Source organism: Kitasatospora acidiphila, from assembly GCF_006636205.1.
In the GTDB taxonomy this organism is placed as follows: Bacteria; Actinomycetota; Actinomycetes; order Streptomycetales; family Streptomycetaceae; genus Kitasatospora; species Kitasatospora acidiphila.
In genome coordinates, this window is record NZ_VIGB01000001.1 from 57,672 (window position 1) to 170,658 (window position 112,987).

The following is a 112,987-nucleotide window of genomic DNA, read 5'->3' on the forward strand; positions in this document are numbered from 1 at the left end:
ACGGCATGGCGGAGGCGACCCTGACCGTCACCGCCGCGACACCACGGCGGCCGGCCCTCCGGCTGGCCGTCGACCGGGACGAGCTGCACCACGGCCGCGTGCTCCCGGTCGACGACGGCACCACGGCACCGACCATCCGGCTGCTCTCCTCGGGGACGCCGCTGCCCGGCACCCGCGTGGCTATCCGGGCCCGGTTCACCGACCCACCCGACGACGAGCGCACCGACCGGAACACCGACCGACCCACCCGCCAGTACGCCGACCGACCCGGCGACCGCTACCTGCCGGACGGCCAGGTGGGCGAGATCCTGCTGTGCGGACCGCAGTTGTTCACCGGATACTGGCCCGCCGACGGCGCCCGCCCGTCCGCCTGGCACGCCACCGGTGACCTCGGCTTCCGTCACCAGGAACAGCTGTTCGTCCTCGGACGCTGCGACGACACCCTGGTTCACCGCGGCCGGAACTACCACGCGGCGGACGTCCGGACAGCCTGCGCCGCGATCCCGGAACTGCGCCCGGGCCGGTGCGCCGCGCTGGCCGGTGCACCGGACGCCGACCGGTCCGGCACCGAACGGGTGGTTCTGGTGGCGGAGTTGGCGGACCCCGCCGAGGCGCCCAGTGCCGAGCTCGCGCTGCGGGTAAAACGTGAACTCGCCCGCACCCTCGACCTCTACGTCAGCGATGTACACTTCCTCGCCCCGGGCACCCTGCCGATGACCACCAGCGGCAAGATCCGGGTGGCAGAGACCGCTCGCCGGCTGCGGCTCGGCACTCTGCCACCCCGTTCGCCTGCGGCGCCTCATTGAGCCGGCGGCCGCTCCCCTCCCCGCGCCACTGACACTGCCTGGTCGGCCAATCTCATCAGCCACCGCACCACATCGCCGTCCTCGCACTGCGCTGCCTGCTGCCAACTGGTCCACTGCTCCGCGGCGAGCTCGAACCGCAGTTGCGGCCGCAGCAGCGCGCACGGCTGCGGCGGCGGCACCAGCTGGCCGCGCAGCCGGCGCCGCAGCTCGGCCTTGGACCACCGGTGCTCCAGTGCCCGGTCCAGCCAACGGTCCTGCTCGGCCGGTGGCAGCGCTGCCACCTCCTGGTGGTGCTGGAAGCTCAGCGCCTCACGCCGCCGGGCCACCTCGAACTTCCGGGCGACCCACGCGTAGTTCCGCAACGTCTGGTAGTCGAGCATGGTCCCGCTGATCGCCGTGCGGTACCGCCCGGGATAGGTGCTCGCGCCGTACACCAGCCAGTCGCCGGCCCACCACGCTGAGGAGTTGCCGATCGCCCCCAGCTGCTTGCCGACCCGCAGCCAGGCCGCCAGCGGCAGCCCCCGTGGCATCCGCAGCGACGTGCTCAGCGCCTGCACCGGGCCGCCGCCCACCCCTACCCTCGCACCGACCGCCGGGCCCCCGGTCGGCTGACCTGGCGTGCCCGGCCGCCCGGCCGCCGGAACAGCACGCCGCTCCGGTCCGCCCAGGATCGAACTACGGGACTCGGGCATGTAATACCCCCTTGAGGTGCTTCGCGGTGAACGTGTGCGGAAAGCTCCACGCACTTCGTTAACGCTAGGAAGCGCTGTTCAACACTCCGTCGACGACCGTTCAACGGCCACTGGTTGTTTGGAACGAGTGAGATCCGATTCCACGGGCCACTCCCGCCGGCTCCATCCGCCACGTTGTTCACAAGCGGGATGGAGGGCCGTTCCAGCTGCTGCGGTCACGGCTCGTCCAGCTCCAGCACCACGGACACCCGGTCCGGAAGCAGCACCTGCACACCTTCGAAGGCGCGATCGGCGCCTACGCCCGCGACGTCGAGGAGCACACGCCGATCCATCCCGAGCACGCGGCCTCGGTGCTCGACGAGAGGGCCGCCGACGACGCGGTCTCCACCGTGGACCCGGCACGTGCTTTGTCTGGGGCCCCCGCTACCTGACGCCCAACGGACGGTGCCGCATCCTCGGTTCCTTCGTCCACGGCTCCATGGCCAACGCCGTCCCGCAGGCCATCGGCGCGCAGTTCCTCGACCGCGGCCGCCAGGTGGTGTTGCTGTCCGGGACGGTGGGTTCTCCGTGCTGATAAGCGACTTCCTGGCGCTCGTACAGAACGAGCTGCCGGTGAAGGTCGTGGTCTCCAACAACTCCTCGCTCGGCATGGTCTGGAGGGAACGGTCGACGGTCTGCCGTCGTACGGCACCGTCATCGGCGCACCCGTTCAGCGTCACCGGGTACGGCTGTGCGCTGCCGGCGAAGCGGACGCAACTCACGACTGGTCACAAGAAGCGTGACCCCTCGGTGCCAACAAGCGTGTCCCGCTGACCGGAAGATGCCGGCTCGCCTGGTCCTACTGCTCCAGGATGCGCACGGCGCGGTCGATCGCCAGCAGGTCACCGTCCTTGACGGCTCGCCGGAACGCGACGGAGAACAGCCGCTCCAGGCGCATGTGGTGGACGATGCGCAGCTCGTCCACGGCAACGTCGAGTTCGGTGTGCCGCTCCCGCAGGGCGGTGCTGACGTCCTTGCAGGCGTAACGGATCAGCACGGCGTCGGCTGGCGGCTCCTTGCCCTTCGGCCGCCCGCCCGAGCACGATCTGCGCGACATTCGCGCATGGAGCCCTGATCACCAGCCTCCACGCACCGGCGACCGATCGCTCTGCTCTCCGTTCCGCCGGTGGTCGCGCTGGGCCTCTCGTTCACCGCGACCGCGTGCAGTGCGAAGGTCTTGGCCCGCACCGACCCCGGCCCGGTGCCGTCGTCGCCTCCGCCACTCCGATGGGACCTGCCGGCCCGTGCCGCGGCAACGGCCCTGCTGGTCACCGCGCCGACCTCCGCCGCGGCGCGGCTCGGCCCCAGCACGACCGGTGTACTCGCACCCTTTCCCATCGGCACCAGCGTCACCGCCGCCTTCGCACTCGCCCAGGGCGGACCGGCCGTGGCGGCGGCGACCCTACGTGGCGTCCTGCGGGGCCTGTGGGGCTTCGCCGTGTTCTGCTTCCTCGTCGCCGTACTGGCCGAACCGCTCGGCGGCGGACCCGCCTTCGGTATCGCCATCGCCTGCACGCTCGTGCTCCAACTGGGCATCGGGCGCCTGCAGTCAGCGCGGGCCGCACAGCGGACTCCCCGCGCAGCCCGCGCAGCGTAGACCAGTCCCACCGGGGCTCGGGGAACGGCGCCCAGACCCCGGAGTGCATCCGCCGGTCACATCAGCCGGAATGTTCTAGCCGTACCCGGTTCAGCCCTTCAGGAACGGTAGCGGTGGAGGAAGGTCTCGACGAGGAAGCGGGCCAGGTCGGTGAGCCGTTCCGGGGGGTAGGTGGCGGGGTCGCGCAGGAGCAGTCGGCCGCCGTCCTCGAGGGTGGTGAGCAGGACGTGGGCGAGGAGGTCGACGTCGACGGTCTCGCCGCCGGGCCGGTCCTGGAGGAGCCGGCGGACGGCCTCGGCGAAGCGGGCGCGGATGTCGGCCTCGGTGGCCTCCTTGTACCTGCGTACCGGTGCGGGTGAGGTGTCGACGGGCAGCAGGATGGCGCGCCAGCGTGCGGGGTGGGCGAGGACGGCGTCGTAGAAGCCGCGGGCGACGGCGGTGAAGGTGTCGGCGGGGTCGGCGCCGGCCGGGTCGGTGGTGATGACGTCGGCGAGCTGGGCGAGGGCGCGCTCTCCCTCGCGTTCGAGCAGGTCGCGCAGGAGGTGGTCGGAGTCGGTGAACTGGCCGTAGACCACCGGCCGGGTGACGCCGGCGAGGCGGGCGACGGAGTCGACGGACACCGCGGCGACGCCGGCGGTGTTGATGATCTCCAGTGCGGCGTCGAGCAGTTGCTCGCGGCGCTCGGCCGGCGGCATCCGCGGAGCGTAGGGCCGCTTGGGGGTGGTCTGCGCTCTGGCCATGTCCCGGATCGTACCTTGCGAAGCTACACAGCTGAAGCTACGGTACTGAAGCTACATATCCGTAGCAATTGCCGGAGACGCGACGACCTACGACAACGAAGACCGGAGCCTGAAGCACATGCACGACCAGACCACGACCACCTTCCCCCAGGAGATCCTGGACGAGTGGGCCGCTACGGGAATCGACCTGCCGGCCGTCTTCTCCCTGGGCGCGCTCTGCGACCGCATGGGGATCCGCATCCAGCACGCCTCCGCCGACCGCGTAGTCGGCACGCTCCCCGTCGAGGGCAACGCCCAGCCCTACGGCCTCCTGCACGGCGGGGCCTCGGCCGTCCTCGCCGAGAGCCTCGGCTCGACGGCAGCGGCACTGCACGGAGGCCCCACCAAGTACCCCGTCGGAGTCGACCTGAACTGCACGCACCACCGCAGCGTCCGCTCCGGCCTGCTGACCGGAGTCGCCACCGCCGCGCACCTCGGCCGCACCACGGCGACCTACGAGATCGTCGTCACCGACGAGACCGCCCGACGGGTGTGCACCGCCCGCCTCACCTGCCTCCTGCGCACCGCCGACTGAACGGCTGACCGGGGCCACCCAGAGAAGGTGGCCCTGGTCGACCGTGTGTCCCACCGGTCCCCGCAACGCGGATCGCCGCCCAGTGCAGGCAGCGGGCGGCGATCCGGGTCAGCAGGGGAAACCGACGGCAGCGTGGGTCACTTGACGATCGGCTGGCTCATCTCGCAGCCGCCCTGGCCGTTGTTGGCGTCGTTGGACCAGGTGGACTGCATCGCGAACGACCCGGTGGAGAAGTTGACGTTGGTGGCGGCGCCCGGGCCGGTGTTCTTCCAGGCGCACTTGTCGCCGTTCTCCCAGCCGGCGCTGTCGCTCCAACCACCCATCGGGTTCTGGTCGGTGATGGTCTCGGCGGACGGGTTGTCTACCCAGCTGCCGGCCAGCGCGCCACCTCCGGGTAGCCCACGTGCGCGGCGTCCTCCGGGCGCAGTCGGTCAACTCGGCTCCCGGCGGGGACGCCGTGCGGCGTGAAAACGACTGGTGCTCGGGCCGACCTGTTGTCACGCGCCCGAGCTGATCCATGTCCAGGCGAGTTCCTTGACCCACGTGGCGGCCTCGTCGGCCCTGGCCGGGGGTGCACCGACGACGACGAGTTCGGTGACGCCTGCTGCGGCAAGCTCGGGCAGGTGCTCCGGGGTGCCGTCGCTCGGGGCGACGGCGACCGTGAGCTCCTCGAGATCGCGACCGTGCCGGGCGCACTCCTGCGCGAGAACGGCGATGTGTGCCGGGATGTCGGCCACGGACACGTTGAAGCCGTACCAACCGTCGGCGAGCGTGACCGCGCGCCGCAGTGCGGTGTCGCTGTTGCCGCCGATCACGACCGGAAGCCGGCCGTCGCGCAGCGGCTTGGGGTTGACCCGGATCGCGTCGAACCGGGTGAACTCTCCGGTGTAGGAGGCGGGGTCCTGGGTCCAGAGGGTGCCCATGGCGGCGAGGTACTCGTCGGTGCGGCGCCCGCGTCCCGTGAAGGGGACTCCGAGAGCGGCGAACTCCTCGGCCGACCAGCCGACGCCTACACCGAGGCTGAACCGTCCGGCGGACAGTACATCAAGTGTGGCGGCCTGTTTGGCGACCAGGACCGGGTTGTGCTCGGGCAGCAGGAGTACCCCGGTGGCGAGTTCGATCCTGTTGGTGACCGCTGCCGCGAAGCTCAGGGCGAGCAGTGGGTCCAGCCAGTCCGCGTCCGCGGGTACGGCGATCCGGCCGTCCGCGGAGTAGGGGTAGCGGGAGGCGGGCTTGTCCACGAGCACCACGTGCTCGCCGCACCACAGCCTCGCGAAGCCGTACGCCTCCGCGGCCGTGGCCACGGCCCGGATCACCTCGGGACGGGCACCGTCACCGATACCGAGCGCGTGCAGCCCTACCCGCATCCAGCGCACCTCCTGCCCCACCCTAGCCACAGGGACGCGGACACGAGCGACGCGGCACGCCGTCTGCCGAGAGCCGAGGCGCCGCCGGCGAACGAGCCGCCGGCCCGCTGGGCTGCCTACCCCCGGGCGGGGGCGCCGTGCGGTGTGAAGCCATGTGGGGCTGGTGCCCGCCCGGTCGACTCCGCTTGCCTCTTGGGATCCTGAGCGCCCGGACCGGGTGACGCGGAAGCCGGCAGGACGGCCAGGGACCGCCGCGCACGGGCTCAGCGGCCGAGCGCGCAGGCGCAGCGCCCAGCGGTCGACTGCGCGGGCTCAGCGGTCGACGCCGCGGGCTCAGCGGTCGAGTGCGCGGGCGATGGGGAGCGTGTCGGAGGTCTGCCGCAGCTGGCTGATCTTCCCGGCCCGCACGGTGAAGACGTGCGCGAAGCGCGAACTCACCGCCTTGCCACCGGTAGTGGTCCCGAGGTAGCGGCCGAGGACGATGACGTGGTCGCCGTCCTCGAAGAACGCGTCCCCGACGCAGCGGAACTCCTCGAAGTCGGCGAGGAACGGGAAGAAGTCGCCGATGATGCGGTCAAGGCCTTGGTGCACACCGCCGTTGGGGAAGCCCTCGGCGATGTCCCAGCGCGCGTCCTCGGCGACCACGGACCTGATGACGTCCAAGTCGCCCTTGGCGCCGTAGAAGCGGCGGACGACGTCGATCTGTGCGGAGTCGTACACGGTGTCCCCTCTCGACCGGTTGCCTGGACCAGCAGGCTGTACGACCAGCTGGCTGCAGGACCAGCGGGCCGCACGATCACGATACTCAACTCCGGATTGCCGAAGCCCGTTTTCGCGATGGGCGCCGCCGTGGCCGGCCGCCACTGCGTGGATCGAGGGGGTGTCCGGACCGCCGGAGCGCCCCCGCGCCGGTGGGCCGGGCGCGGGGGCGCGGCGTGTCCGTCAGGCGCGGATCAGGAGGTGATGCTCGTGGTGCTGAGCACCGGGCTCGGGGACGGGTAGCAGGCGGTGGGGACCGACACGGTGAAGAAGAGCTCCGGCACAGTGGCGGTGAAGGTGAGGCCGGGGCTGGAGTAGCTGCTGCCGGCGAGATGGGTGCTGACGGTGCCGCCGGCCGCGCCGGCGGTCAGCTTGAGGGTGATGGTGGGCAGGGTGAACGCGCTGCCGCCGGCGATCGGCCCGGGCACCTTGAGGCTGATGGTGCCGCCGCTGACGCTGGTGCTCGGCGCGCCGGAGCCCAGGCCGGAGCCGCCGGACAGGCTCACGCCGCTGAGCGAGGCGTTGGCGGGAACGGGCATCGACAGCGTGATTCCACTGATCGAGTTGATGGTGTTGCCGTTCACCGAGGACGGCACGGTCAGGGCGCCGGGGGCGATGGTGACGCTGAAGGCCTGGCCGGTCGTCACGGTGGCGGGTGCGGTGGCATTGGCGCTGGCGCTCAGGGCGAACGTCTGCGCCGAGCCGATCGGCGGGGTCGCCTGGCACTGGAAGGGCAGTGCGCTGGTTTGCGCGGTGGCCGGGGCCGCCGCCAGGCCGCCCAGGGCGACGGCGGCGGCGAGCAGGAGCGGGGCTCGCAGTGCGACGGGCAGTGCTCTCATCTGGTACCTCCGGGAACCCCGGCGCCGGCCGGGGTTGGCAGGGCCGTCCGGCGCTCCGGGCGGCGGGACGATGCGTCACCCCGGCGGATGCGCCGGTGGGGCGGCTCATCCGTTGGTCGGCCGGTGGACCCGGCGCGGTCGGGCTCGCACATGGCCGGGGCCGAGGGCGTGCCGCGGTCCCGTACGGGGTGGGGGAAGGTGCTGAGTGACCGTCAGGATGAGCCTGCCGGTGCGGGGTTCTGGTGCACGGGGAGCCGGTCGGGCCGGTGCGGGTGCAGCGGAGTCCTCGCCATCCAGCGGACGCTCCTGATGGAAACATGTCACCACATCCACCGGTTGCTGTACAGCAGGCGTGCGATGACCGTTTGCCTGACCAACGGCCCGGCCCCCGCAGCTCGCTGGGACCGCCCCACCGGCGCGGCAGCGGAATCTGTTGCGTGGACGACCCATCGGGCCTACGGTCAAATGTGTCGTACGAGCGGCCGATGGTGCGGTGACACCTCGTGAGCCGCCGACAGTGACGCGGCCCCGGCCGGCCCGCTGATCCTTCAGGCCATCCTCTTGATGCACCTTCCGGTCCAGCCGTCTCCAGAAGGGAAATCAGCCCGGCCTACGACCGTCGGACCGGAACGCTCTCGGGATTCACACCGGGTGGCGACGCTGCGTCGCCCCATGGAAGAGATGCGGTTCCTGATGCAACCTCTCCTTGAGGACCGCGGGACCGTTGCCGCACAGCGCCAACAGTTCACGCAGTCCGGCTACCTCGTCATCCCCGGCCTGGTGCCGCCTCCCCTGGTCGAGCGGCTCACGGCCGAAGTCGACCACTGGGTGGACGACGGCCTCCGGGCCCGTTCCATCGCCTGCTGCACCGATCCGGCCCGCCAGGGTCCGCCGCCGGTGATGGAGTTGGAGCTGCCGGCGCACGGCGAACTCCTGACCCACCAGCCGCTGCTGGAGCTGACCGCCGAGTTGCTGGGTGCCCCGTTCGTCTTCCACCATCTGCACAGTGACCGGCACAGCGCCCGGTTGCCCGGCAAGCCATGGCATCACGACCGTGAGCCGAACACCCGCGGGGACCTGTCGCTGACGATGGTGCACGCGCTGCACTACCTGGGCGGTCTCGACGACACGATGGACAGTCTGGTCGTGCTGCCCGGCTCCCAGCGCGAGGCGGCCGAGAAGTCCGTGCGCGCCCGGCTGGACACGGCCGAACTCCCGGGCGAGGTCATCGTCGGCCGGCTGCCGGCCGGATCGACCGTGCTCATCAACTCCGCTCTGTTCCATGCCCGCAGGCCTCGCAGGCCCCGCAGGCCCGCCGCGACCGGCGCGGGGAAGCCGCGCTACTTCGTCGACGCCTCCTACTGCCAGACCGGGGCGCAGTGGTGGCCCGTGAAGCCGTACTGGCGCCACATGCTGACCAGGGCACGGGAGTTGGGGCTTGACGGCGGCCGGTGGCCGGAGCTGTTCGCGGAGCGGCACTTCACCGAGTACGCCGATCTCCGCTCGCCCGGGGAGGACTTGAGGAGGCTGGCGGCATGAGGATCCTCGCACCAGTGGCGTTCGACCGGGTGCGGCTCGCGTATCTGCGCGACCATCCCGCCGAGCGGGCGCACCCCGGGAACAGCAACCGTGACGGGGTGGAGAACCTGTGGCGGGCCGAACAGTCGCTCGGCTGCTGGCATGCCGTGCTGCTGTCCAGGGCGGAGGTGCTCGGTGTGGTGCTCCCGTGGCACACCGGCGAGGGCGGCGGATACGAGCTGGTACCGCGTTCGGGCCTGACGGTGGCCCAGACGGCGGCGAAGTTGCGGGCGCGGCCGACGGCCATCGCCGCGGCGAATCCGGTGTGCACGGCCAAGCTGGCGTTCCTGGCGGACTCGCCGCTCACGCCGGTCTATCTGAGCACCCGGGCGGTGCCGCACTGCGACTACGCGAGTGTCCGTCCGCATGGCGCGCTGGTCCATGTGGACGGCCTGCACCGCATGCTGGCCTGGGAGTTGGCGGGTCGCCTGCCGGAGCACGAGAGGGTGGAGGCGTTCATCGCCGGTGACCTCGGCAGCCTCCCGCGCTCACCCGACGAAGGAGGGCTGAGGGCATGTTCGATGACACGGTGACCGATGTCGGCTGGGACGCCGCCGCCCTGAACTCCAGACGGGACCTGTGGCTCCGCGAACTGACCGATGAAGAGCGGCAGTTGCTGTGGTCCGACGCACTGGCCGGGCAGTGGACCGATGCCGACCGGGTGCGGAAGGCGCTGCACGCCTTCGTGCTGGACAGCAGCCGGACCGTCGGCTTCGCGCACGTCCGCAATCTGGCCGACCCCGCCGGGCTCGGCGACGAGGCCGTCACCGCGGGCCTGTCGTTCCTCCTCCGGGACTGGGGCGTGATCGTTCCGCAGAACTCGCGGGGCGAGTTGGCCCAGGTGCTGCACGACCGCGACGGCGACGGCGCCACCGAGCTCGGCTTCCACTGCGATGCCTGCGACCTGCTGGTGCTGCTGTGCCTGCGGCCCGCCGCGCGCGGCGGCGGCAGCACCAAGCTGGCCAGCGCCCGGCAGGTGTACGACGTGATCGAGCGCGAGCGGCCGGCCGCGATCGCCCCGCTGCGCGAGCCCTGGCTGTTCGACCGGAGCGACCGCGGCGGACGGATCGACGTCACGCCGATCTTCTTCACCCAGCCGGACGGGCTGCTCGGCTGCCACTACCAGCCCCGCACAGTGCGGGCGAGCGCCGAACGGCTGAGCGCGCCGCAGCGGGAGGCACTCGACCTGCTCGACGAGGTGCTCCACCGCCCGGAGACCGCCTTCGGGCTGCGGCTGGCCGCCGGCGAGCTGCTGGTCATCCGCAACAGCCGTGCGCTGCACGGGCGTTCGCCGTTCACCGACGAGCCCGGGGCGCGCTCACGCCGGATGCTGCGCATCTGGCTCAGCGAGCGGGAGGCATCGTGAGCACACCGACCCACGAGCGGATCGCCCTGGTCACCGGCGCCGGTAGCGGCATCGGCCGAGCGAGCACCCTGGCCCTGCTGGCGCACGGCTGGTCGGTGGTGCTGGTCGGCCGGCGCAAGGCGGCGCTGGAGGAGACCGCGGAACTCTCCGCCGCCCCGCCGGCGCGGATCCTCATCGTGCCGACCGACATCAGGAACCCCGACGAGGTCGACACCCTCTTCGACGCCGTGCGGCACCACTTCGGGCGGCTGGACCTGCTGTTCAACAACGCCGGGGCACCGACCCCCCGCCACCCCGTCCCGGACGTCTCGCTCGACGACTGGAGCCTGGTGATGGAGACCGTCGCCACCGGCACCTTCCTGTGCGCCCGAGCGGCGTTCCGGCTGATGCGGCATCAGCGGCCGGGCGGCGGCCGCATCATCAACAACGGTGCCCCGTCCGCCTACACGCCGCGCCCGAACTCGGCCGTCTACACCGCGGCCAAGCACGCCGTCCTCGGCCTGACCCGCGCCATCTCGCTGGACGGCCGCCCCCATGGCATCACCTGCGGCCAGATCGACGTGGGCAATGTCGAGCCGCCCGACGGCCGACCCCAGCCCCCGGCCCTCCAGGCCGACGGCACGCTGGCCGCGGAGGACACCATCCCGGTCGAGCGGTTCACCGAGGCGCTGCTGCTGATGGCCTCGATGCCGCCCGACACCACCGTGCAGTTCCTCACCGTGCTCCCCGCCGGCATGCCCTTCATCGGCAGGGGCTGACCTCAGCGGCCGAGAGAGAGGCGAGCGAACCATGACGATCATCCACACGGCGGATGAACTGCTCGACAGCGACATCTGCCTCGACCTCAGGAGCACGCTCGGCATTCCGCTCCACCTCAAGTGCGAGGGCTTCAACTTCGCCGGCTCCGTCAAGATCAGGGCAGCGGTGTCCATGATCGCGGCCGGCCTCCAACAGGGCCTGATCACTGCGGACTCCACCCTCGTCGAATCCTCCTCCGGCAATCTGGGCGTGGCGCTGAGCGTGGTCGCGGCGGCGAAGTCACTGCGCTTCGTCTGCGTGACCGATCCCAAGTGCAATCCGGCGACCGTCAAGCTGATGCGCGCGCTGGGCGCCCGGGTCGTGGTGGCCGACACCCCGGACGGCAGCGGCAGTTACCTCGCGGCCCGCAAGGCGCTGGTGCGGGAGCTGTGTCTGCGCCACCCGGGATACGTCTGGCTCAACCAGTACCAGAACCCGGCCAACTGGCTGGCCCACTACGAGACCACCGCGCCGCTGATCGCCAAGCAGTTCCCCGCACTTGACGCGCTCTTCGTCGGCACGGGCACCGGCGGCACCCTCACCGGCTGCTCCCGGTACTTCCGGGAGAACCGGGCGGACGTGCGGGTCATCGCCGTGGACAGCGTCGGTTCGGTGAACTTCGGCATGCCCGTGGGCCCGCGCCACCTCCCGGGCGTCGGTGCCAGCGAACGCATGCCGCTGCTCGACGCGGCCCGGGTGCACGACCTGGTGCAGGTGCCGGAGGAGGACACGGTGCGGATGTGCCGGCGGCTGGCCCGGCGGGGATTCCTGCTCGGCGGCTCCACCGGAACGGTGGTCAGCGGCGCCGCCCGCTGGCTGGCGGACCACGACCCGGCGGGCGACCTCACCGCCGTGGCCGTCTCCGCCGACAACGGCGAACGCTACATCGACACGGTGTACGACGACTCGTGGGTCCACCGCACCTACGGCGCGGTGCTCGACTACCTCGAGGAGTCATGATGAGCCGGCAGCTCGGCCCTCCGCCGTTCTGCGTCGTCCCGGGGCAGGCCGTGCAGCAGAGCCTGCGGGGGCGCCGGGCGGAGGTCATCGCCCTGGTGGAGGACGCCTACCGGCTGCACGGGCAGCGGCAGACCGTCAACCCGCCGTCGTACTTCCTGCGCTTCCCCGACCGGCCCGATGCGCGCATCATCGCGCTGCCCGCGTCGGTCGGCGGCGGCATCGGAGTCGACGGGATCAAGTGGGTCTCCAGCTTCCCCGGCAATCTCGGCCTGGGTCTCCCTCGCGCCTCGGCGCTGCTGCTGCTCAACGATCCCCGGACCGGCTACCCCTTCGCCTGCCTGGAGGGCTCCATCATCAGCGCGGTGCGCACCGCGGCGTCCGCCGCCTGCGCCGCCCGCCGGCTGACCGCCCCGCGCGGCGCCCCGCGCCGGGTCGGCTTCTTCGGTACCGGGCTGATCGCCCGCTTCGTCCACGAATACCTGTCCGAACTCGACTGGGATGTCGAGGAGTTCGGCGTCTTCGACCGCGACGGCCGATACGCCGCATCGTTCGCCGCGCAGGTGCTCGAACCCACCGGCCGCCCGGTCCGGGTGTACAGCCGGCCCGAGGAGCTGGTCCGCGGCGCCGATCTACTGGTCTTCGCCACCACGGCGGCCGCACCGCATGTCGTCGCGCCCGCCTGGTTCGACCACAACCCGGTCGTGCTGCACATCTCGCTGCGGGACTTGGGCACCGAGGTGATCCTGCGCAGTGTCAACGTGGTCGACGACGTCGAGCACGTGCTGAAGGCGGACACCTCCGTCCACCTGGCCGAACAGCGGACCGGCACCCGGGAGTTCCTGCACGCCACCCTCTACGACCTGCTCACCGGCGCCTTCACGGCCCCGCCCGACCGGCCGGTGGTGTTCTCGCCGTTCGGGCTGGGCGTGCTGGACCTCGCCGTCGGTGCCTATGTGTACCAGCAGGCCGTCGCAGCCGGTGGTGCCGTTCCGATCAGCGGGTTCTTCCACGAGCTCGACCGCCACCGGACCGCCGAGGCCTGAAGCACGGCAGTGCGCCCCGGAGCGCACTGCCGTGGCTGGTCAGAACTGGTTCTGGGCTGCCGCGATCGCCTCCCGGATCCGGTGGTAGGTGCCGCAGCGGCAGATGTTGCGGATCTCGTCGTAGTCGGCGTCACCGAGCTGCTTCCCGGCGGCCCGCGCCTGGAGCACCTTGGCGACGGCGGCCATGATCTGGCCGGGCTGGCAGTAGCCGCACTGCGGCACGTCGAACTGCAGCCAGGCCTCCTGCATCGGGTGCAGGTCCTTGCCGACCGTGGCCGGCAGGCCCTCGATGGTGGTGACCTGGTCGGTGGGCTGGACGTCGCCCACCGGCACCGAACAGGGGTTGAAGGCCTTGCCGTTGATGTGGCTGGTGCAGGCCTGGCAGACACCCAGTCCGCAGCCGTACTTGGGGCCGGTCACGCCGAGGACGTCGCGCAGGACCCAGAGCAGCCGGACGTCGTCCTCGACGTCCACGGTGACCTGCTGCCCATTGAGGATGAAGGTGTGCTGAGGCAAGGGGGTGGGCTCCTAGTACGCGCGGCTCAGGCCGTCGGTGGGCGACTGCGGGATCGGCGGGACGGTCGGCAGCGGCGTGAACGCGAGCGGCGCGTCATGGTTGATCGGGAAGGTGGTCGGCATGGTCCCGGTCGCCCGCCCGTAGGCGCAGGCCACCGCCGCCATCGCACCGGCGACCGCCAACTCCCCTGCTCCGCCCGGGGTTCCGGTGGTCGGCGGCATCACGATGATGTCCAGCTCGGTCGGGGTGTTCCACTGCCGGGTGTAGAAGTAGTTGTCCCAACTGCCTTCCTGGAACACCCCGTTCTGCAGGTGCAGGCTGGATGTGAGGGTGATCGCGATGCCGTCCATGATGCCGCCCATCATCTGGGCTTCCAGGCCCTTGGGGTTGACGGCCAGGCCGACGTCGACCGCGCACACCACCTTGGTGACGCGCGGGCCGGTGACGGCGTCGGGGATCTGCCGGTTGACGGTGGCCGGGGTGCAGTCGATCTCGGCCAGCACGGCGACGAACCCGTGGTACTCGGGGTGGATCGCGATGCCCTGAGCCGTGCCCGGGCCATCGCGCGGCCCCAGTTGCCGACCTGGGCGACCTTGTCGAGGACCGCGACGGCCCGCTGGTCCTTCAGGAAGTCGCGGCGGAACTTGTAGGCGTCCTGCCCCATCGCGGCGGCCAGTTGGTCGACGATCAGCTCTTGGGCGCAGCGGACGTTGGGCGAGTAGATGTTGCGCATGCTGCCGGTGTGGAAGCCGTTGTCGATCTCGGTCAGCAGCTGGGTGGTGAGGCCGAAGTTGTACGGGGTCTGCTGGGTGAGGGTGAAGATGGTCTCGGAGAAGGCGAGTCCGCCGACCGGCAGCTTGGCGGCCAGCGAGGTGATGATCTCGCCGAGGCCGTGCCCGAACTCGGTTGCCACCGAGGTGTGCCGCTGGTCCATGGTGAGCACCTGGCCGAGCGTGTAGGTGGCCCGCACCCGGGAGGTGGACATCGGGTGGACCCGGCCATGGCGGAAGTCGTCGGTGCGGTGCCACATCAGCCGCACCGGCTTGCCCAGCTTCTGGGAGACCTCGGCGGCTTCCAACGCGGCGTCGTGGAACAGCTTCCGGCCGAAGGAGCCGCCGCCCTGGGTGCAGTGGACGGTCACGGCGGTCACCGGCAGGCCCAGCTTGAGCGCGATCTCCTCCTGCGCCGTGATCGGTGCCTTGACGCTGGCCCAGATCTCGGCGCGGTCCGAACGGACGTCGGCGACGGCGCAGTTGGTCTCCAGCGGGCTGTTGCTGGCGAAGTGGAAGGTGAAGCGGGCGTCGATCGCCTCGGTGAGCAGCGGCAGCGGCGGGGTGACCAACGGGTTCTCGGCCGCGCGGAGTTCGGCCAGCACCGTGGCGTCGGTGGCGTGGTCCTCGCTCCCCGGGCCCCAAGTGACCTGCAGCGCCCGCACCGCGTCGATGCACTGCCCGAAGGTGCGCCCGCGCACGGCCACGCCCGTGGAGACCACGGCGACGTCCGTGATGCCCGGCATGGCCTGCACCGCCGCCAGGTTCTGCACGGAGACCACCGTGCCGTTGATCGTCGGCGGCCGGCAGATCATCGCGGGCATCGCGCCCGCCGCCTTGACGTCCATCGCGAACTGCTTGCGGCCGGTCACCGCGTCCAGGGCGTCGATCCGGTTCTGCGGTGTGCCGATGACCTTGAACGCGGACGCGGCCTTGAGGGTCACCGAGATCTGAAGGTTCGTCAGACTGGCGGCCTTGACCGCGAGTTCGGCGTAGCTGAGGGAGCGGCCGTCGGGGGCGGTGATCACGCCCTGGAGGGCGGAGAGCGCGGAGAGCGGGGCGCCCAGCTCCGCCGCGGCCGCCTCCAGCAGCCGCTGCTTGGCCGTGGCGGCGGCGACCCGCACCGGGGTGTAGGTGGAGATCGTGCTGTTGGAGGCGCCGGTGAACTGGTTGAAGATCAGCTCCGGTCGGGCGTCGGCCAGGGTGACCTGCACCTTGTCCAGCGGCAGGTCCAGCTCCTCCGCGATCAGCATGGCGGTGGAGGTGGTCACCCCCTGCCCCACCTCGGCGCGCGGCAGGGCGAAGGAGGCGGTGCCGTCCGGGTTCATGGTGATGGTGATCAGGTTGGCCGTCAGCAGCGTGGCATCGGTCAACATGTCGTTGAGGTCGTAGAGTTCGGCCGGCTCCGGCAGGCTGGGCACCGCGGCGGCGGCCTTCGGCGCGGCCGCGGTCTCGCCCAGCTGAGCGGCCACGGTCAGCGTCGCGCCCGCCAGCACGAAGCCGAGGAAGCGGCGCCGCCCGATCCCCTCCCCCTCGGATGGGGAAGGCTGTTGCGGGCTCTGGGTAACCATCCACTGACCTCTCGACGAACCGGACGGGCCGTCAGATGGTACCGGGTGCGATCTTTCCCGCGCCGGGCCGCAGGTACACCGCCCAGGTCAGCACCGAGCAGAGCGCGTAGGCGGCCAGGAAGGCCAGGTAGGCGGCGTCGCCGTTGCCACCGGCCAGGAAGGACTGCCGGAAGGCCAGGTTGACCAGCACTCCGCCGAACGCGCCGATGGCGCCTGCCAGTCCGATCAGCGCGGTGGCGCGGCGGCGGGAGTCGTGCTCGGCGGTGGTCGGGTCGGCGCCGGCCTCGACCGCCGCGCGGGCCCGGGCCTGGAAGACGGCCGGAATCATCTTGTAGGTGGCGCCGTTGCCGATGCCGCTCAGCACGAAGAGGGCGGTGAAGCCGGTCAGGAACAGCGGCAGCGAGTCGGCCCGGGAGGCGGCGAACACGATGCCGGTGCCGACGGCCATCAGCAGGAAGGCGCCCAGGGCGATTCCGGCGCCGCCGTGGCGGTCGGCGAGCCGCCCGCCGACCGGCCTGCAGAGCGAGCCCAGCAGGGGGCCGAGGAAGGTGAGGTAGGCGGCCTTCACCGGGGTGTCGAAGGTGTGGTGGAACTGCACCTGGAGCACCTGCCCGAAGGCGAAGCCGAACCCGATGAAGCTGCCGAAGGTGCCGATGTAGAGCACTGACACCACCCAGCTGTGCGGTTCCTTCAGCACCTCGTGCAGCGCGCGCCGGTCGTTCTTCAGCGCGGGGTTGTTGTCCATCTTCAGGGCCGCGCCGAGCGCCGCCAGCACGATCAGCGGGAGGTAGACCAGCGGGACCAGCCTGGGGTGGGCGGCGCCGGCCGTGGCGAGCACGGCCAGGCCGACCAGTTGCACGACCGGCACGCCGAGGTTGCCGCCGCCGGCGTTGATGCCCAGCGCCCAGCCCTTGAGCCGCTGCGGGTAGAAGGCGTTGATGTTGGCCATCGAGGAGGCGAAGTTGCCGCCGCCGACGCCCGCGACGCAGGCGACCGCGAGCAGGGTGCCGTAGGAGACGCCGGGCCGCAGCACCAGGGCGGCCAGCGCGGTCGGCACCAGGAGCAGCAGGGTGCTGACGACGGTCCAGTTGCGGCCGCCGAACCGGGCCACCGCGTAGCCGTAGGGCAGCCGCAGCAGCGCGCCGAGGGCGGTGGGCAGGGCGGTGAGGGTGAACTTGCCGGCCGGGTCGATGTGGTAGGCCGGGCCGAGGAAGAGCACCAGCACCGACCAGAGGCTCCACACCGAGAAGCCGATGTGCTCGGACAGCACCGAGAAGAGCAGGTTGCGCCGGGCCACCGTGGCCCCGCCCTCGGCCCAGAAGTCGTCGTCCTCCGGTCTCCAGTCGGTGATCGCCCGGGTCCGGGCCGGGTCCTTGACCGCTGTGCTCATGATGCGCTCCCCTGGGCGATCCGCACCGGCCAGACCCGGAGCACCGCGGGCCGGCCGTCGGGGGCGGTCTCCTCGTCCAGGCAGCGCCCGTCCCGCAGGTCGAAGACCTGCTTGTACATCGGGGAGGAGACGGTCGGCACTCCGGCGCGGCTGCCGAGGATGCCGCGCGAGAGGACGTAGGCGCCGCTGAACGGGTCGCGGTTGTCCACCGCGTACACCGCGCCCGAGCGGTCCCGGAAGACGGCGACCTGCTGTCCTTCGGCGCTCAGTGCGGCGACGCCGCGGCCGGGGGTCAGCTGCTCGTAGTCGCAGATCCGGGTCCACTCCCGGCCGTCCAGGATCTCCACGGTACCGGTGTCGGTCATACCCGTTGTTTCGGTCATGCGCTGTGCACCTCCAGGTGGGGGCCGGCGATCAGTGCCGGGGTGAGGACGCGCCCGTCCTCGTCGGGGCGGGCGGGGCGGATCTGGTCGCGCTCGGGGACGAAGGTCACCGTCGGGTCGGGCGCGCCGGGGGCGTTGACGAAGGAGGTGAAGCGGCGCAGCCGGTCCGGGTCGGCCAGCACTGCGGCCCATTCGTCCTGGTAGCAGGCGATGTGACGGTCAATCAGAGAATCAAGTTCGCCGCAGATGCCGAGCGAGTCCTCCAGCACCACCTGCCGGACGTGGTCCAGGCCGCCCTCGATCCGCTCCAGCCAGACCGAGGTGCGCTCCAGCCGGTCGGCGGTGCGGATGTAGAACATCAGGAACCGGTCGATGGTCCGCAGCAGCGTCTCCTTGTCCAAGTCGGCTGCCAGCAGGTCGGCGTGACGGGGCGTCATGCCGCCGTTGCCGCCGACGTAGAGGTTCCAGCCCGCAGAGGTGGCGATGACGCCGAAGTCCTTGCCCTGGGCTTCGGCGCACTCGCGGGCGCAGCCGGAGACGGCGGCCTTGAGCTTGTGCGGGGAGCGCAGTCCCCGGTAGCGCAGCTCCAGTTCGATGGCGAGGCCGACCGAGTCCTGCACGCCGTAGCGGCACCAGGTCTGGCCCACGCAGGACTTCACGGTGCGCAGCGACTTGCCGTAGGCGTGGCCGGATTCGAAGCCGGCGTCGACCAGGCGCCGCCAGATCCGCGGGAGTTGGTCGACGGTGGCGCCGAACAGGTCGATCCGCTGGCCTCCGGTGATCTTCGTGTAGAGGCCGTGGTCGCGGGCGATCTCGCCGATGGTGATCAGCCCCTGCGGGGTGATCTCGCCGCCGGGGATCCGCGGCACCACCGAATAGGAGCCGTTGCGTTGCAGGTTGGCCAGGAAGTGGTCGTTGGTGTCCTGCAGCGCGCCCTGCTCGCCGTCCAGGATGTGGCCTCCTGCCAGGCCGGCGAGGATCGAGGCGACGGCCGGCTTGCACAGGTCGCAGCCCTCGCCGCCGCGCCCGTAGCGGTCCAGCAGCTCGGAGAAGCCGGTGATGCCGGCCACTCGGACGATCTCGTAGAGCTCGCTGCGGGTCTGCCCGAAGTGCTCGCACAGGCTGTTGTCGACGGTGACGCCGCCGGCCGCCAGCTCGTCGGCGACGATGGCGCCGAGCAGTTTGACGCAACTGCCGCAGCCGGTCCCGGCCTTGGTGCACTTCTTGACCTCGGGCACGGTGGCGCAGCCCTGTTCGGCGACGGCCGCGCGGATCTCGCCCTTGGTGACGTTGTGGCAGGAGCAGACGATCGCCTCGTCCGGCAGCGCGACCGGCCCGCTCGCCGGGGCCAGCCCGGCCGGCAGCACCAGGTGCCCGGGCGCGGTGGTGAGCGGCTTGCCGCCGATGGCGAGGGGCCGCAGCAGGCCGTAGGACTCGGTGTCGCCGACCAGCACACCGCCGAGCAGCTGCCCGTCGCCGCCGATGACCAGCTTCTTGTAGACGCCGGACCGGCTGTCGCTGTAGAGCACGTCGACGGCGCCTTCGGTGGCGCCGTGGGCGTCACCGAAGCTGGCGACGTCGACGCCGAGCAGCTTGAGCTTGGTGGAGGTGTCGGCGCCGGTGAAGTGGTGCTCGTCGCGCAGTTCGCCGGCCAGCGAGCGGGCGGCGGTCTCGGCCATCGCGTAGCCGGGGGCGACCAGGCCGTAGACCTTGCCGTCCACGGCCAGGGCGCATTCGCCGATGGCGTAGACGTGCGGGTCGCGGGTGCGGCAGCGCTCGTCGACCACGATGCCGCCGCGCTCGCCCACCGGCAGGTCGCAGTCGCGGGCCAGTTGGTCGCGGGGCCGTACGCCGGCGGAGAAGACCACCAGGTCGGCGGGGAGTTCGCGGCCGTCGGACAGGCCCATCGCGCGGACCCGGCCGTCCTCGCCGGTGAGGATCGCCTGGGTGCCGGCGCCGGTGTGGACGTTGACGCCGAGGTCTTCGATCTTGCGGCGCAGCAGCTGCCCGCCGCCCTCGTCGATCTGGATGGCCATCAGGCGCGGCGCGAACTCGACCACATGGGTCTGGAGGCCGAGTGCGGTGAGCGCGCCGGCGGCTTCCAGGCCGAGCAGGCCACCGCCGACCACCACGCCGATCGTGGTGCCGTCGCTCTGGGCCTCGGCGCGGATCCGCTCCAGGTCCTCGATGGTGCGGTAGACGTGGCAGCCGGCCGCGTCATGGCCGGGGACGGGTGGCACGAACGGGTAGGAGCCGGTGGCCAGCACCAGCGCGTCGTAGTGCAGCACCGTGCCGGAGGCGCAGCCGACGGTGCGGGCGGCGCGGTCGATCGCCACGGCGGGGTCGGCGAGGCGCAGGTCGATGCCGTGCTCGGCGAGGAAGCCGGCCGGGGTGAGCGACAGCTCTTCGGCGCTGGTGCCGGAGAACCAGGAGGTGAGGTGGACCCGGTCGTAGGCGGCGCGGGGCTCCTCGGCGAGCACGGTGATCCGCCAGCCGGCTGCGCCGGGCTGCTCGACGAAGGCCTCCAGGAAGCGCTGGCCGACCATGCCGTGGCCGACCAGGACCAGGTCGCGCGGGCGGTGTTCCGTCGTCATCGGGCGGCTCCAAGGGTGGTGAGCAGGTGCAGGGGGTGGTCCGGGAGGGGGTCGTCGCGCTCCAGGGCGCGGGCGAGGTCGCCGACGGTGGCCAGGTCGCCGAGCAGGATCGCGCCGACCAGGCGGTCGCCGCGCAGCACCAGCTTCTTGTAGCTGCCGCGGGTGGCATCGGTCAGGCGCAGCACGTCCAACTCCGGCTGCTCGTCGGGCTGGACGTCGCCGAAGGCCGCGTACTCGATCGGGCCGGCGCTGAGCCGGGCCAGCGGCCGGGAGCCGGTGTAGCGGGCCTCGGGGTCGGCGCCGGAGAGCCGGGCGGCGAGGACGTCGGCCTGTTCCCAGGCGGGGCCTGCCAGTCCGTGGACGGTGCCGCGGTGCTGGGCGCAGTCGCCGATCGCGTGGACGTGCGGGGCGGAGGTGGCGAGGGTGTCGTCGACGACGATGCCGGTGCCGACGGCCAGGCCCGCCGCGTGGGCGAGCGCGGTGCGCGGCCGCACACCGCAGGCGAGGACGATCAGGTCGGTGTCGAGCCGGTAGCCGTTGGCCAGTTCGACCTCGCCGGCCGCGGTGACGGCCCGGGCCCGGTTGCCGGGGTAGGTCTCGACGCCGAGGGCGCGCAGCGCGCCGCGCAGCGCCGCTGCGGCCTGGGCGTCGAGTTGACGCTCGATCAGATATGGTCCCTGGTGGACGATTTCGACGGCGAGGCCGAGTGCGGCCAGGGCTCGTGCGGTGCTGACGCCGAGCACTCCGCCACCGATGACGACGGCCCGCTGGGCCTGGGTGGCGTCCTCGGTGAGCCGGGCGCAGTCGGCGAGGGTGCGCAGGGCGTGCACGCCGTCGCGCAGGCCGGTGCCGTCGGGGCGGCGCAGGCCGCGGATCGGCGGCAGCACCGGGTTGGCGCCGGTGGCGAGGACCAGTTTGTCCCAGGGCTCGGTGCTGCCGTCGGCGAGGGTGAGCAGGCGGGCGGCGGGGTCGAGGCCGACCGCCTCGGCGCCCGGTCGCAGCTCGGCGCGGCCGAACGGCAGGCTGATGGCGTCGGCGTCGTAGCGGCCGGTGAGCACGTCGGCGAGCAGCACCCGGTTGTAGGGAGCCCGGGGCTCGGCGCCGTACAGGGTGACCCGCGCGGTGCCGCCGAGCGCGTGGTACCGCTCGGCGAATCTCGCGGCCGCCATGCCCGCGCCGATGACGGCGATCCGGGGTTCTCGTGTCATGTCAGACCTTCTCCACCCGCACCGCGCAGACCTTGAACTCGGGCATCTTCGAGGTCGGGTCCAGCGCCGGGTTGGTCAGCGTGTTGGCCCGGCCCGCGCCCGACCAGTGGAAGGGCATGAAGACGGTGTCCGGCCGGATCGCGTCGGTGATCCGGGCCGGGGCGACGGCGCGGCCGCGGCGCGAGACGACCGCCAGCGGCTCGCCGTCCGTGACTTCGAGCCGGGCCGCGAGCCGCGGGTGCAGCTCGACGAACGGGCCCGGCGCGGCGGCGGTGAGCTCGGCGACCCGCCGGGTCTGCGCGCCGCTCTGGTACTGGGCGAGCACCCGGCCCGTGGTCAGGTACAGCGGGTACTCCTGGTCCGGCTGCTCGGCTGCCGGGCGGTGGGTGACGGGGGCGAACCGGGCCCGGCCGTCCGGGGTGGCGAACCGGTCGAGGAACAGCCGTGGGGTGCCCGGGTGGTCTTCGGCGGGGCAGGGCCAGAAGACGCCGTCCTCGGCTCGCAGCCGCTGGTAGTCGAGCCCGGCGTAGTCCGCCTGCCCGCCGGCCGAGGCGCGCCGAAGCTCGGCGAAGACGGTCTCCGGGTCGTCGTCGAACTCGGCCTGGGAGTCCAGCCGTTCGGCCAGCGCCCGCATGATCCACAGGTCGCTCCGCACCCCGGGCGGCGGTGCCACGGCCTGCCGGCGCAGGATCACCCGGCCCTCCAGATTGGTCATGGTCCCGGTCTCCTCCGCCCATTGGGTGCTGGGCAGCACCACGTCCGCGAGCTGGGCGGTCTCGGAGAGCACCGCGTCACAGACCACCAGCAGCTCCAACTCCCGCAGCCGCGCGGTGATGTGGGCCGCACGCGGGGCCGAGACGACCGGGTTGGAGCCCATCACCAGCAGCGCCCGCACGCCGTCCGGGCCGGGGCGGCCCAGGCTGTCCAGCAGCTCGTAGGCGGATCGGCCGCTGCGGGGCAGGGTGTCCGGGTCGACGCCCCACACCGCGGCGACGTGGGCGCGGGCGGCCGGGTCCTCGATGGAGCGGTAGCCGGGCAGTTGGTCGGCCTTCTGGCCGTGCTCGCGTCCGCCCTGGCCGTTGCCCTGGCCGGTGAGGCAGCCGTAGCCGGAGTACGGGCGTCCCGCCTTGCCGGCCGCCAGGCAGAGGTTGATCCAGGCGCCCACCGTGTCGGTTCCCTTGCTCTGCTGCTCGGGGCCGCGGGCGGTCAGCACCATGCCGGTTCGGGCTCGCCCGAAGTGTCGTGCTGCCTCGCGCAGTTGGCTCACCGGAACCCCGGTGACGGACTCCACCCGCTCGGGCCAGTGGGCCATGGCGGCCGCCCGGGCCGACTCGAAGCCGGTGGTGCGCTCGGCGACGAAGTCGGCGTCCACCGTCTGGTCGGCGATCAAGAGGTGCAACAGGCCCAGCGCCAGCGCCAGATCGGTGCCCGGCACGGGCTGCAGGTGCAGATCGGCCTGCTCGGCGGTGCGGGTGCGGCGCGGGTCCACCACGATCAAGGTGCCGCCGTTCTCGCGCAGTTCGCGGAAGTAGCGCAGCGCCGGCGGCATGGTCTCGGCCGGGTTGGCGCCGACCAGGATCAGGCACTCGGTGTGCGGGATGTCCGCGAGCGGGAACGGCAGGCCGCGGTCCAGGCCGAAGGCGAGCCGGCCAGCAGCGGCCGCCGAGGACATGCAGAACCGGCCGTTGTAGTCGATGGTCGCCGTGCCGAGCGCGACCCGGGCGAACTTGCCGAGCTGGTAGGCCTTTTCATTGGTCAGCCCGCCGCCGCCGAACACCCCCACCGCGTCCGCGCCGTGCTCGGCCCGGATCGCGGCGAGGCCCGCCGCCACCCGGTCCAGCACCTCGGCCCAAGTGGCAGCGCGCAGTTCGCCCCCGCCGGTGCGCACCAGCGGCGTACTGAGGCGGACGCCGGGGGCCAGCAGCGCAGCAGCGTTCTGGCCCTTGCCGCACAGCGCACCGCGGTTGACGGGGAAGTCGGCGCGCTCACGCACTTGCACCGGCACCGCACTGCCGATCGCCGTCGGAGCGAGCAGCATGCCGCACTGCAGTGAGCAGTACGGGCAGTGCGTCGCCGTCGCGGCCGGGGTGGTGGTGGTCATGGCGACGAATCTGACGGGTGGGCGTTACACGGCCTTGTCCCGAGTGTTGCGCCCACGGCACACCTTGCTCACGCCGTGACCGGGACGGGGTGGGCCGGCCGACATCCGTCGTAACACGAGAAGGCGTTTCGCTAACGTCGGTTTGATCACCAGGCAACCTCCCGGTAACAGGAGCCCTCGAACCTGCGTCCATGGGCACCACAGAACATCCGCCGCTGACCGGCTTCACCGTCGGCGTCACCGCCGCACGGCGCCGCGACGAACTGGTCGCGCTGCTCACCCGGCGCGGCGCGCGCGTCATCGAGGCGCCGACGCTGCGCATCCTGCCGCTGGAGGACGACCTGGCGCTGCGCCAGGCCACCGAGCAGTGCCTGCGGGCGCCGCTGGACTATGTGGTGGCCACCACCGGCCTGGGCTGGCGCGGCTGGATGAGCGCCGCCGACGGCTGGGGCCGGGGCGCCGAACTGGCCGCCGCCTGCCGAGACGCACTGGTGCTGACCCGCGGCCCGAAGGCGACCGGCGCGGTGCGGGCCAGCGGCCTGGACGAGGCCTGGTCGCCGGGCACCGAGGCCACCGACGAACTGCTGACCTGGCTGCTCGCCCGCCCACTGGCCGGCCGCCGGATCGCGGTGCAGGAGCACGGCATCCCGCTCGACGACTTCGCCGCCGCCCTGCGGGAACGCGGCGCCGAGGTGATCTCGGTGCCGGTCTACCGCTGGGCGCCACCGGACGACGCGGGGCCGGTGCGGCGGCTGGTCGAGCAGACCGCCCGCCGCGAGATCCACGCGATGACCTTCACCAGCGCGCCCGCGATCACCGCGTTCCTCACCACGGCGAGAGCCGACGGGCTGGACGGGCCGGTGCTGGACGCGCTGCGCGGCGAGACCCTGGCCGTCTGCGTCGGCCCGGTCTGCGCCCGCCCGCTGGTGGCGGCCGGCATCCCGGTGATCTGGCCGGAACGCGGGCGGCTCGGTGCCCTGGTGCGCACCCTCACCGAGGCCCTGCCCGCCCGGAGCCGGCAGGTGCTGACCGTGGCCGGCCGCGAACTGGTGCTCCAGGGCAACGCGTTGCTGGTGGCGGGCGAGAGCCACTGGCTCTCGCCCAAGAGCGCCACCCTGCTGCGCGCCCTTGCCGAGCACCCCGGCTGGGTGCTCAGCCGCCCCGAACTGCTGCGCCGCGCCTGGGCGGACTCGGACGCCGACGAGCACGCGGTGGAAGCCGCGATCGCCCGGCTGAGACAGTCGCTGGGACGGCACAGCGACCTGATCCGCACCGTGCCCAAGCGCGGCTACCGGCTGGCGACGGGGTGACGGGCGTGCCCGGCCGCCCGACCCTGCTCGCCGTCGCCCACGGCACCCGGGCGGCGGCCGGGGTGGCGACCACCGAGGCGCTGCTGGCCCGGGTCCGGGCCCTGCGACCCGACCTTCGCGTCGAGTGCTGCTACCTGGACCTGGCCTCCCCCGCGCTCCCCGAGGCGCTGGCCCGGCTGCGCGGCGCGGTGGTCCTGGTGCCGCTGCTGCTGGGCACCGGCTACCACCATCGGGTCGACATCCCCGCCGCCGTAGCCGCGGAGCCCCGGCCCCAGGCCCGGATCGCCCGCCCGCTGGGGCCGCACCCGCTGCTGGCGGCGGCGCTGACGGACCGTCTGTACGCCGCCGGCTGGCGGCCACGGGCACCGCGGTCGGCCCTGGTGCTGGCGGCGGCCGGCTCCACCGACCCGGCCGCGGGCGTCGACACGGCCGCGATGGCCGCCCTGCTGCGCGAGCACCTGCCCGGCCGCCCGCCCGTCGTGCCGGCGAACCTGTGCGGCGCCGGGCCCAGCCCCGCCGAGGCGGTCACCGCGCTGCGGGCCGCCGGGCACCGGCAGGTCGCCGTCGCCGAATACCTGCTCGGCCCCGGCTTCTTCGCCCGCCGCGCGGCCGCCTCCGGCGCCTGCCTCACCTCCGCGCCGCTGGGCGCCCATGACGCGCTGGCCCGGCTGGTCGTGCTCCGCTACCAGGAGGCGCTGGCGTCACCGGCCCTTGCGTCAGCGACCCCAGTGCCCTTTCCAGCAGCACCCATTGCGGCAACGCCCGTTCCGTCAGCGGCTCTTGCGCCAGCGCCCGTTGCATCAGCGGCCCTTGCGACACCACCCGTTCCGTCAGCGCCCCTTGTGGCAACGCCCGTTCCGTCAGCGCCCGTTTGAGCGCAGCACCTCCTCGACGGCTTCCAGGGTCTCCGCCGCATCCCGCATGCCCGCAGCGATCGCCCGCTCCAGCCAGACCTTGGCCTCGCCGGCCACCTCGGGGTTGTAACCGTCGCGCTGCATCAGCACCTTGGCCAGGCTCTCCTGCGCCACCGGGTCGCCGGCATCCGCGCCGATCCGCAGCAGCGCCTCCGCCTCGGCCAGCCGGCCGGCGTCGACCAGCGGCCGGACCTCGTTGTGCAGGTGGGTGGTGGCCACGCCCAGCAGGTCCCACTGCTCCTCCGTGCCAAGGGCCGCGCCCGGCTTCCGCTGCAGCAGCCCGACCAGCGCATAGGTGGCGCGGAAGTCGCCGTCGGCGGACGACTCGCGGAGCACCTCCTCCGCACCGTCGGAGTTGCCCATCAGCCCCAGCGCGGACCCGAGCAGCGGCGCGACCCCGGTGTCACCGGCGTCCATCAGGATGCGCAGCAATTGGACCGCCACCGGGTAGTCGCCCGCGGTGTAGGCCTGGGCGGCCGCGTCGCGCATCGCCTGGAGCTCGGCGTCGCCGCTCCCGTCGACCCGATCGGCCGCCTCCTTCTTGCGTCGCCCGAATATGCCCACTGTCCCACTCCTTCGTTCCACAACTCCGGCCGTGAGGAAGCAAAACTAGCCCACCGGAGCCCGCAGGGCATCGACGGCGAGGCGGGCGGCGGTGCCGATCACGGCATCGGCGGCGGGGAGGGTGATGCTGGTGGCCGTGGCGCGGGTGAAGACCGCCACGGCGTAGCGACCGCCGTCCGGATACTCGATGACGCCGACCTCATGACGCAGGGTCGGCAGGGTGCCGGTCTTGCCGTGCACCCGCACATCGTCGAACGGGAAGCCGGAAGCAAGCCGGTGCGGCCAGACCTGGAGGCCGAGCAGGCGGCGCAGCGCGGCGCCGTGTTCGCCCGGGCAGGCCTGGTCGTACCAGATCGCGGCGAGAAGTGCGGTCATCTCGCGGGCGGTGCTGCGGTTGGTGAAGGCGGGGTCGAGGACGCGCAGCCGGGCGACGACGGCCGGGTCCACCGGGGAGCCGGAGCCGGTGTCCTGGCGCAGCGCCGCGATCATGTCGCGGATCTTGTGCACGGCGACGGTGCGGGTCAGGCCCAGGTCGGCCATGGTGCCGTTGACGGCGTCCAGGCCGAGCTCGTCCCAGAGCAGGTCGGCGGCGGTGTTGTCGCTGACGGCGATGCTCAGGTAGGCGAGGTCGCGCAGCGAGAGCCGGGCGGCGTCCAGCATCGCGGCCAACCCGGTGGGGCCGTCGGTGCGACCGAAGGCCGGGATGTCGAGGCGGCGGGTCAGGTCGATCCGGCCCGCCGCAGCCTGGCGGAACAGCGTGGTGAGCACACAGAGCTTGTGGACGCTGGCAGTGCTCACCAAGGTGTCCGCGCCGTGGGCGAGTTCGGTACCGGTATCGAGGTCGCGGGCGTGCAGCAGGCCGGTCACTCCGGCCTCGGCGAAGGCCTCGGCGATCCGGGCGCGGGCGTGGGCGTTGCTGGTATCGCTTCTCACAGCGGGAACTCCGTGGCGGGCCGGGGGAAGAGCGGGCGGTTGGGCGGCTCGGCCAGCAGGCCGCCGGGGTCGGTGAGGGCCTGCTGGGCCGCATCGGCGAACAGTCCGACGGCCGGCCCGCCTGCGCCGGCCGGCCAGGCGGTGGAGGTGCGCCAGGTCAGCGGGGTTCCGACCAGTGGACGCCAGACGGTACCGGGTGGCGGGGCGGTCCGGGGCGCCAGGGCGACGGCGGTGCCGGTGAGCACCAGGGCGCGGGCGACGTCCGACCCGTGGTGCTGGTCGACCAGGGCCGCCGGGGCGCAGCCGTGCCGAGCCAGCGTGGTGAGCATCTCGTCGTACAGCGCCGGGGCGGTGGCGCGGGGGAAGAGCACCAGCTGTCGGCCGGTCAGGTCGGCCAGCGCCAGCTCCGCACGGTTCGCCTGGGGGCTGTCGGCGGCGAGCAGCACGCCGACCGGCTGGTGCAGCACCGCCCCGAAGGCCAGCCCGACGGCCGGGCAGGGGTGGCGGACTATCGCGACGTCCACGGTGTGCTGGGTGAGTTCACGGGCCACCGCCGTGACCGGGAGCTCCCGCACGTCCAGCTGGGTGCCCGGGGAGGCGGCCCGGAACCGGGTGAGCAGGGCGGCCACCGCGGCCGGGCCGAGGTCGGGCGGCAGGGCGGCGCGCAGGGTGCCGGCTCGGCCGGTGCGCAGGTCGGACGCGGTGCCGAGGAGCCGGGCGGTGGATTCCAGCACTTCCTCGGTGTCGGCCAGCAGCAGCCGGCCTGCCGGGGTGAGGGCGACGCCGCGCGGACCGCGGTCGAAGAGCGTGATGCCCAACTCGCGTTCCAGACGCTGGATCCGCTGGGAGAGCGAGGGCTGGGCGATCCGCAGACGTTCCGCGGCCCGGCCGACGTGACCCTCCTCAGCGACGGCGCGGAAGTAGCGGAGGTGCCGCAGCAGGTCCATGGGCAGCAATCATAGGCAATTGGCTATCACTCCCGTCACGATCGAGGTCTTGGACTGGTCCGCTCACGACCTGTTTAGCTGACGTCACACCCGAGGTTCGGCAGGCCGGGGTTCGGCAACCCGAGATTCGCCAACGCGACGCTCGGTAGCCCGAGACTCAGAGCACCCGAGGTTCGGCAACCCGTCGAGGAGACCCGCTGATGACGCCCCTGTTCCCGAGGGCCGCCACCGCCCTGCTCGCGGCGGCCCTGCTCGCCGGCTGCTCGGCGAGCAGTGCCGCCACCCCGGCCGCACCGGCCGCACCGGGCTCCGCCGCCGGCAGCCCCACCCCGTCCACCGAGGCGTTCGCCCAACTCGAACAGCAGTTCGGCGCCCGCGTGGGCCTGTACGCACTCGACACCGGCAGCGACCGCGAGGTGGCCTACCACGCGGACGACCGGTTCGCCTTCGCCTCCACCATCAAGTCGCTCTCCGTCGGCACCCTGCTGCGGCACGCCTCCGACGCCGAGTTGGACAAGGTGGTGACCTACCACCAGGAGGACGTCCTGTCGTGGGCGCCGGTCACCTCGAAGCACGTGGCCGACGGCATGAAGCTGCGCGATCTGGCCACCGCCGCCATCGAGCAGAGCGACAACACGGCCGCCAACCTGGTCACCGCCGAGCTGGGCGGCCCGGCCGCCGTGCAGCAGGCCCTGCGCGACCTCGGCGACCGGACCACCAACGTCGACCGGACCGAGCCGACCCTCAACGAGGCGACCCCGGGCGACACCCGCGACACCAGCACGCCCCGGGCGATGGCCACCGACCTGCGCCAGTACGTCCTCGGCGGCACCCTGGCCGGCGACCACCGGCAGCTGCTCACCGACTGGCTGGTCGGCAACACCACTGGCGGCCCGTACATCCGGGCGGGCGTACCCACCGGCTGGAAGGTCGGCGACAAGACCGGCAACGGCGGCTACGGCACCCGCAACGACATCGGGATCCTCTGGCCGAACGACGGCCACGCCCCCATCGTCATCGCCGTGCTGACGGACCGTGGCAAGCCGGACGCCAAGTCGGACGACGCCCTGATCGCCCAGGCCACCAAGGCCGCCCTCGACGCACTCCACTGACCCGAGGCCGCACAAACCGGCACCCTGTCTCGCCACCGCATGCTCGGTGTCACCACGACGTGGACGCCGCAGCCCTCCCCGGTGCCGGTGCCCGGCTCCGCCAACTCGACGGCCTCGCCCCGATGTGCCGTCCGCCGTCCCCACCCACGGGAACCACCTCGCCCTCCCGCTGACCGAGCCGGCCCGCGCCTGAGGAGGCCTGGGCGCGCTCCGGGCCGGGGTCCACCAGCCCAGCCCGGCAACCCAGTTCAGCCGCCCGGCTCACCAGGAGTCCTTCACTCCGTGAGCCGGCCAGCCGACGCCTATGCTCCCACCATGACGATCACGATCACGAACACCGCAACCGACGCAGAGACAGCCCGCGCCGCGGCACGAGCCGGGGCGGCCGTGGTGCGCGACATGTTCGGGGCTTCGCTGGACCGGTTCGACAAGGGGGCCGGGGACTTCGCGACGGCCGCGGACCTGGCTGCGGAGCAGGCCATCCTCGATGTGCTGCGCGCCGCCCGGCCCGACGACGCCGTGACCGGCGAGGAGGCCGGGCAGCTCGGCCGTGCGGACGCGCGGCGCCGGTGGCTGGTCGATCCGCTGTGCGGCACCCTGAACTACGCGGTGCGCAACCTGCTGGTCGCGGTGAACGTCGCCCTGCGGACGGGCTCCGACATCACCGCGGCCGCTGCCGCCGACCCGTTCACCGACGAGGTCTTCTGGACCGACGGCGAACGGGCCTGGCTGCGCACCGGCGACCAGGACGAGCCGCTGGTCCCCTCGGCCGACTCGCGGCTGGTCGACCTCAACCTCGACCCGCCCTTCCCCAACGCCCCCGGCTTCCGCGCGGCCCGGCTGCTCACCGAGCCGGCCTTCGTGGAGCGGTTCCGCCCGCGCGTGGTCTCCACCACGCTGGCGGTGGCCTGGGTCGCCGCCGGCCGCCGGGCCGCCTACGTCACCGACGGCCACCTCGACGACAGCGTGCACTTCGCCGCCGGGATCGCCCTGTGCCGGTCCGCCGGCTGCGTGGTGACCGGCATCCACGGCCAGCCGCTGCACACCGGCGCGGGGGGCCTGCTCGTCGCCGCCGACCAGGAGACCCACGCGGCGCTGCTCGACATGGTCAACCGACAGCGCCCTGACCTGCCCTGACCTACCCTTCGCGCCTGCCGGAAGTCGGTGGCCCGGGCCTTGCCGGCCTGCGGTGATCACTCCCATGCCGGCCACCCCGGTCGTCCTTGCCCCGACCGTGCCATTGGCCGTCGCCGACGGCACGGTCGGTGACTTCGAGACGCGCATCGCGGTCGACTGCGCTGCCAACGACCTGAGCCGACTGGCCGGTTGGGCGCGGGACCGGAGCCTGAAGTTCACCCACATCGTGCTGGCCCGTGGGCGGATGGTGTCACAGCCGATGGTGACGCTGCGCGGATCGGCGGCGCTCGCTCGGCACCGGGCGCAGGTCGCGGCCGCCGTGCACGTCTCCTGGAACGCCCGCCCCGATGACGGCCGGGGCCGGGACGTCGGCCTGCCCCGGCGGCGGATCCGGTCGGTCGGGCCCCGCCGGAACGCCTGGTGATCAAGACGCGCCCCCAGCACACGGGGATGAGATGCTGGGGGCGCGTGTCCTCAATGCTAAGCAGCGGCCACTGACCGATCATCAGCCCACAGGTGTTATCCCACAGGCTGACGCGCACCCGCACCACAGCCGTCCATCCAGCGGGGTACGGGGCTCGACGCTATCCCCGCTCCCTGCGCAGCCCGCCGGCCCATGCCAGCAACCCCACCGCCATGAACACCGCCCCGGCCGCCGCGACGCCCGGCCAGCCGCCGAGGCGGTAGGCGGTCGTTCCGATGGCGGACCCGGCGGCACCGCCGAGGAAGTACGAGGTCATGTACACCGAGGCGATCCGCGACCGGGCGGCGTCGACCAGGCCGTAGACCACGCTCATGTTCAGCAGATGGGTGCCGTGGACCGCCGCGTCCATCACCAGCACGCCGACCACCAGCCACACCAGGCTCTGCCCGCCCAGCCAGATCGCGCCGAACGACGCCGCCCCGAGGGCGAGCAGCGCACCCGTCAGCCAGCGCTGCGCCCCGGCGTCGGCGGCTCGGCCGACCAGTTTGGACGCGATCGCGCCGGCCGCACCGAGCAGCGCGAAGGCACCGATCCCGCTCTGGCCGAAGTGGTAGGGCGCACCGGTCAGCAGGAAGGCCACCGTGGCCCAGAACACCCCGAACCCGCCGAACACGCAGGCACCGATCAGCGAGCGGCGACGGAGCAGCGGCTCGGTTGCCGCCAGCGCGAACGTCGCCTTCAGCTGGGCTCGGTAGCCGATCGCCACCTCGGGCGCGGACTCCACCAGCACCCGGCTGAGCAGCACGGCCAGCGCCGACGTCGCCACTGCGGCACACAGGAAGACGGCCCGCCAGCCGAGCGCGTCCCCGAGCAGCCCGGCGACCGAGCGCGACAGCAGGACCCCTAGCAGCAGCCCGCTGAGCAGCGTGGCCGTCACCCGGCCGCGTTCCTGCTCGGCGGCGATGGTGGCGGCGTACGGCATCAGGATCTGCACCGCGCTGGCGCCCAGCCCGACCGCCGTCCCCGCCGGCAGCAGCACCCACAAGGTGGGCGCGGCGGCACTGAGCAGCAGCGCCGCCGCCTCGCCCCCCAGCAGCAGGCAGACCAGCCGCCGTCGCCGGGCGATGTCACCGAGCGGGACCAGCAGCACCAGCCCGAGGGCATAGCCGAGTTGGGTCGTCGTCACCAGCGCGCCGGCCGAGGCCGGGCTCGCCTTGAAGGCATGCGCGATCCGGGGCAGCAGCGGCTGGCAGTAGTAGAGGTTGGCGGCGGTGAGCCCGCAGGCGACCGCCAGCAGCCGCACCAGCCAGCGCGGTGCTCCGGTCCGCTCGGCCGGGGCGGCGGTCTTGGGCAGGACCGCCGTCATGACAGCGGCCACGGGCGGGCCGTGGCACCCAGCCGGTTCCAGGTGATGATCACCGGGATGGCGCTCTGAGAAGTCGTCATGTCAGGAACGGTAGGCGGCCAGTGGGCCATGGATAAGATCCACTTCCGTGACGGACAACTGGCCCACTTCTTCCGGGCTCGACCTGCATCTGGAGCTGCCCCCGGGGCTCGGCCGCCGCGCCGCGCTGGAGCACGCGCTGCGCGAGGCGATCCGCAGCGGCAGGCTCGCCCCGAGGCGCGGCTGCCGGCCACCCGAAGGCTGGCCACCGAGTTCGGGATGGCCCGTGGCACCATCCGCGCGGCATACGATCAGCTGATCGCCGAGGGGTATCTGACGGCCCATCACGGTTCGGGCACCAGGGTCGCCCGGATCCCGGCTCCCCGGCCTGCGGTTCCCGCACCCGCGCCGACACCCGCGCCGGCGCCCGCCGCCCCGGCGCCGCTCTACGATCTGCGGCCGGGCAGCCCCGATCCGGCGTCGTTCCCCACCTCGGCCTGGCTGCGGGCGACCCGCCGCGCCCTGACCGTCGCCCCCGCCGAGGTGTACGGCTACGGCGACCCGCGCGGCCGGATCGAGCTGCGGACCGCACTCGCCGGCTACCTGGGCCGGGCCCGGGGCGTGCTCACTACGCCCGAGCAGATCGTGGTCACCTCCGGCTACGTCCAGGCGCTGGCCCTGCTCGTCCAGGTGCTCGCCCGGGCGGGCGCGGCCGCGGTGGCGATGGAGGACCCGGGTCTGGCGTTCCACCGCGAGGTGGTCCGCCGCCACGGCGGCACCGTGCTCCCGCTCCCGGTCGACGAGCACGGCGCCCGCACCGATCGGCTGCCCGCCGCCGACGCGGTCGTGGTGACGCCGGCCCACCAGTACCCGACCGGCGCCTCGCTCCAGCCGGCCAGGCGCCGACTGCTCGTCGACTGGGCCCGCGCGACCGGTGCCCTGGTGGTGGAGGACGACTACGACGGCGAGTTCCTCCCCCGACCGCCGGGCGGCCGCCAGCCGCTGGGCGCCCTCCAGGGGGCGGCGCCGGACCTGGTGGCCTACATCGGCAGCGCCTCCAAGACCCTCGGGCCCGCCCTGCGCCTGGCCTGGCTGGTGCTGCCGCCGCAGCTGGTCGACGCCGTGCTGGAAGCCAAGCTCCACAACGACCACCACACCGAGACCATCGGCCAGTTGGCGCTCGCCGAGCTGATCACCGGGCACGGGTACGACCAGCACATCCGGGCCGGCCGGCAGCGCTACCGGCGCCGCCGCGAACAGTTGCTCGACACCCTCGCCGCGCTGTCCCGCCCGGCCCTCGCCACCCCGGGCATCGCGGCCGGACTGCACGCGCTGGTCCCGCTCCCCGCCGACGGGCCCACCGAGCGCGAGATCCTGGAGCGTGCCACCGCGCACCGCCTCCGCCTCGGCTACCTCGGCGAGCACTGGCACCAGCCCGCCGCCGACCGCCCGCAGGGCGTGATCATCGGCTACGCCACCCCGACCGAGAGCGCCTACCCCGCGACACTGCGAACCCTGGCCCAGGTGCTAGGCGGCTGATTCCCCAGGCCACATACCCTGACGGGTATTCGCAGCCAACCCCTTCGCGTGTGTAACCTGTCTGCAGGGATACCCACCGGGGTATCTTTTCGGATGAGCTGACCGCCCGCCCCCTCGGCGCCTTCGGAGGAAACCATGGACTACGGCATCACCATCACCCTGGACACCCCGTTCGAGCAGACCGTCGACCGGGTCCGCGCCGCCCTCGCCGAGCAGGGCTTCGGCGTGCTCACCGAGATCGACGTGCGCGCCACCATGCAGGCCAAGCTCGGCGCGGAGATGGAGGACTACCTCATCCTCGGCGCCTGCAACCCGCCGCTCGCCCACCGCGCCCTGTCGGCGGAGCGCCAGATCGGGCTGCTGCTGCCGTGCAACGTCGTGGTCCGGGCGGCCACCGACGGCGGCACCCTGGTCGAGGCGATGGACCCGCAGCTGATGGTCACGGTCACCGAGCGCGCCGAGCTGCGCGAGGTCGCCGACGAGGCCGCGACCCGCCTGCGGGCCGCACTCGCCGCACTCAAGGCCTGAGGCCGCCGGCCGGCCCGAGCGCGCCAGAGCCCACCCGAGCCCGCTGGCGCTCACCCGCCTCAACGCGCGGTCGCCGATGCCCGACACCGGGAGCCTGGACGGCGACCTGCGCACTTACGCGGCCAACGTGGCCCGGGAGATCACCGGACCCGACGGTCTGGCGCTGCTGCGCCTGGCCGTCGCCCTGTCGAACAACGGTCAGCAGGGTCTGCAGGCGCGTGACGACCTCCTCGCCGAACGCACCCGGCAGCTGCAGTCCATGCTCGATCGCGCCCGCGAACGTGGCGAGCACGCACCCGACGCGTTCGGCGTGCTCGACCACATCCTGGCCCCGATGTATATCCGCGTCTTGTTCGGCATGGGCCCGCTCACCCCGGACTACGTCGACGGACTGGTCGACCGATTGCTGTGACCTCAACCCGGTTCCCGGGATCAGCCCTCTGACGCGGCGCCAGGGCTCCGTGACGTGCTGTACTGCATGCCGTCCCGCCTCAGGCATCCGGCCTTTGGCTGGCTCACGCGGCCTGGCTGAATCCGTCGGCCGGCGGGCCGTCGCCGCGGATCGGGCTGAAGTCGACCTGGCTGACGCCCCGTCACATCCAATCGGGAACACACTTACGAGCCGCCGGCGCACCTACCCGACCCCGCCACCAGCGCGGCCGGCCGGACGCACCCGCGCATCGACCACCCACCGCCGGGGCGGGCACGGGACCACATCCGTGCCCGGCTCCCAACGGTGGAGCTCCCGGCCGGGGACTCCGACCCGCGGCCCTCGCATCCATCCGGCCGCACGCACTCATCGTGCCAGCCCCGGCCGACATTCCTGAAGGCTGACTGGGATCGACAACCGACCCCGGCCACTTTCGGACAGCCGCCGACAGCGGCCGACGGTCCCCGACCAGCCGTGGGCGATTGCCGCCGGGCGACTCCCGGCGCCGCACCCAATGGCCGTCCCTCTCGCGCCGGGATGGCGACACGGATAGTAGATTCATAGTCACCATCCGTGATATCCAGCAGGTGACAGCATGCGCCACCCCCGCCCGCACCCCACTCCCCGCCCCGGCGTACCGGGCCACCGCGGCCACCGCCGCCGACGAACCGTTGCCGTGCTCGCCCTGACGGCCGCGCTCGCCGTCCCCTTCGCGGGGCAAGCCGCGCAGGCCACCACCGGCCCGGCCCTCACGGACAGCAGCACCGCGGGCAGGACGGGCACCACCGGCGCCCCGTGCACCGCCGCCCAGCGGCAGGCCGCGTTCGCCGCCGACCGGGCCCGGGTCCTGGGGTGGCTCGGCAACTCCACGACCATCAACAATTGGCCCGAACTGATCGAGTTTGGCACCAAGGGGTGGACCGGTCTGGTGCACGGCTTCATGAGCCAGCAGGGCCTCGGCGTCACCATCATCCGCCCCAAGTCCCCCATGTCGGCCACCAACGTCCTGATCCCGGTGGCCGGAACCCCCGCCGCCTTGCCGGACAACATGCCCGACGCCCTCTGGTACGCGCCCGACCCCAGGGCGACCAACCCCGCGGACCCGCACAATCCGTCGTTCCCGTACCACCTGGCCGGCTGGTCATACAGCGCCGACTACAACTTGGCCCAGTACCCGGTGGACCGCGGGCCGGCCTGTCTGACCCGTGACGACTGGCTGGTGCACGAACGCGGTATCCACGACGCCGCCACGCTCGGTTTCATCCCCGAGCCGCCCGCGGAGGAGTTCAAGGGCCAGGACCCCGGCAACGCGCCGATCGACCCCTGGGAACTCTTCCAGCACCCGGGAGTCACCCACAACCGCCTCTGGATGACGGACCTCTGGCTCGGCGCCAACGGCAGCGTCGCCTCGTCGTTCACCGACCCTTACGAGTCCATCCAGGGGGTCGACCCGCACTACGGGTCGTGGTACTTCAAGCCGCCCGCGGCCCCCTGATCCTCCCGGCCAACGGCGCGGTGCGCATCTGACGCGGCCTCAGCGCAGGCCGTCGAACCAGGCGCGCACCGCGCCGCCGTCCCTGCCACCGGCGATCAGGGCGATGTGGTTGTCCGGGCGGACCAGCACCAGCGCGTCCTCCTCGATGCCATAGGCGCGCCGGGCGTGCCCGCCGGCATCGTCGATGTCGTAGCCACCATCCTGCCCGGACGCTCCCACCGCATGCGCCACCACCAGGTTGCCGTGGGCCGCCGTCACCTCGGCCAGTGCGCGCCCGGCGGTCGCGCCGAACCCGAGCAGCGTGAAGTGCGGCCCTGCGAACAGCTCGAACAGCCGCACCCGACTGCCGTCCGGCGCGGCGCAGGGTGCGTCGGGGGCCCGATCTCCCGGACGCAACACGGCGGTTGCCCGCCCGGTCGCGAGCGAGCTCCAGCGATAGCCCTGCCCCAGGGTCGGCACGGCGGCGGCCTCGACGCCCGCGCCCGGCTGCCGCACGGCGCGCATGGCCCGGTCCAGCCGCTCACTGGTCACCTCCAGGGTCCACGCCGCGACCGGGATCCGCTCCTCGTCATAGCTGTCCAGCAGCCGGCTGCCGGCCTGACCCATGAGCACCAACGCCAGCTTCCAGCCCAGGTTGTAGGCGTCCTGGATGCCGGTGTTCATGCCGAGGCCGCCGGCGATCGGATGCACATGGGCGGAGTCGCCGGCCAGGAAGACCCGCTCAGCTCGGAAGCGGTCGGCCATCCGGACGTTGACCCGCCAGGTGGAGAGCCAGTCGGCGTCGCGCAGCCGGACCCCGGGCATCCCGGCGTAGCGGTCGAAGAGGCGCTGGAAGCCTTCCAGCGACGGCGGGAGCGGCCCGCCGTGCTCGTCCGACTCCGGGGTCGCCTGGAGCTGGAACTGGTCGGTGCCCGGGATCGGCCACAGCATGATGCCGCCGTCGGCCGTGAACCACTGGTGCCAGTGGTCGCGGCCGAGACCGTCGGCGGCCACATCGCCGCAGACCATCGTCTGGGCCGGCCCGGTCCGGCCCTCGAAGGGGATCTCGAGGGTGCGCCGCACCAGGCTGCGTCCGCCGTCGCAACCGACCAGGTACCGGGCCCGGATCCGGCGGCCGTCGTCCAGTGTTGCGGTCACACCGTCCTCGTCCTGAGTGAACCCGGCGAGTTCGGCGCCGAGTTCGGGGTGCACCCGGTGTGCGGCGAGGCGGTCGCGAAGGATCTCCTCGAACCGCCACTGGCCGAGGAAGACCGGGCTATCGAACGGCGCCTCCGGGGTGGGCCGTTGGTCGGCGACGGGGTCGGTGTCATTTACGAAGGCGCCGTCGAAGTACTTGCGGTAGATCTGATGTGCGGTGCCCGCGGCCACGACCTGCTCGGCGACGCCGAGGTCCTCCAGGATCTCCAGGCTGCGCGGCTGCAGCGTCTTGCCGCGGGACTCCCGGTGGTAGGCGATGCGCCTGTCGATCAGGCGCACGGGGACGCCGTGGCGGGCCAGGTCGCAGGCAAGAGTGAGGCCGGTAGGCCCGGCGCCCACGATCAGCACGGCGGTTTGTTCTGTCGTCATCTGTCCTTTGCCCCTTGGAAGTTCGGATGGCTCAGTGGGAACCACCCAACCTGCCCCGAGCAGAAAATGCAACTCGGTAATACATTTAACCGGGTTGCCCATCGTGCTAGCCTTGGCTCCATGGCCATGCCGAACGGATCCCCCGGACTACGGGAGAGCAAGAAGCAACGCACCCATCAGCACCTCGCCGAGACGGCCCTGCGCCTCTTCCTCGCGCACGGCTTCGACGCGGTGTCGGTGGCCGATGTAGCCGCAGCCGCTGAGGTGTCCAAGCCGACCCTGTTCCGGTACTTCGCCGGCAAGGAGGACTTGGTGCTGTGCCGCTTCGCCGACCACCAGGACGAGGCGGCCCGGATCGTGCGGGCCCGCGCCACCGGCGCCACGCCCGTGCGGGCATTGCACGAACACTTCCTGGCGGCCCTGCGCGACCATGACCCGATCACCGGGCTCTGCGACAGCCCCGAGGTGGTCGCCTTCCAGCACCTGCTCTACTCAACCCCCGCCCTGCAGAGTCGGCTCCAGCACTACACGGACCGCGAGATCGAGCTCCTCACCGAGGCCCTGCGGCCGGCCGCCCCCGACGGTCTCAGTGCCCGACTGGCCGCCTGCCATCTGGTGACGGTCCGCCATGAGCTCGGGCAGCAGAACTGGCACCGCATCGCCGCCGGCCGGCTGGCGGCAGCCGTCCTCCCGGAGGCACTGGCCGACGCCGACCGTGCGTTCGGCATGCTGTCCGGCGGACTGGACGACTGCTTTCAGCAGCGCGGTTGATCCCGATCAGGCGGGCATCGGCCGGAGGCGCACCAGCGCCGTGGCGGGCGCTCGCCTCTGCCTGACCCCCGTCAGCTGAGGGGGAACCACCGTTCAGGGGCTGTCACTCGGGCATCGCCGTGTCCTACCGTCGGAGCATGGGCGATGAGTTGCTCGACGCCGAGCGGTGCACGCAGGCCGCCGCCGACCGCAGCGGTGTCACCGTGCGGGCGCTGGTCGGCCTGGCCGAGGTGCGGTGCGCCGCCGAACTGCTCAACCGGGTCTGGCAGGCGCAGCCCCCGGAGCCGGTGGTGCCGCCTGCGGTGCTGCGGGCGTATGAGTACTCGGGCAACTACCTCGCGGGTGCGTTCCGGGGATCCCGGCTGGTGGCCGCCGCGGTGGGGTTCCTCAGCCCGGGTGACCGGTTGCACTCCGACGTGCTCGGCGTCCTGCCGGTGAGCGCGGCACCGGGGTCGGCTTCGCGGTCAAGCAGCACCAGCGCGCCTGGGCGTTGGGCCACGGATTGCACGAGGTGCGCTGGACCTTCGACCCGCTGCTGCGCCGCAACGCCCGGTTCAACCTGCGCAGCCTGGGAGCCGAGGCGGTGGCCTACCTGCCGGACTTCTACGGACCGTTGAGCGACGGCCTGAACGCCCTGGAGGAGACCGACCGGCTCGCCGTCCACTGGCGCCTCACGTCCGAACGGGCAACCCAGGCCGCGCGGCGCCGACTGCCCAAGCCCGACCGGGCGGTGCCGAGCGGCGCCGAACTGGTGGTCGACCACCAGGGCACCCCGGCATCCGCCACTCCTGATGCCCCCGCCCAACTGGTCGCGGTCCCACCCGACATCGACCTGCTCCGCGCCAACGACCGCCCGGCCGCCGCACACTGGCGCCGCGTGGTGCGGACCGCGCTGATCACCGCACTGGCGGACGGCTACCGGATCGCCGACTTCACCAGCGACGGCTGCTACCTGCTGCTGCCGCACTGATCGGACGGCCTTGCGCCACTTGAGCTGCACGGGACGTGCGATACCGTCGACCATGACCGACATCGATCAGCAGTTGGAGTACTGGGACACCACCGGCGCGGTGAAGACCTTCACGCACCCGGTGGCAGCGGAGTGGCTGGCCGGGCTAGGCGACGATGCCCGGGTGCTCGACTACGGGTGCGGGTACGGGCGGTTGGCGGGGCAGCTCCAGGAGCTCGGCTTCCGCATGATCGAGGGAGTGGACCTCTCCCCCGCCCTGGTCGCCCGGGCTCGCACCACGTGTCCCGGTGCCCGGTTCAGCGTGCTCACCGACCCGCCGCGGCTCGATCTCCCGGACGGCGGCACGGACTTGGCCCTGCTGTTCGCCGTTCTCACCTGCATCCCCACCGACGAGGGCCAGTGCGGGGTGGTCGATGAACTGCGCCGGGTGCTGCGTCCCGGCGGGCTGCTGTACCTCAGTGACTACTGCCTCCAGCCGGACGAGCGCAACCAGGCCCGCTATGACCGGTTTTCGGCGAAGTACGGCAGCTACGGCGTCTTCGAGACCGGTGACGGCGCGGTCTGCCGTCACCATGCGCCGGAGTGGCTGGGTGAGTTGCTCGCCGGGTTCGAGGTGGTCCGCACCCGTGAGATCGACGTCGCCACCATGAACGGCCATCCGGCACGCATCAGTCAGTGGCTGCTCTCCCGAACGGACGCCTGAACAGCGCTCGGTGTGGTCTGCTCCCCGCACACCGCACCGACGCCACCCGGGCCGTGGGCTGCAGCGCCATCGAGTAGATCCGCACCGGCTGCCCCGAGCGTGAGACCGCGTCCCGCTCATGGGCGAGGCCGGTCTTCTCCGCCACCCGCTGGGACGGCCTGTTCGCCGGATCGATGATGGCGATCAGCCGCTCCACCTCCAGGACGTCGCGGGCGAGGTCACGGCAGGCGGCGGCCGCTTCGGCGGCCAGGCCCTGCCCCTGGAGCTCGCCCGCACGTGGTAGCCGACCTCGATCTCGGTGACTCCCTCGATCAGTTGGGGCGTCAGTCCGCAGTCGCCCACGAACTCGCCGGTCTCCCGCAGGGTCAGCAGCCAGAGGCCGAACCCGCGCTCCTGGTAGAGCCGCTGGTTCCAGTCGATCCAGCCCTGGGCCTGCCGACGGTCCATCGGCTGCGGGTAGTAGCGCATCACGGCCGGGTCGCCGAGCAGCGCCGCCATGTCGTCGAGGTCGTGGTCGGTCATCTGACGGGACGCCCGGCGGGCGGTGGGTTCAGGGGTCAGGGGCTCGTGACTCATCCGTCATTGATCCCCCCGGACGCCTATCGCCGCTGCCCGGCTTCCTGCGCGAGGCCCGCGAGGCCCGTGAGGTCGACCGGGTAGTCCTGGCCGAAGTCGGCCGACCGGCTCAGCGGCTCCCAGGCGGCCGCCTCCTCCAGCTGGCCGCGCGAGTAGTCCTGCGCCATCTGGACGGCACCGGCCCCGAGGAGGAGGTGGGAGGGCAGGTTCGGGTGCTTGACGAGGCGGACCAGGATCTCGCCGGCACGGTCGGGGTCACCCGGGGCGGACATGCCGTTGAACAGGCGCACCATCTCGCCCACCGTCGACTCGTACTCCGGTGCGACCTCCGGGACCTTCATCGAGGCGCCGGCCCAGTCCGTGGCGAAGCCGCCCGGCTCCACGACCAGGCACCTGATGCCGAACGGCGCGGTCTCGGCCGCCAGCACCCGGGTGAAGCCGTCCACGGCGAACTTCGCCGCCTGGTAGGACCCGAGCCCGGGGTTGCCGCCGACGCGACCGCCGATGGAGGAGAACTGCACGATCGTCCCGCCGCCCTGCGCCCGGAGGACCGGGATCGCGGCCGTCGAGACGTTGTAGACGCCCCAGAAGTTGGTTTCGAACTGACGGCGGAAGTCGTCCTCGGACGTGCTCTCGATCGCCGAGGTGTTGGCGTATCCCGCGTTGTTGACCACCACGTCGACCCTGCCGAACTTCTCCCGCGCCGCGGTGAACGCGGCCCGGGCCGCGGCGGCGTCGGTGACGTCGAGCGCCACGGGGAGCACGCGGTCGCCGTACTTCTCGACCAGGTCGGCCAGCTGCTCGGGCCGGCGGGCGGTCGCGACGACCTGATCGCCGGCCGCCAGGGCGGCGCCGGCGAGGGAGCGACCGAAGCCGCGCGAGGAGCCAGTGATGAACCAGGCGTGGGTGTGTGTACTCATACTCCTAGCGCAACACAGTTGCGTTATTAGCGCAACCCTGTTGCGGTAACTTTGGACTACTTACCGAAACCTTGTTTCGTTACGCTGGGGCCATGACCACGGCTGACTTCATACGAGCCCGTAGCCCCGAGGCCAAGCGGGCCCGCGAGGATGCGATCCTCGCGGCGGCGGCACACCTGGCGGCCGCGAACGGCGTCCGGGAGGTGACCGTGACCGCCATCGCCGACGAAGTCGGCATGCACAAGTCCGCGATGCTGCGCTACTTCGAGACGCGCGAGGACATCTTCCTGCGCCTGGCGGCGAACGCCTGGCAGGACTGGTCAGCCGAGGTGCGCGGCCGCCTCGATGCCATCACGCCCTGCCTGGCCGCCGGCGGGCCGGTGTGGGACCGGACCGCCCACTCGATCGCCGACGCCTTGGCCCGGTCACTGGTGGCCCGGCCGCTGTTCTGCGACCTGCTGGCACACACCCCGCTGAACCTGGAACGCAACGTCTCCACCGAGAGCGTCCGGGCGTTCAAGAAGACCGCCATCGCGGAGGTCACGAAGATCAGTGCCGCCCTGGGCACGGTCACCCCGCTCGGCCCCGACCAGGCGCTCAACGTCGTGACGACCGCCACCTCGATGGCCGGATCCCTGTGGCAGATGGCCGCGCCCGGCACGCGTCTGCGCGCCTTCTACGAGACCGACCCCGAACTGGCCCACTCCGTCGTCGACGTCGAGCCCCGGCTGGCCGACATCCTGGCCGCCCTGCTCACCGGCTACGCCGCCGCTTCGGGGGCGGCGCGGGCACCGGAGCACTGACCAGGCGCTTGCTCGGCACGGGCCCCTGACCTCGACACAGGCCCCTGCCCAAGCACCTGTTCACCCCAGCCCACCGCCACACCGGCCCGCTCCCCCGCCTGCCCGTACTGCCGGTGCGGCCTGACGGCGCGCCATACTGACCGTGCATGACCAGTCACCGTACCCACGGCGCTTCCGGTGGGCAGTGGCGGGTAGCCATGCCCGGGCAGGGAGAGGTGCGGAGATGACGGATCGACAGGTCCCGGGCGGGCGCCGGGCGGCCGGGCAGCTGGAGGGCGTGGTACTGGCCGTGCTCTGGGCAGCCGGCGGCCCGCTGACCGCGTCCCAGGTGAACACCCTGCTGCCCGGCGACCTCGCCTACACCACGGTGGTCACCATCCTGTCCCGCCTGCACGACAAGGGCACCCTGCGCCGCGAGCGGGTCGGCCGCGGCTACGCCTACGCCCCGGTGCGGGACGAGGCCGCGCACACCGCCAGCCAGATGCACTCACTGCTGCAGCGCGGTTCGGACCGCGGGGCGGTGCTGGCCCGGTTCGTCTCGGACCTCACCGACGAGGACGAGGAACTGGTGCAGCGCCTGCTCGCCGCCCACGTCGACCCGGTCCACGGCGCCGCGGGCCATGCCGGCACGAGCCACCGCGGCGGCCACGACAACCCGAAGGGCTGAGCAGTGGGCCCCAGTTTCCTCGCCCCGCTCATAGTCAGCGGCACCCTGGCCCTTGCCGCACCCCGCCTGGCCACCCGGTTGGCGCCCCGCCCGGCCGCCTGGGCGCTCGCCACCGCCGGCGCGTCGGCCGCGACGACCTGGCTGGGCGCCCTGGCGCTGCTGGCGTTCACCGGCTTCGGGCAGATCCGGGCGGTGGCCGACCGGGGGCTCTGGTCGGTCTGGTACCTGCGCAGCCAGGAGCCGGTCAGCCGGCTGGGGGCGGGCCTGTGCGGCCTGCTGCTGCTCCTCGGGGTGGCCCTGGTGCTGCGCGCCTCCTGGCGGCGCGGCCGGGTGCTGCTGCAAGCCCGGCACCGCTGCCGCACCCTGCCGGTCTCCGGCGACCTGGCGGTGCTCGACGATCCGGTCCCCGAGGCGTTCGCACTGCCCGGCGCCCCCGGGCGGGTGGTGGTGTCAACGGGGATGCTGCGCGTGGTGGCGGGGGTCGAGCTGGCCGCACTGATGGCGCATGAGCGGGCCCATCTGCGCCATCGCCACCACCGCTTCCTGCTCGCCTACCAGCTGTGCGCCGCCGCCTGCCCGCTGCTGCGCCCGCTGGCGCGGGAGGGTGCCTTCGCCGTCGAGCGCTGGGCGGACGAGGAGGGGGCCCGGGCGGTCGGCGACCGGGCCGCCATGGCCCGTGCCGTGGGCCGGGCCGCGCTGGCCCGCAAGACCGACCCCGGGCCGCAGGCGCTGCCGGCGGCCACCGGCGGTCCGGTGCCGCGCCGGATGCGGGCGCTGCTCGCGCCGCCGCCGGCCACCCGCCGGGCGCCGCTGGCCGCCGCCGCGACGCTGGCGCTAGGGTGCCTGGTCAGCCTCGGGTTCGCCGCGCACACCACGGAGGACCTGTTCCGGGCGGCACGGCACGCGTACGTCCAGCGGCACCCGGGGGCCGGCGCCAACGGCGACCGCGACTGACCGACCGGCCGCACCGGCGCCCGAACCATGGCGCCGCGACCGGCGTCCTCATTCCCAGGACGTCCCGGCTGCCTCGGCCGTCGCTTCCCGGCCGGAAAGTGACGCGGCCCTGAACACGAACTACTACACGCTGTAGATTGACCTTTCGTGCCCGGCCCGGGCGCGACCCGCGAATGGCTCCACGAGCGATTCATACTGCCACCGACGGTGCTCGGCGGGCAGGCCTGCCCGCCGAGCAGGTCCGGCTCGCCGTTCACCCCGACGACCAGGACCCGCCCATGACGCTCACGCCCACCACCCGACCACCGACCGCGGAGGCCGCGGCCGCCCCGGCCGGTAGACCGGGACGCCGCGGCCTGCTGCCCGCCGGCTGGATCCGGGTCGGACGGCCTGCGTGGTGGGCCGAGCTGGTGCTGATCATCGTGGGCTGGGTGCTCTACAACGACACCCGCAACGCCGTGCCCGGCCAGCGGGACGCGGCGCTGCGGCGGGCGGGCGAGGTGCTGGGCTTCGAGAAGCACCTGCACCTGAGCTTCGAGCAGTGGGCCAACCACACGGCCGACCACACCACGTGGCTGATCGTCGGGATGAACTACTACTACGCCACGCTCTACATGGTCGGCCTGATCGGCGTGCTGCTCTGGCTCTACTGGCGCCACCCCGAACAGTACCGGGCCGCACGCACGGCGCTCTGCGTCACCTCGGGCTCCGCGCTGCTCGGCTTCTACTTCTTCGCGCTGGCCCCGCCGCGCTTCCTGGCCAACGCGGGCTTCATCGACACGGTGGTGAAGCACCACACCTGGGGCTCCTGGGCGTCCGGTTCGGTGGACACCGTCTCCAACCAGTACGCCGCGATGCCGTCCATCCATGTGGCCTGGGCCTCGTGGTGCGGCATCGTGATGTTCCGGCTCGCCAAGAACCAGCTGGTGCGGGCGCTGGGTGTGGTGTTCCCGCTGACCACGTTCGCGGTGATCGTCTGCACCGGCAACCACTTCGAGGCCGACGCCGTCGCGGGCGCGACGATCGCGTTCCTCGGCTTCGGTGTGCAGCGGCTGCTCACCGGCCGCCCGGCCTTCCCACCCCGCGGCTGACGCACCAGCGCCCGCAGGCATCGCCCTCCCCGGAGACCACCGGGGAGGGCGATGTGCTTTTCGGCGATGTGCCTTTCAGGCGATGTGCCTTTCGGGCAATGTGCCTTTCAGGCGATGTGCTTCGCAAGACACCAAGGGCGGCAGGGCAGTGTCAGACGAGCACCACCGGCGCACCGGTCAGCTCGATGCCGGCGTCCCGCATCTCGGCCATCGCGGCCTCGGTGCTGTCGTGGGCGACGCCGGCCGTGTAGTCGAGCAGCACCCGGGCTTCGAAGCCGGCCTTGACACCGTCCAGCGCGGTCGCCTTCACACAGTGGTCGGTGGCGATGCCGACCACGTCGATCTTGCTGACCTGGTGGGCGTGCAGCCAGGCGGCGAGCCCGGTGCCGTCCACCGCCGCCCCCTCGAAGCCGCTCTTGGAGGCGGAGTGCGCGCCCTTGTAGAACACCTCGTCGACCGCCCCCGACGCCATCGCGGGCTGGAAGGCGGGGTGGAACTCGCTGCCGGCGCTGCCGGCCACGCAGTGCACGGGGAAGGAGTCGCGGAAGTCCGGGTGGTCGGAGAAGTGTCCGCCCGGGTCGATGTGGTGATCACGGGTGGCCACCACGTGCGCGTACCGCGCGCCCCGGGCCCGGTTGGCCAGCGCGGCGATCGCACCGGCCCGCTCCGCGCCGCCCTTCACCGGAACGCTCCCTCCTTCACAGAAGTCCTTCTGTACGTCTACGACGATCAGTGCACGGTGCACGTCAGCCCCTTCCGCCCTGGAACCTGAGGTTCCATCCGTGCCCCACCTCTTCCGGACAGGCGCGGTATCTGACGGGTATTCACCCGACTGGCGGCATCCGGCTGGCGCATCCGGCAACCGTCACACACGCCCCGCCCGCGCCCCGCGTACCACCGGCTGGAAGATGTCACCGAGCGGCGCGCGCCCGCCCGCCGCCCCCACCTCGGCGTACCACTCCCGCCCGAGCAGCAGCCCGAACAGCGGCGCCGGCATCCGGACCAGCGCCCGCATCACCGGAGCCAGCCGGCCGGTCCCCGACACCTGCGAGCGGTGCGCGGCCAGCGCCCGCTGCTTCTGCCCGGCGTAGCGCCGCACGTCGATCCGGTGGGTGATCGCCGACCGCGGCGTGAAGGCGTTGCCCAGCACCTCGGGGTCGTAGCGGAACGGGATGCGCAGCAGCCGGATCGTCCGCACCAGTCGGGCCACCCCCTCACGCGGCAGCGTGCCCTCCAGTACCCGCCCCACGCCTGCCAGTTCGGCGGCCAGCCGGCCGACCTGGTGCACCTTGACGTGGTCCTGGTGCCCGTAGCCGCCCGCCGCGTCATAGCTGAGCAGCAGCTCGGCCTTCTCCTCGCACAGGATGGCGGCCAACTTCGCTGCGGCATCGGCCGGTTCGGCGCGGGCGAAGCGGATGCGATCCGGCGGGTCGGGGTAGAGCACCGGGCCGTGCCCGCTGTCCGCGTAGCCCAGATGCACCACCCGGGCCACACCCAACACCTCGGCGCTGGCCCGCAGTTCGGCCAGCCGCGGCGACTCCCCCGGGCCGCGCTCGCCGATCTGGTCGGTGGCCACCACGACCGCCACCCGGTGCCCCGCCGCGGCGGCTCGCGCCAACGTGCCGCCGGTCAGCAGCACTTCGTCATCCGGATGGGCGTGGAAAGCCACGACGGTTGCCATGGCGGCATTGTGCCGCACCCGGCCGCAAGATCGTTCGGCGCGCCTGGAGTTCCGCATGACCAGTGCGGAGTACCAGAGCCTGCTGCGCAGCTACTCGGGCCACCGGGTGCTGGCACCGGCCGCGCGGGCCGCCCTGCTGGGCTGCCTCGGCAACCTGATCGACCGTCGGCACGGCGGCCGGATCACCAAGCGCTGTCCGACCCGGCTGCTGCTCGCGCGCCGCCTCAGCTGAGCCCGCGCTCGGCGGCGGTCTGGGCCGCGTTCCGCCGGGCGATGGCGACGGCCTCGGCGATGGGCAGGTTGGCGGGTTCGCCGTGCCCGGGCAGGATGAGGTCGACGTCCAGGGTTTCGAAGGCGGCGAGGGTGGCGCGCGCCTCGGGCTCCGAGTGGGTGAAGAACCACGGGATCAGCTGCGGGCCCTCGATCGGCGACAGCGCGTGCCCGGTCACCAGTGCGTCACCGGTGACCAGGGCCCCCGGTCCGGGCAGGTGGAAGGCGAGGTGGCCGGTGGTGTGCCCGGGGGCCGGCAGTGCGACCGGTCCGCCGGGCAGGTCGAGGGGGCCCGGCGGGATCGGGGTGGCGTCCGGGATCGCGGGGTCGTCCAGTGCCCCGACCCGCAGCACTCGCTCCATCCACGGCAGCAGCAGCTCCTGCGGCGCCTTCTGCACGTCCGCCACCGTCGCCTGTTCGAGGAACTCCCGCCGGGCGTGCCGCACTTCGACGTCACCCGTGTACACCGGGATGCCGAACCGGCGGTGCAGGTCCTTGACGGCACCCATGTGGTCGACGTGCGCATGGGTCAGCAGCACCGCCTGGACGTCCTGCGGGCGGCAGCCCAGCGAGCGGATCGACTCCTCTACGGCCGGCGCGTCCCCGGGCCAGCCGCCGTCGATCAGCGTCAGGTCGCGGCCGTCCCGCAGGATGATCCAGTTGACGGCCGTGCCTTCGAAAGAGAAGACGTTCTGGGCTACTTCGGTCATGGTGACCATTGTGCCAGCCCAGGTGTCAGCGCTTGTGCGCCGCGTCAAGCGTCGTGGGGAGCCTCGCCCGCCACCACCGTCACCGGGATGCCGTCTCCCGCAGCCTGGGCCAGCCGGTCGTGGAGGGCCTGCGAGGCCACCCCCTCTGCGGTGCTGGTCACTTGGACGCCCGAGGCGTCGCTGGCGGGCCCGACGGTGTAGAGCGGGAAGCCGAGCAGCGTCGGCATCAGCTTGCCGACCCGTCCGGCCGCGCTGACCAGCGTCTGCTTGCTGTACCGGCAGGCATACAGGTCGAGCCTGCTCAGGTCGATGTCCGGGTGGGCCTGCTTGGCTGCGGCGGCCAGGGCCTGCCCCTTGTTCAAGTCCGTGACGCAGAGGGCCACATGGCCCCTCGGGTAGTCGGTGATCTGCGAACCGTAGATGTCGGCGTAGTCACCGGTCCCCTGTTCGCCGACGGCCTGGGTCAGCGCCTCGGCCTCCGGGGTGTTCCCGGGCGTCGAGTCCTGGCCGGTCGGCGGCGCGGTGGGCACCGCGGTGGGCAGCGCGCCCTGCCACTCGGCCGCGGTCGGGCAGGACCTCGCGCCCGCGCTGTGGGCGGGCTCCTGCTGGGGCCCGTGTACCACCGGACTTCCGCAGCCCGCGAGGGCGGTGGCGATGAGCAGGAGCAGCGCGGCGTTGAGGCTACGGGGCAAAGTCGACTCCGAGGACTTCCGAGTTCCACTGTGTGGTCCTCCCTATGATGTGCCCACGCGCTGGGCGGTTCCACCGGCCGATCTGACGATCCGTGAGGACCGTAGGATCGTGATCATCATCAGCTGATCACGGCAGGGGGAAACGATGACGGAACGGCTCGCGGTGGTGTCGGGCGGCGGCACGGGGATCGGCAAGGCGATCGCACGCCGGCTGGCCGGCGACGGGCACCGGGTGGTGGTCCTGGGACGGCGCACCGAGGTGCTGGAACGGGCCCGCGAGGAGATCGACGAGGCGGTCGGCGCCGCCCGAGTGGTACCGGTCGGCGTCGACCTGACGGACGCTCGGCAAGTCGAGGCGGCCGTCCAGCGGATCGCCCCGCTCGGCCCGGTGGACGTGCTGGTCAACAACGCCGGCGCCGTGATCACCGCCCCCGCAGACGACTCGCTGCCCGCGCTCGCCGAGGCCTGGCGACGCGACCTGGACACCAACCTGGTGACGGCCGTGCTGCTGACCACTGCCCTGCTGGACCGGCTGCGCCGCCCCGGCGGCCGACTGATCGTGATCAGCTCCGCCGCTGCCCAGCGCGGTGGCGCCGGCTCGCACTCGGCCGGCTCGTACGCCGCCGCGAAGGCCGCGCTGCACGGGTGGGCGTTCGGTCTGACCCGGCAGCTCGGGCCGGACGGCATCACGGTGAACGTGCTGGCACCCGGCTATGTCGCCGACACCGAGATCTTCGGCGACCGCTGGAGCGAGCGCTTCCACGCCGAGAAGGTTGCGGACACCCTGGTCGGCCGCGCCGGCACCCCCGAGGACGTGGCGGCCGCCGTCGCCTACCTCGGCTCCCCGAGGCGGGCTATCTCACCGGCCAGGTGATCGGCCTCAACGGCGGTGCCGTGCTGGGGCGGTAGCAGCCGTCCGGCCCTGCGAATTTCGGTGCCAGGCCGTAGTTGCCGCTGATGTTCCCGCTGGGCGCTACCCATGATCACCCGGCCAGGAACTCCGCCGCGCGGGCGCCCCCGGTGCGGATGTCGGCGAGGTCACGGGAGATGTGCACCTCGGCGTCGGGGAGCAGGTCGGCGAGGGCCTCGGCGGTGGCGACCGGGTGGCTCGGGTCGGTGTCCCAGGCCAGCACCAGTGTGGGGTGCGGCAGTTGACGCAGGGCCTGCGGGTCGGGCAGGTCGTTGGCGGCGGCCGCGCGCAGCACGGTCGGCATCAGCTCCTGCGACACGTCGAAGACCGGGGGAAGTCGGTGTCGGCCAGGATCGGCGGCCGGCCGAGGCGCATCGCGGTGTGCAGGGCGGCCTTGCCCTGCTGCGCCACGGTCCGCGCGGCGGCGCGCAGGACCTCGCGGCGGCCCTCCCCGGCCTGCCAGGCGACGCCGGGCATGGCCAGCACCAGCCGGTCGAAGCGCTCGGGCTCCGCCAGGGCGGCGTGGAGCACGGTGGCCGCGCCATCGAGGAGCCGATGGCATGGACCCGGTCGCCGGGGGCGAGGTGGTCGCAGAGCGCCCGGAGGTCGTCGGCGAGCGCCGGGTAGGCGTAGTCGGCCTCGACCGGGCGGCCGGTGGATTCGCCGTGGCCGCGGGCGTCGTACTCGGCCAGGCGCAGCCCTGCGGCGGCGATCGGCGACCAGTCCAGGAACCCCGACCGCCGCTCGTGGTCCCGGCTGGAGAGGGCGCCGTGGGCGTACACCGCGAGCGGGCCGGTCCCGGTGCTGCGGTAGGCGAGGCGGGCGTGCGGGACGTCCAGGGTCTGCGAAGCGGGCACGGCGGCGCGGTCCTTCCCAGGGCAAGCCGGAGATCAACAATGTCACGATCGTCATCAAGGCCTTGATGACTGTCAATCCACTTGCGCACCCGCATCGGCTTGTACCATCTGCCCATGGGAATGCCGGTCAGTGAACGCCTCGGAATCGACATCCGCCACGCCGAGCAGGAGCTGATGGCGGCGAAGCGGGCCGCAGTGGACCCGGCCGGGCTCACCGTGCCGCAGTACGCCACGCTCTTCGTGCTCGCCGAGAACTCCGGGATCAGCGGCGCCGCACTGGCCCGAGCGTGCAACGTCACGCCGCAGGCGATGGCCGTGGTGCTGAAGAACCTCACCGACCGCGGGCTGGTCGAGCGCGCCCCGCACCGCTGGCACGGGAACGTGCTGGAGACCCGCCTCACCGAAGCCGGCCGCACCGCACTCGAGTTGGCGGACGCCCGGGCCAGCGCCATCGAGCAGGCCATCGCCGATGAGCTGACCGCCGCGGAGCGCGAGCAACTGCGCGCCCTGCTCGGCCGCTGCACGGCGGCGATCCAGCGTGCCGCCGGGGAGCAGCGCCCGGGCTAGGACGCGCGGCTGCGCTCGTCGTCACGTCGTCGGTCAGTCGCGGTGCAGTCGTCGGTCAGTCGCCGGCCGGGTCCGCCTCGCCCGCCGATTCGCCCGCCGCCTCGTCCTGCGCCGCACCGTCCGGCAGCGGGAGGGCCGGCTTGCCGCGCCGCGCCATCTCGGCCTCGAAGAGCTGCTGGAACTCCTTGGCCGGGCCGTTCAGCACGATCGGCGAGTCGTCGTCCAGATCGATGCCCTGGGCACGCAACTTCTGGTCCGCCACCATCACCGGATCCTCCGGGTCCGGGTCGGACGGGCGCGGCCCCTCCGGCCCGTCGGGCCCGAACCGGACCATCCGTTCGACCCGGATGATCCTCAGGAACCGGTCCTCGACGGTCAGTTCGTTGCAGCCGGTGCTCTCCAGCATCTCGGCCGCCGCAGCATACGCCTCGCGCTCCTCCTGGGAGAGCCCGCGGTAGACCGGATCGGCCACCCGCAGGTGCATCGAGAGCACGTCCCGGGCCCGGAACGGCGTGGGGCAGTCCACGATGCCGGCCGGCACCCACTTGCCCCACTGCCGCTCGGCGACCGAGAACGCCGCGGGCAGCAGCACCACGCCGGGGTGGGTATGACCGGCCTGCACCGCGTCGTCGTAGGTGGCGGTCGAGGTGCGGGCCCGTCCCGGGACCAGCTGGATCAGGTCGGTCTTGAGGATGCCCTCGGACATGCCGGTCGGCACGGTGGGGTCGAGGACGAAGCCCTCCGCCGGGTCCGGGCCGCCGGTCCGGCCGCGCAGTTCCGGGTCGTCCGGGTCGTCGAAGTCGCTGGAGCGCGGCGGCTCCGGCCCGTCCGGCCCGGTGCGGATGAACCGCTCCACCCGGATCACCCGGTAGCGGCCGTCCAGCTCCACCTCGTCGATCTTCTCCCACTCCAGCCGCTCGGCGATCGCCAGGTACCGCTGCTGGGTCTCGGTGTCGCCGGCCTCCGCCACCTCGGCCGCCTGCTCGCGGGCCAGCATGCCCATCACCTCGCGGGTTCCCTGCGGGGTGAGCCCGAGGCTCGACACGACTTGCCAGCCGCCCTCCTCGCGCTCCCGGGCCACCGTGTACATCGGACTGCCCGCCGAATGCAGGTCGGGGTATCCGTCGCGCGCCTGCCATGCCTCGACATCCGCGAGCTCCGCCGCCGGACCGTCCGGCGTGGTCACCCGGATGGTCAGGTAAGCAGGAGCGCTGTCAGCGAAGTTCACCATGGCGCACATGATGGAACCGCCCTGCCCCCGATCCGCAGTCGAATGCCCCGATTGTCCCCCGAAGGTGGCATTGGCACCGGATGCAGGCGCGCCAGCCGCAACAGGTGCACGATCATCGGGAGTTCCCGCCTGCCCCTCCCCCGGCTCCGCCCAACAGTTGAATCTGACACGGATGTCAGGTCCTACGGTTCCGGCATGACGACCAACACCCAAAACCCGCCGCTCTTCCAGCCCACCACCCTCGGCCAGCTGGAGCTCCCCAACCGCCTGGTGATGGCCCCGATGACGCGCACCCGCGCCGGGGCCGACGGCGTACCACAGCCGATCATGGCGACCTACTACGCCCAGCGCGCCTCCGCCGGCCTGATCATCGCAGAGGCCAGCACGCCGAACGCGGTCGGCCAGACCTACGCCAACATCCCCGGCATCCACACCCCGTCGCAGGTCGCCGGCTGGCGCACCGTCACCGAGGCCGTCCGGGCGGCCGGCGGCCGGATCTTCCTGCAGCTCCAGCACGGCGGCCGGATCGGGCACCCGGAGAACAGCGGGCTGCACCCGCTGGCCCCTCCCCGATCGCACTGCCCGGCACCATCCACACTCCGAGCGGCCACCAGGACGCGGTGGTCCCAGTGGAAATGACTGTGGATCAGATCCGCGAGACCGTCGCCGACTTCGCCACCGCCGCTCGCAACGCCCTGGCGGCCGGTTTCGCGGGCGTGGAGGTGCACGCCGCCAACGGCTACCTGCTGCACCAGTTCCTGGCGCGGAACACCAACCACCGCACCGACGAGTACGGCGGTCCGGTGGCGAACCGGATCCGCTTCGTGGTGGAGGTGGTCCGCGCGGTGGCGGCGGCCATCGGCCCGGAGCGGGTGGGCCTGCGGGTGGCGCCGGGCGTGACCGCCAACGACATCGAGGAGGGCGACACCGCGGACATCTACCGCGCCCTGATCCCGGCCCTGGCAGGCGACCGACTGGCCTATCTGCACGTGGTCTTCGCGGACCCGGACGCGGACGTCTACCAGCAGATCCGCCGCGACTGGCCCGGCACCCTGATCGCCAACCCGGTGCTCGGCTGGGGCGGTGCGCTGCCCGCGGACGGCGGCCGTGCCGCCGCCGAGCGACTGCTGGCGGCCGGGGCCGACCTCATCGCCTTCGGCCGCGGCTTCCTCGCCAACCCCGACCTGGTGGCACGGCTGCGGACCGGCGCACCGCTCAACGAGGTGCGCGGCCACCAGATGTACGCCGGCGGCACCGACGGCTACACCGACTACCCGACGCTTGCGGCCGCCGAGCCAGTCGCTTAGCCGGTCCGCGCCTGACCAATGGTCAAATTCCACTGGACGGCATATGCCGGTCACCGATATATGTAGACCCATGGTTGAACGCTCCATGCAGGAGCCCACGCTGCTCCTGCTCACCGCGCTGGCCGATGCCCCACGGCACGGCTATGCACTCATCCAGGAGATCGCCGCCATCTCCGCCGGCCGCGTCACGATGCGCACCGGGACCCTCTACGGGGCCCTGGAGCGGCTGCTCGGCCAGGGCCTGATCCGAGTCGAGAGCGAGGAGATCGTGGACGGCCGCGCCCGCCGCAGCTACGCGCTCACCGACTCCGGACGGCAGGCGCTGGCCGCCGAGGCCGACCGGCTGCGTGCCGTCGCCACCGAGGCGCAGCGGCGGCTCTCGATCCGTCCCCGTCCCCGTCCGCAGAACCGAGGAGCGTTCGCATCATGAGTGACCGCATGCTGCGCCTGGCGCTCCGGCTGCACCCGGCCGCCTACCGGCGCGAGTGGGGCGAGGAGATCGCGGCGGTCTTCGCCGACACCACCGCCGGGGCGGGCCGCTGGGCCACCGCTCGCGAGCTGCTCGACCTGGCCGGGCACGGGATGCGCGGCCGGCTCGGTCTCGGCTCCGCGGGCCGGCCCGCCCGGATCGCGGCCATCGCGGCACCGTTCGCGGCCGGGGCGGCGGCCGGGGCCACCCTGGTCAACCTCTATGTGACGCTCATTCGGGGGCTGATCTACGCCGATTCGATCACCTGGCCGTTCGCACCGTGGGGGCCGGCCGGCCACCACCCGCTTCGCACGGTCGGTGAACTCGTCTGCCAGTTCAGCGAGTTGCTCCTCCTGGCAGCTGCGGTCGCGGCGCTGTTGGGGCGCTGGTCGCTCAGCCGGCTGCTGGCACCGGTCGGCGTGCTCGCCGGGGTGGCGGGCCCCTTGATGCAGTTGCTGCCGATGGCATCGCACTCGGTCGAGCGCCTGCTGGTCGACCTGTTCGTGCTGGTGGGCCCGCAGACGATCTGGGCCGCGACCGTGTTCGCCGCTCCGCGTGACCTGCTCGGCCCGGCCAACTGGCGCCGCACCGTCGCGCTGCTCGCGGGCTTGCTGCTCGCGGGGCCGATGCTCTACCAGTTCATGGTCGGCGAGCCCTTCACATCCATCTGGCTCTTTGTGAATCCGCAGTTGCTCCTCGTTGTCGTGGTGACCTTCGAGGTCGCCCTGGTCACCGCCGGGGCGCTGGCGCTGCGCTGGGACCGCCTCGGCCTGGCGGCAGCGGCGGTGGCCGGTCTGCCGGTCGGCGTACTGGGACTGCTCGCCGTGGCGGCCCACCCCAACCCGATCGCCCTGACCGCCGCTGTGCTCACCCTCGGTGTGATGATCGCGGCCCTGCTGATCGGCCGGCGCGGCCGGTCGATGGAGCGCGGGCCGAGCAGCCCGACGGCGATGGGCTGACACCGGGTCGCCTGATGAGGTGGTCAACCCTCTGAGAGAGTGGCACGGTAGCTTTTCGGGGCGCGCGGGTCTACCTGCGCGCCCCGAAGGCATGTCCCCCCTCGCCCGACCTGGACGGTCCGCCGCCATGACCTCACCCGCCCGACCGCGCCCCTGGGCCCGGGTCCGCCCCGTACTCGACGCCGTCCTGGCCTACCCGCGCCGCGCTCCGCTGACCTTCGCGTACGTGTGCCTGCTGCTGGCCACCCACGCCTGGGTGGAGTACGGCATGACGGCGGAGCGCTCAGCGGAGCTGCTGCGCTACTTCAGCACCAACCTGGACAACCTGCGCGACCATCCGGTGTCCGCACTGCTCGGCAGCGCGCTGTTCTTCGACGGAACGCTCACCGATGTCACCTCGGTCGGCTTCGGGGGCACCTTCATCACCCTGGGACTCGGCGTCTGCGGCTGCCTGGCCTGGGCGGAGCGGCGCTGGGGCGGGCTGCGGGCAGCCGGAACGTTCCTCCTCGGGCACATCGGGGCCACACTGCTGACCGCCGTGGTGATAGTCGTGGCGCTGCGGCACGGCTGGTATCCGCCGAGCGTGCGGCAGGCCGACGACTACGGCATCAGCTACGGCGCGCAGAGCGTGATGGCGGCCGCGACGATCGGGCTGCCGCGCTGGAGCCGGCTGCCGTGGGTGCTCTTCGTGCTCGCCTGGCCGCTCGGTGGCGGCAGCGACTGGCCCGGGCCGCTGCCGGAGTTCAGCACCATCGGCCATCTGCTGGCGGCGGCGCTGGGGTTCGCCCTGCTCGCGGTCGGGCCGGTGGCCAGGAGGGCGCGCGGCCGGCGTCCCGTGTGAGGTGCTCCGGGCGGCGGGCGGCGTTCCGAGTAGCCTTCTGTGACGGGAGAGAAGGTGGTGGGAGATTGCGTCGGGCCCCGCAATGCGCTAGTCACACTGAGCCGCGAGCCGCGAGCCGCGAGCCGCGAGCCGCGAGCCGCGAGCCGCGAGCCGCGAGCCGCGAACGCCGCTGACGGGTTGTATGCGATCCTGTCGTCGGGCGGCGGAGGGTTGCGGTGATGTCCGATAGGCGGATCCTCGTCCCGGTCGGCCCTCAGGCCTGGCGGTGGCGAACCTTCAGCGGCGAGCGGACCCTGGTGGTCGCCGCGCGGACGGTCACGTCGCTGGTCCGGGTCCTGGACGTGCTTCCCGCGGTCGTGCCCGACGACCCCCGGGTGGCCGTGGTCTTCGCCTACGATCCGTCATCGGCGTTCAACGACGGTGTGCTCGACCTGCTGCGGTCGCTCGGCTGCCGCACCCTCCCATGGTCCCAACTGGCGGAGATCCAGCCCGATCTGCTGCTCTCGGCGAGCGAGAACATCGGCGCCCCGGCCGGCGACTTCCCGCTGCTGATCCTGCCGCACGGCATCGGGTTCCAGAAGTTCGTTCCCGACTCGGCGAGTTCGAGCACCCGGCTGTCGGGGCTGGTCGCCGATGAGCTCCTGACCGCCCGCCGGGCCTGGCTGGCCGTCTCGCACCCGGACCAGGAACGGCAGTTGGCGGCCAGCCACCCCAGCACGGTCGGGCGGACGGTGCTGGTCGGCGATCCCGTGCTGGACCGGCTGCGGGCCAGCCGGCGCTGGCGCGAGCGGTACCGCAGTGCGCTCGGCATCGCGGGCAACCAGCGCCTGGTGGTGCTGAGTTCCACCTGGGGCTCCGGGTCGCTGATCGGCACCCACCCCGATCTGCCGATGGAGCTGCTCGCCCAGCTGCCAGCCGACGAGTTCCGGGTGGCGCTGGTGCTGCACCCCAACGTCCCTTCGGCGCACGGCTCCTGGCAGGTGCGGGTGCTGCAGCAGAGCGCCGTCGACGCCGGCCTGCTGCTGGTCGACCCGCTGGACGGGTGGCAGCAGGCGCTGGTGGCGTCCGACCTGGTGATCGGGGACCACGGCTCGGTGACGCTCTACGGCGCGGCGCTGGGCAAGCCCGTACTGCTGGCCGCGTTCGGCTCCGAGTCGGTTCCTGGGACGGCGGGATCGGCCCTGCGCGAGGCCGCCGACTGGCTGGAGACCAGCGCCCCGCTGCGCCCCCGACTCGAAGCCGCGCTGGCGGAGCACCGGCCGGACCGGCTGACCGGGATCACCGACCGGGCCTTCGCCGAACCGGGGATGGCACTGCCCAGACTGCGCCAACTGGTCTACCGGCTGCTGGGACTTGGCGAGCCCAAGGTCCCGACGCGCGGCGCCCAGGCGTTCCCGCTGCCGCCGCAGATCCCGGCCCGGGTCACCTCGATGCTGGTGGCAACCACCGTGGCGGACACGGCCGATGGCGGGCTCCGGGTGGACGTCGAGCGCTTCCCGGCCCCGGTCGCCAAGCGCGGCGAGGAGAGCGGCGACCGCTTCTGGCACCTCGCGAGCGACGTGGACGAGCCGGACACCGAGCTCAGCGAGAGCGCCTCCGTACTGCTCTGCGGCGACGTGCTGTCCGGCACCGACACCGGGACGGCCCGGATCACCACCCTGCTGGCCGACTTCCCCGGCGCCCTACTGGCCGCGCTGCCCCTGGAGCACGGCTGCCTGGTCGGCTTGCGGGACGGCCGGGTCATCGCGGTCGACCCCATGCACGGCCCGCCCCCGGACCCCGGCCTGGCAGCGGCAGCCGTCTACGCCTGCCTGCGGACGGGCCGGGAGCCGGCGGACACGGTGGTGACGCTCCGCTGCGGACCGCAGCAGCGGCAGGTCCGGCTCACCGGCTGAGCGACTGAGCGACTGAGCGACTGAGGAGGGAGCGTCAGCCAGCCAGCCGGGCTACGAGTTCTGCGGCGCGGGGGCTGCCGCCCGTCTGGTAGATCTCCAGGGCGCGTGACAGGCAGTGGCGGGCTTGCTCGGCGTCATCCAGCACATCTGCCAAGTCCTCCAGCGCCTGCGCCTCGTAGTGCCCCGCGCGCTGCTCGCGGAGTTCACCGGCGGCGGCGCTCAGGTCGGCCGCCGCACCGCTGCGGTCGCCCTGCCTGGCGCGGACCCGGCCCAGGTCGGCCAGAGCCCTGGCGGCCATCCGCCGGTCGTACAGGGCCAGGAAGGTGCGGCGGGCGGCCTCCAGGGCGGTCAGCGCGGTGTCGAGGTCGCCCGCCGCCGCCTGGGCGCAGCCGAGGAAGTAGCCGGCCAGCGCCGCGCCGCGCTCCTCACCGGCCTGGATGTTGAGGGCCAGTGAGCTGCGATAGGCGGCGATCGCCCGCTGCGGGTCGTGGCGGTCCAGGTAGCGCCCGAGGAACTCCTGGACGGAGGCCTGGAGCACCAGGTGCCCGGACTCGACGGCACGCCGCTCGGCGATCTCCAGTTGCTCCCGGGCCTGCTCGTCCCGGCCGAGGTCGAGCAGCGGGCGGGACAGCAGGCTGCGCAGCCGCGCTTCGGCAGCGGGCACGCCGTCCCGGGCGGCGGCATCGGCGCCGAGTTCGGCCGCCTCGCGCCAGTCGGCGAGGTGGCGGTGGTGCAGGAACAGCACGGTGAGGACTTCGGACAGCTGCCAGGTCTGCCGGTCGAGGCCGTAGCGGGCGGCGGCGCGCAGGGTGGCGAGCAGGTTGGCCCGCTCGGCCTCCAGCCAGGCGATGGCGTCCTGCGCGGGCGCGTCGGCCGCGGCGAACGGGGAGTGGGCGACGGCGGCCGACACGTCTGCGACGCCGAGGATGTCGGCGAGGTCGACGATCCGCAGCCGGTCGGCTCGGACCGTGAGGTCGGCCAGCGCGGTGAGGGCCAGGTAGTGGCCGGTGGCCCGGGTGACGATCTGCCGTTCGGTGTCCGGCCGTTCGGCCTGGCGCACGCCCTCCAGGGCGTGCAGTCGCACCAGGTCGTGCAGCCGGTAGCGGCCGTCCTCGGCCACGCCGAGCAGGCTCGCCGCCTCCAAGGTGTCCAGCAGCGGCTGCACTTGATGAGGCGTCAGATCACTGGCCACGGCGGCCAGGGCGGCGTCGAAGCTGCGTCCGGGCAGGCCGCCGAGGGTGCGGTAGAGGGCGGCGGCGGGTGCGGGCAGGTCGCGGTAGGCGAGTTCGAGTGCTGCGGACACGGTGCGCTCCTCGTGGGCGGAGGATACCGAGATGTGGCTCAACCTGCCTTGTTCGTCGGCGAGTTCGGCCACCAGGTCGGCGATGGTCAGCCGCTGGCGGATCTGCAGCCGGGCGGCGGCGATCCGCAGCGCGATCGGCAGTCCGCCGCACAGCTCGGCCAGGCGGACGGCGGCCTCGGGCGCGGCGTCGATGCGTCGTTGGCCGCAGAGCGTGCCGAGCAGGTGCAGTGCGCCCTCGGCGTCGAGGGTGTCCAGCGGCAGCAGGGCCGCGCCGTCGAGCGCGAGTTCGCCCAGCCGCCAGGTGCTGGTGGCCAGCAGCGCACTGCCCGCGCCCTGCGGGACCAGGGGCCGGACCTGGGCGGGGTGGGTCACGTCGTCCAGCACCACCAGCATCCGGCGGTCGGCGGACATGGTCCGGAAGAGCGCGGTGCGTTCGGCGAGGCCCGTCGGCAGGTAGGACTCCTCGACGCCCAGGGCCCGCAGGCACATGGCCAGGGCCTCCGAGACGTCGGCGCCGCCCCCACCCGACCTGTCGCCACTGCCACTGCCACTACCGCGCAGGGCGGCGAAGTCGATGAAGAGCTGGCCGCCGGGGAAGCGCCGCTGGTTGTGGTGGGCCCACTGGCAGGCGGTCGCCGTCTTGCCGACGCCGGGGAGGCCGCTGACCACGCCGACCGGGCAGTGCGCGGTGGCCTCGCCGTCCTCGATCAGCACCCCGTCGAGGTGGGCCAAGTCGCGCCGGCGGTTGACGAATCGGCCGACCGGCCGGGGCACCTGGTCGGGCCGCCGGTCGGCGTGGCGGGGTGGTGCCGGGGCCTGGTGGTAGTTGAAGGTGATGCCGCCGTGCACCTCCCGGGCCTGGACCACCGGGCCGTGGACCGTGCTGCCCGACAGGCTGTTGGACACGCTCCCGTGCTCCGGCCGGTCCGCTGTGCCGCCCATCGCCTCACCCCCGCCTCTCCGCCTTCGCGCCGACGCACGGCCGAACTCGCCGGCCGAGAGCCACCGTACTGGAAGCGACTGCCACGGGCATGGCACTGACACCGGTTGCGCTGCGCCGCCGGCCGGCCGTCACTCGCAGGTCCGCTCCGGCGCCGGGTAGGCGAAGCGGCCCAGGAGTTCGCGGAACCGGCCGCGCTCGGCCGGCTCCAGGCACGTCAGCAGCCGCTCCTCGGTCCGACTGGCCGCGACCAGCACCTCCGCCAAGGCCGCCTCGCCCGCATCGGTGAGTTCCACTGCGTGCGCCCGGCGGTCGGTGGGGTGGGGTCGGCGGCGGACCAGGCCGCGGGACTCCAGGCTGTCGATGTGGCGGACCATCGCGGACTTGTCGGAGCCCACGCTGTCCATCAGTTGGCGCTGCGTCTGCGAACCGAGCAGGCCCAGGTTGATCAGTACCGCCGCGTACACGTTCTCCAGTTCCAGCGGGCGCAGTTCCTCGGCGAAGGTCCGTGCGGCGCGCAGGTGGGCGTGGCGCAGCGCCAGTCCCAGCGGAGCAGGCGGTGGTTGCTTCTCGGTCATAAGGACAGTATAGGATCACTCTGAGATTGTCTCATCTGAGACTATCTCTCTGGGGACTGAATTCCTGACACCACTCGGGGGTCGCAATGTCGCTCAACCCTGCCCGGCCGCGCTGGCCGTTGATCACCCTCCGGGTGACTGCGGGCCTCACCGCGCTGCTCGCACTCATCCAACCGATCCTGGCCGGCGGATTCCTGCAGGGGTACTACCCGCTGCTCGACGCCCACATGATGGCCGCCATGATCCTCGCCACCGCGGTGCTGCTCAGCGTCATCGCCGCCGTGCTCGCCTGGCGGCTGAGCGGGCTGCCGAACCGGACCGCCGTGCAGTACGGAATCCTGCTGCTGTGCTGCGTGGCGCAGATCAGCCTCGGGTTCTCGCGCGTGCTGCTGATCCACATTCCGCTGGGTGTGGGCATCTTCGTGATGGCCGAGAAGTTCGCCGTCGAGGTCTTCCAGTTCAAGCCGGCGGCCGGCTCGGCTCCGGCAGCGGCTCCCACCATGGCCGACCTGACCGCCGTGGCCGCCGCCGGGCCGGAGGTCGCGGAATGAGCAGCGGGCTGACGAGGCGTCAACTCCTTGGTGCCGGTGGCGCGGCGGTACTAGGGGTCGGGGTGGCGGTCGGGGCCCCGCCGCTGCTGGGCATGCTGATACCCGGCGGGCAGCCCGGTCTACTGCTGAGCAGCAAGGTGCCGCTACCGCCGCGCTACCAGGCCGAGTTGCCGATCCCCGCGGTCATCCAGCCGGTCCGCAGCGACGCCACCACCGACTACTACGAGATCACCGCCCGCGCCGCGACGGCCCGGATCCTGCCCGGCCAGGACACCGAGGTCTGGGGCTACCAGGGCACCTTCCCCGGCCCGACCATCGAGTCCCGCTCGGGGCGGCGCACCGTCGTCACCCACCGCAACGCACTGCCGCACGCCACCGCCGTCCACCTGCACGGCGGCCACACCCCGCACGACAGCGACGGCTACCCGCTGGACCTGATCAGCCCGCAGGGCGGCGGCGACGCCATGGCGGGGATGGGCGGGATGAGCAAGATGGCGGGCATGCCCGGCATGAGCGGCGCCACCTTCCAGCCGCAGCGCGACTACACCTACCCGATGAACCAGCGGGCCGCGACGCTCTGGTACCACGACCACACCATGGGCTTCACCGGCCCGCAGGTGTACCGCGGCCTGGCCGGCTTCCATCTGGTCCGGGACGACGAGGAGGCCGCGCTCGGCCTGCCGCACGGCCCGCGCGAGCTGCCGCTGATGATCGCCGACCGCGCGTTCGCCGCCGACGGCTCCTTCGCCTACCCCGCGCTGGACGGCAACGAGGGCAAGCCGGGCGTGACGGACGCCTACATGAACGGCGTACTGGGTGACGTGATCCTGGTCAACGGCGCGCCCTGGCCGGTCGCCCGGGTGGACCGGGCCCGCTACCGGCTGCGGATGCTCAACGGCTCCAACGCGCGCCGCTACCGGCTGGCGCTCGACCCGCAGCCGCCGGGCGGCGGCGGCCTGCTGCAGATCGGCTCGGACGGCGGCCTGCTGGAGCGCCCGACCGCCCATGACACACTGGAGTTGGCACCCGCCGAGCGCTTCGACGTGGTGGTCGACTTCGCCCGCTACCCGGCCGGAACCAGCGTGCGGTTGGTCAACCAGCTCGGCAGCGGCTCGACCAGTGAGGTGATGCGCTTCGACATCGGCAGCGGCGGCGGCGCGGACGACTCCCGGGTGCCGGCCAAGCTGTCCTCCATCGAGCGCCTCGACCCGGCCAAGGCGGCGGCCACCCGCACCTTCGTCTTCCAGAAGTCCCAGAACAACTGGACGATCAACGGCGACGAGTACCGGCCCGGCCGCTCGCTGGCCTCGCCGAAGCTGGGCCAGGTGGAGATCTGGCGGTTCATCACCGACTTCCACCACCCCGTCCACATGCACCTGGACCCGTTCCAGGTGGTCAGCCGCAACGGCGACGCGCCCGGCGCGTACGACGCCGGCTGGAAGGACACCGTGGACGTCCTCCCCGCCCAGGGCGTGGAGGTCGCCGTCCGGTTCACCGACTACGCGGGTCGGTTCCTGCTGCACTGCCACAACCTGGAGCACGAGGACATGGCGATGATGGCGGAGTTCACCACCGAGTGATCACCGCCGAGTGATCACCACCGTGTGAAGAGTGCGGCAGCCCCTCGGGCCCCCGGTTCACCACCGGGGCCCGAGGGCGCGGCTCAGCCGGCGACGGCCGACAGCAGCGCCAGGTTGCCGGTCTGCCAGGCCTTGGTCATGGTCAAGCCGCCGATCCGCCAGCCCGATTCGCCGCGCAGCAGGCTGAACCGGTAGTGGCCGCCGAGGGTCCACATCGGCCCGTCGGCCACCCTGGTGAGCAGATGGGTGGCCTGGAAGTCCGCGGTGACCTCTGCGGTGTCGCCGTCGAGGGTCACCAGGTGGTTGGTGAGCAGGTGCTGCGTGGCGTCGAGCGCCCCGAGCAGATCGCGCCAGGCGCTCACCAGGGTGTCCGCCGGCAGCTCGACCGGCTCGCCGCCGTTCAGGCTGGTGTAGTCCACCCGCACCTTCTCCGCGAAGACCCGGCTCCGCAGTTGCGCCCACTCGCGCTTGTCGGTGTGCCAGCACATCCGGGTGCAGGTCTCGACCACCGCGAGCCGGTCACGCAGGTCCTCGTCAATCATCGTGCCTCCCCGTCGTTGACGCCCCGATTGATGGCCGTGCCGCTCCGGTCGGATCTTCCGGACCAGGGCGGCACCAAGGCCAGCCGATGAGACATTCCGATCTCCAGATGTGATGGTGGTGATGATGGCGTAACGAACCGTCAGCCGATCGGTCACGCCAATGCCGACAACCCGGGCACGGCTCCCCGACGCAGCCGTTCCCGACGCCGCCCCTCCCCCGAACAGGCGGCGACGTCAACGGCCGGGGTCACCCCGGGCGGATCGGCAGTTCAGCCCACGGATCAGCCCACGGACGCGACGCCGCCGGGTCTGCGCACGCCGAAGCCCTCCGGGTACCCATGGCACGCGGACCGGTTGGCGGCGAACTCGCAGGCTGCGAGGCGGATCTCGTTCATCAGGGCAACCGTAAGTGGACGGACCGCGTTTGGAAACACCGCTCCGTTCGACTGAGACCGTCCGGCCCCCCGTGATCCGACGCCGTCCGCCACCGCGGCGGCACACTCCGTCACGCCCATCCCTGCCGCCACCAGCGGTTCCCGCGCGGATCGCATCGGAGTTCGCCGCGCTTCGAACAGAACCTCCCAGCTGATTCCCAGGACTCGCACTTCGGCAGGTATGCGACCCATCTCGGCGCCGGAGCACATTCACCCGGCCTCCGAGCGCGTCTGCGGGGCCGATCCCGAAGCGCAACTTTCGAACAGCAAATCGCTGCTTATTGCTTGATTCACTCATCCGAGTGAGTTTGATCGCATGCGATCCCGTGCCGCCTGTCCAGACCCGGATTCGCCGATTCGAACACGTTCATGAAGACCGGGAGCGGTCGCAATAATCTCCGTGGCAGACATTCGCAGGCCGCATCGATCAGCCGAACTTCCGCTGCGAGCAAGAGATCTGACACCTGCTCAGGCCCACCCATGTCTGACGCCTGTTCAGCTCCAGACCACGACCCCAGGATCAGGATCGGGACCAGCCATGACCACCGAGACCAGCCAGCAAAGCCCGCAGAGCCTCAGCACCGCCGCCGCCAGGAACCTGGCCACCACCACCAAGACCGTGCCGCAGATGCTCGGGATCACCCCGCGCTACCTGCTCCGCGCGCTGCCCTGGGTGGAGTTGGAGGCCGGCGTCTACCGGGTCAACCGCCGCCGGGGCTTCATCCTCGGCGACGGACTGATCAGCACCAGCACCGACGGCAACGGAAACCCCCGGGTCATCGCCGAGGACCTGCGCGAGATCGGCTTCCTCAGCCAGCTGGACAGCCCGCTGCTCAGCACCCTGGCGCAGGGCTTCGTCCAGCGCGAGGTGGCGCCCGGCGAGCTGATCGTGGACGCCGGCGCCCCCGCCGGGCAGCTGCACATCATCGCCGACGGCCGCGCCGAGAAGCGCGCCACCGGCGAGTACGGGCAGGACGCCCTGGTGGCCGTCCTCGGCGACGGCGACTTCTTCGACGCCACCGCGTGGGCGACCGACACGCCGCTGGACTACCGGGTCAAGGCCGTCACCGCGTGTACCGTGCTGACCCTTGACCGCCGGATGCTCCTCGAACTCGCCAACCGCGAGCCCTCGTTGCGTGCCCAGCTGGACGCCCTCGGCACCGACGGCCAGGCACCGGCCGACCGCGAGGACCCGATCGACCTCAGCTCCGGCCACACCGGCGAGCCCTTCCTGCCGCACACATTCGTGGACTACGAGGACAGCCCCCGCGAGTACGAGCTGGGCGTCGCGCAGACCGTCCTCAAGGTGCACACCCGGGTCTCGGACATCTACAACGCCTCGATCGACCAGCTGCAGACCCAGCTGCGGCTGACCGCCGAGGCGCTGCGCGAGCGCCAGGAGTGGGAGATGCTCAACCACCCCGAGTTCGGGCTGCTCAACAACATCGTGGCGAGCCAGCGGGTGCGCACCCGCACCGGCGCGCCGACCCCGGACGACCTGGACGAGCTGCTCACCCGGGTCTGGAAGCAGCCCGCGTTCTTCCTCGCCCACCCGAAGGCCATCGCCGCCTTCGGCCGCGAGTGCACCCGGCGCGGGGTGCCGCCGCAGGTCGTGGAGCTCTTCGGCAGCCCGTTCATCACCTGGCGCGGGGTGCCGCTGCTGCCCTCCGACAAGCTGGACCTCAAGGGCTCGGCCGGTGCGGCGCCCGGTACCACCAACATCCTGCTGATGCGGGTCGGCGAGGACCAGCAGGGCGTGGTGGGCCTGCGTCCGGCGAAGGTGCCGGACGAGGTGGAGCCGGGCCTGGCGGTGCGTCCGATGGGCACCGACCGCCAGGCCATCACCTCGTACCTGATGACCGGCTACTTCTCGACGGCGGCGCTGGTGGACGACGCCATCGGGGTGCTCCAGAACGTCGAGGTGTCGAACTACCATGACTACTCCTGACGGCTTCTCGGCGATCGGCCTGGACGGCCACTCGGCCGGATCGCCGAACCCGCTCGCGGCGCTGTTCGCACCGCCCTCACCGCCCGGGCTGCCGAGCACGGCTACGGCGGGGTCCAACTCGCCTTCGGTAGCGCCGTCCGCGGCGCCTTCGGCAGCGGCGCCCACCTCGCCGTCGGCAGCGCCCGCATCGTCCGACTCGGTCGCGGCGGCGCCGATCGCGCCACCCGGGTCCTCGCCCTCGACAGCGCCGTCGGCACTGTCCTCGGCACCGTCAGGAGCGCCGAACTCGGCTGCGGCGGCGGCGGTTTCGCCTGCCGCTCCGCCCGCTCCGCCCGCCTCGCCGAGCGGACTGCTGATGCCGGGCGGCGTGGCCGGGCTGCCGGCCGCGACGCTGCCCGCCGCGCTCACCCAAATGGTGACCGGCGGACGGTACTGGCTGCCGCCGCAGTCCCCGCCGGCCACCCCGGCGATGCCCGCACCGCCACCCGGCGGCTTCGATGTCGAGGCGGTGCGACGGGAGTTCCCGCAACTGCACCGGGAGGTGAACGGCCGCCCGCTGGTCTGGCTGGACAACGGGGCCACCACCCTGAAGCCCCGTCAGGTGACCGAAGCGGTCAGCGAGCACTACGCGATGGACACCTCCAATGTGCACCGTGGCGCGCACACCCTCGCCAAGCAGGCCACCCAGGTCTACGAGGAGGGCCGGGAGGAGGCCGCCAAGCTGCTCGGCACCCAGGACACCGGCGAGATCGTCTTCGTTCGGGGCACCACCGAGGCCGTCAACCTGGTGGCACAGACCTGGGGTCGGGCCAACCTCGGGTGGGCGACGAGATCCTGGTGTCAGCCGCCGAGCACCACTCCAACCTGGTGCCCTGGCAGTTGATCGCCAAGGAGCGACGAGCCCGGGTCAAGCCGATCCCGCTGCTCCCCGACGGGCAGTTGGACCAGGACGCCTACCGGGACCTGCTGAGCTCCAAGACCAAGCTGGTGGCGCTCACCCACGCCTCCAACGTCCTGGGCACGGTGCCGCCGGTGGCGGAGATGACCGCGCTGGCCCACCGCTACGGCGCCCGGGTGCTGGTCGACGGAGCCCAGGCGGTGAGCCACTTCCCGGTGGACGTCAGCGAGTTGGACGCCGACTTCTACGCCTTCTCCGGGCACAAGGTGTTCGCACCGACCGGGATCGGCGTGCTGTTCGGCAAGCGCGAGGTGCTGGAGGCCATGCCCCCGTGGCAGGGCGGCGGCAACATGATCGACTCGGTGAGCTTCGAGGAGACCACGTACGCCCCGCTGCCGCACCGGCTGGAGGCGGGCACCGGCCACATCGCCGGCGTCGCCGGCCTGCGGGCGGCGCTGCGCTACCTCGGCGGGCTGGACCGGGAGGCCGCCACGGCCCACGAGGAGCAGCTCACCCAGTACGCCATGGGTGCGCTGGCGACCGTGCCCGGGCTGCGGCTGATCGGCACGGCGCCCGGGAAGATCGGAGTGCTCACCTTCCTGATGGACGGTGCCGACCCGATGGCCCTGGCCGGGATGCTCGACCAGCAGGGCATCGCGGTCCGGGCCGGACACCACTGCGCGCAGCCGGCGTTGGCCGCGTACGGCGTCACCAGCGCGGTGCGGGCGTCGCTCGCGCTGTACAACACCGTGCAGGACGTCGACGCCCTGGTTGCCGCGTTGCAGGGGGCGGCCGCCTCCTGCAACGGCTAGGCGGGTTACCGGGTAGCCGGGTAACCGGTGCGTGGGTGTGGCTGTCGGCTCGCTCGGGGAGCCGACAGCCACACCCACGCGGTTCATGACGGGCGGCCACCCCAGGCGGAGCACAGTGCGAGGTAGAGGTCGAAGACCTCGGGGTCGTCGAGGTCGGGGTCGTCGAGGTCGGGGTCGTCGAGGTCGGCGAAGCACCCGGCCCGGGGCCCGCCCGCCCACCGTCGTGGTGAGCACCTCGCGCGAGTAGGGGTCGAGCACCTCGGCCATCAGGTCCAGGCGCTGCCGCTCGGCATCGGCCGAGTGTCTGCGGGTCAGCGAGCCGTAGTCGGGCAGGTCGGGTTGGGACATCACCGCGCTCCGATCCGGTCGCTCCGCCCCAGCCCCTCCGGTGCAGCCCGGCCGGCCCGTTCGGGGGCGGCCCCGCGCGCACGCGTCACCCTTCGACCGTGTCCGGCAACTCGGGCAGCGGCCACGACGGGTCGGGCGACCAGGGTGACCAGGCTCGGCGACCGTGCCCGCCCGCTCCTGGAGCAGCCCGACGGTTCGCTCCCGGCGCCGTGGCGCCGGGAGCGAACCGCATCTCCGTCATCCCCCGGTCCGTCAGTCAAGGAGCCCCCGCCACACCGGAGCAACCCCTCGGCGCCTCACGCCAGCGGCCTGACCCAGCGGCGCCACTGCTCCTCGGCGTGGTACCCGGCGGCACGCCAGGCGTGCTGGCCGAGTTCGTTGCGGTCCAGGACCATCGCATCGGCCCGGCGGCCGCCGAGCGCCGCGAAGCGCTCATGGGCGGCGGTGATCAGCGCGTCGGCGATGCCCTGCCGGCGCTGGTCCGGGTCGACGGCCAGCCGGTACAGGTGGCAGCGCCACCCGTCATAGCCGGCTATGACGGTGCCGACCACGGCCCCGTCCCGGTCGGCCACCAGCAGGGCTTCCGGGTCGCGGACGAGCAGACGGGTCACACCGTCCTCGTCGTCGGTGATGCTGGTGCCCTCGGCCGACCGGGCCCAGAAGGCCAGCAGCGCCGGGATCTCGTGGCAGCTCGCGGTACGTATCCTGATCTCGCTCATCCGACCTGCCTACCAGGACCGGTGCGACCGGTACAGGCAATTCCGGTTGCTGGACGGCTAGTCGACGAGCCAGGCTCACCCGGGTCGGTTCACGACCGGGATCGGCGCGTGCACCGGCGCGGTCAGCGCCACGCCCCGGCCGCCGCGGCCGCCGCCGCGAACGCCTCGAAGCTGCGGGCCGGACGCCCGAGCGCCTCCGCGACGCCGTCGGCGACCGCGCCCCCGCGCCCGTCCCGTACCGCCACCAGCAGGCCGGTGAGAAAGCGCGCGGCCGGTTCCGGGACCCCGAAGGAGAGCTGCTGCCGGACGAACTCCTCGGGGGTGACGTCGACATGGCGTACGGTGCGACCGCTGGCGCGCCCGATGACGTCCGCCGCCTCACCGAAGCTGAGCGCCTGCGGGCCCGTCAGGTAGTAGATCCGGCCGGCGTGCTTCTCCTCGGTGAGCGCCGCCGCGGCGACGTCCGCGATGTCCTCGGCGTCCACGAACGGCGTGCGGCCGTCTCCGGTCGGCAGTGCCAGCCTGCCGTCGAGGATGGCGAGGCGCCAGAAGTTCTCGCTGAAGTTCTGCGCGAACCAGTCCGGTCGCAGGATCGTCCAATCGGCGCCGCAGGTGCGCACGGTCTGCTCAATTGCCTTGAGGGGGTTGCTGTCGTCCGCCTCACCGACGCCGCTACCCGACAGCAGCACCACCCGCCGCACGCCGGCGGCGGCCGCGGCGGTCACGAACCCGCGAACACCTGCCTGGGGTCGGGGTTCACCGCCATGTCGGGCTTCAGCACGTACACGGCTCCGACGCCGTCGAGTGCGGGCGCCCAAGTGCCGGGGTTGTCAAAGTCGAACGGAACGTCAGCACCCGTGCGGGAAGCGGTCCGGACCGGCAGGCCGGCGGCGGTCAGACGGCGGGCGATGCGGCGACCGGTCGTGCCGGTGCCACCGAGAATGAGGATCTTTTCCATGCCTCCAGCGAACACCTCAGGCCCCTGGACGATCCATGGGAGATCGTCGCCGATCCATGTGTGATCGTCTACCGTTGACCATCATGGACGTGCTGAGCGATCTGCTCCACCGGGCCCGCGCCAGGAACGCGGTGATCAGGCAGCTGATCCAGCGGCCGCCGTGGTCGCTGGCCTACGCCGACGCACCCGCGCTCACGGTGGTGGCCACGCTCGGCGGGCAGGCGTCGATCCGCCTCGACGACCACCCGAGCGCCGCCGCCCCGTGCAGCTAACGGCCGGTGACATCGCGCTGATCAGCCGAGCCAGCCGGTACACGGTCGCCGACGACCCGGCCACCCCTGTGCAACTCGTCATCCACGGCAACGGCCGGAAGCAGATCCTCGGCGACGGCCCGGCGGTGACGGCCGCCCTGCGAAACCCGGCCCCGCGCACCTACGGTGACGGCCTGCCAGGCGCCACGGTGCTGCTCCGCGGCACCTACGACCTCCACGGCACCGTGGGCGAGCGCCTGTTGGACATGCTCCCGCCGCTCGCCGTGATGCCGGCCGGCCCCCGGACCCTGGCGGTGCTGGAGCTGCTCACCACCGAGGCCGCCCGTGACGAGCCCGGCCAGGACGCCGTCGTGCGCCAACTGCTGGACCTGGTGCTGGTGATCACCCTGCGCGCCTGGTTCGCCTGCCACGGCACCGCGCAACCCGGCTGGTACCGCGCGCTGACCGACCCCGCGATCGGCCGGGCCCTGTGCATGCTGCACGAGGATCCGGCCCGCCGCTGGACGGTCGCCGGGCTGGCCACCGAGGTCGGCCTGTCCCGCGCCGCCTTCGCCGCACGCTTCGCCCAGCTGGTGGGCGAACCGCCACTGGGCTACCTGACCACCTGGCGGATGACCCTGGCGGCGGATCTGCTCCGGGACGCCGACACGACCATCGCCACCGTGGCCCACGAGGTCGGCTACGCGGACGCGTTCGCGTTCAGCGCGGCGTTCAAGCGGGCCCGGGGCGTCAGTCCATCGGCCTGGCGGCAGCTGACCTGAGTCGCGGCCGCGGCCCCGGGGAGCACCGCCGGGCGTCCCTAAATGCCTTGGGGCGCTGCGAACGGTGCGTCTACTGTGGCCACCGTGAACACTCAGGTCATCGTGCTCAACGGCGGTTCCAGCTCCGGCAAGTCCGGGATCTCCAAGTGCCTGCAGGCGGTGCTGCCGGTGCCGTTCCTGGCCTTCAGCATCGACTCGTTCGTCGACTCGATGCCCGCCTCCCTGCAGTCGTCGGACGCCGGCATCGAGGTCGCCGCGGACGGCGGGGTGACCGTCGGCGAGGAGTTCCGCCGGCTGGAGGCGGCCTGGATGGCAGGCGTCGCCGCGACGGTCCGGGCGGGCGCCCGGGTCGTGATCGATGACGTGTTCCTCGGCGGGGCGGCGTCCCAGCAGCGCTGGCGGCAGGCGCTCGACGGGCTCGACGTGCTGTGGGTCGGGGTGCGGTGCGACCCCCAGGTGGCCGCCGGCCGGGAGCTCGTCCGGGGCGACCGGGCCGGCGGGATGGCCGCGTCACAGGCGGCGGTGGTGCACCGGGGCGTGGTCTACGACCTGGAGGTGGACACCACCCGCACCGAAGCCCTGCAGTGCGCGCGGACGATCGCCGCCGCGCTCACCGACTGATCACCCGGCCGACTGATCACCCGGCCGGCTGCTCGGCGGGCGCCTCGGCCACCAGGGCGTCGTACCAGTGCTGGGTGTCGGCGTACTCGCGCATGCTGGCGATGCGGCCCTCGCGAACGGTGAAGACACCGCTGTTCTTCTGCTGGTACGGCCGCCCGGTGCGGCCGGTGGCCCAGGAGTCCCACTCGACGAAGACCTGGTCACCCTCGCCGAACAGGTTGGTGACCCGCAGGCCGACCTCGCGGTCCGGGTCGAGGTGGGCGAAGGCGGTGGCGAGGAAACCGTTGATCACCTGGTCCCGCCCCTGCCAGAGGCCGGAGATCGGCAGCTCCCCGGCGTACCAGCAACTGCCGTCCTCGGCCCAGGAGTCCTCGACGGCCTGCTGGTCACCCGCCGCCAGCGCGGCGAAGTAGCGGCGCACGACGTCCTTGGGCTGGGTGCTGGTCATGAGGGGTTCCACCTTTCCTGGCTGCTTGGCTTGACTCAGAGTCAACCGAAAGCCGGACCCGCGACCCAGACGCAATCCGCACCGGCCAGCCATCACGAATCGTGATCGCCGCCCTCGCCGCCGGCCGTGGAGTACCGGACTGGCAGCAGCGAGCAACACATCCCATACGAGGTCAACTCCGAGCAATAGCCAGGAATCAGACAGCGAGCAATCTCATTTCGACGTGTTCCGTTCAAGCTCTGCTCACTCGACCATGGGACGGTTTGGCCGCGCCTACGCGCGTAGCATCGCTTCCTGCCCCCACGAACACGCGGAGCCTGACGCATGACCGGAATCACCAGGGGTGCCCGTCCCCTCGCCCTGGCCGCCGCCGCACTGGTCGCCCTGGCTGCGGTGAACACCGCACCGTCCCACGCGGCCGCGGCCCCGGCTCCCGCCGCCCGCACCACTGCCGCGACCACCCAGCACCGGGTGCTGTTCGACGACACCAAGGCGGAGACGGCCGGCAACGCCGACTGGATCATCAGCACCAGCCAGCCCGACCCGCTCGCGCAGAACTCCAACCCGCAGTCCGAGACGGACTGGACCGGCGCCATCTCCAGCTGGGGCGTGGCCCTGCAGAAGACCGGCCAGTACAGCCTGAAGACGCTGCCGCCCGGTTCGACCATCAGCTACGGCACCGGCGGCGCCCTGGACCTCGCCAACTTCGACGAGTTCGTGCTGCCGGAGCCCAACATCCGGCTGAGCGACGCCGAGAAGACCGCCTTGATGAAGTTCGTGCAGAACGGCGGCGGCCTGTTCCTGATCTCCGACCACACCGGCAGTGACCGCAACAACGACGGCTGGGACTCCCCCGCCATCATCAACGACCTGCTGACCACCAACTCGGTGGACAGCAACGACCCGTTCGGCCTGTCCGTCGATCTGCTGAACATCACGACCGACAACCCGCGGGCCATCTCCGACAGCACCGACCCGGTGCTGAACGGCCCGTTCGGCACGGTGACCGGCAGCATCATCCGCAACGGCACCACCTTCACCCTCAAGCCCGCTGACAACCCGTCGGTCAAGGGCATCGTCTACCGGACCGGCTACTCCGGGAACACCGGCGCCTTCTTCGCGACCAGCAGCTTCGGCAAGGGCCGGGTCGCGCTCTGGGGTGACAGCTCGGCCATCGACGACGGCAGCGGCCAGTCCGGCAAGACCCTCTACAACGGCTGGGACGACCCGGCCGGCACCGATGCCGCGCTCGGCCTGAACGCCACCGCCTGGCTCGCCGCCGGCAGCGGCACCACCGGCACCGGCAGCGTCAGCCTCGCCAACCCGGGCGCGCAGACCGCCACCGTCGGCACCGCCGCCGGCCTCCAGCTCTCGGCCGCCGACACCGCCGGCGGCACCCTGACATACACCGCCACCGGCCTCCCCGCCGGCCTCAGCCTCAACGGCGCGACCGGCCTGATCAGCGGCACCCCGACCACCGCCGGCACCTTCTCGGTGACGGCGACCGCCACCGACTCCACCGGGCCGTCCTCCTCCAGCACCTTCACCTGGACGGTCAACCCGGCCGGCGGCGGCACCGGATGCACCGCCGCCCAGCTGCTGACCAATCCCGGATTCGAGGCCGGCAGCACCGCCGGCTGGACCGAGACCGACACCAGCGGCACCAGCGCCATCAACAGCAGCTCCGGCGAGCCGCCGCACTCCGGCAGCTACGACGCCTGGCTCGACGGCTACGGCAGCACCAACACCGACACGCTCGCCCAGACGGTGACCCTGCCGGCCGGCTGCGCCAACTACACCTTCAGCTTCTGGCTGCACATCGACACCGCCGAGCCCACCACCTCGGCATACGACAAGCTCACCGTGACCGCCAACGGCACCACGCTGGCCACCTACTCCAACACCAACGCGGCCACCGGGTACCAGCAGCACACCCTCAACCTGGCCGCCTACGCGGGTCAGAGCGTGACCCTGAAGTTCACCGGCGCCGAGGACTACACCAAGCAGACCTCGTTCGTCCTGGACGACACCGCCGTCAACGTCTCCTGACCGCCCGCCGAACCGGCCGGGCCGGTCGCCCTCCCGGGCTGGGAGGGCGACCGGCCCGGCCGCACCGCTGTCACACCCGGCTCCTATCCTGCTGAGCACCCCACGGGCTTCGGGACGAACGGTGCAACACCATGGGTGGCAGCGACTGGTGGCAGACCGGCCCGTACCAGGAGGATCTGGCGGCCGCGTTCCGGGAGGCGCAGGACCGGGAACTGGCCGAGGACAACCACGGGTTCGAGGGCCGGACGATCGACCGGCTGTGGTCGGACGAGGACTGGCAGGAGTTCATCCTCACCGGCGGCACCGCCACCGTGCTCGACCAGGTCACGGTGGTCGATCCCGGACACACCGAGCACGGCCCGTTCATGCGGCCGCTGACCCCCGACGAGATCGCCGTCTGGTGCCCCGACGGGCGTCCCACTCAGGCGCAGTGGGTGGCGGCCTGGAGTCCGAGCACCTGCCGTTCCCGGTCCGCGCGGCCGGCAACTGCACCGTGCTCTACCGCGACGGGCAGCCCGCGCTGATCGGCTACTGGGGCTGCACCGCGGACTGACGCCACCAACGCTCCTGGTCAGGCGAGTTGAGCACCGAGCTGCTCGCCCAGCTCCCGAAACCCCAGCGCAGCCGCGACCCGCCGCGACGCGGGCACCCGCGCCCGCCACTGCGGCAGCAGGCCGGCCGTCAAGGCGTGGGCCGCGGCGGCCGAGCCGGTGTCGGATCCTGCCACTCGCCCGGCGGGTCGGCGTACGGAATTAACGGCGCAACGGTTCACCAACAGGGCGATATGCGGGCAAGGAGGGTGTGACGATCTGCCGGGCGTCGGCGCTGTCAGACACATGAAGTGCGTCCCTTGCCGCCGGTCGGCGGTCGCTGCGGCGCCTCCGTGGTAATCCGCACAGCCGACAACACCTGGACTCGACACCGTGACCGTCACACCGTACGACAACTGGCCGACCGCCGGGGAGCAGCCTCGTGGCCCGGCGACCATGGAGACCCTTCCCCTCGCCCCGGTCGGTGAACCGTTCTCCGGGCCACCGACTGCGCGGTTGCCGCTGATGACCGACCCCGGCCAGCACGCGCCGTGGGCCGAGGAGGAGGCGGGCCCGCCCACCGTCGAGCTGTCCCCCGTCGTCGACACCGGCGGCGCTGACGACACCGATCCGGCAGCCGAGCCCGTGCCACCACCGGTGTTCGTGGACAGCTCGGGCCGCCGCCAGCGCCGGATCCGCCGCCTGGGAGTGGCGCTGGCCGTCCCGGCGGGCGGCTACCTGGTGCTGCTGGGCAGCACACTGCTCGGCGGGCCCACCGTGAATGCGCCCTTTCTGCCGCTGCCGCAGCCCGCCGTGCCCAGCGCCCCCGCCCAGGCACCCGGGTCTTCCGACTTGCCGTCCCAGGCGCCGACCGCCGGCCCGGTGGCCGCCGGTGCCGCCGGCGTGTCGCCCACCACCACGCGGGCGACGGCGACCGCCGACCGGCCCGGCGGGCCGACGGCCAACCAGCAGCAGCCGGCCGCCAGCTCGACGGCGACCAGCCCGGCCCCCACCGCCACGAGCGCGCCGGCCCCGGTCACCGGCCCCGCCACACCGCCGGGCAACGGCAACCCCAACCCGGGGACACCGGGGCACGGCCACTCCTCCGCCGCGCCAGGAGCGAGCAACCGGCCGGTCAAGCCCTAGCCTCCACCCTTCTCCCCGCCCCCGTTCGCACGCCCGAAAGCAGCCCAATGAGCACAACCCGACGCCGACGAGCCCCCGCCCCCAAACGCGCCCGCCGGGGCCGCCGCGGCGTGATCCGCCAGGGACCACTGCGCACCCACTGGCTGCTGCTGACCGCCATGCTGCTCACCCTGTCCGTCACCCTGCTGCTCCAGGGCTACACCCAGCACAGCTTCGACGACCGCCCGGACCAGGCGGCCAAGCCCATGGCCGCGGACGCCGTGCCCGCCGCGATCCGCGACGGCGGCCCGGTGATCGACACCGCCGGCCCGCAACCGCGCAGTGCCGCCCCCAAGCCCGGCACCATCGCCCTCACCTTCGACGACGGCCCCGACCCGACCTGGACGCCCCAGGTCCTGGACGCCCTGCGCCGGGCAGGAGTTCATGCGACCTTCTTCGTGGTCGGCACCCAGGCGGCGGCGCATCCCGACCTGATCCGCCGGATCGTCGCGGACGGAAACCAGATCGGCGTGCACACCTTCACCCACACCGACCTCGGCCCGGCACCCGACTGGCGCCGCTCGCTGGAGCTGCGCGAGACCCAGCTCACCCTGGCCGGCGCGGCCGGGGTGACCACCTCGCTGCTGCGTCCGCCGTACTCCTCCACTGCGGACGCCCTGGACGACCGCGAGTGGGACGCCGTCCAGCAGGCCGGACGCGCGGGCTACCTGACCGTGCTCACCACGATGGACAGTGAGGACTGGCGCCGCCCGGGGACCGCGCAGATCGTGAAGGCGCTCGATGTCGCCCCGGGCGCCCCCGGGCAGATCATGCTGATGCACGACGCGGGCGGCGACCGCTCGCAGACCGTGGCCGCGCTGAACACCCTGCTGCCCCGACTGAAGGCGCGTGGCCTGCACTTCGCCACCGTCAGCGAGGCGCTGGGCCTGCCCGATCCGGTGCGCCCGGCCGGCACCGGCGACCATCTGCAGGGGCTCACGCTGATCTGGATCCTGCGCGGCGGCAACTGGGTGCTCACCCTGCTGGGTTGGCTGCTGTGGGCGGCGGGCGCGATCAGCGTGCTGCGCGCCGTCGCGGTGCTGGTGGCCGCCCGCCGGCACAAGCGGCTGCGCCGTCGGCCCTGGGGCCCGCCGGTCACCGAGCCGGTCAGCGTGATCGTGCCCGCCTACAACGAGTCCGCCGGGATCGAGGCGGCACTGCGCTCACTGCTCGCCTCCGACCATCCGGTGGAGGTGATCGTGGTCGACGACGGCTCGACCGACGGCACCGCCGATCTGGTGGAGTCGCTCGGCCTCCCGTACACCCGGGTGATCCGGCAGGAGAACGCGGGCAAGCCGGCGGCGCTCAACACCGGCATCGCCGCGGCCCGGTGCGAGCTGCTGGTGATGGTGGACGGCGACACCGTGTTCGAGCCGGATGCCGTCCGCCAGTTGGTGCAGCCGTTCGCGGATCCGGCGGTCGGGGCGGTCTCCGGCAACGCCAAGGTGATCAACCGGGGTGGTCTGCTGGGGCGTTGGCAGCACATCGAGTACGTGGTCGGCTTCAACCTGGACCGCCGGCTGTTCGATCTGGCCGAGTGCATGCCCACCGTGCCGGGCGCCGTCGGCGCGTTCCGGCGGTCCGCGCTGCTGGCGGTCGGCGGGGTGGGCGAGGAGACCCTCGCCGAGGACACCGACCTCACCATGGCGTTCTGCCGGGCGGGTTGGCGAGTCGTCTACGAGGAGCGGGCCAAGGCCTGGACCGAGGCCCCCGCCTCACTGAACGCCCTGTGGCGGCAGCGCTACCGCTGGTGCTACGGCACCCTGCAGGCGATGTGGAAGCACCGCGGCGCGCTGGTCCAGCGTGGGCAAGCCGGCAAGTTGGGGCGGCGCGGTCTGCTCTACCTGCTGATGTTCCAGGTGCTGCTGCCGCTGCTCGCCCCGGTGGTCGACGTCTTCGCGGTGTACGGACTGGTGTTCCTGGACCCGGTGCGGATCATCGGGCTGTGGGCCGCCTTCCTGCTGGTCCAGATGCTGATGGGGGCCTATGCGTTCCGGCTGGACCGGGAGCGCCTGGGGCCGCTGTGGAGCCTGCCGCTGCAGCAGTTCGTCTACCGCCAGTTGATGTACCTGGTGGTGATCCAGTCGGTCTTCACCGCGCTGGCGGGCTCCCGGCTGCGCTGGCAGCGGATGCAGCGCTACGGCTCGCTGCGGGTGCCGGCGGGCGGCTGAGCCGCCCGCCGGGGAGGGGTCATGCGGTCCAGGACTCCTGGTGCTCCGTCAGCCGGTACGGGTCCTGCTGCTCCCGGGGTTCTTCCGCGCGCCGGCCCCGGCGCCGCGGCCCGGCCGGCCACCAGAGCCCCGGCCGAGCAGTGCCGCCAGGGCCGGCACCAGCACGGTGGAGAGCAGGAACGCCGACAGCAGGATCCCCACTGCCGTGGCGAACCCGACCTGCTGGGTGGACGGCTGCGGGGTGACCGCGAGGCTGCCGAAGGAGCCGGCCAGCACCACGCCCGCCGTCGCGATGGCCGGCGCGGTGTGCCGCACGGCGCGGGCCACCGCCGCCCGGGCCGGGCCGGGGTGTTCCATCTCCTCGCGGATCCGGTCGCTGATCAGGATGTTGTAGTCGGTGCCCAGCGCCACCACGAAGAGGAAGAGCACCAGCGGCAGGGTGAAGATGACGCCGGGGCGGTGCATGCCGTGCTGGAACACCAGCGCCGCCGCGCCCAGCGTGGCCGCGAAGCCCAGCCCCACGCAGACCATCAGGATCACCGGCGCGAGCACGCTGCGCAGCAGCATCAGCAGGATCAGTCCGATCAGCACGGCCGCCACCGGGAAGACCAGCCGGAGATCGTGGTCGACGGCGGTGGACACATCGGCGAACACGGCCGCGGTGCCTCCGACGTGCGCGGTGGTGCCGGGCGGCGTGTGCCGGGCCACCGCCGCGCGCACCGGCCCGGACACCAGCTCGCGGGCCTGCTGGGACTGCGAGTCGGCGGTCAGGAAGAGGTCGATCCGGGCCGCCTGCCCGCTCTGGCTGAGCACCGGCTCGGCGACCCGCCCGACGCCCTTGACCTGGCCGAGGTCGTGCGCCAGTCCGTCCAGTGCCGCGGTGTCGAGTCGGCCGCCGCCAACGGCCTGGAGGTAGACGGTGGTCGGGTCCGAGGTGCCGGCGGGCAGCGCGCGGGCGATCTCGACCGCCGTGCGCTGGGCCTCGGTTCGGGTGCCGGTGCTGCTGCCGAGCCCGTAGTCCATGGAGATGCCGGCCAGCCCGGTGGCCAGCACGCCCAGGATGGCGAGGCAGCCGAGCACCATGCCCACCGGCCGCCGTGCCACGGCGGCACCGAACCGGGCCACGGCTCCCTCGCGAGGGGCGCGCCGCAGCGCTCGCGAGGGCCAGAACAGCTTGCGTCCGCAGGCCGCCAGCAGGGCCGGCATCAGGGTGAGGCCGGCCAGCAGCATCACCAGCACCGACACCGCGATGGCCGGGCCGAGCACCCGGAACTGCCCGAAGCTGGCGATCCCCAGGGTGGCGAAGGCGGCGACGATGGTCAGCGCGGCCGAGGTGACGGCGGTGCCCACCCGGCCGCTGACCTCGGCGGCGACGGTGCGGTGGTGGCGGTCGGGGGCGGCCCGCAGTTGCTCGCGGAACCGGAACATCATGAAGAGCAGGTAGTCGATGCCGATGCCGAGCAGCACCACGTTGATCAGGCTGGGCACCGACGGGTCCAGCTTGATGCCGGTGAGCAGCGCGGTGCCGACCACCGCGCCGGCGGCCGCGCCGCCGACCACGGTCACCGCGAGCAGCGGCACCAGGGCGGCGAGCACGCTGCGGAACACCAGGATGTGGATCAGCACGATCAGCCCGGTCATGCAGGCGGAGGCGATGGTGGTCAGGTTCTGGTCGGCGGCGTCGGTGTCGAGCTGGTCGGCGAGCGCGCCGGTGAAGCCGGTCCGCAGGCCGATGGCAGCGAAGTCGGCCCTGGCGGTGGTGCGGAACGCCTTGAAGGTGTTCTGCAGGCCTGGGTCGGCGGAGTTGCCGTCGAGGTTGACGGTGAGCAGCGCGAAGGTGCCGTCCGGCGCGGGCACCGTGGTGCCGATCTGCGGGATCTGCGAGTAGTCCTTCTGCCAAGGGTCCTTGGCCTTGGGCATGGTGACCTCGGTCCGGCCCAACTGCCGGGTCCGGTCGTCGATGTGCTGCCGGTCGGCGGCGGAGAGCGGCTTGCCGTCGGTGCGGGCGACCAGCACGGTCACCGGGTTGGCGTCCGCCTTGGTGCCGAACTGGTCCTTGGCGATCCGCATCGCGGCGGCCGAGTCATAGCTGCTGGGCAGGAAGTCGGCCGTGTCGGTCTGGGTCACCCGGAAGATCATCGCCTGGCCGACGACGGCCAGCGCGATCCCGAGGACCGCCCAGACGGCGATCACCTTCCATGGGTTTCTGGTGGCGAACCCGGTCAGGGCACGGATCACAACGTCCTCCATCAGCAAGCCTGCTTCCCGGGGTCCCCCGGCCTGTATCCAGACCACCACCCGGAATCGGCCTTCTCCTCCGAGCCGCGGATGAGATCGGCGCCGGGACCGGAGTCCACCCGACGCCCCGGTCTAGGACCCTGGTCCTGGTTCCGAATCAGCTTTCAGTCCCGGCAAGCACGCCGTCGGCCGATGCGAGAATGGATCAAGAACGGCTCACCGAACGGCTCACAGCGTGGTCGCAGAGTGGTTCGCAAGGGGTGGTTCACGAACGATCAGCACCGCGCCCGGTCCGAGCGGCCGGGACGCCCGACCGCGAGGGGAGCAGGCCCGGATGTCGATGCGCCGACCGACCGCAGCGCGCCCGACAGGAATCGACGGCTGGCCCTGGTCCCGTACCGACGCCCTGGTGGCGGCCGGGGCGGCGACGCTGGACCTGCTCGGCTACACCCTCGGCGCGCTGGACAGCGATCCGCCGGTCACCGCCCTCGGGCTGCTGCTCATGGCGCTCGCCGCGCTGCCCCTGCTCGCTCAGAGCCGCCACCCGGTGGCCGCGCTGACCGGCACCCTGGCCCTGAACCTGGCCCTCAACCTCGCCGTGCCGGTCGTCTACCACTTCGGCTGCTCCACCTCGATCGCCCTGTTCATCGTGGCCCGCACCCGGCGGGCCCGGGTGATCACGGTCGCTGCCCTGGCCACGGCCGCGGCGACGCTGGTCCACCACGGTCCGAGCATGGACCTGTCCTCGGTGCGGGTGACGGGCTCTGTGGTCTCGGCCGCCCTCCTGGTGGCAGCCGGGTTCGGATTCAACTACTGGCAGCGCCAGTTGGAGACCAACCGCACCTTGCTGGCCGACCGGGCGCTGGCCCAGGAGCGCCGCCGGATCGCGCGCGAGCTGCACGACATCGTGGCCCACCACCTCACCACCATGCAGCTGATGGCCGGCGGGGCCCGGGCCAATCTGGGCGGTGATGTCGAGGTGGTGCGGGACGCCCTGGTCACCCTGGAGGAGTCCGGGCGGCTGGCGCTGCGGGAGATGCGCCAACTGCTCGATGTGCTGCGGGCCGACGACGAGCCGGCCGGCAAGCCCGCGGCGGCGGCGCCGGACGCACCGCAGCCCGGTGTGGGCGAGCTGCGGCGGATCGTCGACGACTCCCGGCAGGCGGGGCTGCCCACCGAGTTCAGCGTGCGCGGTGCCGAGCGTCCGCTGCCGCCGGTCACCGGGCTGACGGTCTTCCGGATCGTGCAGGAGGCGCTCACCAACGCCCGCAAGCACGCCGGTCCGGCTCACGCTCGGGTGGAGCTGGCGTACCACCAGGACCGGGTCACCGTGACGGTGCGTGACAACGGCTCGGGTACGGACGCCCCGTCCGGCCCGTCCGGCAGTCGGCGCGGCGGCTACGGCCTGATCGGCATGCGGGAACGGGTCGCCCTGCACGGCGGCACCTTGGACGTCGGCGGGCTGGACGGCGGCGGTTTCCAGGTGGCCGCCACCTTGCCGCTGGCGGCGCACATCGGAGAGGAACGACAGGGATGACCCAGACTCAGGCACCGATCAGGGTGCTGCTCGCCGACGACCAGCCGCTGGTCCGCCGCGGGCTGGCGCTGATCCTGGCCCCCGACCCGGCGTTCACGGTGGTGGCCGAGGCGGCGGACGGCGCCGAGGCCGTGGCACTCGCGCACCGGCACCGCCCGCACGTGGTGGTGATGGACATCAGGATGCCGGTCCTGGACGGCGTGGCGGCGACCGAGCGGCTGGCCCGGGAGCTCCCCGAGTGCCGGGTGCTGGCGTTGAGCACCTTCGACGTGGACGAGCTCGTGGTGGCCGCCCTGCGCGCCGGGGCCTCCGGGTTCCTGCCCAAGGACGTCTCCCCTGAGGAACTGCTCGCCGCGCTGCGCACCGTGCACACCGGTGAAGCCGCGGTGGCGCCGCGGCTGCTGACCCGGCTGATCTCCACCTTCGTGACCGCGCCCGCCTCGCCGCGGCCGACCGTGCCCGAGGCGCCGCCGCCGGGCGAGCTGACCGCCCGCGAGGTGCAGGTCTGGCGGCTGCTCGCCACCGGCCTGGACAACACCGAGATCTCCGGGACGCTGGAGATCAGCGTCTCCACCGTGAAGAACCACATCACCAGCATCTTCGGCAAGTTGAACGTCCGGGACCGCGCGCAAGCGGTGATCGCGGCCTACGAGTCGGGGCTGGTGCGGGCCGGAGACTGCTGACGATCCGTCAGATCCGTCATATTCCACCGGCCGGTTCGGTCAGGCCCGCCAACTCCGCCAGCCGGCGCAGTGAGTCGAGCTGCTGCTCCGGGTCGAAAGCGGCGGCGGTGACCATGATCTCGTCGGCGCCGGTCTCCGCGACCAGCCGGCCCAGCTGGTCGCGGACCTCCGCCTCGACGCCGTAGAGGTGGCCGCGCTGCGCCTTCTCGAACACCTCGCGCTGACGGGTGGTCAGCTCCGTCTCCGCCACCCGCTGCGGGGACGGCAGCGGCGGGAAGGTGCCCTGGGTGCGGGCGTGCGCGAGCGCCCAGGCCTCGGCGGCGAGGATCTGCCGGGCCTGCTCGGTGGTCTCAGCCACGGCGATCGGTGCGGCGACGATCACATAGGGCCGCTCGCGCCACCGCGAGGGGCGGAACGCGGCCCGGTACTCGTCGATGACCGTGATCATGCGGGAACGGTTCTGCAGCCCGCCTACCACCACCGGCAGCCCCGCTTCCGCGGCCACCTGCCCGCCCTCGCCGAGCGCCAGCACGAACGGCGGCACGGGCAGCCCGTCGGCGGGCTGGGCCCGCACCCCCGGGTAGCGGTCGGTGCCGCCGCCCAGCCACTCCAGCAGCTCGGCCAGCTGGTCCGGGAAGTCCTCGGCGTCCCGCAGCGGGTGGCCGAGCGCCTGCTGGATGCCCCGGGTGAACCCGACCGAACGGCCGAGGCCCAGGTCGATCCGGCCGGGGAAGAGCGCGCCCAGCACGGCGAACTGCTCGGCGACCACCAGCGGCCGGTGGTTGGGCAGCATCACCCCGCCCGTGCCGACCCGGATCCGACTGGTCCCCGAGGCGATGGCGGCCGCCAGCACGGTGGGTGCCGAGCCGGCGATCCCGGGTACGGAGTGGTGCTCGGCCACCCAGAAGCGGTGGTACCCGAGCCGCTCCGCGTGCGCGGCCAGTGCCACCGTGCCGCGCAGCGCCTGGGCGGCGCTACCGCCCTCGGGGATGCAGGCCCGGTCCAGTAGTGAGAGCTTCAAGGTCGCGTCCACAACAGGCAGCGTACAAAACCGGGTGATCACACCTGGCCCGTTCACCGCTTCGGGCGCATCGTCAGAAGTGGTGAACGGTCAGGGGACGACCACGATCTTGCCGCGGGTGTGGCCGGTGCGGCTGGCGTCGAAGGCCTCGGCGGCCTTCTCCAGCGGGAACGTCGCGGAGACCTCGACGGTCAGGGCGCCCAGGTCGGCCAGACCGGCCAGTTCGGCCAGCTTGGCGCCGTCCGGGCGGACCCAGACCCAGTGGCCGCCGTGCTGCTCCACCGTGGGGTCGGCCACCGAGGCATGCCGCCCGCCGGGCGCCAGCACTGCCAGCGTGGTCTCCAACTGCCCGCCGACGAAGTCCGCCACGGTCGACACTCCCCCGGGGGCCAGCGCCCGGACCCGCTCGACCAGGCCGTCCCCGTAGGTCACCGGCTCGGCGCCCAGGCGGCGCACGAACGCGTGGTTGCGCTCGGAGGCGGTGCCGATCACCTGTGCCCCGCGCGCGGCGCCTAGTTGCACCGCCAGGCTGCCCACCCCGCCGGCGGCGCCGTGCACCAGCAGGATGTCGTCCCTCTCGACCGCCAGCCAGTCCAGGCTGCGCAGCGCGGTCAGGCCGGCCAGCGGGAGACCGCCGGCCTGCGCCCAGTCCAGGCCGGCCGGCTTGCGGGCCACCGCCGAGGCGTCGACCGCGATGTACTCGGCGAAGGTGCCGCCGTGCACCGTCTCCTTGCGGGCGTAGGACATCACCTCGTCGCCGGGCGCGAACTCCGGCGCGTCGGGGCCGGTCCTGACCACGACCCCGGCCACGTCCCAGCCGGGGATCACCGGGAAGACCGCGTCCATCAGCGGGTCCAGGCCGCCCGCCATCACCTTCCAGTCCACCGGGTTGACCCCGGCCGCCCGCACGGCGATGAGCACCTGGCCGGGGGCCACCTTGGGCTCGGGCAGCTCGCCGTAGCGCAGCCGGGAGTTGTCGGGGGCGTACGCGTCGTAGCTCACCGCGCGCATGAACGGACCTCCAGGTGGCCGGGTCTGTTGATCTGACGCTCCGTCGCCCGCATCGGGGCGCCGCTCGCCAGGCTATGCCGCCGAGCCCGGCACGACACGGCGGCGCGACCCCTACCGCAAATGTTGAAAAGATAAACAGTGGATGCTCTGTAGTAATGTCGAACGCGAGTACCACGAGCTCTGCAGCAAGCCACTCGCAACCACGGAGAACCTGTGCCCAGCATCAAGGCGTACGGCGCCACGTCCGCGACCGACCCGCTCGTCCCGCTCACCATCGAGCGCCGCGAGGTCGGGCCGCGCGACATCCAGATCGAGATCAAGTACAGCGGCATCTGCCACTCCGACCTCCACACCGTGCGCGGCGAGTGGGGCGACCGGCCCTACCCGCTGGTTCCGGGCCACGAGATAGCCGGCATCGTCACCGCCGTCGGCTCCGAGGTCACCAAGCACGCCGTCGGCGACCGGGTCGGCGTCGGCTGCATGGTCAACTCCTGCCGGGAGTGCGTCAACTGCCGCCGCGGCCAGGAGCAGTACTGCCTGGGCGAGACCGTCTTCACCTACGGCTCGGTCGACCGGGACGGCACCATCACCCAGGGCGGCTACGCCACGCACGTGGTCACCGACGAGGCCTTCGTGGTCCGCATCCCGCAGGGCCTCCCGCTGGACGCCGCCGCACCGCTGCTCTGCGCCGGCATCACCACCTACTCGCCGCTGCGCCGCTTCGGCGCCGGCCCGGGCAAGAAGGTCGCGGTGGTCGGCCTGGGCGGCCTCGGCCACCTGGGCGTCAAGCTCGCCCACGCGATGGGCGCCGAGGTCACGGTGCTGTCGCAGTCGCTGAAGAAGCTGGACGACGGCAAGAAGCTGGGCGCCGACCGCTTCTACGCGACCAGCGACCCGGCCACCTTCGAGCAGCTGGCCGGCGAGTTCGACATCGTGCTCAACACGGTGAGCGCCAAGCTCGACCTGGACGCCTACCTGTCCCTGGTCGCCAGCGGCGGCACCATGGTCAGCGTCGGCGCCCCGCCGGAGCCCCTGGCGCTCAACGCCTTCTCGCTGATCAGCATGGGCCGCAACTACGCCGGTTCGATGATCGGCGGCATCGCGGAGACCCAGGAGATGCTGGACTTCTGCGGTGAGCACGGCGTCACCGCCGAGATCGAGCTGATCCCGGCCGACCAGATCAACGCGGCGTACGAGCGGATGCTCGCCTCCGACGTGCGCTACCGGTTCGTGATCGACACCGCGACCCTGGGCTGACGCCCGCCGCGCCGGGCCGCCCCGACCGGGCACCGTGGAAGGTGCGGTCGGGGAGGTCCGCGCGCTTCGGCCGTGACCGCCGACGCGTGCGGATTGACGGATCGTCATGGCCGCATGATCCGGCCGCTTCTCCCCATGCATCGTCCTTCCTGAGTGATCGTCATATCCGCGCGCCAGAAGCGGATCGAGCGCAGCAGGGCGAGATCCGCCGCTCGGCGCTCGGTGATGCGCTCGGCCTGCCAGGCGGCGGAGCCGCCGTAGGCGAGCATCAGAGCGAGCTCCATGACCTGGACCTGCGCATAACCGGCGGCGGTGTGACGGTTGCCCTCCGCCAGGGCCCTGCTGATCCGGTCCGAGTAGAGCAACTCGCCGTCGAGACGCCGGGCCAGCGGATCGCGGGCTATGTCCGGCAGCGCGGTGCCCACGTCGATGATCTGCCGCAGGACCGGCCGCTGCTCCGGCCCCGCGTGCAGCCAGAGCAGGGCCAGGGCGCTCTCCACCGGCGACCAGATCGCGTAGTCGCCGGTGAACAGCACGCCGAGGGCGGCGGTCGCGACCAGGCGGGCGTCGTCCAATCGGTCGGCGGCTTCACAGGCGTAGGCGAGGCTGGTGACCTTCTGGAGGTCACGCGGGGAACGGCTCCGGACCGTCTTCACGGCCCGCGCCGCGCTGCGCAGTGCGGCCGGCGTGCCGCTCCCGGCCGCCAGCTCCGCGGCCCGGGCGGTGACCACGGCCCCCAAGTGCCCGCTCAGCGCAGCGCCGAGCTCCCTGCGGACCGCTTTGTCCGGCTCGGCGTCCAGCAACCGGCGCAGCCGGAGCAGCTCCGGCCCGCCACCGGGCACCGCCACCAGGGCCTGGAGAGCCGCCAAGCGCACCTGCCGCTCCTCGGCGCGGTCCGCCACGACCGTGAGCAGGAACTCGCCCAGCTCTTCGGGATGCCCGGCCGCACCCTCGGGCACGGCGGCGAGCAGCGCGGCGGCACGCTCCTCGGCCGAGCGTTTCCGGTGGCCCGCGATGAGCTCGGTGGTGCTTGGTGCGGTGCTGGTGGTCCTGGTTGCGGCCATGTCCGCAGCATTCCACGCGGCTGTGACAGTCGGCCTGCCGCGGACGCCTGCCCCCCACGCTGCGCCCGCCCGCTGCTCGCCGGCCCTCCGCTCGGCGGCCCTCCGCTCGGCGAAAAGACGAAAAGACGAAGAGATGAAAACTTGCTGCGTCTTGACCTTCTCTTGGGATACGGTCCGGCGGTGACCGATCAGAACGATCAGTATGTGGAGACCGCCACGCCGGCAGCCGGCAAGGACAGCACCTGGAGTGCGGGCGGTCAGGTGGTGGCGGCGCTGGCGCTCGGCGCGGTGATCGCGGCGGGCCTGTGGGGGCTGAGAATGGTCGGCGGGTCGCCGTCGGCGAACGGCAAGCCCGCCACCTGTGCGCCGCCCAAGGCCACGGACTCCCCCGAGTACCCGGCGCTGTGCGCCGCACTCAACCGCCCCGATCTGCCGGCCCTGCTCGGCACCCCCTCCGAACACGTCTCGGAGGCGCAGTCCGGAGGCGGCCCGATCACCTTCGCGGACGGGACGAAGCAGGACGACGCCTCGGCGGAGATCCAGGCCGGCCCGATCAACATGCGCCTCACCGACAACCAGGAGCTCCCCTTCACGGACTACACCACCGTCCTGGGCCCGAAGTCCAAGTCGACCTCCGTCCTCGGCCATCCCGCGGTGACCTACTCGGACCACACCACGGCCATCGGCTTCAGCCTGAACGGCGGGCACGCCACCACGAGTCCCGGCGGCATCGCCCGCCATCTCGTCGTCGCCAAGGACACCAAGAACGGCGGCGGGTCCTTCGAGCTCACCATCTGGCGGCAGGACGACCAAACCCCGGATGACGCAGCCCTGTTCCGGACCGCCGTACTGGTGCTCCCCGCGCTCCAGGGATGGGGAACGGGCTCATAGCCCCACGGTTTCTTCACGAAGTGGAGCCGGCTCCAGGGAACGATGGGCGCGGGGTGGAGCCGGGTGGCGCTCGGCGACTCGTACTGCGCCGGCGTCACCCAGGCGACGGGCGACGAGTTCGAGACGCCACCCGTCCGCCGTCGCCGGGTGCCGCCGTGAGACGCTGCGTAGCAGGAAACACCAGCGTTATGACGGAGAGGCACCGCATTGACCACCGCCATTGACCACCGCGCCGCCGTTGCAGCCGAGACCGCCGCGTTCGTGGAAGCCGTCAGGGCGGCCGACCTGACCACTCCGGTGCCGACCTGCCCCGGCTGGGTGCTGAGCGACTTGATCCAGCACGCCGGCAGTGTGCAGCGCTGGTTCGCCACGCTGCTGCGCCAGCGGATCCAGGAGCGGCCGCGCAGCCGGGAGGTGGACCTGAAGCTGCCCGCCGACTCACAGGCCCTCCCCGGCTGGCTGGCCGACAGCTCCGCCGAGGCCGCCGACGCGTTCGCCACCGTCGACTCCGACGCACCGATGTGGGCCTGGGGCGCGGACCAGCACGCCCGCTTCTGGGCCCGCCGGATGCTCTTCGAGACCCTGGTGCACCGCGCGGACGCCGAGCTCGCGCTCGGCCTGAGCCCGGCGATCGACCGCGGCCTCGCGGCGGACGGCGTGGCGGAGTTCCTGGTGAACCTGCCGTTCGCGTCGTCCTTCGCCCCCGGCACCGCCGAGCTGCGCGCCGCCGACCGGAGCATCCGGTTCAGCTGCTCCGACGGCGACGGCGACGGCGACGGCGACTGGCTGGTCCGGCTGCGCCCGGACGGCTTCGGGATCGACCCCGATGCCACCGAAGCCGACCTGGCCGATGCCACCGTGCAGGCCCCGGCGGCCGACCTGCTGCTGCTCCTCTACGGACGGCTGGACCGCACGGCCGCCGGCATCCGCACCGCCGGTGACGAGGCGCTGCTCGACCTCTGGTTCGGGCACTCGGCGTTCTAGCCCGTCGGTCGTTCTTCCGGCCCGTCGTGCACAGCGCTGGGGGCAGCAAGCGGATTTCGCGGATTTGCTGATGAACTGTCAGAAATGCGAGAGGCTTGACGACTGTCCCCAGCACGTGACGACGAGGTCAGGGGGAAGGACATGGCCGAGCCCGGTGGTCTCAAGCAGTTGAAGGCACGGTTGGAGGACCAGTGGTCCCGCTGCGTCCCCGAGCTGCGCGGTTCCGGCAGAGCGCTGCCGGGTGATGCCATGGTGCGCCGGGAGGTGGCCGACTCCTGGCTGCGGTCGCTGGGCACTGTGGACCCGGCGCAGACCAGCGCGCCGGTGGCCGGTGCCGGCGCGGTGCACCCGCAGTGGTCCGAGTCACCGCTGCGCGCGCCGGTGCACGACCTGGCCGACCAACTGCGCTGCCTGGCCGACGACATGGGCTACGTCACCGCCGTGACCGACCAGTCGGGCACCATTCTGTGGACCTGCGGCGGCCGGGCGATGCTGCGGCAGGCCGAGCGCGTCAACTTCGCGCCGGGCGGCCGCTGGGACGAGCCGGCGATGGGCACCAACGCCCTGTCGCTGGCACTGTGCACCGGCCGGCCCAGCACCGTCTTCTCCGCCGAGCACCTGGTGGCGGCGCTGCACGGCTGGGTCTGCTACTGCGCGCCGATCCGCGATCCACACGGCCGGCTCCTCGGGGTGCTCGACCTGTCCAGCACCTGGGACCGGGCGAACCCGATGGCGATGGCCACCGTGCGCGCGCTGGTGTCCAGCATCGAGGCCGGGGTGCGCGCCAACGCCGCATCGCAGCAGCCCCGCCCGGCTCCCGCCGAGGTGCGGCTCAGCGTGCTGGGCCGGGCCGAGCTGACGGTCGACGGGACGCCGCTGCGGCTGCCGCCACGGCAGTTGGAGATCCTCACCCTGCTGGCGCTGGAGCCCGACGGCTTCACACCGGAGCGGCTCCGAGACGCGCTCTACGGCGACCGGCCGGTCGCCGCGGCCACCTTCCGGGCCGAGGTCTCACACCTGCGGCGCGCGCTGCCCGGCACCGTGGCGACCCGGACCTACGCGCTGACCGCACCGCTCTCCTGCGACGCGCTGGAAGTCCTGCAATCCGTGGCCTGCGGCGCGGTGGCGCGGGCCGTGCGCCACTACCGGGGGCCGCTGCTGCCGCGCTCGCAGGCGCCGGGAATCGCCCAGTGGCGCGAGCACATCGAGGTGGCTGTGCGCGAGGCGGTCCTGGCCAGCCCCGATCCCGAGCACGCCCTGCGCTACGGCGGCCGGATACCGCACGACCTCACGGTCCATGAGCACGCCCTGCGCACCCTGCCGTCCCACGACCCGCGCCGCGCCCTCGCCGCCGGCCGGCTCGCAGCCGCGCAGCACGACTGAGCCCGCCGCCAGGATCTGGTGCGGGTCGAACGCTCAATGCGGCGCCTCTGCCACGCGGTTGAGGGAGTACCTGGGGATCTCCACGGTGCTCACAGGCGGGATCTCAGCACGTCGACCTCGCAGCCCGGTGAGGACGGGTCGAAGCCGTGCTCGACCAACCAACGGACCGCGATCAGGCTTCGCAGCGACCACCATGCGCGGATCACGTCGAGGTCGACGTCGGTGCCGTAGCCGGCGACGACGTCGGCAAGGTGTTCCTCGTGTCCGAGCGTCAAGATGGCGAGGTCGAACAGGGCGTCACCCCGGCTCGCCTCGGACCAGTCGACCACGCCGGTGATCTCGTCACCGTCGACGAACACATGGGCGACCTGCAAGTCGCCGTGCGTGAACACCGGTGGCCACGGCCGCAGCGCACCCTCGGCGATGCGGCGGTTGCGCGTGACCAGGTCGGTGGGAAGGACGTCGTTCGTGATGAGCCAGGCGCATTCGGCGTCGAGGGCCGATGCGAGCTCGTCGGGGCTGCGACCGGGCCACGGCGGCAGCGGCGCGTCGTGCAACTTCCGTGCGGCGGCACCCGCCGCGGCCCACGCCGCCGGTGACGCCGTCGACGGCTCGCCGAGGCGGCCGAGTGCCGTGCCGGGGAGGGCGGCGAGCGCGAGCACGGGCGGCTTGCGCCACAGGACCTCCGGAGTCGGGATCGGCGCGATGGCCATCGCCTCGACCTCGACGTCAGTGCGCAGCTGATCAGGGTCGATCTTCAGGAACACGTCACCGACGCGCAGGGTCGCGCGCTCTTGATGGGCGACGACGACCTCGACTTCCTCCACGTCGACCATTATCGCGGGACGACCGCCGATGTCGCCGGGTTTATCGCGGGCGATCGCACGGCTCATAGGAGTTCTCAGGAAGGCGTGCCAGGCGGTCCTCGGTCCACTCGGTGTGGCGTTGGCGCAGCTTGGCGGCGGTCAGGTCGGTGCGGCCGAGGTCGTGGTAGTTGGGCACCCAGGTCTCGACGGTGCGGTAGGAGTTGGTGAGCGCGAAGAGGTCCCACAGCGCCACATCGGAGAGCTTCTCGCCGGCGGCTTCCTGATACGCGGTCAGGAAGACCTCGGCGGTGCCCGGACCGTGCAGCAGTACCAGGTCGAGTCGGCACCAGCTCACGTCGAAGCCGCGTGGCGCGAGCGAGGCCCCCGACCAGTCGACGATGCCGGTGATCACGTCGTGCTGCCACAGCACGTTGCCGGACCAGTAGTCGTAGTGCGTCAGGACCGGCGGCCGGCCGGCCAGGCGGTCGGCGTGGGCGGCCAGGACCGGCGCGGCGGGGCCCCGGCCAGCGGAGCGGGTGACGGAGGCCGAGGCGGCCATGCCGTCGCGGAGACCGGACAGCCGGGCGAGCGGGACGGAGTGGATGCGGGCCAGGGCGCGGCCCAGCTGTTCCGCCGCCGTCTCCGGGCAGGCCGGCGTGATGTCGGCGTGCCCGGGAAGGCGGGTGATCAGGACGGCCGGTTCGCCGAACCGCAGCCCGTCCGGGTCGGCGCCGGCAAGCCGCGGTGCCCAGCCGTCCAGCCCGTCGATGGCCGCCAACACCCGTGCCTCGTACGCCGGTGCGCGGTCGCCCGGCGGAAATCGCCGCAGCACCAGCTCGGTTGAGGAGTCCGGGGTGCGCAGGAGGTGGGTGGCGGCGTGCGCACCGCCGGCGAGGCGCTGGACGGCCCAGGCGCCAGCGGCGGGGCCGGCGAGCTCGCTTGCCCAGGCGAGTGCCGCGGGGGGCGGGGGTGAGTCGATCACCGGGCCATGGTGATATCGCCGTTGGCCGAGGGCAACCGGATTCCCGCGCGCGCGGGACGTCAGAACACCGCTGCCGACGGCTCGTTCGCGCCTCTCAGGGCACCATCACCACCAGCACCGGCCCGGTCGCGAAGGGCATGGCGCCGCCGTCGGGCAGGGTGAACGAGGTGCCGGCGGCGGGGTCGGGGCGGCTCCAGTGCGTGGCCCACACCTTGCCGTCGCGCAGCACCTCCGCCTGGCCCGAGCCGGTGCTCTGGGTGAACACCTCGTTGTCGGGGTGCCCGGCGTTGAAGTCGGTGAACTGCCCGGGCACGATGCTGACGTGCTGGACGACCACGGTCGCGGTGCCGGACCACGCCGAGTGGCCGTCCACGGACACGTCGTAGCCGCTGCCGCTGAAGTGGACGCCGAGGGACGCGGCGGGCAGGTGCCAGGTCATCTCGGTGAGCGCGGTGCCGCCGCCGGGTGCGGCGCCGAACGTGAAGCCCGGGGAACGGGCGGGCACCGACGGGTACTTGGCGAGGATCTGGTGCGGATCGATGAAGGTGGGGTCCATGGCGCGGTTGCTGAACGCACCGGGGTCGTCGAAGGGGGTGACGGTCTGCAGGTCGGCGTGGTCGAGCAGCGGTATCAGCCCGCTGATCGCGCCGCTGTAGGCGAAGTCGAGGCGCCCGTACTGCTGGAGGAGGGGGATGTCGGTCTGCCGGGCCGAGCGGACCGGGCCGATCTTTTCGGGCAGGTGGTTGGCGTCGTAGACGGCGAGGAACCGGGAGAGTCCGCCCTCGACCTGGACCCAGTACACGATGTCGGCCCGGCCGAGCCCCTGCTGGATCTGCTGGGTGTTGCGGCCCACATTGTCGATCTTCACGGCGAGCAGGTTGCCCGCGGTGCCGCTGTTGTCGAGCGGGTTCGCGGCCTGCCCCGTCGGCGACGGGGACGGCGGCGGGGGCTTGTGCGCGCTGCTGCTGCAGCCCTGGACGGCGATGAGCCCGGCGACTCCGGCTCCGGCCACTGCGAGCGGCAGTCGATGTCTGCGCATTGGTGTCACCCCTTGACAGCTGGGTGGAACCGGCCGACGGCGCGCACGCCGGGGGCCCTCATCCCTTTGTATACGCAACCGCCCGGTCCGTGAACCCCCGGCGGTTGCCATGCACTGCGGGACGGCTGTGCTGCCGAGCCGGGCGGCACACGGTCCGGCGGCTCCGGTGGCCTCGCCGGTGGTGGCGCCCGTCACGGCAACGGGCGGTCCGGTGCCCCAGGCGACGACGGGGCCGGTGAGCTGACGGCACGTCACCAGTAGAGGTACTCCTACGGGAGCCACCGCTGTCCATGATCTCCCTACCGCCCGCGGGCAAGGTGGCGCTGGTGACCGGCGCATCGGCGCAGCTGCCGCGGCCGCCCAGGCCGAGCAGGGCGCACGCGTCCTGCTCGCGGGCGGCGATGCGACGCGCGGCGAGGCCGTGGTGCCGGCGATCCGAGCAGGCGGCGGCAAGGCCGACTTCGTCGCCGCCGTGCGCCGACTCGCCCGTACGGCGACCGACCTCGGCGGCGGCCGGGTGGACATCCTGGTCAACAACGCGTGCCCGGCAGGGCTCACTCCAGTGCGCGGCCGCGGCCGAGCCTGCGGGACAGGAAGGCGGGGTCGATGAGCGGTGCGGGGTAGTTCGGGCACCCGGAGGTGACCAGCCAGGGCCGGTGGATGACGGAGCCGGGCAGGTGCGCCAGTTCGGGGACCCAACGGCGCACGTAAGCGCCATCGGGGTCGTAGCGGTCGGCCTGCCGCAAGGGGTTGAGGACGCGGTTGGGCCGGGTGTCGGTCCCGGTGCCGGCCACCCACTGCCAGTTGAGCTGGTTGTTGGCGATGTCGCCATCGACCAGGAGGTCGAGGAAGTGCGCGGCACCGATTCGCCAGTCGTGATACAGGGACTTGGCGAGGAAGGACGCGGTGAGCAGCCGGGCGCGGTTGTGCATCCAGCCTTCGGCCACGAGCTGGCGCATGCCGGCATCGATGATCGGGAACCCGGTCCTGCCCTGGCGCCAGGCCTGCGCCTCGGCCTCGTCCGTGCGCCAGCGGTCAGACCTGGTGCGGTAGTCCGAGTGCGCCGCGTCGGCACGGGCGGCGAGGACCTGGTGGTGGAAGTCCCGCCAGGCCAGCTGGCGGACGAAGGCCTCGGCGCCCGCTCCGCCGTGCCGTGTGGCCGCGGCGACCAGTTCGCGGGCCGACAGGCAGCCGAAGTGCAGGTACGGCGACAGGCGCGAGGTGCCGTCGGCGGCGAGGTCATCGTGCTGCTCGTGGTAGGTGTCGGGGCTCCAGCGCTGCCAGGCGCGGCGCGCGGCGGTCTCACCGCCCGTCGGCAACCGGGGTGCGGTGGGACGAACGTGAGGCGGTCCGGCGCTGCGCAGAGCGGGCGGCGTGCTCAGTCGCCGGGGTGCGGGCAGCCGGACGCCGGGCTCGGTCCGCGACCAGGCGCGGAAGTACGGGGCGAAGACCGCGTAGTGGTCCTTGCCCGCGGGAGTGATCCGGCCGGCCGGAACGACGTTGAGCGAGCCGTCGTGCACCACTAGGCGCGCTCCGAGCCGTTGCCGCAGTGCCGCCTCGCGGCGCTGGGCGAAGCCGGACACTCCACCTGCCACATGCACGCTCGCGGCGCCGGTCTGCTCAGCCAAGCGCATGACCTCAGCCACGACAGGTCCTTCGCGCAGGACGAGCCGGCCGCCGATCCGGCGCAGCGAGCGGTCCAGGTCGGCCAGGCAGTCGGCGAGGAACGCCAGCCGATTGGGGGTCGCGAACCCGACCTCGGCGACGGCGGGGTCGAGGACGAAGAGCGGCACCACCTCCGCGGCGGTTGCGGCCGCCGCATGCAGGGCCGGATTGTCGTGCACGCGCAGGTCCTGGGTGAACAGGACGATCGACGTGGTCATCGGCGGCTCCCGGGGACGAAGAGAGGTCGTCGCAGGGTGCGACGGTCGGTCGTCGGCTGCCCCGGGGCTAGGGCAGCCGCTCGGCTCCCGGCAGGCCGGAAGATCCGGAGCCGTGAGCGCTGCGGATCGCCCCGGGATGAGAACGATTGACCAGCGGCGGCGGAAGCGGCTCGGATCGGGTGATCGTGGCGGGAGCGGACGCTGTCCGGCTCACCCCGCGCATGGCGGCGCCGCGAGGGCGCCGGCCGTCCCCGCGTCGCACGACTGCCTGATCGGGTGGACGGCTTCGGCGGCATGGGAGTGTCGTGGCCGAATCCCCGCCGGAGTACCCCAGTGTCGTTTTCCAAAAGGAGGCGATGATCATGGCCACCGTGTGCCGCTCCAGAGGTGTCACCCCTGCCGCGTTCCTGGCTCTTGCGCTGCTGGCCACCGGCACGGCATGCAGTAGCAGCAGCAAGGCTCCCGCTGCAGGGAGCAGCCCCACGGCTCCAGTGAGCAGCGCCACGGCCGGCGGGCAGGCGGCGACCGTCACCGTGACCGAGAAGGAGTACTCCCTCGGCCTGTCGCAGACGCAGGTCGCGCCGGGGAGCTACACGTTCGTCGCGGACAACGCCGGGACGATCGCCCATGCCCTGGCGATCTCGGGCCCCGGTGTCTCCACGACGCAGACCTCCGTCATCTCCCCCGGTAGCAAGGCGCAGTTCACGGTCACGCTCCAGCCGGGCAGTTACGAGCTGTGGTGCCCGATCGACGGCCACAAGGCCCTCGGCATGGACACCCACATCCAGGTCGGGGCGGCGGGTTCGACGTCACCGTCCGGTGGTGGCGCCGCGCCGAGCAGCAGCACCGGCGCCAGCAGTGGCCACTAGATCGCGCCACGGGCGGCGCGGGGCACGGCGAACGGAGTACCAATGCTCCGCATGCCGCATGTCATCACGAATAGTAGCGATTCGAGTACTTATTGTATTTTCATGTGCACTCACACTCTGCCCGCGCTCGGCCGCGGGCTCACCTCACTCACGATTGCGCTCGCCATCGGAACGGCAGCCGCGGCCGCCCCCGCCGCGGCCGTCTCCGACGGGGCCTTCCTCCACGGCCTGACCACCATCGACAAGGTCGCCTCGACCGTCCCCGCCAACGGCGACCAGAATCCCTACGGCACCGTCGTCATCAAGCACGACGCAGGCGATCTGCACCAGGGCAACGTCCTGATCAGCAACTTCAACAACGGCCAGAACCAGCAGGGCACCGGCACCACCCTGGTGCAGGTCAGCCCGCAGGGCACGGCGACGGTCTTCGCCCAGATCGACCCGGCCCACCTGCCCGGCCCGTGCCCCGGCGGGGTCGGGCTCACCACCGCGCTGAGCGTGCTGCCCGGCGGCTGGGTGGTGGTCGGCAGCCTGCCCACCAGCGACGGCACCTCCGCCACCGCCCAGGCCGGCTGCCTGCTGGTGCTCGACAACCACGGAACGGTGAAGGAGACCCTCACCGGCGACGGCATCAACGGCCCCTGGGACATGACGGCCGTCAGCCACGAAGACCACACCGACCTGTTCGTCACCAATGTGCTCAACGGCACCGTGGCCGGCGGCGGCAAGGAAGTCGACCGGGGCACGGTGCTGCGCATCACCCTGAAGGACCACGGTGACCAACCGCCGGAGCGGGTGAAGACCACGGAGATCGGCTCCGGCTTCGCCCAGAAGACCGATCCGAACGCCCTGGTGATCGGCCCGACCGGAGTGGGCCTCGGCGAGGACGGCACGCTCTACGTCGCCGACACCGTCAAGAACCGGATCACCGCCATCCCGCGCGCGGTGGAGCGCGAGGACAGCGCCGGCACCGGGCACGTCGTCAGCACCGACCACCACCTGAACGGCCCGCTCGGCCTGGCCATCGCCCCGAACGGCAACATCCTCACCGTCAACGGCGGCGACGGCAAGATCGTCGAGACCACCCCTGGCGGCAAGCAGGTGGCCCACCGGCTGCTGGACAGCAGCGGCAACCCGCCCGGCGCGGGGGCCCTGTTCGGGCTGGCGGTCGACCAGGACTGCGACTCGGTCTACTTCGTCGACGACGCCACCAACTTCCTCAACGTGCTCCACTGACCTGACCACGAAGAAAGATCGGGCTCCCCGGGCCGTCGCGGCCCGGGGAGCCTGCTTTTGTTGGTGCGACGGCGCGGTGCGGGCCGGGTGCGTCCCGTCGGCGGACTGCTGCCGGCCGACTCAGCGCAGGGCCGTGCCGCGCAGGAGCAGCAGGGCCAGGTCGAGGGCGCTGAGGGCGATGGTGAGCAGGAACGGCAAGCGGCTGTCCGGGTGCCGGGGGCGGGGAAGGGCGGCGACCGCGGCGAGTCCGGCCGCTGCGGCCAGTCCGGTCCAGCCCGCCGGTCCTGGTGGTCCGGGCGGGCCGAGGGCGAGGGCGGCGGAGGCCGCGAGCAGGGTGAGGGCGGCGAGGCCGCGGCTGCGGGTGCGTCCCAGCCGCTGGGGGAACCCGTGGATCCCGCAGGCCAGGTCCGCGTCGATGTCCGGCAGCACATTGGTGAGGTGGGCGCCGACGCCGAGCAGTGCTCCGGCCGCGAGCAGCCAGGCCGGTGGCCACGGGTGGTCGGGCAGGCCGCGGGTGACGAAGGCGGGCAGCAGCGCGAACGCCAGCGCATAGGGGGCCCAGGACCAGCGGGTGCGTTTGAGGACGGCGTTGTAGGACAGCGCCGCACCCACCGCCACGAGGTGCGCGAATCCCGCCGCGGCGCCGGATGCCAGGGACAGCGGTACGCAGGCCGCGGCCGCCCCGCAGGCGGCGGCAGCGGCGGACGAGGGGGCCAGGGCGCCGACGGCCAGGGGCTTGTCGCGTCGCCCCGCGCGGATGTCGCGCCTCACGTCGATCAGGTCGTTGCTCCAGCCGACGCAGAGCTGGCCGCTGAGCACGGCGAGCGCCACCAGCAGGCACCCTGCCGGGCCGCGTCCCACGGCTACGGCGAGCGCCGTGGCCAGGCCGCTGACGGCGACGGCCGGGACGGGATGGGCGGCCAGCAGCAGCGCGACCGGCGAGCCGGTTCGACGCGGCACGGCTTCGATGGCACCCGTCGATGCTAGGGCCTCCCTTATGGATCAGGTCGGCTGTGACACCTGCGGCTGACGCCGCGGGGCGCGCGGCTGGGGGCGCGCGTGCTCCGGCGTCGCGCGCCCGGCGTGATCCAGCAGAGCGGCCCTCCGTCGGTCGAGACCTGAAGGTGCGTCAGCCGCGCCCGGGCGAGCGGCGTGCCGCCGAATCGCGGAACCCGGCACCTAGCATGTCGGGATGACCCGGATTGTCGCGGTTCACGGAGTCCTGCCACCCCACCGGTACCCGCAGGAGGAGATCACCGGCATGGTCGGCTCGTCCTGCCGGCTGCCGCGCGACGACCGGGCCGTACTGGAACGCGTCCACGCCGCTTCCGGTGTGACGGGACGTCATCTCGCACTGCCGCTGGAGCACTACGCCGGGATCGACGGCTTCGGGGCGCGCAACGACGCCTTCCTCGCAACGGCCCTGGAGCTCGGCCGCGATGCCGTCCGGGGCGCCCTCGACCAGGCGGGCCTGGCCGCCTCCGATGTCGATCTGGTGGTCTCCACCTCGGTGACCGGCATCGCCGCGCCGTCGCTGGAGGCGCGGCTGGCCACGGTGCTGGGCCTGCGACCGGACGTGAAACGGGTGCCCGTCTTCGGCCTCGGCTGTGTCGCGGGGCCGCGGGCCTGGCCCGGTTGCACGACTACCTCGTCGGGCACCCCGGCGAGGCGGCGCTGCTGCTCTCGGTCGAGCTGTGCTCCCTCACGCTCCAGCGCGCCGACACGTCCATGCAGAACCTGGTCGCCGGAGCCCTGTTCGGTGACGGCGCCGCCGCCGCCCTGGCCGTCGGGTCCCGCCATGAGGCGGGCCGCGGCGACCCCGGGTCGAGTGGCCCGCAGATCGTCGCGACGCGCAGCCACCTCTTCCCCGGCACCGAGCACCTGCTGGGCTGGTCCATCGGCGACACCGGCTTCCACATCATGCTCGGCGCAGACCTGCCCGACCTGGTCAAGCGTCAGCTCGGCGGCGTGGTCGACGACTTCCTCGCCGACCACGACGTCAAGACGGCGGACGTGACCGCGTGGATCTGCCACCCGGGCGGCCCCAAGGTCCTGGACGCCGTACGCGAAGCCCTGGACCTGCCCGCACGCGCCCTGGAACTGACCTGGCGCTCCCTCGCCGAGGTCGGCAACCTCTCGTCGGCCTCGGTGCTCCACATCCTGCGCGACACGCTCGCGCTGCGTCCGCCGCTTCCCGGGACGCCGGGCCTGCTCCTGGCGATGGGGCCCGGCTTCTGCGTCGAGCTCGTCCTGCTGCGCTGGTAGCCGGCGATGACCCCCTACACCGTCCTGATCCTCCTGGTCGCCCTGGAGCGCCTCGCGGAGCTGGTCACCGCCCAGCGGCACACCCGCTGGAGCCGCGCCCGCGGCGGCGTGGAGCACGGCAGCGGTCACTACCCGGTCATGGTCGTGCTGCACACCGGCCTGCTGGCCGGCTGCCTGCTGGAGACCGCACTGGCGCACCGGCCGTTCCTGCCCTGGCTGGGCTGGCCGGCCTTCGCGGCCGTGCTGCTGGCCCAGGCGCTGCGCTGGTGGTGCATCGCCTCGCTCGGGCCCCGCTGGAACACCCGGGTGATCGTGGTTCCCGGCCTGCCCCTGGTGGACCGCGGCCCCTACCGGTGGCTGCGTCACCCGAACTACCTCGCCGTGGTGCTCGAAGGCGTGGCGCTGCCGCTGGTCCACACCGGCTGGCTCACCGCAAGCGTGTTCACGCTGCTCAACATCCCGTTGCTGGTCACCCGGATGCGCTGCGAGAACGCCGCCCTGACCATGGCCGCACCGGGGTGATCGACCTCCTCGTGGCCGGGGGCGGCCCGGCCGGCCTCGCCACCGCCATCCATGCCGCACGCGCCGGGCTGGAGGTCGTCGTCGCCGAACCGCGCCGCACGCCGATCGACAAGGCCTGCGGCGAGGGGCTGATGCCGCACGGCGCGCAGGCCCTCGCCGGACTCGGCGTCCAGGTCACGGGGCAGCCGCTGCGCGGCATCCGCTACCTCGACGACCGCCACCAGGCCGAGGCCCGGTTCCGCGGCGAGCCGGGCCTGGGTGTGCGCCGCACCGACCTGCACGCGGCACTCGCCCACCGGGCCCGGCAGCTCGGCATCCGAGTGCTGCCGGTGCTGGTGGACGGCGTGCGCCAGGACGGCTCGTCGGTGTCCGCGGCGGGACTGCGGGCCAGGTACCTCGCCGCCGCCGACGGCCTCCACTCGCCGATCAGACGCGGGCTCGGGCTCGACCGACCGGTGGACGGCCCCGGCGCCACGGCCTGCGCAGGCACTTCGCGGTCGCCCCGTGGTCCGACTGCGTCGAGGTGCACTGGTCGCCCTCGGCCGAGGCCTACGTCACGCCGCTCGCGCCGGACCTGGTCGGCGTCGCCGTGCTGACCTCCCGCCGCGGCCCCTTCGAACAGCACCTCGCCGCGTTCCCCGCCCTCCTGGACCGGCTGCCCGCCGGTGCGGCGGGCCCGGTGCGGGGAGCGGGGCCGATGCGGCAGCGGGTGCGCGCCCGGGTGGCCGGGCGGGTGCTGCTGGTGGGCGACGCGGCCGGATACGTGGACGCGCTGACGGGTGAGGGTCTCTCCCTCGCCTTGGCCGGCGCGGCGGCCCTCGTGGGCAGCGTCCGGGCCGACCGCCCCGAGGGCTACGAGCGGGCTTGGCGCAGCGTGACCCGCCGCCACCGGGTCCTCACCCACGCGCTGGTGTGGGCCCGTGGGCGGTCGGCGCTGGCACCGCACATCGTCCCGGCCGCGGCACACCTGCCGCCGCTCTTCTCCGCGCTGGTCAACCGCCTCTCCTGAGCGGGGGCGGGAGCTCGGCCGGCACCTCGATGAACCGACGCTCGGGCCGGCGCGTACCAAGCGGAGAACGCCCCTGCCACCGGGTCCGGCGAACCTCCGTGACGGCCGGGCGCACCTCACCGTTCTCCGAGAAGCGATCACGCGGAAAGGAGACGCCGCCGTGGCCGCCACCACCACCCAGGTCCACCCGCCTGCCACGCACCGATCCCGCACCGCCGCCGTGCTGTGGCTGCTGAGCCTGCTCACCGCGGCCGGGCTGGCCGTCGACGCCTATGTGCACGCCGACCTCGCCCAGTCCTACGACCCGATCAAGGCCACCGTCAGCCAGGGCGGCCTCTTCCGGGCCGAGGCCGCGGCAGCGGCCCTCGCCGCCCTGCTCCTGCTCGTCCTGCGACGCCACCGGTACGCCTGGCTGCTCGCCTTCGCCGTGGCCGGCGCGGGTCTCGCGGCCGTGCTGGTCTACCGCTACAACGATGTCGGGGCCATCGGTCCCCTGCCGAACATGTACGAACCGGTCTGGTACCCCGAGAAGACCGCATCCGCCATCGCCGAGGGCGTTGCCGCCGCCACCGCCCTGGTCGGGCTGCTGCTCACCTGGCGCCGACCGGCGAGGGGCGACGGCCGCCGCCATCGGGCGTCCCGGCAGCGCCAGTAGGCCACGGGGGGTGACGGCGCGCACCGATCAGTGCAGCCGCTGCTCCCAGTCGGCCGGGACGCGGCCGGCCGGTCCCGGGACGGGCTGGCTGACCGGGTGCGAGGTCGGGCCGGCCAGCGCCGGACCGTCGTAGAACTGCTCGGTCTCGAAGTTCCAGAACCAGTCTTCGCCCGGTTCGAAGCTGGTCAGGAAGGGATGGCCCGCTGTGCGGGCGTGCGCGCTGGCGTGCTGGGCCGGTGAGGAGTCGCAGCAGCCGATGTGACCGCATGCGGCGCACCGGCGCAGGTGGAACCACCACCCCTCGGCCGCCAGGCACTCCACGCATCCCTCGCCGCTCGGGGGCACGCTCGGGTCGATACCGGGGATCGTTCTGTCACCACTCATCACTGACACCTCCTCAGTCAGCGTAGCGACCGGTCGGGGGCCGGGCCTGCCGGAGCGCGGGGCCCGGCGCCAGGGCGGCTCCGCCGACCCCGCGCCACCGCTCGGCCCGGTGTTCCGGTGCACTGCGCCGGGGCCGGTTCGTGGCGGAGAGGTAAAGGGAGATAGCGTCGTCCAGTGCTGTTCCGTATCCTCCTGACCCGGCGCTGGGTGATCCTGACCCTCGTCTTCTTCGCGATCATCCCGGCGATGTTCCTACTCGGGCGGTGGCAGTACCACCGCTATGAGCAGACCAACCGGCAGAACACCGCGACCTCCGCCGCGATGCAGGCGCCGCCGGTCGCGATGGATGTGATCTCGCACCCCGGCGGGACTGTGCCGGCCGCGGAGACGTACCGCTCGGTCACCGCGACCGGGCACTACGACCCGTCGTACGAGTTCGTGATCCGCCAGCGCACCGACGCCTCCGGCGACACGGTCGGCTACTACGTGGTCACCCCGCTGGTCACCGACGCCGGCGACGTGGTGCTGGTCAACCGCGGCTGGATCGCCTCGAACGCGGACGCCACCAGCTACCCGACGGTGCCGCCGGCCCCCTCCGGTGAGCTGACGGTGACCGGTCGGCTGCGGCCCGACGAGACCTTCCGACGGGAGCAGCGCGGGCTGCCGGACCGGATGTTCATGCGGATCAACAGCAGCGAGCAGGCCGCGCGCCTGAAGCAGCCGGTGGTCGCGGGCTACCTGGAGCTGGTCTCTACCAACCCCACCCCGCCGGGCGCCGACGAGGCCGAGCACGTACCGGGCCCCAATGTCACCTCCACCGGCGACGCCGCGGTGGTCGGCAAGGGCGTCCACCTGCCCTACGCGATCCAGTGGTGGCTGTTCGCCGCGCTGATCCCGGCCGGCTGGATCGTCATGCTGCGCCGCGACCTCCGCGAGGCCCGCGAGAAGCAGGCCGCCGACGAAGCCGCCGCCGCGGCCGGCCCCGCCCCGGACGCCCCGGCAGAGGAGCCCGGCCCCACCCCGGGCTCCGACAAGGCCACCGTCCCGGCCGCCGAGTCCGACCCCGCGCAGCGCTAGTACGCGCGCACACTGTTCGCGGTGCTGAGGCCGCAGCTCTCGACGAGCTGCGGCCTCATCGTTCCACGGCGGCTGGTGCGGGGCTCCACGCGCGGCATCAACTCGTGGCGACGGGCGCCGGTTCGGGTTCCGGAACATCGCGCAGGTGGCGCAGCGGGGAGAAGAACACGAACCAGCCGGCCGCCGAGAACCCGATGACCGCCACCCAGAGTGCGGGCCGCACCCCGATCAGCGTGCCCAGCAGCCCGCCGAGGATGCCGCCGATCGGCATCGTGCCCCAGACGACCCACCGGACGGCCGCGTTCATCCGCCCCATCAGCTCAGGGGGCGTCACCGACTGCCGGTAGCTGACCTGCGCGATGTTGTACACCATCACCGCGAAGTAGGTGATGCTCCAGCCCAGCGGGACGAGCAGCACTCCCCAGCCGCGCCAGGCCGCCGCCACGATGGCCTGCGGGGCGCTGAACGACAGCGCGGACATCCAGATGATCCGCGCCGAACCGAACCGCTTCGCCAGCCGGCCGGCGAGCATGCCGCCTGCGATGCCGCCGATGGCCCCGCCCGCCATGATCAATCCGGTGAACGCGGGCCGCACGTGCAGCACCCGGATCAGGAAGACCATCGCCAGCGCCGTGTTCATGCCGCTGAACAGGTTCGAGATGCCCGTGCACGCCACGATCCTCCGCAATATCTTGTGGTGGACGACGAATCGCAGTCCTTCGGCGATCTGGCTGCGCAGCGTCTCGTCCGCCCGCCGCGCACGCGGCGGCTCCTCGCGCTTCCTGATGCCGAAGACCGACGCGACCGAGAGCGCGTAGGAGATCGCGTCGGCCGTCATCGCTCCCGCTGCGCCGAAGGCCGCGACCAGCCCGCTGCCCAGGCTGGGTCCGCCGAGCTGCGAGAAGGCGCCGGTGGTCCCGAGCTTGCCGTTGGCGTCCATCAGCTGCTCGGTGCGGACCAGCGACGGCAGGTAGCTCTGGTAGGAGACGTCGAAGAACACCGTGCACACGCCGGCGGCCAGGGCGACCAGGTAGAGCTGCGTCATGGTCAGAGCACCCAGGGCGGCGGCCAGCGGGAGCGAGCCGATCAGCAGCAGGCGCAGCAGGTCGCAGACGATCATGATGGACCGCTTGGAGCCGCGGTCCACGAGCGCGCCCGCGGGCAACGCGATCAGCGCGAACGCCGCTGTGGTGGCCGCGGTCAGCAGACCGACCTGGAACGTGCTCGCCTTGAGCGCGACGACCGCGACCAGCGGCAGCGCGACCTGGGTGACCGCCGAGCCCATCTCACTGACCGTCTGGCCGCCCCACAGCAGCATGAAATCCCGCTGCCGCCACAGGCTCGGACTGCCGAGCTCCGGCTCGGCTTCGCCCACATCCGTCGCCAGTTCCGTCACAGCGCCTGCTCCATCTCAACCCCCACCAAGATCGCCTGATACCGCGCGCCACCCTAGCGGCCTCGAATCCTCCGTGTCCGACGTAGAGTTCCCCCCTGTAGCAGAACTACGACAGAGCGGCCCGGACGGAGGAGCATGAACGGCAGCGAGCGGCCCGGGTCCGCCTGGCGCCCGATCGGCCTCCGCTGGACGCCCGACGAGCAGGTGGCCCTGGAATGGGACGCACCGGCCGGCCGCGCACCGCGTCTGAGTCCGCTCCCGGTCGGCGGTCGGCTGGCCGTGCTGGTGGGCGCGGACCGGCGCTGTGTGGGCGTCCGCCATGCGGGCCGGCGGATCGAGTGCCCGCTCACCGCGCCGCTCGCACCGGCCGCCCGCCGGGCGCAGTGCGAGGCGTGTGGCGCACTGGCGGCCACCAACTCCGTTGCCACCGACACCAGTCTGCTGGACGACAAGCGCGAGTACGCGGTGTACCTGGCCCACCACGGCGAGTTGATCAAGGTCGGGATCAGCAGGACCGAGCGCGGCTCGGCGCGCCTCCTCGAACAGGGCGCGCTGGCCTCGGTCGTCCTCTCCACCGGATCGCTGCCGGCCGCGCGCCGGGTCGAGCGGCTACTCGGTGCGGCCCTGGGCCTGCCCGACCGGGTCAGCAGCAGCCGCAAGCGCCGAGCCCGCGCCCGGCCGGGCACCACTGCCGAGCGCGAGGCCGCCCTGGCTGCCGCGATCGGGGACTGCCAGGGCCTCAACTGGCCTTCCGGGCAAGCCCGTCGCGCCCCGGTGATCAGCGACCACGCACACCGCTACCCCTGCCCGAGGACGGCCTGCGCCCGGCGGCAGCGGTGCGTCCGTTGGCACCCGGGCAGCAGCTCGCCGGCACCATCGTCAGCCGGATCGGCAGCGACCTCTACCTGGCCACCGATGCCGGCACGATCCTGCTGGACGTACGCCTGCTGGCCGGCTGGGAGCTGCTGCGGTGCGCACCCGACGCCGAGTCCACAGCTCCGCTCCAGCCCCTGCCCGCCGAGTCCCAGCAAGACCAACTCTTCTGACCCACCGGCCACTTGACACCGCATGCACCGGCCTACGAGGCGGAGTATGCAGGGATCGAACCTGCGCGGGTGACCCCGACGACGGCTTAGCAAGCCGCTGCCTTACCGCTCGGCCAATCCTCCGTGGCGCTGACAGGATTCGAACCTGCAACCTGCGGCCCCTCAGACCGCCGCCTCTCCCAGTTGGGCTACAGCGCCTCGCGTAGCGTCGGTGCGATTCGAACGCACACTGCGCCGGTCCTGAACCGACTCCCTCTACCGTTGGGGTACGACGCCAAGTCCCGGGCGCACGCTGGCGTGCGCCCACTTGCCGGCCCGGCAGGATTCGAACCCGCGACATTCCGCTTTGGAGGCGGACGCTCTACCACCTGAGCTACAGACCAGTGCGTTGCCGAGGAATCGAACCTCGCCATCCCGTAGGAGCAGGGGTTACAGCCCCGCTTGCATCCCAGCGCTCAACGCGTGCGTGTGCTACGAGAGTAGGCAGTCGGGGCGCCGCGGGCGACTGAATATCGGAGCGACCGCGCAGGACGAGGACTGACGCACAACACGCCGGCTCAAAGACGTGTGAGGGCGAGCCGGTCGGCTCGCCCTCACACGCCCCTGGAGAACCCGGTCGCCTCGTTGGGCGTCAGGCGCCGAGGGTGGCGGACAGCCAGTCGTGGACGGCGACGGCGCAGTCCTCCGAGTACTCCTCCAGCATGCTGAAGTGGTGGCCCGGGACGGTCAACGCCTCGTGCCGGAGCGGCCAGGACGAGCGCCACTCCTCGGCCTCACCGGCCTCGGCCGACGAGTGCCGCAGCGGGTCCTGCGCCCTGACCAGCAGGGTCGGCACCGTCAGCGCCACCGGCTGCCACTCGGCGAACACGTCGAAGTACCCGCCCATCGCGCTGAACCGGGTGTCGTCGATGGTGCCGAACACATCACCGCGGTCGAGCATGGTGTCGATGAACCCGTACTGGATCGAGGCCGGCGGCGGGCTGTCCGGAGCGTAGGTGTCCAGCAGCACCAGGGCCGCCGGCCGCACGCCGCTGCGTTCCAGCCGGCTCGCCACCGCGGACGCCGTCCAGCCGCCGGACGAGTGACCCAGCAGCACGAACGGGCGATCCCCGAAGCGACGTTCGATCACCTGTGCCTGCTGCTCCACGATCGCCCCCAGATCGGCGGGCAGGAGCTCGCCCTTGACGAAGCCGGGCAGCGGGAGCGACAGCACCTCGCGTCGGCCGCCCAGTGGCGCGGAGAACCGCGCGTACTGGTACGGGCTGGACAGCGCGCCCAAGGTGGGGAAGCAGACGATCGCCGGCTCGTCCGGCCCCGACACCAGGGTCACCAGGTCCGACGTGCGGGCGACCTGCGCCGGGTCCTCGAACTTCTCCCTGATCCTGGCGGCCGCGATCAGCAGGTCGAGGCCGTGCTCCAGCTTGGCGAGTTCGTAGGCCTTGGTGAACATCGAGGCCAGATAGCCGTCGGATGCCGGCGCCGAGGCCGGAGCCGGTGCGACGGTGCCGACGGCTGCCGAGCCGCTCGGCTGCCTCACCGCCGGCCCGCCCGCGAGTCCGGCCGGGCCCTGGGCGGCAAGCTCCGCCGACAGGCCCTGGACCAGCGCCGCCGGGGTCGCGTAGTCGAACACGAGGGTCGACGGCAGGCGCAGACCCGTCGCGTCGTTCAGCCGGTTGCGCAACTCCACGGCCGTGAGGGAGTCGAAGCCCTGCTCGATGAACCCCTTCTCCGCCTCGACCGCGTCGCCGGCGCCGTGGCCGAGCACCGCGGCGGCCTGGCCGCAGACGACATCGGTCAGCACGGCCGGCCACTCGCTCTGCGGCAGGCCGGCCAGCCGCTGCCCGAGGTCCTCGACCGTCGGCACGGTCCCGGCCGACGCGGCGCGGCGTGACGTCGCCCGCACGAGGCCCCGCAGCAGCGCGGGCACCGTGGTCGAGTGGTCCGACGCCGCGCGGCTCTTGGCACGCAGCCGCAGCGCCAGGACGGTCGGCAGCCCGCTCCCGATCGCCGCGCCGAGCAGCCCGAGCTCGTCGCGGGCACCCAGCCAGGCCGTCCACGGCTCCGGCATCGTCCGATCGGTCCCCGTCGACAGCTCCCAGCCGAGCGACGTCGCCGCCAGGCCGGCCGCCCTGCGCAGGTGGGCGAGCGCGTCCAGGAACGCGCCGACCACGCCGGCGCCGGCCCGGTCCGAGCAGCCGAGCGTGCCCGCAGTGGCGGAGAACACGACGAAGGAGGACAGCTCGGTACCGCGGGTGGCCAGGTCCAGGTTCTCCGCTGCGGCGATCTGCGACTCCAGGTGGCGCTGCGCGGCCTCGGCGGCCTGCTCGGCGACCGCCCCGGGCCCCTCGGCCCCCGGCAGGTGGACCACGGCGGTCAGCGGGTGCTCGGCGGGGATGTCCTGCAGCAGCCGGTCGAGCGCGGTGCGGTCGGTGAGATCGCAGACCGCGCGGCTCACCAGCACACCTGCGCCCGGAAGTTCGGCCGCAACCGCGCTGTCCAGGTCGCCCGCGGCGGCGAGCTCGTGCTCGTCGGCGAGGTCGCGCTTGCCGGTGACGACCAGGAGCAGGTGGCGTGCGCCGTGGGCGGCCACCAGTTCCTTGGCCACCTCGCGTCCCAGCGCCCCACTGGCGTTGGTGACCAGCACGGTGCCCTCGGACGCCAGAGCGGGTCCCGGGGCGTCGGCCGCCCGCGCGGGCACTCGGGCGAGCCTCGGTGCGAGCACCGTGCCCGCGCGGACCGCCAGTTGGGGCTCGTCGGCGGTCAGGAGCGCAGCCGCGACGATGCCGTCGAACGGCTCGTCGGCGAGGTCGAGGATGCCGAAGCGTCCGGGGTTGCCGGCCTGCGCCGCCCTGACGAGTCCGACCACCGCGGCCCCGACCGCATCCACGGCGCCGTCCGCCGCGCCGGTGGTCACCGCGCCGCACGCGACGAACACCAGCCGCGCGCCGGCCAGGCGCTCGTCGGCCAGCCATGCCTGCACGGCCTCGGTTGCCCAGCCCACGGCCGCCGTCGCGGCTGCTGCGATCGGGGCATCCGGGGCATGCGTCGCGGGAACCGGGAGCAGCACGAGCTCCGGCACCCGACCGGCTGCGGCCACCTGCTCGCCGAGCGCGGCGAGGTCGGGAACGACGACCAGGCCTTCGGTCGACCGGGCTGGGGTGGCGGTGCGCGCGGCCTGCGCGAGTCGCACGGCCTCGGCGCCACCGACGGTCACCCACGACCCGACCACGTCCGGTGCCGTCTCGTCCGACACCGGCAGCGGCACCCAGGTCAGTTCGAGCAGCGACTGCTGTGCCGGGCTTCCGGCGGCGGCGAGCTGCTCGGCCCGGACCGGGCGGAGCGCGAGGGACTCAACTGTGGCCAGCGACCGCCCGGTTCCGTCGGCGATCGCCAGCGACAGCGTCTCCGGCCCGGCCGGAGTGAGCCGCACCCGCAGGCTGGTGGCACCGGCGGCGCCCAGCGAGACGCCGCTCCAGGAGAACGGCAGCCCCCGCCGACCCTCGCCGTCGCCCGTCGTCAGCAGCGACACGGGCTGCAGAGCAGCCTCCAGGAGCGCCGGGTGCAGAGCGAACGACCGGGCCTGCGAGGCGATCTGCTCCGGCAGCGCCACCTCGGCGAAGACCGTGTCGCCGAGGCGCCAGACGGCCTGCAGCCCCTGGAACGCGGGCCCGTAGGCGAAACCCGAGTCAGCGAGGCGCTGATAGCACCCGTCGAGGTCCACGGGCTCGGCCCCGGCGGGCGGCCACTGGGTCAGGTCGGCGCCGTCGGCCGGGCCGTCGGTCGCCAGCACACCGCTCGCGTGCCGGGTCCACGGCTCGTCGGCGGCACCCTCCGGGCGTGAGTGGATCACCACGCCGCGGTCGCCGCTTGCGGCCGGCTGCGACACCAGGACCTGCAACCGGACGCCGGGGCCCGCGCCCAGCACCAGCGGCGCCTCCAGCGTCAACTCCTCGACGAGAGCTGCGCCGACCTGGTCGCCGGCACGGATGGCAAGCTCCAGGAATCCGGCCGAGGGCATGACGACGGCACCGAGCACGGTGTGGTCGGCCAGCCAGGAGTGAGTCGAAAGGGAGAGGCGGCCGGTGAAGAGGAGCTCGTCGCTGTCCGCGACCTCGATCGCCGCACCGAGCAGCGGGTGGGCGGCGGCCTCCAGTCCCAGGCCGGTCGCGTCCTTGGCTCCTGCGCCGGATGCCTCCGGCCAGTAGCGGCGGCGTTGGAAGGCGTAGGTGGGCAGGTCGACCCGGCGGGCGCCGGTGCCCTCGAACAGCGCGTCCCAGGCGACCGGGGTGCCGGTGGCGTGCAGGCGCGCCAGCGCCTCCACCACGCCACGGACCTGGTCACGTCCCGAGCGCATGGTCGGCACCACGCCGCGGGCCGGGCCGTCCTGGGCAGGCACTCGGCGACCATGCCGGACAGCACCGCGTCCGGGCCGACCTCGACGAAGCTGCCAACACCCAAGTCCAGCATGGCGGCAACGCCATCGGCGAAACGCACCGCGTCGCGGACCTGGCGCACCCAGTACTGCGGCTGCGTCCACAACTCCGACTCCACCCGGCCGGTGACGGTGGAGACCAGCGGCAGCATCGGCTCGCGAAGGTCCAACCCGGCTACGACGTCCGCGAATTCCCGCAGCATCGGGTCCATCAGACCCGAGTGGAACGCATGACTGACCGTCAGGTGCCGCGTACGGCAGCCCAGCTCCGCAAGCTTGGCGGCGGCCGCCAGCACAGGCTCCTCAAGGCCCGACAGCACCACCGACGACGGACCGTTCACCGCCGCCAGCCAGACACCCTCCACGCCATCGACCACGGCGCGGACTACGTCCTCGGACCCGCCGACCGCGACCATCGCGCCACCCGCCGGCAGCGCCTGCATCAACCGCCCGCGCGCCACCACCAGCGCGCACGCATCCTCCAGCGACAGCACCCCGCCACATGCGCGGCAGCGATCTCACCCACCGAATGCCCGGCCAGCACACCGGCCGTCACACCCCACGACTCCAACAGCCGGTACAGCGCCACCTCCAGGGCGAAAATCGCCGGCTGCGCGAACCCCGTCCGGTTGATCGAGTCGTCCGACGGCAGCTCCACCCCAGCTGCGTGCACACCTCCTCATAGGCTCGCGCGAACACCGGGAACGCCTCACCCAACTCCCGGCCCATGCCCGCCCACTGCGAACCCTGACCCGAGAACACCGCCCCCAACCGACCTGCCACCACACCCGAAACAGCCACGCCCCCGACGCCAACCCACCAAGAGCAGCCAGCAGTTCACCACCATCAGCTGCCACCAGCGCCGCTCGGTGCTCAAACGCCGAACGCGACGTCGCCAGCGAGAACGCCGTGTCCAGCAGCCCCAGCCCCGGCTCGGCCTCCAACCGCTCCAGCAGCGCCGCAGCCTGACCCCGAACCGCCGCCTCGGACTTGCCCGACACCACCAACGGCACCACCGGAAGGCCGACCACAGCCTCCTGTTCCATCGGCGCAGGCTCCTCCGCCTGCTCCAGGATCACATGCGCGTTCGTCCCGCTCACACCGAACGACGACACCGCGGACCGACGCACCCGCCCACGGTCCGGCCAAATCTGATTGTTCGTCAGAATCTGTACCGTGCCTGCCGACCAGTCGACCTCCGTCGACGGCTCATCGACATGCAGGGTCTGCGGGAGCACGCCCTCCCGCATCGCCATCACCATCTTGATGACACCGGCCACGCCGGCAGCCGCCTGGGTGTGGCCGATGTTCGACTTCACCGACCCCAGCCACAGCGGCTCGTCGGCCGACCGCTCCCGACCGTAGGTGGCCAGCAGCGCCTGTGCCTCGATCGGGTCACCCAAACGCGTCCCCGTCCCGTGGGCCTCGACGGCGTCGACCTCGGAACCGGACAGCCCGGCACCGGTCAGCGCCTGGCGGATGACCCGCTGCTGGGAGGGACCGTTCGGCGCGGTCAGACCATTCGATGCACCGTCCTGGTTGACGGCCGAACCCCGCACCACGGCAAGGACGTTGTGGCCGTTCGCCACCGCGTCCGACAGCCGCTCGACCAGCAGCATGCCGACGCCCTCGCCCCAGCCCGTACCGTCCGCCGCATCCGCGAACGCCTTGCAGCGACCGTCAACCGCCAGACCGCGCTGCCGCGAGAACTCCACGAACGCGCCCGGCGTCGCCATCACGGTCACGCCACCGGCCAGCGCGAGGTCGCACTCGCCCGAGCGCAGCGCCTGCGCCGCCAGGTGCAGCGCCACCAGCGACGACGAACACGCGGTGTCCACCGTCACCGCCGGCCCCTCCAAGCCGAACACGTAGGACACCCGGCCCGACATCACACTCGCCGTGTTCCCGGTCATCAGGAAACCCTCGAGCCCGGCGGCGGCTCCGTCGGCGAACAGCGGAAGGTAGTCCTGGCCGTTGGTGCCCGCGAAGAGGCCGGTCCGGCTGCCCCGCACCGCGGCGGGGTCGATGCCGGCGCGCTCGAACGCCTCCCAGGAGGTCTCCAGCAGCAGCCGCTGCTGCGGGTCCATCGCCAGCGCCTCGCGCGGCGAGATCCCGAAGAACCCCGGGTCGAACTCGGCGACGTCGCTGAGGAACGCGCCTTCGTGCGTGTAGGAGGTGCCCTCGGTGTCGGGGTCCGGGTCGCGCAGCCGGTCCAGGTCCCAGCCACGATCGGTCGGGAAGCCGGACACCGTGTCGATGCCCTGGGCCACGACCCGCCACAGGTCCTCGGGCGACCGCACGCCGCCGGGGAAGCGGCAGCTCATGCCCACGATCGCGATCGGCTCGTCCAGCGCCACCGAGGCCGGCGCGCTGAGCTGGGCTCCGGTGTCCTGCTCACCCACCAGCTCCCGGCCCAGGTGCGCCGCCAGTGCCTCGGGGGTCGGGTAGTCGAAGATCAGGGTCGCGGGCAGGTGCAGGCCGGTGGCGGCGCCCAGTTGGTTGCGGAGCTGCACGGCGGTCAGCGAGTCGAAGCCGAACTCCTTGAACGCGAGGCTCCCGCTCACCAGGTCCGGCGACTCGTGGCCGAGGACTCCGGCCACGTGGGTGCGCACCAGGTCCAGCAGGGTTCGCGCCCGCTCGGCGCCGCTGAGGCCGGCCAGTCGACGGGCGAGCGGCAGCTTCTCCTCGTCGGCGCCGCTGTCGGGAGCCGACGACTCCCGGGCCTCACGCACCTCGGGTATCCGCTCGATCAGGCGGTTCGGCCGGGCGGAGGTCAGCATCGGGGCGAAGCGCTGCCATTCGATGTCGGCGATGCCGAGGCAGCAGTCACCGTTCTCCACCGCCTGGTGCATGGCGGCGACGGCGAGCTCCGGGTCCATGGGGTGAACGCCGTGGCGCCGCATCTGCTGCTGCATGCCATCGCCGCCGGCCATGCCGTCGCTCCCCCAGTTGCCCCAGGCGATCGACGTGACCGGCGCGCCCTCCGCACGCCACTGCTGCGCGATGGCGTCCAGACAGGCGTTGGCCGCAGCGTAGTTGCCCTGGCCCGACGAGGCTAGGGTCCCGGCCAGCGAGGAGAACAGGACGAACGCGTCCAGCGGGGTGTCCCGGGTCAACTCCCGCAGGTGGCGGGCGGAGTCGACCTTCGCGTGCAGCACCTGGTCGAACCGCTCGGGCGTGAGCGCGTCCAGGACCCCGTCGTCGAGCACGCCCGCAGTGTGCACCACCGCCGTCAGCGGGTGTTCGGCCGGCACCTGCGCGAACAGCAGCTCCAGCGCGGCGCGGTCGGAGACGTCGCACGCCGCGACGGTCACCTTGGCGCCCAACGCGGTCAGTTCGGCTTCCAGCTCGGTAGCGCCGGGTGCGGCCGGGCCCCGCCGGCTGACCAGCAGCACGTGCTCGGCTCCGTTGCGTGCCAGCCATCGGCCCACGTGTGCGCCGAGCGCGCCGGTCCCGCCCGTGACGAGGACGGTGCCGGTCGGCGCCCAGGTCCGGGCGGTGCCGAGGTGGTCCAGCGGTGCGCGGACCAGCCTGCGGGCGAAGGCCCCCGACGGTCGCAGCGCCACCTGGTCCTCGCCGCCCCTGGTCGCGAGGACGCGGGTCAGGAGGGCGACCGTGCGGTCGTCGGCGGCCGCGGGCAGGTCGATCAGCCCGCCCCAGCGGTCTGGGTGTTCCAGCGCCGCGACCCGGCCGAGGCCCCATACCTGTGCCTGCGCCGCGCTGGCGAGCTCCTCGCCGCCGGTCACGGCGACCGCGCCTCGGGTGGCGGCCCACAGGGGTGCGGTCACACCGGCGTCGCCGAGCGCCTGGAGGAGGTTCGCGGTGCCGGCCAGGCCCGCCGCGACGCTCT

General features: G+C 72.7%; 99 protein-coding genes, 4 tRNA genes and 10 pseudogenes (2 of these 113 only partly in view). 60 read left to right on the forward strand and 53 right to left on the reverse strand.

Annotation, left to right across the window (positions count from 1 at the left end):
* A protein-coding gene (locus tag E6W39_RS00250) for an AMP-binding protein (protein WP_228717853.1) crosses the window boundary here: on the forward strand, positions 1-806 show its 3' portion. The gene continues 964 nt to the left of window position 1, outside the view; 806 of the gene's 1,770 nt are visible here — the last part of the coding sequence; its start codon lies off the left edge, out of view; the stop codon is at positions 804-806.
* On the opposite strand, the gene E6W39_RS00255 is transcribed toward E6W39_RS00250, so the two are convergent.
* Entirely contained in the window at positions 800-1,498 is a 699-nt protein-coding gene (locus E6W39_RS00255; RefSeq protein ID WP_181798993.1) for an LmbU family transcriptional regulator, read from the reverse strand. The genes E6W39_RS00250 and E6W39_RS00255 overlap by 7 nt on opposite strands.
* 278 nt (positions 1,499-1,776) lie before the next feature.
* On the opposite strand from E6W39_RS00255, the pseudogene E6W39_RS00260 reads away from it, so the two are divergent.
* Positions 1,777-2,190: pseudogene (locus E6W39_RS00260) on the forward strand (thiamine pyrophosphate-dependent enzyme); the annotation flags it as partial.
* Positions 2,191-2,336: 146 nt separating this feature from the next.
* Here E6W39_RS00260 and E6W39_RS00265 read toward each other — a convergent pair.
* Positions 2,337-2,594 carry a hypothetical protein gene (locus tag E6W39_RS00265; RefSeq protein ID WP_141631690.1) on the reverse strand — a complete coding sequence of 86 codons (258 nt, stop codon included), beginning with the start codon at positions 2,592-2,594 and terminating at the stop codon, positions 2,337-2,339.
* 69 nt (positions 2,595-2,663) lie between these two features.
* Between E6W39_RS00265 and E6W39_RS00270 the strand changes: the two genes are divergently transcribed.
* Entirely contained in the window at positions 2,664-3,134 is a 471-nt protein-coding gene (locus tag E6W39_RS00270; protein WP_181798994.1) for a hypothetical protein, read from the forward strand.
* Between the two features lie 98 nt (positions 3,135-3,232).
* On the opposite strand, the gene E6W39_RS42535 is transcribed toward E6W39_RS00270, so the two are convergent.
* The gene (locus E6W39_RS42535; protein WP_141631691.1) at positions 3,233-3,874 is read right to left on the reverse strand and encodes a TetR/AcrR family transcriptional regulator; all 642 of its coding nucleotides are present in this window, start codon (positions 3,872-3,874) and stop codon (positions 3,233-3,235) included.
* Between the two features lie 118 nt (positions 3,875-3,992).
* On the opposite strand from E6W39_RS42535, the gene E6W39_RS00280 reads away from it, so the two are divergent.
* Complete coding sequence (locus E6W39_RS00280; RefSeq protein WP_141631692.1) at positions 3,993-4,448, forward strand: PaaI family thioesterase; 456 nt, start codon at positions 3,993-3,995, stop codon at positions 4,446-4,448.
* A gap of 137 nt (positions 4,449-4,585) precedes the next feature.
* Here E6W39_RS00280 and E6W39_RS00285 read toward each other — a convergent pair whose 3' ends face one another.
* The 4 genes from E6W39_RS00285 to E6W39_RS00300 all read right to left on the reverse strand — a co-directional run bounded on the left by E6W39_RS00285 (position 4,586) and on the right by E6W39_RS00300 (position 7,413).
* On the reverse strand, positions 4,586-4,771 hold the full coding sequence (locus E6W39_RS00285) for a hypothetical protein (protein WP_141631693.1): 186 nt from the start codon (positions 4,769-4,771) through the stop codon (positions 4,586-4,588).
* A 174-nt stretch (positions 4,772-4,945) separates the two neighbouring features.
* A complete protein-coding gene (locus tag E6W39_RS00290; protein ID WP_141631694.1) occupies positions 4,946-5,815 on the reverse strand; it encodes an LLM class F420-dependent oxidoreductase in 870 nt (289 codons plus the stop codon).
* A 333-nt stretch (positions 5,816-6,148) separates the two neighbouring features.
* Positions 6,149-6,535 carry a nuclear transport factor 2 family protein gene (locus E6W39_RS00295; protein ID WP_181798995.1) on the reverse strand — a complete coding sequence of 129 codons (387 nt, stop codon included), beginning with the start codon at positions 6,533-6,535 and terminating at the stop codon, positions 6,149-6,151.
* Between the two features lie 233 nt (positions 6,536-6,768).
* Complete coding sequence (locus tag E6W39_RS00300) at positions 6,769-7,413, reverse strand: cyclodehydratase (protein ID WP_141631696.1); 645 nt, start codon at positions 7,411-7,413, stop codon at positions 6,769-6,771.
* Positions 7,414-8,085: 672 nt separating this feature from the next.
* Between E6W39_RS00300 and E6W39_RS00305 the strand changes: the two genes are divergently transcribed.
* Genes E6W39_RS00305 through sbnB form a run of 6 tightly spaced genes read left to right on the forward strand, consistent with a single transcriptional unit; the run spans position 8,086 to position 13,158 of the window.
* Positions 8,086-8,952, forward strand: coding sequence for a phytanoyl-CoA dioxygenase family protein (locus tag E6W39_RS00305; protein ID WP_228717854.1), 867 nt, complete (start codon positions 8,086-8,088; stop codon positions 8,950-8,952).
* Entirely contained in the window at positions 8,949-9,524 is a 576-nt protein-coding gene (locus E6W39_RS00310; protein WP_141631697.1) for a DUF6309 family protein, read from the forward strand. Before E6W39_RS00305 ends, E6W39_RS00310 begins: the two co-directional genes overlap by 4 nt.
* Complete coding sequence (locus tag E6W39_RS00315; RefSeq protein ID WP_141631698.1) at positions 9,506-10,357, forward strand: TauD/TfdA family dioxygenase; 852 nt, start codon at positions 9,506-9,508, stop codon at positions 10,355-10,357. The genes E6W39_RS00310 and E6W39_RS00315 overlap by 19 nt, the downstream gene beginning before the upstream one ends.
* Entirely contained in the window at positions 10,354-11,115 is a 762-nt protein-coding gene (locus tag E6W39_RS00320; RefSeq protein WP_220140131.1) for an SDR family oxidoreductase, read from the forward strand. Before E6W39_RS00315 ends, E6W39_RS00320 begins: the two co-directional genes overlap by 4 nt.
* A gap of 31 nt (positions 11,116-11,146) precedes the next feature.
* A complete protein-coding gene (sbnA, locus tag E6W39_RS00325; RefSeq protein WP_141631699.1) occupies positions 11,147-12,115 on the forward strand; it encodes a 2,3-diaminopropionate biosynthesis protein SbnA in 969 nt (322 codons plus the stop codon).
* On the forward strand, positions 12,112-13,158 hold the full coding sequence (gene sbnB, locus E6W39_RS00330) for a 2,3-diaminopropionate biosynthesis protein SbnB (RefSeq protein ID WP_181798996.1): 1,047 nt from the start codon (positions 12,112-12,114) through the stop codon (positions 13,156-13,158). Before sbnA ends, sbnB begins: the two co-directional genes overlap by 4 nt.
* Before the next feature lie 39 nt (positions 13,159-13,197).
* Here the strand turns inward: sbnB and E6W39_RS00335 are convergent, their stop codons facing one another.
* From E6W39_RS00335 to E6W39_RS00365, 7 genes and pseudogenes are all read right to left on the reverse strand, one after another.
* Positions 13,198-13,674 (reverse strand): (2Fe-2S)-binding protein, encoded by a 477-nt coding sequence (locus E6W39_RS00335; protein WP_141631700.1) that lies wholly within the window; start codon positions 13,672-13,674, stop codon positions 13,198-13,200.
* A gap of 12 nt (positions 13,675-13,686) precedes the next feature.
* Positions 13,687-16,016: pseudogene (locus E6W39_RS00340) on the reverse strand (molybdopterin cofactor-binding domain-containing protein).
* 31 nt (positions 16,017-16,047) lie between these two features.
* Positions 16,048-17,406, reverse strand: coding sequence for a nitrate/nitrite transporter (locus E6W39_RS00345; protein ID WP_141631701.1), 1,359 nt, complete (start codon positions 17,404-17,406; stop codon positions 16,048-16,050).
* Positions 17,403-17,789 (reverse strand): nitrite reductase small subunit NirD, encoded by a 387-nt coding sequence (gene nirD, locus E6W39_RS00350; protein WP_141631702.1) that lies wholly within the window; start codon positions 17,787-17,789, stop codon positions 17,403-17,405. The genes E6W39_RS00345 and nirD overlap by 4 nt, the downstream gene beginning before the upstream one ends.
* Positions 17,786-20,383, reverse strand: coding sequence for a nitrite reductase large subunit NirB (nirB, locus tag E6W39_RS00355; protein ID WP_141631703.1), 2,598 nt, complete (start codon positions 20,381-20,383; stop codon positions 17,786-17,788). The genes nirD and nirB overlap by 4 nt, the downstream gene beginning before the upstream one ends.
* Positions 20,380-21,591 carry an NAD(P)/FAD-dependent oxidoreductase gene (locus E6W39_RS00360; RefSeq protein ID WP_141631704.1) on the reverse strand — a complete coding sequence of 404 codons (1,212 nt, stop codon included), beginning with the start codon at positions 21,589-21,591 and terminating at the stop codon, positions 20,380-20,382. The genes nirB and E6W39_RS00360 overlap by 4 nt, the downstream gene beginning before the upstream one ends.
* Position 21,592: 1 nt before the next feature.
* The gene (locus tag E6W39_RS00365; protein ID WP_141631705.1) at positions 21,593-23,692 is read right to left on the reverse strand and encodes a molybdopterin oxidoreductase family protein; all 2,100 of its coding nucleotides are present in this window, start codon (positions 23,690-23,692) and stop codon (positions 21,593-21,595) included.
* Positions 23,693-23,883: 191 nt separating this feature from the next.
* Between E6W39_RS00365 and E6W39_RS00370 the strand changes: the two genes are divergently transcribed.
* Positions 23,884-25,002 (forward strand): uroporphyrinogen-III synthase, encoded by a 1,119-nt coding sequence (locus E6W39_RS00370; RefSeq protein WP_141631706.1) that lies wholly within the window; start codon positions 23,884-23,886, stop codon positions 25,000-25,002.
* 5 nt (positions 25,003-25,007) lie between these two features.
* Positions 25,008-25,877: a sirohydrochlorin chelatase gene (locus tag E6W39_RS00375; RefSeq protein ID WP_228717855.1), complete on the forward strand. Its 870-nt coding sequence runs from the start codon at positions 25,008-25,010 to the stop codon at positions 25,875-25,877.
* Here the strand turns inward: E6W39_RS00375 and E6W39_RS00380 are convergent.
* Genes E6W39_RS00380 through E6W39_RS00390 form a run of 3 tightly spaced genes read right to left on the reverse strand, consistent with a single transcriptional unit; the run spans position 25,863 to position 28,360 of the window.
* The gene (locus tag E6W39_RS00380) at positions 25,863-26,480 is read right to left on the reverse strand and encodes a hypothetical protein (RefSeq protein ID WP_141631707.1); all 618 of its coding nucleotides are present in this window, start codon (positions 26,478-26,480) and stop codon (positions 25,863-25,865) included. The two genes, E6W39_RS00375 and E6W39_RS00380, sit on opposite strands and share 15 nt — an antisense overlap.
* 45 nt (positions 26,481-26,525) lie before the next feature.
* Complete coding sequence (locus E6W39_RS00385; RefSeq protein WP_141631708.1) at positions 26,526-27,413, reverse strand: serine hydrolase; 888 nt, start codon at positions 27,411-27,413, stop codon at positions 26,526-26,528.
* Positions 27,410-28,360: a LysR family transcriptional regulator gene (locus E6W39_RS00390; RefSeq protein ID WP_141631709.1), complete on the reverse strand. Its 951-nt coding sequence runs from the start codon at positions 28,358-28,360 to the stop codon at positions 27,410-27,412. The genes E6W39_RS00385 and E6W39_RS00390 overlap by 4 nt, the downstream gene beginning before the upstream one ends.
* Positions 28,361-28,560: 200 nt before the next feature.
* Here E6W39_RS00390 and bla point away from each other — a divergent pair, with 200 nt between their 5' ends.
* From bla to E6W39_RS38880, 3 genes are all read left to right on the forward strand, one after another.
* Complete coding sequence (gene bla, locus E6W39_RS00395) at positions 28,561-29,472, forward strand: class A beta-lactamase (RefSeq protein ID WP_141631710.1); 912 nt, start codon at positions 28,561-28,563, stop codon at positions 29,470-29,472.
* 315 nt (positions 29,473-29,787) lie between these two features.
* A complete protein-coding gene (locus E6W39_RS00400) occupies positions 29,788-30,609 on the forward strand; it encodes an inositol monophosphatase family protein (protein WP_141631711.1) in 822 nt (273 codons plus the stop codon).
* A 64-nt stretch (positions 30,610-30,673) separates the two neighbouring features.
* Positions 30,674-31,033 carry a hypothetical protein gene (locus tag E6W39_RS38880; RefSeq protein WP_181798998.1) on the forward strand — a complete coding sequence of 120 codons (360 nt, stop codon included), beginning with the start codon at positions 30,674-30,676 and terminating at the stop codon, positions 31,031-31,033.
* 160 nt (positions 31,034-31,193) lie between these two features.
* Here E6W39_RS38880 and E6W39_RS00410 read toward each other — a convergent pair whose 3' ends face one another.
* Positions 31,194-32,411 carry an MFS transporter gene (locus E6W39_RS00410; RefSeq protein WP_141631712.1) on the reverse strand — a complete coding sequence of 406 codons (1,218 nt, stop codon included), beginning with the start codon at positions 32,409-32,411 and terminating at the stop codon, positions 31,194-31,196.
* A gap of 115 nt (positions 32,412-32,526) precedes the next feature.
* On the opposite strand from E6W39_RS00410, the pseudogene pdxR reads away from it, so the two are divergent.
* From pdxR to E6W39_RS00430, 4 genes and pseudogenes are all read left to right on the forward strand, one after another.
* A pseudogene (pdxR, locus tag E6W39_RS00415) lies at positions 32,527-33,956 on the forward strand (MocR-like pyridoxine biosynthesis transcription factor PdxR).
* Between the two features lie 135 nt (positions 33,957-34,091).
* The gene (locus tag E6W39_RS00420; protein ID WP_141631713.1) at positions 34,092-34,484 is read left to right on the forward strand and encodes a DUF302 domain-containing protein; all 393 of its coding nucleotides are present in this window, start codon (positions 34,092-34,094) and stop codon (positions 34,482-34,484) included.
* Between the two features lie 43 nt (positions 34,485-34,527).
* Positions 34,528-34,896: pseudogene (locus tag E6W39_RS00425) on the forward strand (TetR-like C-terminal domain-containing protein); the annotation flags it as partial.
* A 613-nt stretch (positions 34,897-35,509) separates the two neighbouring features.
* The gene (locus tag E6W39_RS00430; protein WP_141631714.1) at positions 35,510-36,409 is read left to right on the forward strand and encodes a hypothetical protein; all 900 of its coding nucleotides are present in this window, start codon (positions 35,510-35,512) and stop codon (positions 36,407-36,409) included.
* A gap of 39 nt (positions 36,410-36,448) precedes the next feature.
* On the opposite strand, the gene E6W39_RS00435 is transcribed toward E6W39_RS00430, so the two are convergent.
* Positions 36,449-37,975, reverse strand: coding sequence for an FAD-dependent monooxygenase (locus tag E6W39_RS00435; protein ID WP_141631715.1), 1,527 nt, complete (start codon positions 37,973-37,975; stop codon positions 36,449-36,451).
* 120 nt (positions 37,976-38,095) lie between these two features.
* Between E6W39_RS00435 and E6W39_RS00440 the strand changes: the two genes are divergently transcribed.
* The 3 genes from E6W39_RS00440 (at position 38,096) to E6W39_RS00450 (ending at position 40,419) form a co-directional block, all read left to right on the forward strand.
* Positions 38,096-38,746 (forward strand): TetR/AcrR family transcriptional regulator, encoded by a 651-nt coding sequence (locus tag E6W39_RS00440; RefSeq protein WP_228717856.1) that lies wholly within the window; start codon positions 38,096-38,098, stop codon positions 38,744-38,746.
* 511 nt (positions 38,747-39,257) lie between these two features.
* On the forward strand, positions 39,258-39,716 hold the full coding sequence (locus tag E6W39_RS00445; protein WP_141631716.1) for a hypothetical protein: 459 nt from the start codon (positions 39,258-39,260) through the stop codon (positions 39,714-39,716).
* 52 nt (positions 39,717-39,768) lie between these two features.
* Positions 39,769-40,419, forward strand: coding sequence for a class I SAM-dependent methyltransferase (locus tag E6W39_RS00450; RefSeq protein ID WP_181799000.1), 651 nt, complete (start codon positions 39,769-39,771; stop codon positions 40,417-40,419).
* Here the strand turns inward: E6W39_RS00450 and E6W39_RS43885 are convergent.
* A pseudogene (locus E6W39_RS43885) lies at positions 40,385-40,995 on the reverse strand (GNAT family N-acetyltransferase). The gene E6W39_RS00450 and the pseudogene E6W39_RS43885 overlap by 35 nt on opposite strands.
* Positions 40,996-41,018: 23 nt before the next feature.
* Positions 41,019-41,915 (reverse strand): SDR family NAD(P)-dependent oxidoreductase, encoded by an 897-nt coding sequence (locus E6W39_RS00460; protein ID WP_141631717.1) that lies wholly within the window; start codon positions 41,913-41,915, stop codon positions 41,019-41,021.
* A gap of 92 nt (positions 41,916-42,007) precedes the next feature.
* On the opposite strand from E6W39_RS00460, the gene E6W39_RS00465 reads away from it, so the two are divergent.
* The 4 genes from E6W39_RS00465 to E6W39_RS00480 all read left to right on the forward strand — a co-directional run bounded on the left by E6W39_RS00465 (position 42,008) and on the right by E6W39_RS00480 (position 45,430).
* On the forward strand, positions 42,008-42,718 hold the full coding sequence (locus tag E6W39_RS00465; RefSeq protein WP_141631718.1) for a TetR family transcriptional regulator: 711 nt from the start codon (positions 42,008-42,010) through the stop codon (positions 42,716-42,718).
* 223 nt (positions 42,719-42,941) lie between these two features.
* Positions 42,942-43,385: a BlaI/MecI/CopY family transcriptional regulator gene (locus E6W39_RS00470; RefSeq protein ID WP_141631719.1), complete on the forward strand. Its 444-nt coding sequence runs from the start codon at positions 42,942-42,944 to the stop codon at positions 43,383-43,385.
* 3 nt (positions 43,386-43,388) lie between these two features.
* Positions 43,389-44,339 carry a M56 family metallopeptidase gene (locus E6W39_RS00475; protein ID WP_141631720.1) on the forward strand — a complete coding sequence of 317 codons (951 nt, stop codon included), beginning with the start codon at positions 43,389-43,391 and terminating at the stop codon, positions 44,337-44,339.
* A 278-nt stretch (positions 44,340-44,617) separates the two neighbouring features.
* Positions 44,618-45,430 carry a phosphatase PAP2 family protein gene (locus tag E6W39_RS00480; protein ID WP_141631721.1) on the forward strand — a complete coding sequence of 271 codons (813 nt, stop codon included), beginning with the start codon at positions 44,618-44,620 and terminating at the stop codon, positions 45,428-45,430.
* A 151-nt stretch (positions 45,431-45,581) separates the two neighbouring features.
* On the opposite strand, the gene E6W39_RS00485 is transcribed toward E6W39_RS00480, so the two are convergent.
* Together E6W39_RS00485 and E6W39_RS00490 are read right to left on the reverse strand one after the other, a co-directional pair.
* On the reverse strand, positions 45,582-46,175 hold the full coding sequence (locus E6W39_RS00485; protein ID WP_141631722.1) for an isochorismatase family protein: 594 nt from the start codon (positions 46,173-46,175) through the stop codon (positions 45,582-45,584).
* A gap of 120 nt (positions 46,176-46,295) precedes the next feature.
* Positions 46,296-47,111: a PIG-L deacetylase family protein gene (locus E6W39_RS00490; protein WP_141631723.1), complete on the reverse strand. Its 816-nt coding sequence runs from the start codon at positions 47,109-47,111 to the stop codon at positions 46,296-46,298.
* Positions 47,112-47,166: 55 nt separating this feature from the next.
* Here E6W39_RS00490 and E6W39_RS38885 point away from each other — a divergent pair, with 55 nt between their 5' ends.
* Positions 47,167-47,343 (forward strand): hypothetical protein, encoded by a 177-nt coding sequence (locus tag E6W39_RS38885; RefSeq protein WP_181799001.1) that lies wholly within the window; start codon positions 47,167-47,169, stop codon positions 47,341-47,343.
* Here the strand turns inward: E6W39_RS38885 and E6W39_RS00495 are convergent.
* Positions 47,336-48,091: an MBL fold metallo-hydrolase gene (locus tag E6W39_RS00495; RefSeq protein ID WP_141631724.1), complete on the reverse strand. Its 756-nt coding sequence runs from the start codon at positions 48,089-48,091 to the stop codon at positions 47,336-47,338. The genes E6W39_RS38885 and E6W39_RS00495 overlap by 8 nt on opposite strands.
* 44 nt (positions 48,092-48,135) lie before the next feature.
* Positions 48,136-48,783, reverse strand: a complete 648-nt coding sequence (locus E6W39_RS00500; RefSeq protein ID WP_181799002.1) for a hypothetical protein — start codon at positions 48,781-48,783, stop codon at positions 48,136-48,138.
* A 145-nt stretch (positions 48,784-48,928) separates the two neighbouring features.
* Here E6W39_RS00500 and E6W39_RS00510 point away from each other — a divergent pair, with 145 nt between their 5' ends.
* Positions 48,929-49,657 (forward strand): SDR family NAD(P)-dependent oxidoreductase, encoded by a 729-nt coding sequence (locus tag E6W39_RS00510; protein WP_323808962.1) that lies wholly within the window; start codon positions 48,929-48,931, stop codon positions 49,655-49,657.
* A gap of 109 nt (positions 49,658-49,766) precedes the next feature.
* Here the strand turns inward: E6W39_RS00510 and E6W39_RS00515 are convergent, their stop codons facing one another.
* Positions 49,767-50,012, reverse strand: a complete 246-nt coding sequence (locus tag E6W39_RS00515) for an alpha/beta fold hydrolase (RefSeq protein WP_141631727.1) — start codon at positions 50,010-50,012, stop codon at positions 49,767-49,769.
* A complete protein-coding gene (locus E6W39_RS00520; protein WP_141631728.1) occupies positions 49,997-50,224 on the reverse strand; it encodes a hypothetical protein in 228 nt (75 codons plus the stop codon). Before E6W39_RS00520 ends, E6W39_RS00515 begins: the two co-directional genes overlap by 16 nt.
* 440 nt (positions 50,225-50,664) lie before the next feature.
* Here E6W39_RS00520 and E6W39_RS00525 point away from each other — a divergent pair, with 440 nt between their 5' ends.
* Positions 50,665-51,117, forward strand: coding sequence for a MarR family winged helix-turn-helix transcriptional regulator (locus E6W39_RS00525; RefSeq protein ID WP_228717858.1), 453 nt, complete (start codon positions 50,665-50,667; stop codon positions 51,115-51,117).
* A 55-nt stretch (positions 51,118-51,172) separates the two neighbouring features.
* On the opposite strand, the gene E6W39_RS00530 is transcribed toward E6W39_RS00525, so the two are convergent.
* The gene (locus E6W39_RS00530) at positions 51,173-52,348 is read right to left on the reverse strand and encodes a DUF5954 family protein (RefSeq protein WP_181799003.1); all 1,176 of its coding nucleotides are present in this window, start codon (positions 52,346-52,348) and stop codon (positions 51,173-51,175) included.
* Between the two features lie 282 nt (positions 52,349-52,630).
* Between E6W39_RS00530 and E6W39_RS00535 the strand changes: the two are divergent.
* From E6W39_RS00535 to E6W39_RS00555, 5 genes and pseudogenes are all read left to right on the forward strand, one after another.
* A pseudogene (locus tag E6W39_RS00535) lies at positions 52,631-53,655 on the forward strand (oxidoreductase).
* 85 nt (positions 53,656-53,740) lie between these two features.
* Entirely contained in the window at positions 53,741-54,085 is a 345-nt protein-coding gene (locus tag E6W39_RS00540) for a PadR family transcriptional regulator (protein WP_228717859.1), read from the forward strand.
* Positions 54,082-55,083: a hypothetical protein gene (locus E6W39_RS00545; protein ID WP_141631730.1), complete on the forward strand. Its 1,002-nt coding sequence runs from the start codon at positions 54,082-54,084 to the stop codon at positions 55,081-55,083. Before E6W39_RS00540 ends, E6W39_RS00545 begins: the two co-directional genes overlap by 4 nt.
* 127 nt (positions 55,084-55,210) lie before the next feature.
* Positions 55,211-55,924, forward strand: a complete 714-nt coding sequence (locus tag E6W39_RS00550) for a rhomboid-like protein (RefSeq protein ID WP_181799004.1) — start codon at positions 55,211-55,213, stop codon at positions 55,922-55,924.
* A 218-nt stretch (positions 55,925-56,142) separates the two neighbouring features.
* Complete coding sequence (locus E6W39_RS00555; RefSeq protein WP_228717860.1) at positions 56,143-57,819, forward strand: hypothetical protein; 1,677 nt, start codon at positions 56,143-56,145, stop codon at positions 57,817-57,819.
* A gap of 34 nt (positions 57,820-57,853) precedes the next feature.
* On the opposite strand, the gene E6W39_RS38890 is transcribed toward E6W39_RS00555, so the two are convergent.
* Positions 57,854-60,028, reverse strand: coding sequence for an NB-ARC domain-containing protein (locus tag E6W39_RS38890; protein ID WP_228717861.1), 2,175 nt, complete (start codon positions 60,026-60,028; stop codon positions 57,854-57,856).
* A 165-nt stretch (positions 60,029-60,193) separates the two neighbouring features.
* Entirely contained in the window at positions 60,194-60,640 is a 447-nt protein-coding gene (locus E6W39_RS00565) for a MarR family winged helix-turn-helix transcriptional regulator (RefSeq protein WP_141631731.1), read from the reverse strand.
* Between the two features lie 86 nt (positions 60,641-60,726).
* Here E6W39_RS00565 and E6W39_RS00570 point away from each other — a divergent pair, with 86 nt between their 5' ends.
* Together E6W39_RS00570 and E6W39_RS00575 are read left to right on the forward strand one after the other, a co-directional pair.
* Positions 60,727-61,191 (forward strand): hypothetical protein, encoded by a 465-nt coding sequence (locus E6W39_RS00570; RefSeq protein WP_141631732.1) that lies wholly within the window; start codon positions 60,727-60,729, stop codon positions 61,189-61,191.
* Positions 61,188-62,771 carry a multicopper oxidase family protein gene (locus tag E6W39_RS00575; protein ID WP_141631733.1) on the forward strand — a complete coding sequence of 528 codons (1,584 nt, stop codon included), beginning with the start codon at positions 61,188-61,190 and terminating at the stop codon, positions 62,769-62,771. Before E6W39_RS00570 ends, E6W39_RS00575 begins: the two co-directional genes overlap by 4 nt.
* Before the next feature lie 83 nt (positions 62,772-62,854).
* Here E6W39_RS00575 and E6W39_RS00580 read toward each other — a convergent pair whose 3' ends face one another.
* Positions 62,855-63,313 carry a nuclear transport factor 2 family protein gene (locus E6W39_RS00580; RefSeq protein ID WP_141631734.1) on the reverse strand — a complete coding sequence of 153 codons (459 nt, stop codon included), beginning with the start codon at positions 63,311-63,313 and terminating at the stop codon, positions 62,855-62,857.
* A gap of 972 nt (positions 63,314-64,285) precedes the next feature.
* On the opposite strand from E6W39_RS00580, the gene E6W39_RS00585 reads away from it, so the two are divergent.
* From E6W39_RS00585 to E6W39_RS00590, 3 genes are read left to right on the forward strand one after another with little or no spacing between them, the layout of a single operon-like run.
* On the forward strand, positions 64,286-65,695 hold the full coding sequence (locus E6W39_RS00585; RefSeq protein ID WP_141631735.1) for a family 2B encapsulin nanocompartment shell protein: 1,410 nt from the start codon (positions 64,286-64,288) through the stop codon (positions 65,693-65,695).
* Positions 65,682-66,578 carry an aminotransferase class V-fold PLP-dependent enzyme gene (locus tag E6W39_RS42540; protein ID WP_267286655.1) on the forward strand — a complete coding sequence of 299 codons (897 nt, stop codon included), beginning with the start codon at positions 65,682-65,684 and terminating at the stop codon, positions 66,576-66,578. Before E6W39_RS00585 ends, E6W39_RS42540 begins: the two co-directional genes overlap by 14 nt.
* The gene (locus E6W39_RS00590; protein ID WP_267286656.1) at positions 66,533-67,405 is read left to right on the forward strand and encodes a cysteine desulfurase; all 873 of its coding nucleotides are present in this window, start codon (positions 66,533-66,535) and stop codon (positions 67,403-67,405) included. The genes E6W39_RS42540 and E6W39_RS00590 overlap by 46 nt, the downstream gene beginning before the upstream one ends.
* Before the next feature lie 644 nt (positions 67,406-68,049).
* Here the strand turns inward: E6W39_RS00590 and E6W39_RS00595 are convergent.
* The 3 genes from E6W39_RS00595 to E6W39_RS40720 form a co-directional block, all read right to left on the reverse strand.
* Positions 68,050-68,472: a GNAT family N-acetyltransferase gene (locus tag E6W39_RS00595; protein WP_141631736.1), complete on the reverse strand. Its 423-nt coding sequence runs from the start codon at positions 68,470-68,472 to the stop codon at positions 68,050-68,052.
* A gap of 122 nt (positions 68,473-68,594) precedes the next feature.
* Positions 68,595-69,197 carry an NmrA family NAD(P)-binding protein gene (locus E6W39_RS00600; protein WP_267286657.1) on the reverse strand — a complete coding sequence of 201 codons (603 nt, stop codon included), beginning with the start codon at positions 69,195-69,197 and terminating at the stop codon, positions 68,595-68,597.
* Positions 69,194-69,445 (reverse strand): SDR family oxidoreductase, encoded by a 252-nt coding sequence (locus E6W39_RS40720; protein ID WP_228717872.1) that lies wholly within the window; start codon positions 69,443-69,445, stop codon positions 69,194-69,196. Before E6W39_RS40720 ends, E6W39_RS00600 begins: the two co-directional genes overlap by 4 nt.
* 68 nt (positions 69,446-69,513) lie before the next feature.
* Here E6W39_RS40720 and E6W39_RS42545 point away from each other — a divergent pair, with 68 nt between their 5' ends.
* The 3 genes from E6W39_RS42545 (at position 69,514) to cpt (ending at position 71,084) form a co-directional block, all read left to right on the forward strand.
* Positions 69,514-69,702 carry a cupin domain-containing protein gene (locus tag E6W39_RS42545; RefSeq protein WP_267286661.1) on the forward strand — a complete coding sequence of 63 codons (189 nt, stop codon included), beginning with the start codon at positions 69,514-69,516 and terminating at the stop codon, positions 69,700-69,702.
* Positions 69,693-70,463 (forward strand): AraC family transcriptional regulator, encoded by a 771-nt coding sequence (locus tag E6W39_RS42550; RefSeq protein ID WP_267286658.1) that lies wholly within the window; start codon positions 69,693-69,695, stop codon positions 70,461-70,463. Before E6W39_RS42545 ends, E6W39_RS42550 begins: the two co-directional genes overlap by 10 nt.
* An 84-nt stretch (positions 70,464-70,547) precedes the next feature.
* The gene (gene cpt, locus E6W39_RS00610) at positions 70,548-71,084 is read left to right on the forward strand and encodes a chloramphenicol phosphotransferase CPT (RefSeq protein ID WP_181799007.1); all 537 of its coding nucleotides are present in this window, start codon (positions 70,548-70,550) and stop codon (positions 71,082-71,084) included.
* 16 nt (positions 71,085-71,100) lie between these two features.
* Here cpt and E6W39_RS00615 read toward each other — a convergent pair whose 3' ends face one another.
* Entirely contained in the window at positions 71,101-71,532 is a 432-nt protein-coding gene (locus E6W39_RS00615) for a nuclear transport factor 2 family protein (protein WP_141631738.1), read from the reverse strand.
* 324 nt (positions 71,533-71,856) lie between these two features.
* Here E6W39_RS00615 and E6W39_RS00620 point away from each other — a divergent pair, with 324 nt between their 5' ends.
* Together E6W39_RS00620 and E6W39_RS00625 are read left to right on the forward strand one after the other, a co-directional pair.
* A complete protein-coding gene (locus tag E6W39_RS00620; protein WP_220140133.1) occupies positions 71,857-73,581 on the forward strand; it encodes a putative Ig domain-containing protein in 1,725 nt (574 codons plus the stop codon).
* Between the two features lie 131 nt (positions 73,582-73,712).
* Positions 73,713-74,105, forward strand: coding sequence for a hypothetical protein (locus E6W39_RS00625; RefSeq protein ID WP_228717864.1), 393 nt, complete (start codon positions 73,713-73,715; stop codon positions 74,103-74,105).
* Positions 74,106-74,152: 47 nt separating this feature from the next.
* On the opposite strand, the pseudogene E6W39_RS00630 reads toward E6W39_RS00625, so the two are convergent.
* Positions 74,153-74,290 (reverse strand): annotated as a pseudogene (locus E6W39_RS00630) (GNAT family N-acetyltransferase); the annotation flags it as partial.
* A 214-nt stretch (positions 74,291-74,504) separates the two neighbouring features.
* On the opposite strand from E6W39_RS00630, the gene E6W39_RS00635 reads away from it, so the two are divergent.
* Both E6W39_RS00635 and E6W39_RS00640 read left to right on the forward strand, forming a co-directional pair.
* Entirely contained in the window at positions 74,505-75,257 is a 753-nt protein-coding gene (locus tag E6W39_RS00635) for a hypothetical protein (protein WP_141631739.1), read from the forward strand.
* 47 nt (positions 75,258-75,304) lie between these two features.
* Entirely contained in the window at positions 75,305-77,467 is a 2,163-nt protein-coding gene (locus E6W39_RS00640) for a bifunctional polysaccharide deacetylase/glycosyltransferase family 2 protein (RefSeq protein WP_141631740.1), read from the forward strand.
* Positions 77,468-77,515: 48 nt separating this feature from the next.
* Here the strand turns inward: E6W39_RS00640 and E6W39_RS00645 are convergent, their stop codons facing one another.
* Entirely contained in the window at positions 77,516-79,717 is a 2,202-nt protein-coding gene (locus E6W39_RS00645; protein ID WP_141631741.1) for an MMPL family transporter, read from the reverse strand.
* Between the two features lie 322 nt (positions 79,718-80,039).
* On the opposite strand from E6W39_RS00645, the gene E6W39_RS00650 reads away from it, so the two are divergent.
* Both E6W39_RS00650 and E6W39_RS00655 read left to right on the forward strand, forming a co-directional pair.
* On the forward strand, positions 80,040-81,242 hold the full coding sequence (locus tag E6W39_RS00650; protein ID WP_141631742.1) for a sensor histidine kinase: 1,203 nt from the start codon (positions 80,040-80,042) through the stop codon (positions 81,240-81,242).
* Positions 81,239-81,925, forward strand: a complete 687-nt coding sequence (locus tag E6W39_RS00655) for a response regulator transcription factor (protein ID WP_141631743.1) — start codon at positions 81,239-81,241, stop codon at positions 81,923-81,925. Before E6W39_RS00650 ends, E6W39_RS00655 begins: the two co-directional genes overlap by 4 nt.
* A gap of 16 nt (positions 81,926-81,941) precedes the next feature.
* Here the strand turns inward: E6W39_RS00655 and E6W39_RS00660 are convergent, their stop codons facing one another.
* Together E6W39_RS00660 and E6W39_RS00665 are read right to left on the reverse strand one after the other, a co-directional pair.
* A complete protein-coding gene (locus tag E6W39_RS00660) occupies positions 81,942-82,958 on the reverse strand; it encodes an LLM class flavin-dependent oxidoreductase (RefSeq protein WP_141631744.1) in 1,017 nt (338 codons plus the stop codon).
* Between the two features lie 78 nt (positions 82,959-83,036).
* A complete protein-coding gene (locus E6W39_RS00665) occupies positions 83,037-83,957 on the reverse strand; it encodes an NADP-dependent oxidoreductase (protein ID WP_141631745.1) in 921 nt (306 codons plus the stop codon).
* Between the two features lie 213 nt (positions 83,958-84,170).
* On the opposite strand from E6W39_RS00665, the gene E6W39_RS00670 reads away from it, so the two are divergent.
* Positions 84,171-85,214, forward strand: a complete 1,044-nt coding sequence (locus E6W39_RS00670) for an NAD(P)-dependent alcohol dehydrogenase (RefSeq protein ID WP_101378470.1) — start codon at positions 84,171-84,173, stop codon at positions 85,212-85,214.
* A 104-nt stretch (positions 85,215-85,318) separates the two neighbouring features.
* Here the strand turns inward: E6W39_RS00670 and E6W39_RS00675 are convergent, their stop codons facing one another.
* Entirely contained in the window at positions 85,319-86,278 is a 960-nt protein-coding gene (locus E6W39_RS00675; protein WP_141631746.1) for a DUF6707 family protein, read from the reverse strand.
* Between the two features lie 180 nt (positions 86,279-86,458).
* Here E6W39_RS00675 and E6W39_RS00680 point away from each other — a divergent pair, with 180 nt between their 5' ends.
* The 3 genes from E6W39_RS00680 (at position 86,459) to E6W39_RS00690 (ending at position 89,536) form a co-directional block, all read left to right on the forward strand.
* Complete coding sequence (locus E6W39_RS00680) at positions 86,459-87,169, forward strand: DUF6215 domain-containing protein (RefSeq protein WP_141631747.1); 711 nt, start codon at positions 86,459-86,461, stop codon at positions 87,167-87,169.
* Between the two features lie 207 nt (positions 87,170-87,376).
* Entirely contained in the window at positions 87,377-88,153 is a 777-nt protein-coding gene (locus tag E6W39_RS00685; RefSeq protein WP_141631748.1) for a maleylpyruvate isomerase family mycothiol-dependent enzyme, read from the forward strand.
* 141 nt (positions 88,154-88,294) lie between these two features.
* Positions 88,295-89,536, forward strand: a complete 1,242-nt coding sequence (locus E6W39_RS00690; protein ID WP_141631749.1) for a helix-turn-helix domain-containing protein — start codon at positions 88,295-88,297, stop codon at positions 89,534-89,536.
* Positions 89,537-89,625: 89 nt separating this feature from the next.
* On the opposite strand, the gene E6W39_RS00695 is transcribed toward E6W39_RS00690, so the two are convergent.
* From E6W39_RS00695 to E6W39_RS00715, 4 genes are all read right to left on the reverse strand, one after another.
* Entirely contained in the window at positions 89,626-90,363 is a 738-nt protein-coding gene (locus tag E6W39_RS00695) for a phosphotransferase family protein (protein WP_141631750.1), read from the reverse strand.
* A 40-nt stretch (positions 90,364-90,403) separates the two neighbouring features.
* The gene (locus tag E6W39_RS00700) at positions 90,404-91,324 is read right to left on the reverse strand and encodes a phosphotransferase family protein (protein ID WP_220140134.1); all 921 of its coding nucleotides are present in this window, start codon (positions 91,322-91,324) and stop codon (positions 90,404-90,406) included.
* Positions 91,325-91,418: 94 nt separating this feature from the next.
* Positions 91,419-92,363: a DUF3048 domain-containing protein gene (locus E6W39_RS00705; RefSeq protein ID WP_181799008.1), complete on the reverse strand. Its 945-nt coding sequence runs from the start codon at positions 92,361-92,363 to the stop codon at positions 91,419-91,421.
* 554 nt (positions 92,364-92,917) lie between these two features.
* On the reverse strand, positions 92,918-94,246 hold the full coding sequence (locus E6W39_RS00715; RefSeq protein ID WP_141631752.1) for a cryptochrome/photolyase family protein: 1,329 nt from the start codon (positions 94,244-94,246) through the stop codon (positions 92,918-92,920).
* Between the two features lie 362 nt (positions 94,247-94,608).
* On the opposite strand from E6W39_RS00715, the gene E6W39_RS00720 reads away from it, so the two are divergent.
* Positions 94,609-95,115 carry a hypothetical protein gene (locus E6W39_RS00720; protein WP_141631753.1) on the forward strand — a complete coding sequence of 169 codons (507 nt, stop codon included), beginning with the start codon at positions 94,609-94,611 and terminating at the stop codon, positions 95,113-95,115.
* 102 nt (positions 95,116-95,217) lie between these two features.
* Positions 95,218-96,351, forward strand: coding sequence for an NHL repeat-containing protein (locus tag E6W39_RS00725; RefSeq protein ID WP_228717865.1), 1,134 nt, complete (start codon positions 95,218-95,220; stop codon positions 96,349-96,351).
* Positions 96,352-96,471: 120 nt separating this feature from the next.
* Here E6W39_RS00725 and E6W39_RS00730 read toward each other — a convergent pair whose 3' ends face one another.
* Positions 96,472-97,311 (reverse strand): UbiA family prenyltransferase, encoded by an 840-nt coding sequence (locus E6W39_RS00730; protein WP_228717866.1) that lies wholly within the window; start codon positions 97,309-97,311, stop codon positions 96,472-96,474.
* Between the two features lie 232 nt (positions 97,312-97,543).
* Here E6W39_RS00730 and E6W39_RS00735 point away from each other — a divergent pair.
* From E6W39_RS00735 to E6W39_RS00750, 4 genes and pseudogenes are all read left to right on the forward strand, one after another.
* A pseudogene (locus tag E6W39_RS00735) lies at positions 97,544-98,616 on the forward strand (type III polyketide synthase).
* A 6-nt stretch (positions 98,617-98,622) separates the two neighbouring features.
* On the forward strand, positions 98,623-99,138 hold the full coding sequence (locus E6W39_RS00740; protein ID WP_141631755.1) for an isoprenylcysteine carboxyl methyltransferase family protein: 516 nt from the start codon (positions 98,623-98,625) through the stop codon (positions 99,136-99,138).
* A pseudogene (locus E6W39_RS00745) lies at positions 99,135-100,147 on the forward strand (NAD(P)/FAD-dependent oxidoreductase). The gene E6W39_RS00740 and the pseudogene E6W39_RS00745 overlap by 4 nt, the downstream one beginning before the upstream one ends.
* 160 nt (positions 100,148-100,307) lie before the next feature.
* Positions 100,308-100,802 (forward strand): hypothetical protein, encoded by a 495-nt coding sequence (locus tag E6W39_RS00750; RefSeq protein ID WP_220140135.1) that lies wholly within the window; start codon positions 100,308-100,310, stop codon positions 100,800-100,802.
* Between the two features lie 27 nt (positions 100,803-100,829).
* On the opposite strand, the gene E6W39_RS00755 is transcribed toward E6W39_RS00750, so the two are convergent.
* Positions 100,830-101,186, reverse strand: a complete 357-nt coding sequence (locus E6W39_RS00755) for a UBP-type zinc finger domain-containing protein (protein WP_141631756.1) — start codon at positions 101,184-101,186, stop codon at positions 100,830-100,832.
* Positions 101,187-101,360: 174 nt separating this feature from the next.
* On the opposite strand from E6W39_RS00755, the gene E6W39_RS00760 reads away from it, so the two are divergent.
* Complete coding sequence (locus E6W39_RS00760; RefSeq protein ID WP_228717867.1) at positions 101,361-102,263, forward strand: SURF1 family cytochrome oxidase biogenesis protein; 903 nt, start codon at positions 101,361-101,363, stop codon at positions 102,261-102,263.
* 97 nt (positions 102,264-102,360) lie between these two features.
* Here E6W39_RS00760 and E6W39_RS00765 read toward each other — a convergent pair whose 3' ends face one another.
* The gene (locus E6W39_RS00765; RefSeq protein ID WP_228717868.1) at positions 102,361-103,659 is read right to left on the reverse strand and encodes an MFS transporter; all 1,299 of its coding nucleotides are present in this window, start codon (positions 103,657-103,659) and stop codon (positions 102,361-102,363) included.
* Positions 103,660-103,794: 135 nt separating this feature from the next.
* Here E6W39_RS00765 and E6W39_RS00770 point away from each other — a divergent pair, with 135 nt between their 5' ends.
* On the forward strand, positions 103,795-104,721 hold the full coding sequence (locus E6W39_RS00770; RefSeq protein WP_220140136.1) for a DUF2797 domain-containing protein: 927 nt from the start codon (positions 103,795-103,797) through the stop codon (positions 104,719-104,721).
* A gap of 24 nt (positions 104,722-104,745) precedes the next feature.
* Here the strand turns inward: E6W39_RS00770 and E6W39_RS00775 are convergent.
* The 6 genes and pseudogenes from E6W39_RS00775 to E6W39_RS40735 all read right to left on the reverse strand — a co-directional run.
* Positions 104,746-104,828 (reverse strand) — tRNA-Ser (locus E6W39_RS00775).
* A 1-nt stretch (position 104,829) separates the two neighbouring features.
* A tRNA-Leu gene (locus E6W39_RS00780) sits at positions 104,830-104,903 on the reverse strand.
* 5 nt (positions 104,904-104,908) lie between these two features.
* A tRNA-Leu gene (locus E6W39_RS38895) sits at positions 104,909-104,981 on the reverse strand.
* A gap of 34 nt (positions 104,982-105,015) precedes the next feature.
* Positions 105,016-105,088: transfer RNA gene (locus tag E6W39_RS00785), tRNA-Trp, on the reverse strand.
* Between the two features lie 248 nt (positions 105,089-105,336).
* Entirely contained in the window at positions 105,337-106,035 is a 699-nt protein-coding gene (locus tag E6W39_RS43890) for an alpha/beta fold hydrolase (protein WP_407658342.1), read from the reverse strand.
* Between the two features lie 33 nt (positions 106,036-106,068).
* Positions 106,069-112,987: pseudogene (locus tag E6W39_RS40735) on the reverse strand (type I polyketide synthase) (its annotated part continues 3,222 nt past the right edge of the window); the annotation flags it as partial.

Bases quoted from the DNA above. Each gene is read 5' to 3' on its own strand.
- E6W39_RS00620 (WP_220140133.1), top strand. From the start codon at position 71,857: ATGACCGGAATCACCAGGGGTGCCCGTCCCCTCGCCCTGGCCGCCGCC.
- nirD (WP_141631702.1), bottom strand. From the start codon at position 17,789: ATGACCGAAACAACGGGTATGACCGACACCGGTACCGTGGAGATCCTG.
- E6W39_RS00290 (WP_141631694.1), bottom strand. From the start codon at position 5,815: ATGCGGGTAGGGCTGCACGCGCTCGGTATCGGTGACGGTGCCCGTCCC.
- E6W39_RS00345 (WP_141631701.1), bottom strand. From the start codon at position 17,406: ATGAGCACAGCGGTCAAGGACCCGGCCCGGACCCGGGCGATCACCGAC.
- E6W39_RS42535 (WP_141631691.1), bottom strand. From the start codon at position 3,874: ATGGCCAGAGCGCAGACCACCCCCAAGCGGCCCTACGCTCCGCGGATG.
- E6W39_RS00470 (WP_141631719.1), top strand. From the start codon at position 42,942: ATGACGGATCGACAGGTCCCGGGCGGGCGCCGGGCGGCCGGGCAGCTG.
- E6W39_RS00720 (WP_141631753.1), top strand. From the start codon at position 94,609: ATGGCCACCGTGTGCCGCTCCAGAGGTGTCACCCCTGCCGCGTTCCTG.
- E6W39_RS00450 (WP_181799000.1), top strand. From the start codon at position 39,769: ATGACCGACATCGATCAGCAGTTGGAGTACTGGGACACCACCGGCGCG.
- E6W39_RS00420 (WP_141631713.1), top strand. From the start codon at position 34,092: ATGGACTACGGCATCACCATCACCCTGGACACCCCGTTCGAGCAGACC.
- E6W39_RS00530 (WP_181799003.1), bottom strand. From the start codon at position 52,348: ATGGTGAACTTCGCTGACAGCGCTCCTGCTTACCTGACCATCCGGGTG.
- E6W39_RS42540 (WP_267286655.1), top strand. From the start codon at position 65,682: ATGACTACTCCTGACGGCTTCTCGGCGATCGGCCTGGACGGCCACTCG.
- E6W39_RS00365 (WP_141631705.1), bottom strand. From the start codon at position 23,692: ATGACCACCACCACCCCGGCCGCGACGGCGACGCACTGCCCGTACTGC.
- E6W39_RS00390 (WP_141631709.1), bottom strand. From the start codon at position 28,360: ATGGACCTGCTGCGGCACCTCCGCTACTTCCGCGCCGTCGCTGAGGAG.
- E6W39_RS00550 (WP_181799004.1), top strand. From the start codon at position 55,211: ATGACCTCACCCGCCCGACCGCGCCCCTGGGCCCGGGTCCGCCCCGTA.
- E6W39_RS00615 (WP_141631738.1), bottom strand. From the start codon at position 71,532: ATGACCAGCACCCAGCCCAAGGACGTCGTGCGCCGCTACTTCGCCGCG.
- E6W39_RS00495 (WP_141631724.1), bottom strand. From the start codon at position 48,091: ATGACCGAAGTAGCCCAGAACGTCTTCTCTTTCGAAGGCACGGCCGTC.
- E6W39_RS00540 (WP_228717859.1), top strand. From the start codon at position 53,741: ATGCAGGAGCCCACGCTGCTCCTGCTCACCGCGCTGGCCGATGCCCCA.
- E6W39_RS00640 (WP_141631740.1), top strand. From the start codon at position 75,305: ATGAGCACAACCCGACGCCGACGAGCCCCCGCCCCCAAACGCGCCCGC.
- E6W39_RS00545 (WP_141631730.1), top strand. From the start codon at position 54,082: ATGAGTGACCGCATGCTGCGCCTGGCGCTCCGGCTGCACCCGGCCGCC.
- E6W39_RS00625 (WP_228717864.1), top strand. From the start codon at position 73,713: ATGGGTGGCAGCGACTGGTGGCAGACCGGCCCGTACCAGGAGGATCTG.
- E6W39_RS00650 (WP_141631742.1), top strand. From the start codon at position 80,040: ATGTCGATGCGCCGACCGACCGCAGCGCGCCCGACAGGAATCGACGGC.
- E6W39_RS00655 (WP_141631743.1), top strand. From the start codon at position 81,239: ATGACCCAGACTCAGGCACCGATCAGGGTGCTGCTCGCCGACGACCAG.
- E6W39_RS00740 (WP_141631755.1), top strand. From the start codon at position 98,623: ATGACCCCCTACACCGTCCTGATCCTCCTGGTCGCCCTGGAGCGCCTC.
- E6W39_RS00565 (WP_141631731.1), bottom strand. From the start codon at position 60,640: ATGACCGAGAAGCAACCACCGCCTGCTCCGCTGGGACTGGCGCTGCGC.
- E6W39_RS00300 (WP_141631696.1), bottom strand. From the start codon at position 7,413: ATGAGAGCACTGCCCGTCGCACTGCGAGCCCCGCTCCTGCTCGCCGCC.
- E6W39_RS00510 (WP_323808962.1), top strand. From the start codon at position 48,929: ATGACGGAACGGCTCGCGGTGGTGTCGGGCGGCGGCACGGGGATCGGC.
- E6W39_RS00400 (WP_141631711.1), top strand. From the start codon at position 29,788: ATGACGATCACGATCACGAACACCGCAACCGACGCAGAGACAGCCCGC.
- E6W39_RS00265 (WP_141631690.1), bottom strand. From the start codon at position 2,594: ATGTCGCGCAGATCGTGCTCGGGCGGGCGGCCGAAGGGCAAGGAGCCG.
- E6W39_RS00665 (WP_141631745.1), bottom strand. From the start codon at position 83,957: ATGCGCGCGGTGAGCTACGACGCGTACGCCCCCGACAACTCCCGGCTG.
- E6W39_RS00725 (WP_228717865.1), top strand. From the start codon at position 95,218: ATGTGCACTCACACTCTGCCCGCGCTCGGCCGCGGGCTCACCTCACTC.
- E6W39_RS00280 (WP_141631692.1), top strand. From the start codon at position 3,993: ATGCACGACCAGACCACGACCACCTTCCCCCAGGAGATCCTGGACGAG.
- E6W39_RS00770 (WP_220140136.1), top strand. From the start codon at position 103,795: ATGAACGGCAGCGAGCGGCCCGGGTCCGCCTGGCGCCCGATCGGCCTC.
- E6W39_RS00440 (WP_228717856.1), top strand. From the start codon at position 38,096: ATGGCCATGCCGAACGGATCCCCCGGACTACGGGAGAGCAAGAAGCAA.
- bla (WP_141631710.1), top strand. From the start codon at position 28,561: ATGACGCCCCTGTTCCCGAGGGCCGCCACCGCCCTGCTCGCGGCGGCC.
- E6W39_RS00715 (WP_141631752.1), bottom strand. From the start codon at position 94,246: ATGACCACGTCGATCGTCCTGTTCACCCAGGACCTGCGCGTGCACGAC.
- E6W39_RS42545 (WP_267286661.1), top strand. From the start codon at position 69,514: ATGGACGTGCTGAGCGATCTGCTCCACCGGGCCCGCGCCAGGAACGCG.
- E6W39_RS00490 (WP_141631723.1), bottom strand. From the start codon at position 47,111: ATGGCAACCGTCGTGGCTTTCCACGCCCATCCGGATGACGAAGTGCTG.
- sbnB (WP_181798996.1), top strand. From the start codon at position 12,112: ATGATGAGCCGGCAGCTCGGCCCTCCGCCGTTCTGCGTCGTCCCGGGG.
- E6W39_RS00465 (WP_141631718.1), top strand. From the start codon at position 42,008: ATGACCACGGCTGACTTCATACGAGCCCGTAGCCCCGAGGCCAAGCGG.
- E6W39_RS00430 (WP_141631714.1), top strand. From the start codon at position 35,510: ATGCGCCACCCCCGCCCGCACCCCACTCCCCGCCCCGGCGTACCGGGC.
- E6W39_RS00360 (WP_141631704.1), bottom strand. From the start codon at position 21,591: ATGACACGAGAACCCCGGATCGCCGTCATCGGCGCGGGCATGGCGGCC.
- E6W39_RS00575 (WP_141631733.1), top strand. From the start codon at position 61,188: ATGAGCAGCGGGCTGACGAGGCGTCAACTCCTTGGTGCCGGTGGCGCG.
- E6W39_RS00580 (WP_141631734.1), bottom strand. From the start codon at position 63,313: ATGATTGACGAGGACCTGCGTGACCGGCTCGCGGTGGTCGAGACCTGC.
- E6W39_RS00315 (WP_141631698.1), top strand. From the start codon at position 9,506: ATGTTCGATGACACGGTGACCGATGTCGGCTGGGACGCCGCCGCCCTG.
- E6W39_RS00755 (WP_141631756.1), bottom strand. From the start codon at position 101,186: ATGAGTGGTGACAGAACGATCCCCGGTATCGACCCGAGCGTGCCCCCG.
- sbnA (WP_141631699.1), top strand. From the start codon at position 11,147: ATGACGATCATCCACACGGCGGATGAACTGCTCGACAGCGACATCTGC.
- E6W39_RS00570 (WP_141631732.1), top strand. From the start codon at position 60,727: ATGTCGCTCAACCCTGCCCGGCCGCGCTGGCCGTTGATCACCCTCCGG.
- E6W39_RS38880 (WP_181798998.1), top strand. From the start codon at position 30,674: ATGCCGGCCACCCCGGTCGTCCTTGCCCCGACCGTGCCATTGGCCGTC.
- E6W39_RS00460 (WP_141631717.1), bottom strand. From the start codon at position 41,915: ATGAGTACACACACCCACGCCTGGTTCATCACTGGCTCCTCGCGCGGC.
- E6W39_RS00310 (WP_141631697.1), top strand. From the start codon at position 8,949: ATGAGGATCCTCGCACCAGTGGCGTTCGACCGGGTGCGGCTCGCGTAT.
- E6W39_RS00255 (WP_181798993.1), bottom strand. From the start codon at position 1,498: ATGCCCGAGTCCCGTAGTTCGATCCTGGGCGGACCGGAGCGGCGTGCT.
- E6W39_RS00585 (WP_141631735.1), top strand. From the start codon at position 64,286: ATGACCACCGAGACCAGCCAGCAAAGCCCGCAGAGCCTCAGCACCGCC.
- E6W39_RS00480 (WP_141631721.1), top strand. From the start codon at position 44,618: ATGACGCTCACGCCCACCACCCGACCACCGACCGCGGAGGCCGCGGCC.
- E6W39_RS38885 (WP_181799001.1), top strand. From the start codon at position 47,167: ATGACCAGTGCGGAGTACCAGAGCCTGCTGCGCAGCTACTCGGGCCAC.
- E6W39_RS00595 (WP_141631736.1), bottom strand. From the start codon at position 68,472: ATGAGCGAGATCAGGATACGTACCGCGAGCTGCCACGAGATCCCGGCG.
- nirB (WP_141631703.1), bottom strand. From the start codon at position 20,383: ATGACGACGGAACACCGCCCGCGCGACCTGGTCCTGGTCGGCCACGGC.
- E6W39_RS00525 (WP_228717858.1), top strand. From the start codon at position 50,665: ATGGGAATGCCGGTCAGTGAACGCCTCGGAATCGACATCCGCCACGCC.
- E6W39_RS00285 (WP_141631693.1), bottom strand. From the start codon at position 4,771: ATGGGTGGTTGGAGCGACAGCGCCGGCTGGGAGAACGGCGACAAGTGC.
- E6W39_RS00705 (WP_181799008.1), bottom strand. From the start codon at position 92,363: ATGCGCAGACATCGACTGCCGCTCGCAGTGGCCGGAGCCGGAGTCGCC.
- E6W39_RS00690 (WP_141631749.1), top strand. From the start codon at position 88,295: ATGGCCGAGCCCGGTGGTCTCAAGCAGTTGAAGGCACGGTTGGAGGAC.
- E6W39_RS00555 (WP_228717860.1), top strand. From the start codon at position 56,143: ATGTCCGATAGGCGGATCCTCGTCCCGGTCGGCCCTCAGGCCTGGCGG.
- E6W39_RS00645 (WP_141631741.1), bottom strand. From the start codon at position 79,717: ATGGAGGACGTTGTGATCCGTGCCCTGACCGGGTTCGCCACCAGAAAC.
- E6W39_RS00305 (WP_228717854.1), top strand. From the start codon at position 8,086: ATGGAAGAGATGCGGTTCCTGATGCAACCTCTCCTTGAGGACCGCGGG.
- E6W39_RS00370 (WP_141631706.1), top strand. From the start codon at position 23,884: ATGGGCACCACAGAACATCCGCCGCTGACCGGCTTCACCGTCGGCGTC.
- E6W39_RS00675 (WP_141631746.1), bottom strand. From the start codon at position 86,278: ATGGCCGCAACCAGGACCACCAGCACCGCACCAAGCACCACCGAGCTC.
- E6W39_RS00435 (WP_141631715.1), bottom strand. From the start codon at position 37,975: ATGACGACAGAACAAACCGCCGTGCTGATCGTGGGCGCCGGGCCTACC.